84 protein-coding genes and 1 pseudogene (1 of these 85 running past the window's edge) are annotated in these 81,183 nt (G+C 59.7%); 38 read left to right on the top strand and 47 right to left on the bottom strand.

The window, feature by feature from the left end; translation table 11 throughout:
* Window positions 1-172 precede the first annotated feature (172 nt).
* Window positions 173-1,393, bottom strand: coding sequence for a CaiB/BaiF CoA transferase family protein (locus tag AC07W4_RS11700; RefSeq protein WP_008053125.1), 1,221 nt, complete (start codon window positions 1,391-1,393; stop codon window positions 173-175).
* Between the two features lie 13 nt (window positions 1,394-1,406).
* A complete protein-coding gene (locus AC07W4_RS11695) occupies window positions 1,407-2,588 on the bottom strand; it encodes an acyl-CoA dehydrogenase (RefSeq protein ID WP_008053124.1) in 1,182 nt (393 codons plus the stop codon).
* Between the two features lie 157 nt (window positions 2,589-2,745).
* On the opposite strand from AC07W4_RS11695, the gene AC07W4_RS11690 reads away from it, so the two are divergent.
* The 11 genes from AC07W4_RS11690 (at window position 2,746) to AC07W4_RS11640 (ending at window position 12,904) form a co-directional block, all read left to right on the top strand.
* Window positions 2,746-3,645, top strand: coding sequence for a LysR family transcriptional regulator (locus AC07W4_RS11690; protein WP_008053123.1), 900 nt, complete (start codon window positions 2,746-2,748; stop codon window positions 3,643-3,645).
* 435 nt (window positions 3,646-4,080) lie between these two features.
* Entirely contained in the window at window positions 4,081-5,202 is a 1,122-nt protein-coding gene (locus AC07W4_RS11685) for a Re/Si-specific NAD(P)(+) transhydrogenase subunit alpha (protein ID WP_008047188.1), read from the top strand.
* 11 nt (window positions 5,203-5,213) lie between these two features.
* Window positions 5,214-5,564, top strand: a complete 351-nt coding sequence (locus AC07W4_RS11680) for an NAD(P) transhydrogenase subunit alpha part 2 (RefSeq protein ID WP_495032506.1) — start codon at window positions 5,214-5,216, stop codon at window positions 5,562-5,564.
* Window positions 5,561-6,997 carry an NAD(P)(+) transhydrogenase (Re/Si-specific) subunit beta gene (locus tag AC07W4_RS11675; protein WP_495032505.1) on the top strand — a complete coding sequence of 479 codons (1,437 nt, stop codon included), beginning with the start codon at window positions 5,561-5,563 and terminating at the stop codon, window positions 6,995-6,997. Before AC07W4_RS11680 ends, AC07W4_RS11675 begins: the two co-directional genes overlap by 4 nt.
* A gap of 213 nt (window positions 6,998-7,210) precedes the next feature.
* Window positions 7,211-8,704: a succinyl-CoA:acetate CoA-transferase ScpC gene (gene scpC / locus AC07W4_RS11670; protein ID WP_057397410.1), complete on the top strand. Its 1,494-nt coding sequence runs from the start codon at window positions 7,211-7,213 to the stop codon at window positions 8,702-8,704.
* Between the two features lie 319 nt (window positions 8,705-9,023).
* Complete coding sequence (locus AC07W4_RS11665) at window positions 9,024-9,239, top strand: DUF1127 domain-containing protein (protein ID WP_008018491.1); 216 nt, start codon at window positions 9,024-9,026, stop codon at window positions 9,237-9,239.
* Between the two features lie 326 nt (window positions 9,240-9,565).
* Window positions 9,566-9,706 (top strand): DUF1127 domain-containing protein, encoded by a 141-nt coding sequence (locus AC07W4_RS11660; protein ID WP_495032507.1) that lies wholly within the window; start codon window positions 9,566-9,568, stop codon window positions 9,704-9,706.
* Between the two features lie 145 nt (window positions 9,707-9,851).
* The gene (locus AC07W4_RS11655) at window positions 9,852-10,172 is read left to right on the top strand and encodes a DUF2388 domain-containing protein (RefSeq protein ID WP_495032504.1); all 321 of its coding nucleotides are present in this window, start codon (window positions 9,852-9,854) and stop codon (window positions 10,170-10,172) included.
* 107 nt (window positions 10,173-10,279) lie between these two features.
* Window positions 10,280-10,597: a DUF2388 domain-containing protein gene (locus tag AC07W4_RS11650; protein ID WP_495032503.1), complete on the top strand. Its 318-nt coding sequence runs from the start codon at window positions 10,280-10,282 to the stop codon at window positions 10,595-10,597.
* A 28-nt stretch (window positions 10,598-10,625) separates the two neighbouring features.
* Entirely contained in the window at window positions 10,626-10,946 is a 321-nt protein-coding gene (locus tag AC07W4_RS11645; RefSeq protein WP_057712574.1) for a DUF2388 domain-containing protein, read from the top strand.
* A complete protein-coding gene (locus tag AC07W4_RS11640; protein ID WP_495032502.1) occupies window positions 10,943-12,904 on the top strand; it encodes a DUF7844 domain-containing protein in 1,962 nt (653 codons plus the stop codon). Before AC07W4_RS11645 ends, AC07W4_RS11640 begins: the two co-directional genes overlap by 4 nt.
* A 63-nt stretch (window positions 12,905-12,967) precedes the next feature.
* Here the strand turns inward: AC07W4_RS11640 and trpA are convergent, their stop codons facing one another.
* Both trpA and trpB read right to left on the bottom strand, forming a co-directional pair.
* A complete protein-coding gene (trpA, locus tag AC07W4_RS11635) occupies window positions 12,968-13,780 on the bottom strand; it encodes a tryptophan synthase subunit alpha (RefSeq protein ID WP_008045880.1) in 813 nt (270 codons plus the stop codon).
* The gene (gene trpB / locus AC07W4_RS11630; protein WP_008045877.1) at window positions 13,780-15,015 is read right to left on the bottom strand and encodes a tryptophan synthase subunit beta; all 1,236 of its coding nucleotides are present in this window, start codon (window positions 15,013-15,015) and stop codon (window positions 13,780-13,782) included. The genes trpA and trpB overlap by 1 nt, the downstream gene beginning before the upstream one ends.
* Before the next feature lie 124 nt (window positions 15,016-15,139).
* On the opposite strand from trpB, the gene AC07W4_RS11625 reads away from it, so the two are divergent.
* Complete coding sequence (locus AC07W4_RS11625) at window positions 15,140-16,033, top strand: LysR family transcriptional regulator (RefSeq protein WP_495032501.1); 894 nt, start codon at window positions 15,140-15,142, stop codon at window positions 16,031-16,033.
* Here the strand turns inward: AC07W4_RS11625 and AC07W4_RS11620 are convergent.
* Window positions 16,030-16,353 (bottom strand): ElaB/YgaM/YqjD family protein, encoded by a 324-nt coding sequence (locus AC07W4_RS11620; RefSeq protein ID WP_495032500.1) that lies wholly within the window; start codon window positions 16,351-16,353, stop codon window positions 16,030-16,032. The genes AC07W4_RS11625 and AC07W4_RS11620 overlap by 4 nt on opposite strands.
* Window positions 16,354-16,510: 157 nt before the next feature.
* On the opposite strand from AC07W4_RS11620, the gene AC07W4_RS11615 reads away from it, so the two are divergent.
* Window positions 16,511-16,726 (top strand): dodecin, encoded by a 216-nt coding sequence (locus AC07W4_RS11615; RefSeq protein ID WP_008045871.1) that lies wholly within the window; start codon window positions 16,511-16,513, stop codon window positions 16,724-16,726.
* Between the two features lie 121 nt (window positions 16,727-16,847).
* On the top strand, window positions 16,848-17,069 hold the full coding sequence (locus AC07W4_RS11610) for a DUF1161 domain-containing protein (protein ID WP_008045869.1): 222 nt from the start codon (window positions 16,848-16,850) through the stop codon (window positions 17,067-17,069).
* Window positions 17,070-17,137: 68 nt separating this feature from the next.
* Here AC07W4_RS11610 and AC07W4_RS11605 read toward each other — a convergent pair whose 3' ends face one another.
* Window positions 17,138-18,139: an LLM class flavin-dependent oxidoreductase gene (locus tag AC07W4_RS11605; protein ID WP_008045867.1), complete on the bottom strand. Its 1,002-nt coding sequence runs from the start codon at window positions 18,137-18,139 to the stop codon at window positions 17,138-17,140.
* A gap of 198 nt (window positions 18,140-18,337) precedes the next feature.
* On the opposite strand from AC07W4_RS11605, the pseudogene AC07W4_RS11600 reads away from it, so the two are divergent.
* Both AC07W4_RS11600 and AC07W4_RS11595 read left to right on the top strand, forming a co-directional pair.
* Window positions 18,338-18,439: pseudogene (locus tag AC07W4_RS11600) on the top strand (OsmC family peroxiredoxin); the annotation flags it as partial.
* A 182-nt stretch (window positions 18,440-18,621) separates the two neighbouring features.
* A complete protein-coding gene (locus tag AC07W4_RS11595; protein WP_495032499.1) occupies window positions 18,622-18,855 on the top strand; it encodes a DUF1161 domain-containing protein in 234 nt (77 codons plus the stop codon).
* 4 nt (window positions 18,856-18,859) lie between these two features.
* Here the strand turns inward: AC07W4_RS11595 and AC07W4_RS11590 are convergent, their stop codons facing one another.
* Together AC07W4_RS11590 and AC07W4_RS11585 are read right to left on the bottom strand one after the other, a co-directional pair.
* Window positions 18,860-19,279 (bottom strand): PA0061/PA0062 family lipoprotein, encoded by a 420-nt coding sequence (locus AC07W4_RS11590; RefSeq protein ID WP_008045862.1) that lies wholly within the window; start codon window positions 19,277-19,279, stop codon window positions 18,860-18,862.
* 40 nt (window positions 19,280-19,319) lie between these two features.
* The gene (locus AC07W4_RS11585; protein ID WP_495032498.1) at window positions 19,320-19,742 is read right to left on the bottom strand and encodes a PA0061/PA0062 family lipoprotein; all 423 of its coding nucleotides are present in this window, start codon (window positions 19,740-19,742) and stop codon (window positions 19,320-19,322) included.
* Window positions 19,743-19,801: 59 nt separating this feature from the next.
* Here AC07W4_RS11585 and AC07W4_RS11580 point away from each other — a divergent pair, with 59 nt between their 5' ends.
* A complete protein-coding gene (locus AC07W4_RS11580; RefSeq protein ID WP_495032497.1) occupies window positions 19,802-20,899 on the top strand; it encodes an aminopeptidase in 1,098 nt (365 codons plus the stop codon).
* On the opposite strand, the gene AC07W4_RS11575 is transcribed toward AC07W4_RS11580, so the two are convergent.
* The 5 genes from AC07W4_RS11575 to AC07W4_RS11555 form a co-directional block, all read right to left on the bottom strand.
* Window positions 20,881-22,110 (bottom strand): nucleoside recognition domain-containing protein, encoded by a 1,230-nt coding sequence (locus AC07W4_RS11575; protein ID WP_277533341.1) that lies wholly within the window; start codon window positions 22,108-22,110, stop codon window positions 20,881-20,883. The genes AC07W4_RS11580 and AC07W4_RS11575 overlap by 19 nt on opposite strands.
* Window positions 22,111-22,342: 232 nt before the next feature.
* On the bottom strand, window positions 22,343-23,674 hold the full coding sequence (gltP, locus tag AC07W4_RS11570) for a glutamate/aspartate:proton symporter GltP (RefSeq protein WP_008045855.1): 1,332 nt from the start codon (window positions 23,672-23,674) through the stop codon (window positions 22,343-22,345).
* 285 nt (window positions 23,675-23,959) lie between these two features.
* Window positions 23,960-24,265: a hypothetical protein gene (locus AC07W4_RS11565; protein WP_495032496.1), complete on the bottom strand. Its 306-nt coding sequence runs from the start codon at window positions 24,263-24,265 to the stop codon at window positions 23,960-23,962.
* A 248-nt stretch (window positions 24,266-24,513) separates the two neighbouring features.
* The gene (locus AC07W4_RS11560) at window positions 24,514-24,678 is read right to left on the bottom strand and encodes a DUF1328 domain-containing protein (protein WP_003177151.1); all 165 of its coding nucleotides are present in this window, start codon (window positions 24,676-24,678) and stop codon (window positions 24,514-24,516) included.
* A 71-nt stretch (window positions 24,679-24,749) separates the two neighbouring features.
* The gene (locus AC07W4_RS11555) at window positions 24,750-25,037 is read right to left on the bottom strand and encodes a hypothetical protein (RefSeq protein ID WP_495032495.1); all 288 of its coding nucleotides are present in this window, start codon (window positions 25,035-25,037) and stop codon (window positions 24,750-24,752) included.
* A gap of 438 nt (window positions 25,038-25,475) precedes the next feature.
* Between AC07W4_RS11555 and algB the strand changes: the two genes are divergently transcribed.
* Both algB and AC07W4_RS11545 read left to right on the top strand, forming a co-directional pair.
* Window positions 25,476-26,822: a sigma-54-dependent response regulator transcription factor AlgB gene (gene algB, locus AC07W4_RS11550; protein WP_495032494.1), complete on the top strand. Its 1,347-nt coding sequence runs from the start codon at window positions 25,476-25,478 to the stop codon at window positions 26,820-26,822.
* Window positions 26,823-26,832: 10 nt separating this feature from the next.
* Entirely contained in the window at window positions 26,833-28,623 is a 1,791-nt protein-coding gene (locus tag AC07W4_RS11545) for an ATP-binding protein (RefSeq protein ID WP_495032493.1), read from the top strand.
* A 7-nt stretch (window positions 28,624-28,630) separates the two neighbouring features.
* On the opposite strand, the gene AC07W4_RS11540 is transcribed toward AC07W4_RS11545, so the two are convergent.
* From AC07W4_RS11540 to AC07W4_RS11510, 7 genes are all read right to left on the bottom strand, one after another.
* Window positions 28,631-30,244, bottom strand: a complete 1,614-nt coding sequence (locus tag AC07W4_RS11540) for an EAL domain-containing protein (RefSeq protein ID WP_495032492.1) — start codon at window positions 30,242-30,244, stop codon at window positions 28,631-28,633.
* A gap of 76 nt (window positions 30,245-30,320) precedes the next feature.
* Window positions 30,321-31,100, bottom strand: coding sequence for an N-acetylmuramoyl-L-alanine amidase (locus tag AC07W4_RS11535; RefSeq protein WP_008045831.1), 780 nt, complete (start codon window positions 31,098-31,100; stop codon window positions 30,321-30,323).
* 103 nt (window positions 31,101-31,203) lie between these two features.
* Window positions 31,204-33,183, bottom strand: a complete 1,980-nt coding sequence (locus AC07W4_RS11530; protein ID WP_495032491.1) for a GGDEF domain-containing protein — start codon at window positions 33,181-33,183, stop codon at window positions 31,204-31,206.
* A complete protein-coding gene (locus AC07W4_RS11525; protein WP_008045827.1) occupies window positions 33,180-34,058 on the bottom strand; it encodes an endonuclease/exonuclease/phosphatase family protein in 879 nt (292 codons plus the stop codon). The genes AC07W4_RS11530 and AC07W4_RS11525 overlap by 4 nt, the downstream gene beginning before the upstream one ends.
* Window positions 34,059-34,072: 14 nt before the next feature.
* Window positions 34,073-34,714 carry a thiol:disulfide interchange protein DsbA/DsbL gene (locus AC07W4_RS11520; RefSeq protein WP_008045826.1) on the bottom strand — a complete coding sequence of 214 codons (642 nt, stop codon included), beginning with the start codon at window positions 34,712-34,714 and terminating at the stop codon, window positions 34,073-34,075.
* A 200-nt stretch (window positions 34,715-34,914) separates the two neighbouring features.
* Complete coding sequence (locus AC07W4_RS11515) at window positions 34,915-35,544, bottom strand: c-type cytochrome (protein WP_495032490.1); 630 nt, start codon at window positions 35,542-35,544, stop codon at window positions 34,915-34,917.
* Between the two features lie 45 nt (window positions 35,545-35,589).
* Window positions 35,590-35,880, bottom strand: a complete 291-nt coding sequence (locus AC07W4_RS11510; protein WP_008002190.1) for a c-type cytochrome — start codon at window positions 35,878-35,880, stop codon at window positions 35,590-35,592.
* A gap of 191 nt (window positions 35,881-36,071) precedes the next feature.
* On the opposite strand from AC07W4_RS11510, the gene yihA reads away from it, so the two are divergent.
* Entirely contained in the window at window positions 36,072-36,716 is a 645-nt protein-coding gene (gene yihA / locus AC07W4_RS11505; RefSeq protein WP_495032489.1) for a ribosome biogenesis GTP-binding protein YihA/YsxC, read from the top strand.
* A 321-nt stretch (window positions 36,717-37,037) separates the two neighbouring features.
* Here yihA and polA read toward each other — a convergent pair whose 3' ends face one another.
* Entirely contained in the window at window positions 37,038-39,842 is a 2,805-nt protein-coding gene (gene polA / locus AC07W4_RS11500) for a DNA polymerase I (protein ID WP_495032488.1), read from the bottom strand.
* Between the two features lie 74 nt (window positions 39,843-39,916).
* Between polA and AC07W4_RS11495 the strand changes: the two genes are divergently transcribed.
* Window positions 39,917-40,204 carry a DUF2782 domain-containing protein gene (locus AC07W4_RS11495; protein ID WP_495032487.1) on the top strand — a complete coding sequence of 96 codons (288 nt, stop codon included), beginning with the start codon at window positions 39,917-39,919 and terminating at the stop codon, window positions 40,202-40,204.
* A 60-nt stretch (window positions 40,205-40,264) separates the two neighbouring features.
* A complete protein-coding gene (locus AC07W4_RS11490; RefSeq protein WP_495032486.1) occupies window positions 40,265-41,215 on the top strand; it encodes a homoserine kinase in 951 nt (316 codons plus the stop codon).
* Window positions 41,216-41,295: 80 nt separating this feature from the next.
* Here AC07W4_RS11490 and znuA read toward each other — a convergent pair whose 3' ends face one another.
* Complete coding sequence (gene znuA / locus AC07W4_RS11485) at window positions 41,296-42,216, bottom strand: zinc ABC transporter substrate-binding protein ZnuA (RefSeq protein ID WP_495032485.1); 921 nt, start codon at window positions 42,214-42,216, stop codon at window positions 41,296-41,298.
* A 66-nt stretch (window positions 42,217-42,282) separates the two neighbouring features.
* On the opposite strand from znuA, the gene zur reads away from it, so the two are divergent.
* From zur to AC07W4_RS11450, 7 genes are all read left to right on the top strand, one after another.
* Window positions 42,283-42,765, top strand: coding sequence for a zinc uptake transcriptional repressor Zur (gene zur / locus AC07W4_RS11480; protein ID WP_008045818.1), 483 nt, complete (start codon window positions 42,283-42,285; stop codon window positions 42,763-42,765).
* The gene (gene znuC / locus AC07W4_RS11475; protein ID WP_007989407.1) at window positions 42,765-43,550 is read left to right on the top strand and encodes a zinc ABC transporter ATP-binding protein ZnuC; all 786 of its coding nucleotides are present in this window, start codon (window positions 42,765-42,767) and stop codon (window positions 43,548-43,550) included. The genes zur and znuC overlap by 1 nt, the downstream gene beginning before the upstream one ends.
* Window positions 43,543-44,331, top strand: a complete 789-nt coding sequence (znuB, locus tag AC07W4_RS11470; protein ID WP_495032484.1) for a zinc ABC transporter permease subunit ZnuB — start codon at window positions 43,543-43,545, stop codon at window positions 44,329-44,331. Before znuC ends, znuB begins: the two co-directional genes overlap by 8 nt.
* A 37-nt stretch (window positions 44,332-44,368) precedes the next feature.
* Window positions 44,369-45,085, top strand: a complete 717-nt coding sequence (locus AC07W4_RS11465) for a PA5502 family lipoprotein (RefSeq protein WP_495032483.1) — start codon at window positions 44,369-44,371, stop codon at window positions 45,083-45,085.
* Window positions 45,086-45,414: 329 nt separating this feature from the next.
* Window positions 45,415-46,422, top strand: a complete 1,008-nt coding sequence (locus AC07W4_RS11460) for a methionine ABC transporter ATP-binding protein (protein ID WP_495032482.1) — start codon at window positions 45,415-45,417, stop codon at window positions 46,420-46,422.
* On the top strand, window positions 46,422-47,096 hold the full coding sequence (locus AC07W4_RS11455; RefSeq protein ID WP_008002212.1) for a methionine ABC transporter permease: 675 nt from the start codon (window positions 46,422-46,424) through the stop codon (window positions 47,094-47,096). The genes AC07W4_RS11460 and AC07W4_RS11455 overlap by 1 nt, the downstream gene beginning before the upstream one ends.
* Before the next feature lie 63 nt (window positions 47,097-47,159).
* The gene (locus AC07W4_RS11450) at window positions 47,160-47,930 is read left to right on the top strand and encodes a MetQ/NlpA family ABC transporter substrate-binding protein (protein WP_495032481.1); all 771 of its coding nucleotides are present in this window, start codon (window positions 47,160-47,162) and stop codon (window positions 47,928-47,930) included.
* Window positions 47,931-48,204: 274 nt separating this feature from the next.
* On the opposite strand, the gene AC07W4_RS11445 is transcribed toward AC07W4_RS11450, so the two are convergent.
* From AC07W4_RS11445 to AC07W4_RS11425, 5 genes are read right to left on the bottom strand one after another with little or no spacing between them, the layout of a single operon-like run.
* Window positions 48,205-48,840 (bottom strand): SCO family protein, encoded by a 636-nt coding sequence (locus tag AC07W4_RS11445; protein ID WP_495032480.1) that lies wholly within the window; start codon window positions 48,838-48,840, stop codon window positions 48,205-48,207.
* The gene (gene cyoE, locus AC07W4_RS11440) at window positions 48,837-49,736 is read right to left on the bottom strand and encodes a heme o synthase (RefSeq protein WP_495032479.1); all 900 of its coding nucleotides are present in this window, start codon (window positions 49,734-49,736) and stop codon (window positions 48,837-48,839) included. The genes AC07W4_RS11445 and cyoE overlap by 4 nt, the downstream gene beginning before the upstream one ends.
* Complete coding sequence (locus tag AC07W4_RS11435) at window positions 49,724-50,794, bottom strand: COX15/CtaA family protein (RefSeq protein WP_008045802.1); 1,071 nt, start codon at window positions 50,792-50,794, stop codon at window positions 49,724-49,726. Before AC07W4_RS11435 ends, cyoE begins: the two co-directional genes overlap by 13 nt.
* 10 nt (window positions 50,795-50,804) lie before the next feature.
* The gene (locus AC07W4_RS11430) at window positions 50,805-51,398 is read right to left on the bottom strand and encodes a PA_0111/PP_0108 family redox-active disulfide protein (protein WP_008045800.1); all 594 of its coding nucleotides are present in this window, start codon (window positions 51,396-51,398) and stop codon (window positions 50,805-50,807) included.
* The gene (locus AC07W4_RS11425) at window positions 51,364-52,104 is read right to left on the bottom strand and encodes an SURF1 family protein (protein ID WP_495032478.1); all 741 of its coding nucleotides are present in this window, start codon (window positions 52,102-52,104) and stop codon (window positions 51,364-51,366) included. The genes AC07W4_RS11430 and AC07W4_RS11425 overlap by 35 nt, the downstream gene beginning before the upstream one ends.
* 71 nt (window positions 52,105-52,175) lie before the next feature.
* Between AC07W4_RS11425 and AC07W4_RS11420 the strand changes: the two genes are divergently transcribed.
* Complete coding sequence (locus AC07W4_RS11420) at window positions 52,176-52,379, top strand: twin transmembrane helix small protein (protein WP_007969817.1); 204 nt, start codon at window positions 52,176-52,178, stop codon at window positions 52,377-52,379.
* 8 nt (window positions 52,380-52,387) lie between these two features.
* Here AC07W4_RS11420 and AC07W4_RS11415 read toward each other — a convergent pair whose 3' ends face one another.
* The 4 genes from AC07W4_RS11415 to coxB form a co-directional block, all read right to left on the bottom strand.
* Window positions 52,388-53,275, bottom strand: coding sequence for a cytochrome c oxidase subunit 3 (locus AC07W4_RS11415; protein ID WP_008045796.1), 888 nt, complete (start codon window positions 53,273-53,275; stop codon window positions 52,388-52,390).
* Between the two features lie 25 nt (window positions 53,276-53,300).
* Entirely contained in the window at window positions 53,301-53,852 is a 552-nt protein-coding gene (locus AC07W4_RS11410; protein ID WP_495032477.1) for a cytochrome c oxidase assembly protein, read from the bottom strand.
* Window positions 53,853-53,978: 126 nt separating this feature from the next.
* Entirely contained in the window at window positions 53,979-55,571 is a 1,593-nt protein-coding gene (gene ctaD / locus AC07W4_RS11405; RefSeq protein WP_495032476.1) for a cytochrome c oxidase subunit I, read from the bottom strand.
* A gap of 82 nt (window positions 55,572-55,653) precedes the next feature.
* The gene (gene coxB, locus AC07W4_RS11400) at window positions 55,654-56,781 is read right to left on the bottom strand and encodes a cytochrome c oxidase subunit II (RefSeq protein ID WP_495032475.1); all 1,128 of its coding nucleotides are present in this window, start codon (window positions 56,779-56,781) and stop codon (window positions 55,654-55,656) included.
* A 369-nt stretch (window positions 56,782-57,150) separates the two neighbouring features.
* On the opposite strand from coxB, the gene AC07W4_RS11395 reads away from it, so the two are divergent.
* Window positions 57,151-57,801 (top strand): hypothetical protein, encoded by a 651-nt coding sequence (locus tag AC07W4_RS11395; protein WP_008045787.1) that lies wholly within the window; start codon window positions 57,151-57,153, stop codon window positions 57,799-57,801.
* A 119-nt stretch (window positions 57,802-57,920) separates the two neighbouring features.
* Here AC07W4_RS11395 and AC07W4_RS11390 read toward each other — a convergent pair whose 3' ends face one another.
* From AC07W4_RS11390 to AC07W4_RS11380, 3 genes are all read right to left on the bottom strand, one after another.
* The gene (locus AC07W4_RS11390; RefSeq protein ID WP_495032474.1) at window positions 57,921-59,447 is read right to left on the bottom strand and encodes a SulP family inorganic anion transporter; all 1,527 of its coding nucleotides are present in this window, start codon (window positions 59,445-59,447) and stop codon (window positions 57,921-57,923) included.
* 90 nt (window positions 59,448-59,537) lie between these two features.
* Window positions 59,538-60,269, bottom strand: a complete 732-nt coding sequence (locus AC07W4_RS11385) for a carbonic anhydrase (RefSeq protein WP_495032473.1) — start codon at window positions 60,267-60,269, stop codon at window positions 59,538-59,540.
* A 243-nt stretch (window positions 60,270-60,512) separates the two neighbouring features.
* Window positions 60,513-61,571 carry a PA0069 family radical SAM protein gene (locus AC07W4_RS11380; RefSeq protein ID WP_008045784.1) on the bottom strand — a complete coding sequence of 353 codons (1,059 nt, stop codon included), beginning with the start codon at window positions 61,569-61,571 and terminating at the stop codon, window positions 60,513-60,515.
* A gap of 209 nt (window positions 61,572-61,780) precedes the next feature.
* On the opposite strand from AC07W4_RS11380, the gene AC07W4_RS11375 reads away from it, so the two are divergent.
* Both AC07W4_RS11375 and AC07W4_RS11370 read left to right on the top strand, forming a co-directional pair.
* Window positions 61,781-62,086, top strand: a complete 306-nt coding sequence (locus AC07W4_RS11375) for a hypothetical protein (protein WP_495032472.1) — start codon at window positions 61,781-61,783, stop codon at window positions 62,084-62,086.
* 236 nt (window positions 62,087-62,322) lie between these two features.
* Window positions 62,323-62,967 (top strand): phosphatase domain-containing protein, encoded by a 645-nt coding sequence (locus AC07W4_RS11370; protein ID WP_495032471.1) that lies wholly within the window; start codon window positions 62,323-62,325, stop codon window positions 62,965-62,967.
* Between the two features lie 44 nt (window positions 62,968-63,011).
* On the opposite strand, the gene AC07W4_RS11365 is transcribed toward AC07W4_RS11370, so the two are convergent.
* Complete coding sequence (locus AC07W4_RS11365; protein ID WP_495032470.1) at window positions 63,012-63,299, bottom strand: YheV family putative zinc ribbon protein; 288 nt, start codon at window positions 63,297-63,299, stop codon at window positions 63,012-63,014.
* Window positions 63,296-65,347, bottom strand: a complete 2,052-nt coding sequence (gene prlC / locus AC07W4_RS11360) for an oligopeptidase A (RefSeq protein WP_495032469.1) — start codon at window positions 65,345-65,347, stop codon at window positions 63,296-63,298. The genes AC07W4_RS11365 and prlC overlap by 4 nt, the downstream gene beginning before the upstream one ends.
* A gap of 88 nt (window positions 65,348-65,435) precedes the next feature.
* Between prlC and AC07W4_RS11355 the strand changes: the two genes are divergently transcribed.
* A complete protein-coding gene (locus AC07W4_RS11355) occupies window positions 65,436-65,981 on the top strand; it encodes a gamma carbonic anhydrase family protein (RefSeq protein ID WP_495032468.1) in 546 nt (181 codons plus the stop codon).
* A gap of 26 nt (window positions 65,982-66,007) precedes the next feature.
* On the top strand, window positions 66,008-66,658 hold the full coding sequence (locus AC07W4_RS11350; protein WP_495032467.1) for an HAD family hydrolase: 651 nt from the start codon (window positions 66,008-66,010) through the stop codon (window positions 66,656-66,658).
* 130 nt (window positions 66,659-66,788) lie between these two features.
* On the opposite strand, the gene AC07W4_RS11345 is transcribed toward AC07W4_RS11350, so the two are convergent.
* The 9 genes from AC07W4_RS11345 to AC07W4_RS11305 all read right to left on the bottom strand — a co-directional run bounded on the left by AC07W4_RS11345 (window position 66,789) and on the right by AC07W4_RS11305 (window position 77,064).
* Window positions 66,789-67,412 carry an ABC-type transport auxiliary lipoprotein family protein gene (locus AC07W4_RS11345; RefSeq protein ID WP_495032466.1) on the bottom strand — a complete coding sequence of 208 codons (624 nt, stop codon included), beginning with the start codon at window positions 67,410-67,412 and terminating at the stop codon, window positions 66,789-66,791.
* Window positions 67,409-68,347: an MlaD family protein gene (locus AC07W4_RS11340; protein ID WP_495032465.1), complete on the bottom strand. Its 939-nt coding sequence runs from the start codon at window positions 68,345-68,347 to the stop codon at window positions 67,409-67,411. Before AC07W4_RS11340 ends, AC07W4_RS11345 begins: the two co-directional genes overlap by 4 nt.
* Before the next feature lies 1 nt (window position 68,348).
* Entirely contained in the window at window positions 68,349-69,152 is an 804-nt protein-coding gene (locus tag AC07W4_RS11335; protein WP_008045771.1) for an ABC transporter ATP-binding protein, read from the bottom strand.
* Window positions 69,149-70,297, bottom strand: a complete 1,149-nt coding sequence (locus tag AC07W4_RS11330) for an ABC transporter permease (RefSeq protein WP_008045769.1) — start codon at window positions 70,295-70,297, stop codon at window positions 69,149-69,151. The genes AC07W4_RS11335 and AC07W4_RS11330 overlap by 4 nt, the downstream gene beginning before the upstream one ends.
* A gap of 54 nt (window positions 70,298-70,351) precedes the next feature.
* A complete protein-coding gene (locus AC07W4_RS11325; protein WP_495032464.1) occupies window positions 70,352-71,380 on the bottom strand; it encodes a DUF5924 family protein in 1,029 nt (342 codons plus the stop codon).
* Window positions 71,381-71,525: 145 nt separating this feature from the next.
* Window positions 71,526-72,902 carry a M16 family metallopeptidase gene (locus tag AC07W4_RS11320; RefSeq protein WP_495032463.1) on the bottom strand — a complete coding sequence of 459 codons (1,377 nt, stop codon included), beginning with the start codon at window positions 72,900-72,902 and terminating at the stop codon, window positions 71,526-71,528.
* Between the two features lie 56 nt (window positions 72,903-72,958).
* Entirely contained in the window at window positions 72,959-74,617 is a 1,659-nt protein-coding gene (locus AC07W4_RS11315; protein ID WP_495032462.1) for a Na/Pi cotransporter family protein, read from the bottom strand.
* Window positions 74,618-74,903: 286 nt separating this feature from the next.
* Complete coding sequence (locus tag AC07W4_RS11310) at window positions 74,904-75,671, bottom strand: TerC family protein (RefSeq protein ID WP_008045761.1); 768 nt, start codon at window positions 75,669-75,671, stop codon at window positions 74,904-74,906.
* Between the two features lie 85 nt (window positions 75,672-75,756).
* Complete coding sequence (locus AC07W4_RS11305; protein ID WP_495032461.1) at window positions 75,757-77,064, bottom strand: CitMHS family transporter; 1,308 nt, start codon at window positions 77,062-77,064, stop codon at window positions 75,757-75,759.
* 354 nt (window positions 77,065-77,418) lie between these two features.
* Between AC07W4_RS11305 and AC07W4_RS11300 the strand changes: the two genes are divergently transcribed.
* The gene (locus AC07W4_RS11300) at window positions 77,419-77,820 is read left to right on the top strand and encodes a GFA family protein (RefSeq protein ID WP_116262449.1); all 402 of its coding nucleotides are present in this window, start codon (window positions 77,419-77,421) and stop codon (window positions 77,818-77,820) included.
* Here the strand turns inward: AC07W4_RS11300 and AC07W4_RS11295 are convergent, their stop codons facing one another.
* Entirely contained in the window at window positions 77,821-78,147 is a 327-nt protein-coding gene (locus AC07W4_RS11295) for a DOPA 4,5-dioxygenase family protein (RefSeq protein ID WP_495032460.1), read from the bottom strand. It lies immediately after the preceding gene.
* 86 nt (window positions 78,148-78,233) lie between these two features.
* On the opposite strand from AC07W4_RS11295, the gene AC07W4_RS11290 reads away from it, so the two are divergent.
* Window positions 78,234-78,896 carry an NAD(P)-dependent oxidoreductase gene (locus AC07W4_RS11290; protein WP_495032459.1) on the top strand — a complete coding sequence of 221 codons (663 nt, stop codon included), beginning with the start codon at window positions 78,234-78,236 and terminating at the stop codon, window positions 78,894-78,896.
* On the opposite strand, the gene AC07W4_RS11285 is transcribed toward AC07W4_RS11290, so the two are convergent.
* Complete coding sequence (locus AC07W4_RS11285; RefSeq protein ID WP_495032458.1) at window positions 78,893-79,843, bottom strand: choline sulfate utilization transcriptional regulator; 951 nt, start codon at window positions 79,841-79,843, stop codon at window positions 78,893-78,895. The genes AC07W4_RS11290 and AC07W4_RS11285 overlap by 4 nt on opposite strands.
* Window positions 79,844-79,957: 114 nt before the next feature.
* Here AC07W4_RS11285 and betC point away from each other — a divergent pair, with 114 nt between their 5' ends.
* Window positions 79,958-81,183, top strand: partial view of a choline-sulfatase gene (gene betC, locus AC07W4_RS11280; RefSeq protein WP_495032457.1) — the 5' portion only. The gene runs 289 nt beyond the window's last position; 1,226 of the gene's 1,515 nt are visible here — the first part of the coding sequence; it begins with the start codon at window positions 79,958-79,960; the stop codon falls past the right edge of the window.

Below are 81,183 nucleotides of genomic sequence, written 5' to 3'. Positions count from 1 at the left end.
GTTGTTTACCAAGGAGTTTTCCGTTTCGACTGCGCCGGAAGTGGGGCGAATTATAGGCCTCCAGAATCTGCCGTCAAGCACTGATTTAGGTTTTCTATCAATAGGCTACAGACAGCAGCAAAGGGAGCCTATATAGAGGAGCCGAAACACTCCTCTATATAGAAGAAACCAATCAGAGCACACCCGAAGCCTTGAATGCGGACACCGCCCCGGCATCCAGGCCCAACACCCGCTGCAAAACTTCCAGCGTGTGCTCACCCAGAAGAGGAGGTGCAAAACGGTATTCCACCGGCGTCTCCGACAGTCGAATCGGGCTCGCCACCTGAGGCACCATCCCGGCCAGCGCATGCGGCAGCTCGATAGCTAACCCGCGCGCCTTGACCTGAGGATCGGCAAACATCTGCGCCACGTCATTGATGGGCCCGCATGGCACGCCAGCCTGCTCCAGCTGCGCCACCCATTCAGCGGTCGTCTTGAACACCGTCGCCTGGCGGATCAGCGGAATCAGTACTGCCCTGTTTGCCACCCGCAGCTTGTTGGTGGCAAAACGCGGATCGTCCGCCCACTGCGGCTGCCCGGCCACTTCCGCGAACTTGCGGAACTGTCCATCGTTCCCGACGGTAAGGATGAAGTCGCCATCGGCCGTAGGAAAATCCTGATAGGGCACGATGTTCGGATGAGCATTACCCAGGCGTTTAGGCGCATTGCCTGTCGTCAGGTAGTTCATTGCCTGGTTGGCCAGACAAGCCACCTGTACGTCCAGTAGTGCCATATCGATATGCTGACCACCACCATCGTGATCCCGATGCGCAAGCGCTGCCAGGATCGCGACAGTCGAATACAGCCCGGTCAGGATGTCCGTCAGCGCCACGCCAACCTTCACCGGCCCCGCGCCTTCTTCACCTTCAGGTCGCCCCGTCAGGCTCATGAGACCGCCCAGCCCCTGGATCATGAAGTCATAACCCGCACGCTTGGCGTAAGGACCAGTCTGGCCGAACCCGGTGATCGAGCAATAGATCAGATCCGGATTGATCGCCTTCAGCGATTCATAGTCCAGGCCATAAGCCGCCAGACCACCAACCTTGAAGTTCTCGATCAGGATGTCCGACTTGGCCGCCAGCTCACGCACCAGCTTCTGCCCTTCAGGGCGAGTGAAGTCGATGGTGACCGATTGCTTGTTGCGATTGGCCGACAAGTAATAGGCGGCCTCGCTGGTGTTCTCGCCATAAGCGTCTTTAAGGAACGGCGGTCCCCAGGCGCGCGTGTCATCGCCGTTACCCGGACGCTCGACCTTGATCACTTCAGCGCCAAGGTCGGCCAGGATCTGCCCGGCCCAAGGCCCGGCCAGCACCCGCGATAAATCCAGTACCCGTAGATGCGATAGCGCGCCCATGGACGTCCTCCTATTAATAGAACGCCTGGAGACCGGTTTGCGCACGACCGAGAATCAGTGCATGGACGTCGTGCGTACCTTCATAGGTGTTCACCACTTCCAGATTGACCAGGTGACGTGCGACACCGAACTCATCGGAGATGCCATTGCCGCCCAACATATCGCGAGCCATGCGCGCGATGTCCAGGGACTTGCCGCAAGAGTTGCGCTTCATCATCGAAGTAATTTCGACTGCAGCGGTCCCTTCGTCCTTCATACGACCCAGACGCAGGCATCCTTGCAGCGCCATGGTGATTTCAGTCTGCATGTCGGCCAGCTTCTTCTGGATCAACTGAGTGGCGGCCAATGGACGACCGAACTGTTGACGATCCAGGGTGTACTGGCGAGCGGTGTGCCAGCAGAACTCGGCCGCACCCAGCGCACCCCAGGAGATGCCGTAACGCGCCGAGTTGAGGCAAGTGAAAGGACCTTTCAGGCCACGGACATCCGGGAAGATGTTCTCTTCCGGCACAAACACGTTGTCCATCACGATTTCACCGGTGATCGATGCCCGCAAGCCCACCTTGCCGTGAATCGCCGGAGCGCTCAGGCCTTTCCAGCCTTTCTCCAGCACGAAGCCGCGGATGTCGCCGGCATCGTCCTTGGCCCAGACCACGAACACATCGGCGATCGGGCTGTTGGTGATCCACATCTTGCTGCCGGTGAGGCTGTAGCCGCCTTCCACTTTGCGTGCACGAGAGATCATCGCGCCCGGGTCGGAGCCGTGGTTAGGCTCGGTCAGGCCGAAGCAGCCGATCCACTCACCCGACGCCAGTTTCGGCAGGTACTTCTGCTTCTGCGCCTCGGTACCGAATTCATTGATTGGCACCATCACCAGCGAGGACTGCACGCTCATCATCGAGCGATAGCCGGAGTCGATGCGCTCGACTTCACGGGCGATCAGGCCATAGCTGACATAGTTCAGGCCGCTGCCGCCGTACTGCTCGGGGATGGTTGCGCCCAACAGGCCGACCTCGCCCATTTCGCGGAAGATCGCCGGATCGGTCTTCTCATGGCGGAAAGCTTCGAGGATGCGCGGCGCAAGGCTTTGCTGAGCGAATTGCGCAGCCGTGTCGCGAATCATGCGTTCTTCTTCAGTGAGCTGTTGATCCAGCAGCAGGGGATCGATCCAGTTGAAGCTAGCTTTACCGCCCATGAGTGTGTCCTCTCGAATCGGGTCAAATAACGTGGACTGATCCTAGGCCCGGATCAGCGCCACGGCAAACGAGGATTTTGCATACTGTTGTGCTAATTTCTCACTCCGAAACGTCGCGAAAGAGCCTTTATGCGATGTATTAGTGAGGTTGACGTACATGCGCAGAAAGATACCCAGCACCACCGCCCTGATCAGCTTCGAGGCCGCGGCGCGCCACGAGAGCTTCACCAAGGCCGCCCAGGAGCTGTCGCTGACCCAAGGGGCGATTTGTCGACAGATCGCCAGTCTTGAAGAGTTCCTCAGTGTGGAACTGTTCCGACGCTCGCGGCGCGGGGTCAAGCTGACGGAAGCCGGGCTCTCCTACAGCCGTCGAGTGGCTACTCAGCTCGATGCGGTTGAGCGCGACACCTTGTCCGTGATGGGTCAGCAGGGCACCAACGTGATCGAATTGGCCGTGGTTCCGACCTTCGGTACCCAATGGCTGCTGCCGCGACTCAAGGACTTCCAGCAAAAACACCCGGAAGTGACGGTCAACCTGACCAACCGCACGCGGCCGTTCCTGTTCGCCGACACGGATTTCGATGCCGCCATCTATTTCGGTGACGCGGATTGGTCGGGTACAGAATCCCACAGGCTGATGGGTGAAAATCCGATGCCCGTTTGCAGCCCCAACCTGCTCGGAAACAAGACCGGTCTGACGCCCGGCGAAATCGCCGACTTACCCCTCCTGCAACAAACCACTCGCCCCTATGCCTGGCGCCAATGGTTCGACTCCCAACACCTGAATGTCCCGCGAGACATGACAGGCCCCCGCTACGAGCTATTCTCCATGCTCGCCCAAGCGGCCATGCACGACATGGGCATTGCCCTGATCCCGCCATTCCTGATTCAAAGGGAGTTGAAAGAGAAACGCCTGGTGATCGCCAACCCGCAAGCACTGTCCAGCATCAAGGCTTATTACCTGATGATTCCTGAGCGAAAGGTCGAATCCGCGTCATTAAGGGCATTTCGTGACTGGCTGGTAAATCAGGCGCACAGCTACAGCCTAGAGGGATAAAGGCTTTCCAAGGTTACTTGACCTCGTAGTCAGCTAAATAAAAGCCCTACAGATATACGTATTTGTCGCATAGCAGAAAACTGTATCGAAAAGTCGTACAAACGTCCCACAAGCGCCTGATGACGCGGCTTTGCGCCACTATTTCGAGGCGATGCCGCATCATTCATACGGCCGATGTGTAAATTCTTCAATTTCGGCCAGAATCCTTGAAAAGCACGGTCTGCAAGGGATTGAGCCGGTTGGTTGCGACATTCGGTCACGGGGTGACTTGTAGTTAATTTTCCGTCACCCGTCATAATCCCTTGAAGGGCACAAAGTTCGCCTGCAAAATGCCGCGCCCCGCCCTGATTTGGCGGGATCGTGCTGATCGGCCGCCCCAGCCGCACCATCCGTAGTGCATGGGTTTACTCAATAAGATCACGCAGGAGATTTGACGTGCACATTGGTGTTCCTCTCGAAACCCAGACCGGTGAAACACGGGTTGCTGCAACCCCGGAAACCATCAAGAAGCTGATCAGCCAGGGTCATAAGGTCACTGTACAAAGCGGCGCCGGCGTCAATGCCAGCGTTGTCGACAGTGCCTATGAGGCGGCAGGCGCAACCATTGGCAGCGCCAATGACGCGTTTGGCGCCGAGCTGATCTTGAAGGTGGTCGCCCCCAGCGACAGCGAGCTGACGCTGATTAAAAGCGGCACCGTTGTGGTGGGGATGCTCAACCCGTTCAGCAACGAAACCATCGCCAAGCTGGCCGAATGCGGCATTACCGCCTTTGCCCTGGAGGCGGCACCTCGCACCTCCCGCGCCCAAAGCCTGGATGTGCTGTCCTCGCAAGCCAACATCGCCGGCTATAAAGCCGTGTTGCTGGCCGCGCACCACTACCCTCGTTTCATGCCGATGCTGATGACCGCCGCAGGCACCGTGAAAGCGGCCCGCGTGCTGATTCTTGGTGCCGGTGTGGCCGGTTTGCAGGCCATCGCTACCGCCAAGCGCCTGGGGGCGGTGATCGAAGCGTCTGACGTGCGTCCTGCGGTAAAAGAGCAGATCGAATCCCTCGGCGCCAAGTTCGTCGACGTGCCCTACGAAACCGATGAGGAGCGTGAATGCGCCGTCGGTGTCGGCGGTTACGCCCGTCCGATGCCGGCCAGCTGGATGCAGCGTCAGGCCGCTGCCGTACACGAACGCGCCAAGCAGGCAGACATCGTGATCACCACCGCGCTGATTCCGGGCCGCAAGGCACCGACGTTGTTGAGCGCGCAAACCGTGGCGCAGATGAAACCCGGTTCGGTGGTCATTGACCTCGCAGCAGCCCAGGGCGGCAACTGCCCGCTGACCGTGGCCGATCAGGTGGTCGTCGAAAATGGCGTGACCATCGTTGGCCCGACCAACCTGGCCAGCACCGTGGCGGCCGACGCTTCGGCGCTGTACGCCCGCAATCTGCTGGACTTCATGAAACTGTTGTTCGATAAAGAAGGACAACTGGTGATCAACCTTGAAGACGATATCGTCGCCGCGTGCCTGATGTGCCGCGATGGCCAGATCGTGCGCAAGAACGGCTGAGGATAAAAACAATGGAAGACATGCTGATCTCTCACGGTATCTACAACCTGATCATCTTCGTGCTGGCTATCTATGTCGGCTACCACGTGGTCTGGAACGTCACACCGGCACTGCACACGCCACTGATGGCCGTGACCAACGCCATCTCGGCCATCGTGATCGTCGGCGCCATGCTCGCCGCCGCCCTCACCGTGACCCCGCTGGGCAAGACCATGGGCACCCTGGCCGTGGCCCTGGCCGCGGTCAACGTGTTTGGTGGCTTCCTGGTGACCCGGCGCATGCTGGAAATGTTCAAGAAGAAAGCGGCCAAAGCTCCGGCTGCCAAGGCCGCAGCAACCAAGGCTGAGGTGCAGCAAGCATGAGCATGAACCTGGTTACCTCCCTGTATTTGATCGCCTCGGTCTGCTTCATCCAGGCGCTCAAGGGCCTTTCGCACCCCACCACGTCGCGTCGTGGCAACCTGTTCGGCATGCTCGGCATGGGCCTGGCGATCCTGACCACGGTCGGCCTGATCTACAAATTGGGTGCCGAGTTGGCCCAGGACGGTATTGTCTACGTGATCGTCGGCCTGCTGATCGGCGGCACCGCCGGTTCGATCATGGCCAAACGCGTTGAAATGACCAAGATGCCCGAACTGGTCGCCTTCATGCACAGCATGATCGGCCTGGCAGCGGTGTTCATCGCCGTGGCTGCCGTGGTCGAGCCGCAGTCGCTGGGCATCGTCCAGAACCTCGGCGATGCGATCCCGGCCGGTAACCGTCTGGAACTGTTCCTCGGGGCCGCCATCGGTGCAATCACCTTCTCCGGCTCGGTCATTGCCTTCGGCAAGCTGGCCGGCAAGTACAAGTTCCGCCTGTTCCAGGGCGCACCGGTACAGTTTGGCGGTCAGCACAAGTTGAACCTGCTGCTGGGCCTGGCCACGCTGGGCCTGGGCGTGACCTTCATGCTCACCGGCGACTACACCGCTTTCGCCGTGATGCTGGCCCTGGCCTTCGTGCTCGGCGTGCTGATCATCATCCCGATCGGTGGCGCGGACATGCCGGTGGTGGTGTCCATGCTCAACAGCTACTCCGGCTGGGCAGCGGCGGGGATCGGCTTCTCGCTGAACAACTCGATGCTGATCATCGCCGGTTCGTTGGTGGGCTCGTCCGGTGCGATCCTCTCGTACATCATGTGCAAGGCGATGAACCGCTCCTTCTTTAATGTGCTGCTCGGTGGCTTCGGCAATACGGCGGATGCGGCCGGCCCGGCGGGTTCGAAAGAAGCCCGTCCGGTGAAATCCGGTTCGGCTGACGACGCAACCTTCCTGCTGACCAACGCCGACACCGTGATCATCGTGCCGGGCTACGGCCTGGCGGTCGCGCGGGCCCAGCATGCGTTGAAGGAACTGACCGAGAAGCTGACCCATCGCGGCGTGACCGTGAAGTACGCGATCCACCCGGTGGCCGGCCGTATGCCGGGACACATGAACGTGTTGCTGGCCGAGGCCGAAGTGCCTTACGACCAGGTGTTCGAGATGGACGACATCAACTCCGAGTTCGGCCAGGCCGACGTGGTACTGGTGCTGGGCGCCAACGACGTGGTCAACCCGGCCGCCAAGAACGATCCGAAATCGCCGATTGCCGGCATGCCGATCCTCGAAGCGTTCAAGGCCAAGACCATCATCGTCAACAAACGCTCGATGGCCAGCGGCTATGCCGGTCTGGACAACGAGCTGTTCTATCTGGACAAGACCATGATGGTGTTCGGCGACGCTAAAAAGGTCATCGAGGACATGGTCAAGGCCGTCGACTAACCCTCTGCGGCACACCGAGCGCCCCGATTCGTCGGGGCGTTTTTGTTTGCGCAAATCGTCGGACAAACTATCCTTTTATTACCGATCCGGTAACGGTGTTTTGCTTGAAAGGCCCGGAATAGACGCCTCGATTGCGACCTTGGTAGCGGGACAGAAGTCGGCGCAATTCACTAGACTGCACATCCTGCTACCTGTTGCCCGAGATAACAATCCATGTACCGTGACCGTATTCGCCTGCCTTCGTTGTTGGACAAAGTGATGAGTGCCGCCGACGCTGCCGCTCTGATTGAGGACGGCATGACCGTCGGCATGAGTGGCTTTACTCGCGCCGGCGAAGCCAAGGCCGTCCCCCAGGCGCTGGCCGAACGCGCCAAGGTCACGCCGCTGAAGATCAGCCTGATGACCGGCGCAAGCCTGGGCAACGACCTCGACAAGCAGCTGACCGAAGCCGGCGTGTTGTCGCGACGCATGCCGTTTCAGGTCGACAGCACCCTGCGCAAGGCGATCAATGCCGGCGAGGTCATGTTCATCGACCAGCACTTGTCGGAAACCGTGGAGCAATTGCGCAACCAGCAATTGAAGCTGCCGGACATTGCCGTTATTGAAGCCGTTGCGATCACCGAGCAAGGGCATATCGTACCAACCACCTCGGTCGGCAACTCGGCCAGCTTCGCGATTTTCGCCAAGCACGTGATCGTCGAGATCAACATGGCACACAACCCGAATCTCGAAGGTCTGCACGACATCTATATTCCGACCTACCGTCCGACCCGTACGCCGATTCCGCTGGTCAAGGTCGACGATCGCATTGGCAGCACCGCCATCCCGATTCCAGCGGAAAAAATCGTCGCCATCGTGGTCACCAACCAGGCTGACTCGCCCTCCACTGTGCTGGCACCGGACGCCGAGACCCAGGCCATTGCCGACCACCTGATCGACTTCTTCAAACAGGAAGTGGCAGCCGGGCGCATGACCAACAGGCTCGGCCCGCTACAAGCCGGTATCGGCACCATCGCCAACTCGGTGATGTGTGGCCTGATCGACTCTCCGTTCGAAGACCTGACGATGTATTCCGAGGTGCTGCAGGACTCGACCTTCGACCTGATCGACGCGGGCAAGCTGAGTTTTGCCTCGGGCAGTTCGATCACCTTGTCGAGCCGGCGCAATGCCGACGTGTTCGGCAATCTGGAGCGCTACAAGGACAAACTGGTTCTGCGCCCGCAGGAGATCTCCAACCACCCTGAAGTCGTGCGCCGCCTTGGCATCATCGGCATCAACACGGCACTGGAGTTCGACATCTACGGCAACGTCAACTCCACTCACGTCTGCGGCACGCGGATGATGAACGGCATCGGCGGCTCGGGCGACTTTGCGCGCAACGCGCACCTGTCTGTGTTCGTGACCAAATCGATCGCCAAGGGCGGTGCGATCTCCAGCGTGGTGCCGATGGTCAGCCATGTCGACCACACTGAACATGACGTCGACATCCTCGTGACCGAAGTGGGCCTGGCAGACTTGCGTGGCCTGGCGCCCCGGGAGCGCGCCCGGGTCATCATCGACAAATGCGTGCACCCGGATTACCGCCAGGCGCTGAACGATTACTTCACCGCCGCGTGCGCCATCGGCGGGCACACCCCACACATCCTGCGTGACGCCCTGAGCTGGCACATCAACCTGGAAGAAACCGGGCAAATGCTGAAGAAGTAATTGGTACAGATAGCAGCTGGCGCAAACACAGTTTCGTCAGCTTGCCCTTGCCTCTTCGGAGCATGAAAAAAACTGTACTGCTGTACTGGTCATTTCCCTAGGAAAACTCCTACCTTGCCAGACCAAAACAGCAGTTTTGCACCACTACAGTGCAGACAGGTACAGTTGCCTCAATTTAGACCAGTACACCCCCTATAAACAGTTAACTGAGCTCTCACAATACAGATGAACTGTATCTACAGAGACTAGGCAAACGAGAGGATCATGGGCACCAGTTAAACCACTACCTAATCCCGCCATAAGCGGAAGGATGTCAACCATGGAACGTACACTCAGTTCCGAACTGTTCTTCGAAGACACTGCTGCAAAAACCCAGGCTTCCCTGCCTCTGCGCGTTATCGCCAACCTGATGCTGTGGCAGCGCCGCATCACCAGCCGCCATCAACTGGCTCGTCTGGATTCGCGTCTGCTGGCTGACGCCGGTATTAGCGAAGCACAACGCTACGAAGAGCTGAGCAAGCCGTTCTGGCGCTAAGTTAGCGTCGCTGGCCCTGACCTCAAGGTCCACCGCCAGCAACCCGAATTGAAAAAACAAAACCCGTCGTGGGCAACCACGACGGGTTTTGTCGTTTTGGCCTGGCAAACCCGGTCTTACAGAAGAGAAACCTGATCACCAGTACAGTTTGCTAAATCAACAAACTGCATGAGTACAATATCGTTACTTTGTGTCTGTAGTGGATATTCGGTGGGTGTCAGCATGGAGCTCTCCACTTATCAGGACAGGGACCGTGCCATGAAGAACGTACAGGATTTTCCATTCCTTCGGTTCAATCGAGACCTTGCCAGCAGAGGCTTCGAGGGCTGCTGAAGGAGCTCTGCGCTGGCCTGGAAAGGGCGAGAACGCGACGTTTGCTGGCTCAACTCGATGATCGCCAGCTATCGGATCTGGGCATCAGCCACGCCGACCGCAGCAATGAACTGGATAAACCGTTCTGGCGCTGACTTCCTGCGTACGGGGTCAGGACTGTTCGAACCGACACATACAGGCCTAATATCACTTCAGAACGTGGCGAACGCCGAGTGCCTGGCGTCTGACTTTGCAGACACTGCGCCATATTTCAAATGGTCTACCAAAAGGAGTTACCCCATGTCCCGTCTTCGCCTGCTTAGCGCCGCGGCCCTGTTTGCCGTGGCTGCCGGTGCCCAAGCCTCCAGCTTCATCGTGACCACCGATGCTGTAGTCAACGCGCTCAAAGCCACGTCCGATGCGACCACCGATGTCGTCTCGTCGTCGTTCAAGGATGACAAGATCGTCCTCGCGGCCCGTGACGACGCTGCCAGCTTTGTCGCCAGCGAAGGTTCCATCCGCGGAGTGAAGCTGGAAAGCGCACTCGACCACATTCGCCACCAGGCTCCACAGCTGAACGCAAGCGATGCACAACTGGCGCAAGCGATCCTGACGATCTAACCGACCGTACAGGCATGGGGCACGCCCGGCGTGCCCCGATGTTTCGGTGCTGGCTCTAGATCGGGCCTTGCGCTAGGCTTGGGAGTCACGTTCAACTGTCGAGTCTCATGCGTTTCCCTTCAGGTTTCTTGATCGCTCCAGTCTTTCTTACCCTTGGTTACTGCGGATCGGCCGACGCTTATGACGCCTTTAACCTGTCCACCCAAGGCATCGTTGCCAGCGGTTACGCCACAAGTTTGGTGACCTGCGCCCCCTTCGACCATAAACTGCTGCTCGCTGCCCATGATGACGCCGCGGCATTCATTGCCAGCGACGGCCAACTGAGAGGCGCACGACTGGAGTCGGCCCTTCGGTATCTGCGCCAGACCCAGGCAAAACTTCATGCCAGCGACCTTGAACTGGCACAAGCAATTCTCGTCCAATAGTTATCCCTGCTTTTCTGGAGTTCGTTCCATGCGTAACCCGCTGATTGCTGCCACCTTAGGCCTGCTGCTCTTGGCCGATGTGGCCCAGGCACATACTCTGGTTGCCACCAGTAACATCCTGATCCGCGCTACCCAGCGCACCCTCGATTTCACCTCCGACACCACCACGTCCATTCGCGATTCGAAAATCGTGCGCGAAGCCCAGGACGATGCCGCCAGTTTCGTTGCCAGCAATGGCGACATTCGCGGCGCTCACCTGGAGTCCGCCTTCGATTTGCTGCGCACCCGTGTGCCGGAAGCTCGTGACGCCAGCGACCAGGATCTCGCCGAAGCCATCCTCGCACTGTGAAGCGTCCACGCGCCTGGCTGCTGGCCGGGGCCGTGTTGCTGCTCGGCAACACGGCCCACGCAGGCCTTCAGTTACAACTCAAGACCGAAGGTCTGACGCCCGCGCAAAAGCAAGCCAGCCAGGCGTTGCTCGATGAAGCCATGCAGGCGTTGCCGCCACGCTTTATCGAGCAACTCGATCGACGCATCGTCGTCGGCTGGACCGATGACATGCCGAGAAATGCCTACGGTCAGGCCACTCTGGTGTCCGAACTCGATCTGAACCGCAACCTGCTGGCCGGCCTCACCGATGGCAGCGCCGCGAGCAAGAAAACCCATCGCCCCCATGGCACCGTGCGCCGGGAAATGCTGGCCACGGTGTTGCACGAGCTGACTCACATCTACGATCGCTCACGCCTGTGGCCGGATGCCGAGCGCAAGCTGATTCAGCGCTGCACCCAGCGCAACAACAGCTCAGGGCTGGTTGGCATTCCCGACCAATGCCGGGGCCAATCCGATCGGCGTTTTACCCTCAGTGACGATCCGCGCCTGCTCGACCTCGCCGGCTGGCAGCAATACGTAGGCCGTCGCGGTGAACGCGAACAGCACAATCGCCAGATTGCCCGCAGCCCGGACATCTACGAGACCAGCAGTCCAAAGGAATTCGTCGCGGTCAACATGGAGTATTTCCTCCTCGACCCGAGCTACGCCTGCCGCCGCCCCGCGCTGTACCGCTACTACAAGGAGCATTTCGGCTGGGCGCCCGCCGCCAAAGACACCTGCAGCAAGACCTTCGCGTTCCTCAATGCCGGCAACGACTTCGCCAAGACACCATTGGGCCAGGTCGATCCGGAGCGGGTCTATGCCGTTGACTATCTGCTGGCCGAGGCCAACCAGAACCTGTTCAGCCGCTGGGGCCACAGCATGTTGCGCCTGGTGATCTGCGCGCCGGGCCGCCCACGCGGACCGGATTGCCGATTGGATCTGGACCAGCATCTGGTGCTGTCGTACCGCGCTTTCGTTGGCGACGTACAGCTGTCGAGCTGGGATGGCCTGGTCGGTAAATACCCATCGCGGCTGTTTATCCTGCCGCTGTCCCAGGTCATCGACGAATACACCAAGACCGAACTGCGAAGCCTGGCCTCCGTGCCCCTGAACCTGTCGCGCAGAGAGATTGAAGACGTGGTCGGACGTGCCGCCGAGATGCACTGGAGCTACGACGGCAACTACTTCTTCCTGTCGAACAACTGCGCGGTAGAAGAGCTGAAATTACTGCGCGGCGGCACCAACAACCCGCAATTGGTGGGACTCGACAACATCATGCCCAACGGCTTGCTGGAAGTGCTGAAAGGCCGCGGACTGGCGGACACCAGCGTGCTGGACGATCCACGAGAAGCCTTGCGCCTGGGTTATCGTTTCGACTCCTTCCGCGAGCGCTATCAGGCGATGTTCGAGATCCTGAAAAAGCACTTGCCGATCAAACAGGAAACCGTCGAAGACTGGCTGGACTTGAAAGCCGCGCAGCGTCGGCAATGGTTCGAGCAGGCCGACTTGCGCACCAGCGCGGCGTTACTGCTATTGGAACAGGCCAGTTTCCGTCAGCAGTTGCTGCTGGCCCAGGATGAAGTGAAGCAGCGTTATCTGGGTGCCAGAGAACTGAAGAATGGCGGCATGGACAAGGCCAACGAGACGCTTAAGGACATTCTCGCCAACAGTGGTTTCCTCAGCCGGCCGGCGGAACTGCTGGGCACCAACGGTTATGGCTTGCCGCAATCAAGCGAGTGGGAGCATCTGGAAGCGGAAAGCAGCCAGCGCCAGAAGCAGCTCCTGGCGCTGTCCGGGGATCTGGACAAGGAAGTGAGAGCCTTGCTTGAACCGAGCCGCGCCGCCGAAATGGCCGCCAACGAGGCTAACGTGAAGCAGATTGGTGAGCACCTGCGCAAACTGCACAAGGCATCAGGCGGGATAGAGTTGCCTTGATATCGCAACCTTGTGGGAGCGAGCTTGCTCCCACAAGGTTTACAGCGTTCAGGAGCTTTACCTTCAGCTGATGCGAGCCTTACGCACGCCTTCAGCCAACGCCGAGCACAGACTCAGCACGCCATCCACGGCTTGTTCCGGGGAGGTGGCATTGGCGATGTGATCGATCAACGCCGAGCCCACCACAACACCGTCGGCCAGACGCGCGATGGACGCCGCCTGTTCTGGAGTCCGGATACCGAAACCGATGCTGATCGGCAGGTCGGTATGGCGGCGCAGACGGGCGACCGCTTCCTCGACGTGTTCCAGCGTGGCAGCGCCGGCGCCAGTCACACCGGCCACCGAGACGTAGTAGACGAAGCCGGAGCTGCCGTTCAGAACGGTCGGCAGGCGCACATCGTCGGTGGTTGGCGTAGTCAGGCGAATGAAGTCCAGGCCCGCAGCCTGCGCCGGGTCGCAGAGCTCGCCGTTATGTTCAGGTGGCAGGTCGACCACGATCAGGCCGTCAACGCCGGCCTCCTTGGCTTCGGCAATGAAACGCGGTACACCGTACATGTGGATCGGGTTGAAGTACCCCATCAGCACCAAAGGCGTTTCGTTGTTGTCCTGGCGGAACTCGCGAACCATTTGCAGGGTTTTCGCCAGATTCTGCTTGGCTCCCAGCGCACGGATGTTGGCGAGCTGGATTGCCGGGCCGTCAGCCATCGGGTCGGTGAAGGGCATGCCCAGCTCGATCACGTCAGCGCCAGCCGCCGGCAAGCCTTTGAGGATAGCCAGGGAGGTGTCATAGCCCGGGTCGCCGGCAGTCACGAAGGTTACCAGGGCGGCGCGGTTCTGTTCCTTGAGTTCGGCAAAACGCGTTTGCAGGCGGCTCATCAGTGTTTCTCCTGCTTCGATTGCTCTTGTTGAGAGTGTTCCATGTGGTGCATCACGGTCTGCATGTCTTTGTCGCCACGGCCGGACAGGTTGACCACCATCAGGTGATCTTTTGGCAAGGTCGGTGCGCGCTTGAATACTTCAGCCAGGGCATGGGCGCTTTCCAGGGCAGGGATGATCCCTTCCAGGCGGCAGCACTGGTGGAATGCAGCGAGGGCTTCGTCGTCGGTCACCGAGGTGTACTGGACGCGGCCGATGTCATGCAACCAGGCGTGTTCCGGGCCGATGCCCGGGTAGTCCAGGCCAGCGGAGATCGAGTGGGCGTCGATGATCTGACCATCGTCGTCCTGCAGCAGGAAAGTACGATTGCCGTGCAGGACGCCTGGAACGCCGCCATTCAGACTGGCCGCATGCTTGCCGGTCTCGATGCCGTAACCGGCGGCTTCAACGCCGATGATCTCGACACTCTTGTCGTCCAGGAACGGGTGAAACAGGCCCATGGCGTTGGAACCACCGCCGATGCACGCCACCAGGCTGTCCGGCAGGCGGCCTTCCTGGGCTTGCAGTTGCTCGCGGGTTTCCTTGCCGATCACGGCCTGGAAGTCGCGAACCATTGCCGGGTAAGGGTGCGGACCGGCCACAGTGCCGATCAGGTAGAAGGTGCTGTCGACGTTGGTGACCCAGTCACGCAGGGCTTCGTTCATCGCGTCTTTCAACGTGCCGGTACCGGCTACCACCGGGATCACTTCGGCACCCAGCAGCTTCATGCGAAACACGTTGGCCTGCTGACGCTCGATGTCAGTGGTGCCCATGTAGATCACACAATCCAGACCGAAACGCGCAGCGACGGTGGCGGTGGCCACACCGTGCATGCCGGCGCCGGTCTCGGCGATGATGCGCTTCTTGCCCATGCGCCGCGCCAGCAGGATCTGGCCGATGCAGTTGTTGATCTTGTGCGCCCCGGTGTGGTTCAGCTCTTCACGCTTGAGGTAGATCTTCGCGCCGCCGCAGAACTCGGTCAGACGCTCGGCGAAGTACAGTGGGCTTGGGCGTCCGACATAGTCGCGCTGGAAGTAGGCCAGTTCCTCCTTGAATGCAGGATCTTCCTTGGCCAACTCATATTCGCGGGCCAGGTCGAGGATCAACGGCATCAGGGTTTCGGCAACGTAGCGGCCGCCGAACGCGCCAAACAGGCCGTTGGCATCAGGGCCGTTGCGCAGATTAGTCTGGGTCATGGGGCGCTCCAGTTGAATGCGTGAAGTGATGCATAAAGAGATAGTGGGCTTCACTCTACCCCTGACGCCTCGACCTGAAAACCGATAAGATCGCCACAACCTGTCAGGAAAACTCACAGATCACATGAGCCATGACCTTCCTCCGCTGAACGCGCTTCGCGCCTTCGAAGCCACTGCCCGCTTGAATAGCGTCAGTCAGGCCGCCGAACAGCTGCACGTCACCCACGGCGCGGTCAGCCGGCAGCTCAAGGCGCTTGAAGAACACCTCGGCGTAAGCCTGTTCATCAAGGACGGTCGCGGCCTGAAACTCACAGATGCCGGGTTGCGACTGCGTGACGCCAGCAGTGAAGCCTTCGAGCGTCTGCGCAGCGTATGCGCCGAACTCACACAAAGCACAGCCGATGCACCATTCGTGCTCGGTTGCTCGGGAAGCCTGCTGGCGCGCTGGTTTATCCCGCGATTGGGGCGACTCAATGCCGACCTGCCGGACCTGCGCCTGCACCTGTCGGCCGGAGAAGGCGATCTGGATCCGCGCAGACCGGGGCTGGATGCCTTGCTGGTATTTGCCGAACCACCCTGGCCGGCGGACATGCAGGTTTTTGAGTTGGCCAGCGAACGTATCGGCCCGGTCATGAGCCCTCGGTTCGTCGGCTATGAGCGGCTCAAGCAGGCACCGGAGACCGCGCTCCTGGACGAGCCCTTATTGCACACCACCTCACGCCCGCAAGCCTGGCCAAACTGGGCGCAACCACGGGGGCTCGACCCCAGGGCGCTGAAATACGGTCAGGGATTTGAACATTTGTATTACTTGCTGGAAGCCGCCGTCGCGGGTCTGGGCGTGGCGATTGCCCCCGAACCCTTGGTGACGGAGGACTTGAAGGCCGGGCGCCTGGTTGCGCCCTGGGGCTTCAGTGAAACCCCGGCGCAACTGGCGTTGTGGCTACCCAAGCGCGCCGCGGACGGGCGCGCCCGGCAATTGGCGCAGTGGCTCAAGAACGAGCTGCGTCGAGCGGATTAATCACGCTTGCACAACAGATAAGCCGCCAGCAGGCCCAATGCGCCGACGGCGACACCGGCTGTCGTCCAGGGGTGTTCCTGGGCGTAGTCCCGGGTGGCAATCCCGGTTTCACGGGTTTTGACCTTGACCTCTTCATACGCATCGGCAAGCAGATGGCGCGAATGCTTCAAGGCGTTCTCGGCGTTGCTTTTCAGAGTCTTGAGGGTTTTACGCGACTCGTCCGAGGCGTCGTCCTTCAGGCTTTCCAAAGACTTGAGCAGACTCTCGATCTCGGCTTCCATGCTTTGCAATGAGGTTTTGCGTAACGAGTTGCTGGCCATGGTGGCTCTCCTGCATTGGTGATGAGTGGCGTGTGTGGGTTGGGACTTCACGGGGTCGAGAAAGTGCAGAAAATCTGAACTTCACCCTCAGAACGGCTAACAGAAGAAATAGGAAAAATCACTGCTAGTCTGTAATTCACACGCCGAGGAGAACGCCATGTCTGACCATCACACCTACAAGAAAGTCGAGCTGATCGGCTCGTCCACCAGCAGTATCGAAGATGCGATCAACAACGCGCTGGCCGAAGCCAGCAAAAGCATCAAGTACATGGAATGGTTTGAAGTGACCGAGACCCGTGGACATATCAGGGACGGCAAGGCTGCACACTTTCAGGTGACCTTGAAAGTCGGGTTCCGGATTGCCAGCAGCTGACTTTGGGCTAGTCTTCTGAACTTGCACGCCGGTCGAATGCCATAGGGAATGGCAAAGCACTACATGAGTGCGTCCGGCTGACGGCTGGTTACCCTTATGATCCGACCAGGGAATGCAACCGATGAAGAAGTTTATGTTAGCGGTAGGTTTGTTGAGCCTTGCGGGGAGCGCATTGGCGGGCGGCAAGCCATGCGAAGAGCTGAAAGCCGAAATCGCAGCGAAACTTGATGCCAAGGGCGTTTCCGGATACTCGCTGGAGATTGTCGATAAAGGTGCCGCTGCCGGCGGGAAAGTCGTTGGAAAATGCGAAGCGGGCGCCAAAGTGATCGTCTATAAAAAGTAGGCCGATTCTCGCCCGAATGAAAAAGCCGACGCCCTGGCGCCGGCTTTTTTATGCCTGCCGTTTGAGTATCAGCCCCGCATGACCTGCGCCAGCAGTTCGTAGGAATGCACGCGATCGGCATGTTCATACAGGTCACAGGTGAAAATCAGCTCGTCAGCCTGGGTCTGTTCGATCAGGACCTCGAGTTTGGCACGGATTTTCTGCGGGCTGCCGATCATGGCCAGGCCAAGGAAATCGTGCACGGCGTCTTTCTCATGGGGCAGCCACAGGCCGTCCATGGTCTTCACCGGCGGACGCTGTACCAGGCTTTGGCCACGCATCAGGGCGAGAATCCGCTGGAACACCGAGGTCGCCAGATAATCGGCCTGCTCGTCGGTATCGGCTGCCACCAATGGCACGCCGAGCATCACGTAGGGCTTGTCCAAAACGGCTGACGGCTTGAAGTGATTGCGGTAGACCCGAATCGCTTCATGCATGTAGCGCGGTGCGAAATGCGAGGCGAAGGCGTAGGGCAAACCGCGCTCACCCGCCAACTGTGCGCTGAACAGGCTCGATCCCAACAACCAGACCGGCACATTGGTCCCGGTTCCCGGCATCGCGATGATGCGTTGGTCCGGGGTACGTGGCCCGAGGTAGCGCACCAGTTCCGCCACATCTTCCGGAAAATCGTCGGCGCTGCCGGAGCGCTCTCGGCGCAGCGCACGTGCGGTCATCTGGTCGGAACCGGGCGCGCGCCCCAGGCCCAGATCGATCCGGCCCGGATAAAGGCTTTCCAGGGTGCCGAACTGTTCGGCGATCACCAACGGTGCGTGGTTGGGCAACATCACCCCGCCCGAACCGACTCGAATGGTCGACGTGCCACCGGCCAGGTAACCGAGCAGCACCGACGTCGCGGAACTGGCGATGCCATCCATGTTGTGGTGCTCAGCCACCCAGAAGCGGTTGTAACCGAACTTTTCGACATGCTGCGCCAGGTCCAGCGAGTTGCGCAGCGACTGGGCCGCGCTGCCGTTCTCGCGCACCGGCACCAGATCGAGGGTCGAGAACTTGATATCGGACAGTCGTTTCATAAACCTGCTTCTCCAATTGAGGGCGCAGGTTTGTTCTTGCGAACGCAAACCTGCCGAATCCAAAAGCGTGTTCATGCAATGAGGGCATATACCCGAGTTTCAATAGCCCGGTAAAAAATCCCGCGAAAAAAGCGGATTGACCGGACGAGATGAACTTTGCCCCGCCGTCTATCCTCACAACCCTGGCGAGCGAAAAACACGAAGTCGCCGTTCGAAGAGCTCAGCAACAACGCCAATGCGGGCTCTCAGGTGTCCAAAGTGCTGAATGCGAAGATCAGCCTGGAGGTAACGTTGGTCGGCTGGATTTTCGTTGAAAACAAAAGATCGCAGACTTGTGCAACCTGCCGGGATCATTCGGAAAAGGTGCTCAAGACTGCGATCTTTTTTTTGTCGCGACAGACTTGCCCACTAAAACTGTGGTCGAATAAATGACAGCAGCGAAAACCCACGATTGTGCGGGCTGCCTCAAAGGAGCTTCAACCATGAAACGTTTTACCCTGGCGGCTATCTGTTGCGCACTGGCCACTTCGGCCCTGGCGGCACCGAAACCCTGCGAAGAACTCAAGGCCGAGATCGAAGCCAAGATCCAGGCCAGTGGCGTCACTTCCTACACGCTAGAAATCGTCACCAACGACGAGGTACACGACCAGAACATGGTCGTTGGCTCGTGCGAAAACGGCACCAAAAAAATCATCTACCAGAAGAACGACCGCTGACCGCTCACATCAGGCAGTAGGACTCCCGGTCTTCAGCAACGATCTCGCGCTTGGCGTTGTACAGCCTGGCGCCGGGGGTAAATGCGATGGAGCGGCCCTCGAGCACATAACGCTGACCGGCTTCGAAATGATCGTAATTGATGGTCAGGTAGCACAGCCGTTCCGAAGGGCCGCTCATCATGCCCAATCCGCCACCAGGTACTTCAAAGTCGAAACGCACGATCAGTTCATGGCTGCCTGGCGTGACCTCGAAAAAACGCCCGTCGCGCAGACGTTGTTTATCCAGTCGTTCGGCCATCAACAACTTGTCGTTAGGGAAGGGCGTCGAGAAATCGACCCAGGCCATTTTTGGATCAGGTGTCGGCATCGGGCTTTGGCAACCCGCGACGACACTGACGGCGAGTAATAGCATCAACCTGCGCATGATGGATGTCCCAAGGGATATGCATCCAGCATAACGCCGATCAGGTGTGTTGACAGCCTGCCGGCGTGCCCTGGCCAATCACTTTTCGCTGCTGATCGTAGAGCTTCGCCCAAGGCCGAAAGCCGATGTTCCCCGCCTGTAGCTGATAACGCTCACCCGCGTTGAAGTCGCTGAATTTCACGTTCAACTGACAATCGCGCCACAACGGCTCGGCGTCTGGGCCGATATTGGTGGGCTGGACCGCGAATTGGTAGCGGACCGTCAACTCATGGCTACCGGGATGAACCTGGAAATAGCGTTTATCGTCGGTGCTCTTGTCATCGACCTCCAGCGCCTGCAGCGACGTATCTTCTTGCTTCGAGTCCAGGTCGATCCAGGCTTGCGCAGGATCATGGCGGGGTATTCCGAAACCAGCACAGCCGGCCAGCATCAGCAGGCCTCCTGTCAGAATCAACATGCGCATAGCGGAGCTCCAGTCTGGCGGGATAGTCTTGCGGAAAGACTCTCCAAGGAAGAATTATTGTGATCAGGCCGCTTCCTAGCCTTGGGTTACTTGATCGCGTTTTTCGCGTTTTGTTTCCGGGCCTGTTGTTTTTGTTGCTCAACGGCTGCACCAGCGCCAGCTATTACAGCCAACTGGCCAGCGGCCAAATGCAGTTGCTGCAGGCCAGGGAGCCTGTTTCCAGCGTGATTGCCGACCCGGCGCGAGATCAAAAACTGCGTACACACCTGGAGCAATCCCAAAAGGCCAGAACCTTCGCCAGCCAGCAATTGCACCTGCCGGAAAACCAGAGTTACCGCCTGTACGCGGACATTGGGCGTCCCTTCGTCGTCTGGAATGTCTTCGCCACGCCGGAGTTTTCCCTCAAGCCCGTAAACCACTGCTTCCCCATCGCCGGTTGCGTGGCCTATCGCGGTTACTACAGCCAGAGTGCAGCCCGTGGCGCAGCGGCTTTGCAACGCTTGCAGGGCATGGACGTGTCGATTGGCGGCGTCGAGGCCTATTCGACACTCGGCTGGTTCAACGACCCGATCATCAGTTCGATGATGGGCTGGGGGGATGAGCGACTGGCCACGCTGATCTTTCACGAATTGGCCCATCAACGCGTCTATGTGAAGGACGACACGGAGTTCAACGAATCCTTCGCCACCTTCGTCGAGCAGGAAGGTACTCGCCAATGGCGCGCCTACCGCCACCTGCCAGCGGATAACAATGCGCAGGCACATCAGCGCGAACAGTTCACTGAGTTGGTACTCAAGACCCGCACCCGCCTGGAAAAGCTCTACACCTTGCCGTTGCCAACCGAACAAATGCGCCAGCGCAAGGCAGCCGAATTCGAGCGCTTGCGCAGCGAATACCGGCAATTGCGCGACAGTCAGTGGGCCGCAGACAAACGCTACGACGCCTGGATCTATGCCCCCATGAACAACGCCCGGCTATTGCCGTTTGGCTTGTACGACCAATGGGTGCCGGCATTTGCCGCGCTGTTTCATCAGGAGAATGGCGACTGGCTTAAATTTTACGCCGCCGTGGAAAAGCTTGGCGCCTTGCCGACGGACGAGCGCAAGGCCGCGCTGAAGGCTTTGGCTGACGGAGCCGATCAACCAAAGAACCAGTAGCAAACCCCGATCGCACCCAGCACCCCGGCAAGCTCGGCCAACAGCGCACAACCGACGGCATGGCGTGCGCGCTGGATGCCCACGGCGCCGAAGTAGACGGCCAGGACATAGAAGGTCGTCTCGGTACTGCCCTGGATCGTTGCCGCCACCAGCGCCGGGAAGCTGTCCACGCCCGAGGTCTTCATGGTTTCAATCAGCATCGCCCGGGCGGCGCTACCCGAGAAGGGTTTGACCATCGCCGTCGGCAGCGCATCGACGAAACGCGTGTCCCAACCGGCCCACGCCACCAGATGACGAATCCCGTCCAGACCGAAGTCCAGCGCCCCGGATGCCCGCAGAACACCCACCGCGCAGAGCATTGCCACCAGGTAGGGCAGCAAGTTCTTGGCGACGTCGAAACCCTCTTTGGCGCCTTCGACGAAGGCCTCGTAAACCTTCACTTTACGCAGCGCACCGATCAGCAAAAACAGCATGATCAGGCCAAACAGCGTCAGGTTGCCGAGGATCGACGACAGGCCAGCCAGCGCGGTCGCCGAAAGGGTCGCCAGCAACGCCATGAAACCGCCGAGGGCGAGGGAGCCAGGGATGAGGTAGGCCAGCACCACGGGGTCCCAGATGCGCAGGCGCTGCATGAACGCCACCGACAGGAAGCCGACAATGGTCGAGCAACTGGTCGCCAGCAGGATCGGCAGGAACACCAGCGTCGGGTCAGGCGCGCCTTGCTGGGCGCGATACATGAAGATCGTCACCGGCAGCAGGGTCAGCGAGGAAGCGTTGAGCACCAGGAACAGGATCTGTGCGTTGCTGGCGACGGTATCGCTGGGATTGAGTTCTTGCAGCGCTTTCATGGCCTTGAGGCCGATCGGTGTGGCGGCGTTGTCCAGCCCCAGGCCATTGGCGGCGAAGTTCAGGGTGATCAGGCCGATGGCCGGATGACCCGGCGGGACTTCGGGCATCAGGCGCAAGAACAGTGGCCCCAGGGCCTTGGCCAGCCATTCGACGATGCCGGCTTTCTCGGCAATGCGCAGAAAACCCAGCCAGAGGGTCAGGGTGCCAAACAGCAGCACCATGACTTCGACCGACAGCTTGGCCATGGCAAAAATGCTTTCCACCATCGCCGCGAATATCCCGGCGTTACCGCCAATCAGCCACTGGGCCAGCGCCGATACGGCTGCCACGATGAAGAAGCCAAGCCACAGGCCATTGAGCATCAGTCAAATCCCCCCAAAAGATCCGCGAATGATAGCGGGGTAGCCAGAAACGACAAACCCCGGATTTCTCCGGGGTTTGTCTGGTGTGGCTTTCGTAGATCACTGTGGGAGCAGCCGGTCGACGCTCGATTGCTCGCGAAAGCGGTGTGTCATTGAGCATTGAACTGGCTGACATGACGCCTTCGCGAGCAAGTCGGATCGCCGCACCGCCGCTCCCACAAGGGGTATTGCATCAGCCCTTGGAAATTTCACCCGCCGGCAGTTTTTCCTTGCTGCGCCAGTGCGGCAGGGAGTTCCAGTAGCGCTGGCCCTTGGCGTCGTCGTACATGCCTTCCCAACGAGCGATAACCAGAACAGCCAAGGCGTTGCCGATCACGTTCAGTGCGGTACGGGCCATGTCCATGACCCGGTCGACACCGGCAATGAACGCCAGGCCTTCCAGAGGAATACCGACGCTGCCCAGGGTGGCCAGCAGTACCACGAAGGACACGCCCGGCACGCCGGCGATGCCTTTGGAGGTGACCATCAACGTCAGCACCAGCAGCAGTTGCTGGCTGATCGACAGGTCGATGCCATACAGCTGGGCAATGAAGATAGCCGCGATGCTTTGGTACAGGGTCGAACCGTCGAGGTTGAACGAGTAACCGGTCGGCACCACGAAGCTGCAAATGGCTTTCGGCGCGCCGTAGGCTTCCATCTTCTCGATCACGCGCGGCAGCACGGTTTCGGAGCTGGCGGTGGAGTAGGCCAGTACCAGCTCATCTTTGAAGATGCGCATCAGCTTGATCACCGAGAAGCCGAACAGGCGAGCGATCAGGCCCAGGATCACGAAAGCGAAGAAGGCGATGGCGACGTAAACCAGGATCACCAGTTTGGCCAGCGGTATCAGCGACGCGAAGCCGAAGTTAGCCACAGTCACCGCGATCAATGCGAACACGCCGATCGGGGCATAGTTCATGATCATGTGAGTGACCTTGAACATGCTTTCCGATACGCCCTGGAACATCTTCACCAGCGGCTCGCGCAGGTCCGCCTGCAGGCTCGACAAACCGAGACCGAACAACACAGAGAAGAAGATGATCGGCAGCATTTCGCCGCGAACCATGGCCGCAAAGATGTTCGACGGGATCAGGTTGAGGATGGTCTGGATGAACGCGTGTTCATGCTGGACCTCGGCCGCCGTTGCCTGGTACTTGGAAATGTCCACAGTACCCAGGGTGCTCATGTCGATGCCGGTACCCGGATGGAACAGGTTGGCCAGCAGCAGACCGACCACGATGGCGATGGTGGTGACGATCTCGAAGTAGATGATGGTCTTGAAGCCGATGCGCCCCAGCTTCTTGGCGTCACCGACGCCGGCAATGCCGACGATCAAAGAGGAAATGACGATCGGGATCACGATCATCTTGATCAGACGGATAAAGATATCGCCTGCCGGTTGCAGGACGTTGCTGATCCACCAGGCTTTTTCGGCACTGAAATGGTTGAGCAGCGCACCGATTGCAATCCCCAATACCAGACCGATGAGGATCTGCCAGGCGAGGCTAAGCTTTGCCTTCTTCATATCTTTACCCTTACTTGTTGTTTGACTCAGAGAGATGCGCGAACTGGAACGCTTATGGCGAAAAAGTCCAGTGCATCTACCCCCCGTATAAGGTGCCCCGAAGCTCGTGTTTGCAGCTCTCTGGCAGGCGAAAAAAGGCGCAACTATTCCGATGCAAGGGAGCGCCGTCTAATGCCGTAAACGCCTACCCCATGCCGAATCGGCATGAGGTTTTTTTAGCGAAACGCACGTCCCAACCGGTTCGAATACGACATTTCGGCAGGCATAAGTGCCGTGAACCGGCCATCACAGAGCAGATTGAATGTTTTTTGAGCAGTGGCCGAGCGTTGATTTTTCAGCAAAATCCCACAGGACGAAGGGAAAAATTGCGGCCAAAGAAAGATGATTTTTCTCGATATACGGTCGCGGGTGAAACACCGGGAAAAGTATTTTTCGACGTAACAAGGACAAGGACGAGAAAACAGTGATGAAACGGGACGAGCGCTCTATTTCAATGTGTTGCGTGATCAAGCCCTTCGCAAGCCCGTCGAGCCTTGGCGGTCCGACGAACTTGCGCAGCAGCTTTTCCTGACCCGGCCCTTGCGCAGGCACTCCCTGTACCCGTAGGTCACTCCGCCCCTGAAACAGGCAGAACGTCCCGCCCCCTTGGTCATGCGCCGGCCTTCCTCAGGTGGCGCAGATGGAAAGAGGCGCTGTGGCCTCCTTCGTGTACAAATTCTGTCCTGTCAACAAACCCTGCATGCGCAGGTCAGGCATGACGGGGACACGCCAGCCCGCATGCCATGGCACTACCGCCCAACAGCAGGGCGGCTGCCAGTGTCTTGAACAACCCTCTCATATCAGCCTCGACCGCGACGGCCAAAGAAAAAGGAGGCAATGAACATCACCAGGAACACGACAAACAGAATCTTGGCGATACCCGTGGCGGTGCCCGCGATACCACCGAAGCCCAGTACAGCGGCGATGATGGCGATGATCAGGAATGTGATTGCCCAGCTCAACATGGTGATTCTCCTTACGCTTCTGTTTAGAGGTGCTGCGTTTCCCGGCGCATGGGGTGCGGCGGAAGTTTTGCCTAGAACACCCAACGCTCCGGATGACGTATCTCACCCACAGGCCCGGCCTGGTCGACATCCATCATGCGCATCGGGGAGCTATCGGCCTGACCGCTGCTGACAGCGCTGAAATGGGTTTGGGTCGGATGCGGAATCGACAGGCGTGGCGCTTCCGGCTGCTGGCTCTGCTCCCAGCGCAGAAACTGCTGGCCGCCGATCAGGGTGATCAACAGCGCCAGCACAGCAAACAGTCCTTGCTGGATATGCACAGGCCAGAGGTACAGGTGGGCGGCACGTTGACGGTTCATCCTGGAGCTCCTACCACTGGGGTCGGTATTCGATAGCGGGCGCTTGTTTTTGGGTGCCCTGGTTAACCAGACAATTGCAGAGCGCATGCCAGTTCCCATTCGAATTAATTGCCTTAAATATCAATATCTTATGACCATCAAAGAAATCACTCCGTGCGCATCCTGCACGATGCCACCTGCGCCGTCGTGCGTATTGCACGATGGGTTTGAATGAAGGCGTAAATTTTTTGAATTGAGAGGAGGGTGCGCAGGTCAGAAATTCACGCTGGCCGCTGGCAAAGACCGGGTATCAATCAAAAGACCCGCAAAATCAGGTGGCTAACCGATACATCGGATGAGAGCTACCCTGCCATGACAGGAAAGGCTCAGAATCAATCATGCAACTTGCCCGACTTCTCCGGGACTAAATTAAGATCATTCATTAAGGAGCGTAGGAAAATGGAATCCGCGACTGAGCATCAAGGCCGCATTCTGCTGGTGGATGATGAGTCCGCCATCCTGCGTACTTTCCGTTACTGCCTCGAAGACGAAGGCTACAACGTAGCCACCGCCACCAGCGCCGCGCAGGCTGAAGCCTTGTTGCAGCGGCAGGTCTTCGACCTGTGCTTCCTCGACTTGCGTCTGGGTGAAGACAACGGCCTCGATGTGCTGGCCCAGATGCGTATCCAGGCGCCCTGGATGCGGGTGGTGATCGTCACTGCCCACTCGGCCGTCGACACGGCGGTGGACGCGATTCAGGCCGGCGCCGCCGATTATCTGGTCAAACCGTGCAGCCCCGATCAATTGCGGCTGGCAACCGCCAAGCAACTGGAAGTGCGGCAACTGTCGGCGCGACTGGAAGCCCTGGAAGGCGAGGTGCGCAAGCCCAAGGATGGTCTGGACTCCCACAGCCCGGCCATGAAAGTGGTACTCGAAACCGCCCGCCAGGTTGCCACGACCGATGCCAATATCCTGATTCTGGGTGAGTCCGGTACCGGCAAGGGCGAACTGTCCCAAGCCATTCACGGTTGGAGCAAACGCTCGAAGAAATCCTGCATCACGATCAACTGCCCGTCGCTGACCGCCGAGCTCATGGAAAGCGAACTCTTCGGCCACAGCCGCGGCGCCTTCACCGGCGCCAGCGAAAGTACCTTGGGGCGAGTCAACCAGGCCGATGGCGGAACGCTGTTTCTCGACGAGATCGGCGACTTTCCCCTGGCATTGCAGCCGAAGTTGCTGCGTTTTATTCAGGACAAGGAATATGAGCGCGTCGGTGATCCGGTGACCCGCCGTGCCGATGTGCGCATCCTTGCGGCCACCAACCTCATCCTTGAGGACATGGTGCGCGACGGTCGCTTCCGTGAAGACCTGCTCTATCGCCTGAATGTCATTACCTTGCACCTGCCACCGCTACGCGAACGCCGCGAAGATATTCTCAACCTGGCCGACCGTTTCCTGGCGCGCTTCGTCAAGGAGTATGCCCGTCCCGCGCGCGCGTTGAGCGACGAGGCCCGGGAAGCCCTGCTGGGCTATCGCTGGCCGGGCAACATCCGTGAACTGCGCAACGTGATCGAGCGGGCGAGCATCATCTGTCCGCAGGAACGGGTCGAGATCAGTCATCTGGGCATGACTGAAGCCTCGGCCAACAATGCACCGCACATCGGCGCGGCGTTGAGCCTGGAGGAGCTGGAAAAGGCCCACATCGGCGCGGTCCTCGCCACCGCCGACACCCTGGATCAAGCGGCGAAAACCCTGGGCATCGACGCCTCGACGCTGTACCGCAAACGCAAGCAGTACAACTTGTGAGCATCAGCCGATGAAACTGGCGCTGAAATTGCGGACCCGGCTTTTCCTGAGCATCTCCGCACTGATCACCGTCGCGTTGCTCGGGCTCTTGCTCGGGCTGGTCAGCGTAATGCAGATGGCCGGTAGCCAGGAAACACAGTTGCGCAGTAACTTCATCACCCTGGACCTGGGGCTCAAGCTGCGTCAAACCCTGGGTGATCAACTGATCATCATGCTCAGCGAGGCGCCTGACTCCGCCGCTTTCGCCGCCTCGAAGCAGCATTACTTCGAACTGCTGGAGGAAGGCATCGCCCAGGAGCCGGCAGAAACCGGAAGCGAGCACGGCTTCAGAAAAGCCAAGGCCGACTACGAGAGCTTTATCCAGGCTTATGAAGCCTCCCCGGCCACGTCGAACGTGCTCAGCAGCCACAACAACCTGACGGAAAAATTCAACGCGCTACGCAATGGCCTGATTGCCGAGCACAAGCGCGCGCTGGACAACATCAGCAATACCGAGCGCCAGGCCCGGGCGCAGGCACTGCTGATTGCCGGGTTGCTTGGCCTGGTGGGGCTGGCGGTGCTGATCATCGGCTTCGTGACTGCCCAGGCCATCGCCCGGCGTTTCGGGGAGCCCATCGAGGCCTTGGCCAATGCGGCGGACAATATCGGTCTGGGCAATTTCGATGTCACCTTGCCGATCTCTTCGGCGGTGGAACTGAACCAGCTGACTCGGCGTTTCGGGATCATGGCCCAGGCGCTGCGTGAACATCAGGCCACCAACGTCGATGAGCTGCTGGCCGGTCAGCAGCGTTTGCAGGCCGTGCTCGACAGCATCGACGACGGACTGCTGATGATCGACCGTCAGGGCCATCTGGAACACCTTAACCCTGTGGCCCAGCGTCAGTTGGGCTGGGAGTCCGATCGACTGGGTCAGGGGTTGGGCACGGCGCTGGAGCGCCCCGAGCTCGATGAACAGCTGCAGCTGGTGCTGCGCGGCGGTACGCTGGAGCGGGCACCGGAAGACTTGAGTGTCGAAGTCGATGGAGAGTCTCGACTGCTGACCTACAGCCTGACTCCGGTCAGCCATACCCAGGGCCATATCCTGGGTGCCGTGATGGTGCTGCATGACGTTACGGAGCAACGAGCCTTCGAACGGGTACGCAGCGAATTTGTATTGCGTGCATCCCATGAATTGCGCACACCAGTCACCGGCATGCACATGGCCTTCGGATTGTTCCGTGAGCGCGCGCACTTTGCTCCGGACTCCCGGGAAGCCGACCTGCTCGATACAGTGAATGAAGAGATGCAGCGACTGATGCAGTTGATCAATGACCTGCTGAATTTCTCCCGTTACCAGAACGGTTTGCAGAAACTCACCCTGGCTCCGTGTTCCATCGAGGCGCTGCTGGAACAGGCACAGTCACGCTTTGCCACGGCGGCCGAAGAAAAGGAGATCAATCTGCTGGTGGAAGTGCAGGGACCTTTGCCGCGGTTGCAGGCCGACCCGCCACAACTGGACCGGGTACTCGACAACTTGCTCGACAACGCCTTGCGTCACACCGGTTCCGGCGGGCGGATACGCCTGCAAGCCAGGCGCCACGGCAACCGGGTCATCATCAGTGTCGAGGACAACGGTGAAGGTATTGCCTATGGTCAGCAGGGGCGGATCTTCGAGCCCTTCGTGCAGGTTGGACGAAAGAAAGGCGGGGCCGGGCTCGGACTGGCCTTGTGCAAGGAAATCGTGCAATTGCATGGCGGGCGGATAGGCGTCTATTCTCGGCCGGGGCAGGGTACTCAGTTCTATATGACGCTGACCGTTTAGGTCACCCTCACGCTTCATCATCCAGGCGCCGGCCTCCCCGACGTCGCCCCCGGGTAATCAATTCGGTGAACTGCACTGCGCTCAGCGCGCGGGCGAACAGCCAGCCCTGGCCGAACCTCACGCCTTCACTGCACAGGAACGCGGCCTGGGCCTCATGTTCGATGCCCTCGGCAATCACCTTCAAGTGAAGCGACTGGGCCATGTGAATGATGTGCGGAGCCACACCGCTGCTGGCGGCGTCATGGCCCAGCGCATCAATGAACGCTTTGTCGATTTTCAGGCAATCGACCGGCAGGGTTTGCAAATAGGCGAGGCTGCAATAGCCGGTGCCGAAGTCATCGATCAACACCTGGTGCCCGACATCCCGCAGCGCTTGCAGGTTTTCCCGGGCCACCACCACGTCGACCAGCCCGCGTTCGGTGACTTCAAAGGCAATTTGCCGCGCAGCGACGCGATGCAGTGTCAGCAACCGCGCCATCACCTGGCCGATCCGAGGAACCATCACATCACACGCCGCGAGATTGACCGAGATGTACAGTTGCGGGTTGGCACGCAGCAACTGGCCGAGTTGCTCGAGCAGGCGCTGCAGGACGAAGTCCGTCATCTGGCGAATCTGCCCGGTGTTCTCCGCCATCGGAATGAACAGGTCGGGACTGGTCAGGGTACCGTCCGGCCTGCGCCAGCGCAGCAGTGCTTCAGCCCCGACGCAGTTGCGGCTATCGAGGTCGAAGATCGGTTGATACAGCACCTGCAACTCGCCACGGCGAATCGCACCGGTCAGTTCGGCGTCCAGCGACTGCCGTTGGCGTACCAGCAAAAACACCAGGAACCCAACGCATGTGCCCAGCGCGAGGCTGGCCGGAAGCAACCACCACCAGACCGCCGGGATATGCATGCCGGTGCGCGGGCTGATCAACACCAATTGATATTCCGGGTTGTCGGTGGGCATGCGGTATATCAAGCGTGTCTGGGTGATTTGCAGCGCATCACGGTTTTTCGGTGGCCAGGCCTCGGCCGGCGGCCAGGCCTGAGTAGCGCCGAGCACCGGTATCGCGCGCGCGCCATGGTCCAGGACCACCAGCAGGCTGCTGCCCGGCGACAGGTCAACCATATCTGTCAAATGCCCACGAGAGGTCGCGACCCGGAAATTCCCGCGCCCGAGCATCAGCGCGGCGCGGTTTTCATCGGGTTCGGTAGTGGTGTTGAGCCAATAGCTATAAGTCGGGCCTTTGATGTCCGGCGATCGACTGAGCGACAACCCTTCCTGGCGAGGGCGATTGGAGCAGATTCGCGAGGAGTCCATGTAGGCGGCTTCGTAGACGAAGCGATAATTGAACGAAACCTGTTGCAAGGTTGCGATCATTTCAGCATCGCAGCCGCGCAACGGTTGCGCTTCAAGGTCGTCAAGGCTTTCACGCAGTTGACCGAAGAGCTGTTCCAGACGGGCGAGGAAGCGTTCGCCCTGAGCATTCATTTCTTCGCTTTCGTTTTGCTCGACCTGGTGTATGGCGACGAACAGGCTGCCGGCCATCAATAACGTTGCGCTCAAGACAGTAGACATCAGCCCCAGGAACCAGGGGCGATGGAACCAACTACGGAAGGTCTCTTGAGCAGCGGTCATTGTGAAATATCCGAAGGATTACCAATGAGTTATAGCTGCTGATTGGAAAAAAGCCCTGACCGTCGGGCGGGCGTCATTATTTTGTCTGATTCAACACCAACAGTAGCGCGGCAGTTTGCGCATCCGGAGTGCCATCGAAGCGCGCCGGACGGAAATGCATCTGAAATGCCGCGATCACATGTCGCGTCGCGACATCGAGCTCGCCGGTTTGTGGCGAGGCATAACCCAGGCGGGCCAACTGCGCCTGAAACCAGCTAATGCTCGGCAACTGCTCGGCGAACAGCATTTGTTGGCGTGCCACCGACTGTTCATTCGGCCAGATGCCCAAGCCTTCGGAAGCCAGACGCTTCCAGGGAAACAGCGGCCCCGGGTCCAGCTTGCGCAAGGGTGCGATATCGCTATGGCCAATGATGTCGCGAGGCTTTATGCCGTGACGCTTGCTGATGTCCTTGAGCAACACGATCAACGACTGGACCTGATCTTCGGTGTAGGGATACCACAGCCGTCCGGTCGGGGTGTCCTTGAACCCCGGATTGACGATTTCGATACCGATGGAGCTGGAATTCAGCCAGGTCCGGCCATCCCACTCGCTCTCCCCGGCGTGCCAGGCCCGCACATTTTCATCCATCAGCTTGTAGATGGTGGCGCCCTTGTCATCACCGATCAGGTAATGGCTGCTGACTTCACCGTGGGTCAGCAATTGCAATGAGCGCTCCAGCGAGGCATTGGTGTAATGCACCACCACAAATTGCACGCGGCTGTCGTAATTGGCCGAAGGGTGGCTGGTGTCGAAACGGGGACCGCTGGCACAGCCGGCAAGCACAATCAGCGATACGATCAGAGCGAAATATTTCATGGCGAAAGGCAGTACACGCAAGACAATAATGCAACAGTGTAACGTAATGCCTTGCGGGTGGACGGCAACCCCATCGAATTTAACAAAATGGAACAAATAACCGTCAGCTCGGTTCCACCCGGTTGCGTCCGGCATTTTTTGCGCGATACAGCGCCTGATCGGCTCTTTTAAGCACCTGATCGCCGTGTTCACCCGGCCTGAATGCCGTCATCCCGATAGACACGGTGATGGTCACCGGCTCTCCCTTGAAGTGGAACGGGCAGGCCTCGATGGAGGCCCGCAAGGCTTCCAGCAACTTCAGCCCCGCCGCCGGCACCGTGGATGGCATCAACAGCACAAACTCCTCGCCGCCAAACCGGGCAATGAAATCCGTCCCGCGCAGCCGCTTGCGCAACACGCCGGCGATGATTTTCAGCACTTTGTCACCGGCCAGGTGCCCGTAGTTATCGTTGATGCGCTTGAAATGATCGAGGTCGAGCATGGCTAGCAGCAGCGTGTTGCCATGTTGCTGCCATTGTGTGACTTCATGATCCAGGCGCTCGCTCCAGGCCGCGCGGTTGGGCAGCCCGGTCAACGGGTCGACCAATGCCTTCTGCCGTTGCTCTTCAAGGTGCTCGCGGTAACCCTGGGCCTCCTGCTCCATATGGGCGACCCGCTCGGCCAGACTGTGCAGGCGCGCAGCGACCTCCTGCTCACGTTCATCGCGCTGTTTCTGGTGCTGGTCCATGGTGCCCAGCAAGCCTTCGAGATGGTTTTCCAGCACGTGCTTGAGATCTTCCAGGTCCGAGGCTTCCTGCATGCTGCTTTGCAGGCCATCGACCTGTTCGCGGATCTGCGTGTCCATCTGCCGCGCAGCCGAACGGTTGTCGGCGTGTCCTGCGGTGGCAGCCTGCAAGTTGCTCTGGAACGATTCGAGGCGCTCGTTCAGTCGTTGCAGATAGGCTTCGAACTCATGCTGGCCGCTGTCGGTAATGGCCAGCATCAAGGTGGCGAAGTCGTCGAGGATCGGCAGCAATTCGTACCAGTTCAGACCGTTTTTCAGACGATCGCGCATGGACTCGGCTTGCGGGCGATGACGCTCGGGCAATGTCAGATCGTCGAGCAGCCCCAGCAGCGTGTCTTCGATGTGGCTGGCCACCGAACTGTAGGAGGGCTCGGGGGAATCCGGGAGTGCGTAGAGAATGTCGTGTTCGGATGACGCCTGCTCGGCGGCGGCCACGTCTTCCATAGCCATCGCAGGTAACGGCAAGCTATCCGGCGATGCTTGCGTGGTCAGCTCGTCGGGGTTTGTTTCCGACTCGGGAGACACCGTGATGGTTTCCGGGATCGGTTGCTCGGCCGATTCGATTTCTGTCGCGACGGCACTGGCCGGTTGAGACTCCGTAGCCGGGGGGGCAAAAGCCACGATTGCCGGAGCAGGCACAGCCACGGTTGGCTCGGTCAGCGCGCAGTCGTCTTCAACTCGCTCAGCAGGGGGTACCTCGAAAGTTGCCGCAGGGTTCTCGGCTACAGAGGCCAGGTCAGAAGACGTAGCCGTTGATGCCGCTACCTCCTCCGCTTCACGACCGCCGAACAACCGCTGCAGCAAGCCCGGCCGGCCGTTCTCCGTCGGGGTCTCCAACTGGCTCAGGGCTTTGCCCTGCAAGCCACTCAGCTCGCTGAGCAGCAAGGGTATCTCACGCGCCTGACTGACCCGTGCCTCCAGCTGCTTGGCGAAACTCTTGAGTGGCCGGCTCACATCCCGCGGCAACGGCAATGTTTGCAGTTGCGTGACCAGCGCGGTCAGGGCGGCACTGGTCTGGTTGACCCGGGTTTCCCGACGCTGCTCCGAGTCGAGCACGGCTTTTTCCAGGCGTGGAATCAGCGCAGCCAGGCCAGCGTCCATGTCGTCGGTGCGCACGACTTCGCGCATTTCCTTCATGCATTGGTCAACGGCGCGGTCAGTACCTTCCGCCGCCAGGGTGCTGCGCACCAGCCCTCGACGCAGCAAGTCGAGTCGTGCGTCCCAGCGACGTTCGAGCTTCTCCTGTTGTTCGATGCTTTTGAGGTACTTCTCTTTCCAGCGCTGTGCTTCGTCGCTCATTCAGGGGTTCCGCGAGGGGCAGGACTCAACGCGGGCAATGCATCGGCCGTGAGCGAACCTGGCAAACGAATCTCTACCGCGACCGGCAGGTGATCGGAAATGGGCTGCGCCAGCACCTCGACCTTTTCCAGGGTCAGGCTCGGGCTCAGCAGGATATGGTCCAGGCAGCGCTGTGGGCGCCAGCTGGGAAACGTCGCTTCCAGCTGCGGCGCGAGCAGGCCGAGGTCGCGCAACGGGGAATGTTGCAGCAGGTCACTGGCATGGGTGTTCATGTCGCCCATCAGCACCTGGTGCTTGTAGTCGCCAACCAACTCGCGGATGTAGGCCAGTTGCAGGCTGCGCGCCCGGGCGCCCAACGCCAGGTGCATCATGACCACCACCAGCGCTTCCGGGCCTTCGCCGAACCGTATCAGAATGGCTCCACGCCCTTTTGGCCCCGGCAACGGATGATCTTCAATTGCCCACGGACGCAATCGGCTGAGCACGCCATTGCTGTGCTGGGCCAGACGACCGAGATTGCGATTGAGTTGTTGATACCAGTAGGGAAAGGCGCCGAGCTGGGCCAGGTGTTCGACTTGATTGACGTAGCCTGATCGCAGGCTGCCGCCATCGGCTTCCTGCAGGGCGACCAGATCGAAATCGCCCAGCAGATTGCCGATTTTTTGCAGATTGTCGGCACGCCCGGTGTGCGGTAACAGATGTTGCCAGCCCCGGGTCAGGTAATGCCGGTAGCGCTCGGTACTGATGCCGACCTGGATATTGAAACTGAGCAAGCGCAGACGGCTGTCTGCGGGCAGGCCCGTGGACTCCAGATGATGCTCGTTGACCCGCGGATGATGCAGGCCAACGATGCGTTCAGTACCCCATCGGCGCATGGCAGTGACTGCCCTTAGTTGGCGGCAGCCTTGTTAGCCGCTCGCTCTTTGTCGATCAGTTTGTCGGCCAGTTGCAGGGCCTGTTCGGCACCGCCGGCGGAACCCACGTCAAAACGGTACTTGCCGTTGACGATCATGGTTGGAACGCCGGAGATTTCATACTTCTTGGCCAGTTCACGAGCCTTGACGATCTGACCTTTGATAGCGAAAGAGTCGAAAGTCGCGAGGAACTTGTCCTTGTCCACGCCTTGGGTAGCGAGGAAGTCGGCCATGTCATCCTTGTCGGTCAGTTTCTTGTGTTCTTTCTGAATCGCGTTGAACACCGCGGCGTGAACGTTGTGCTCGACACCCATGGCTTCAAGGGTCAGGAACATCTGACCGTGAGCGTCCCACGGGCCACCGAACATGGCTGGAATGCGCACGAAGTTCACGTCCGAAGGCAGCTTCTCGACCCACGGATTGATCACTGGCTCGAAGGCGTAGCAATGCGGGCAGCCGTACCAGAACAGCTCTACCACTTCGATCTTGCCAGGCACGGCGACCGGAACCGGGTTGCTCAGTTCGACATAAGGTGCGGCGGGGGCGTCAGCGGCCTGGGCAGTCATGCCGAACAGGCTGGCAGCGGCAAAAACGGCGCTGATGATCAGATTACGCATGCTTTACTCCTGGACAAATTTTTTCGCCTCGCGCGACCTGTTATCAGACAGGTCCTGGCGGGTTTGAGTTCTGTAGTGTAACGGCAGCGGCCACAAAAAAGGGCGGCCAAAGCCACCCTTTTTATACTCGTTGCAACGGATTAATCGAGCGTTAACGTTGCAGGTGATGAGCACCCCGTTCAACGCCCGATCCGCCAGCCTTAGTGCAGGCCTTGAATGTAGCTGGACACCGCGGCGATGTCTTCGTCACTCAGCTTCTTGGCAATGGTCTGCATGGGCTTGGTATCGCCGTCGTTGGTACGGCCGCCTTCTTCCTTGCGGAAATCGACCAGTTGCTTGCCGACGTATTGAGCGTGCTGGCCACCCAGGTGCGGGAAACCGGCAGCCGCGTTACCTGCGCCATTTGGGGAGTGGCAACCGGTGCAGGATGGCAGGCCCTTGGCCAGGTCACCACCACGGAACAGGGCTTCACCGCGAGCGACGATCTTTGGATCGGCGGCTCCGACGCTGCCTTTCTGGCTGGCGAAGTAGGCGGCGATGTCCGCCAGGTCCTGATCGCTCAGGTTGGTCAGCAGGCCGGTCATCTCCAGAACGGTGCGCTTGCCCGACTTGATGTCGTGCAATTGCTTGGTCAGGTAGCGTTCACCCTGACCCGCCAGTTTTGGAAAGTTTGGCGCCATGCTGTTGCCATCCGGGCCGTGGCAGGCGCCACAGACGGCGGCTTTGGCCTGGCCGGCTTTGGCATCACCCGGTTGTACTGCCTCACCTGCAGCATGGGCCATGCCGGAGATGCCCACGGTCAACAGCAGACTCACGATCAATTTCTTCATCAGCTAATCCAACTACGGCTAAGGGTTAAGAGTTATGGACCGGGCTTACTCGCTCATCCAAAGGATGATGGCTTGGTAATCCTCGGCACTGCAGTCCATGCACAAACCACGCGGCGGCATCGCCTTGAAACCCTGGGTCACGTGTTGCACCAGCGTCTCCATACCTTTCGCCAACCTCGGCGTCCAAGCTTCCTGATCGCCTTTTTTCGGCGCCATGGGGAGTTGGCCGGAATGACAGGCACCACAAACACGGTTGTACACAGCTTCCGGATCCTGTGTAGCCTGAGCGCTGTAAAGCGGCATCAATACACCGGCAGCTAGCAGCCATTTCGTCATAAAACGACCTTTTCAGGGTTGAGAGCGAGCTGCGTTCTAGTGCGCAATCAAGGTCTGTCGCTCTCGTGAACTTCATCCTACGCTGGGACAAAGCGCACACAAAATCTGCGGCATTATATACTGGCGTCACTGAAACGGAAGCGACACTGCTTGCCGCACCCATTCCTGGCGCCGCCCACATCGGAAATCCCATGCAACTCAAGAATCCCATCCTCGGTCTGTGCCAACAGTCCACCTTCATGCTCAGCGCCGCCAAAGTCGACCAATGTCCGGATGACGAGGGCTTCGAAGTCGCCTTCGCCGGGCGTTCCAACGCCGGCAAGTCGAGTGCCCTGAACACCCTGACCCACGCCAGCCTGGCGCGCACCTCGAAAACCCCGGGGCGCACGCAACTGTTGAATTTCTTCAAGCTAGACGATGAACGCCGTCTGGTCGACCTGCCGGGCTACGGTTATGCAAAAGTACCGATCCCGCTCAAGCAACACTGGCAGCGTCACCTGGAGGCATATCTGGGTGGTCGCGAGAGTTTGAAAGGTCTGATCCTGATGATGGACATCCGCCATCCGATGACCGATTTCGACCTGCTGATGCTCGACTGGGCCGTGGCCGCAGGCATGCCGATGCACATTCTGCTGACCAAAGCGGACAAGCTGACTTATGGCGCGGCCAAGAACACGCTGCTCAAGGTTCAGTCGGAAATCCGCAAGGGCTGGGGTGATCTGGTGACAATCCAGCTGTTTTCGGCCCCCAAACGCATGGGCCTGGAAGATGCCTACACCGTACTGGCTGGCTGGATGGAGCTGGCGGACAAGGGTGCCGAAGCAGAAGCTCAGTAAGTACCGAAAACTGCCTGCGGCGCACCCAGGCAGTTTTCTCGGGGCAAAAAAAACCCCGGGCTTCATATGGGGAGGGAGAAGTTCCGGGGTTCAAGCTCTAGACCGCTAGGGCGGGGTCCAGATATCTGCCAACACTTAACACAACATAGGAGCATCGAAGGGCTTCACCAGCCATTCAGTAACTCTGAGTGGTGGTGTGCAAGATTAGTTCAGATTTTTTTCAAATAGCGTTGAAATAACTCTGATCGCCTTCCGGACCAAGCTGTTTGCGCCATTCTGCCGCGGCACTATGCCGCAGCAGAAAAGGTCTTTCCAGGGGGCTTAGTGAGCCTCATCCCAGTTATTTCCAACACCCACTTCGACCAGCAACGGCACGTCAAGTTTCGCTGCTTCGCTCATGTGCACGCGAATTTCATCGCGAACCTGGTCGACCAGGTCTTCACGCACCTCGAGCACCAGTTCATCGTGCACCTGCAAGATGACTTTGGCGTCGAGGCCCGACGCGGTCAGCCAGTTATCCACCGCGACCATGGCTTTTTTGATGATGTCCGCCGCGGTGCCTTGCATCGGTGCGTTGATCGCCGTGCGTTCGGCGGCGGCGCGCTCTTGCGGCTTGTTGGAGTTGATGTCCGGCAGGTACAGGCGACGGCCGAAGAACGTCTCGACATAACCTTGTTCGGCGGCCTGGGCACGCGTGCGGTCCATGTACTGACGAACGCCCGGGTACCGGGCGAAGTAGGTATCGATGTAGGCCTTGGCGGTCTTGGTGTCGACGCCGATGTCCTTGCCGAGCTTCTGCGCGCCCATGCCGTAGATCAGGCCGAAGTTGATTGCCTTGGCACTGCGGCGCTGGTTGGAGGTCACGTCGGCCAGTTCGACCTTGAACACCTCGGCGGCGGTCGCGGTGTGTACGTCCAGATTGTGGCGGAAGGCGTTCATCAGCCCTTCATCCCGGGACAGGTGCGCCATGATCCGCAGTTCGATCTGCGAATAGTCCGCCGCCAGCAGCTTGTAACCGGCTGGAGCCACGAAGGCCTGGCGGATGCGACGCCCTTCGGCGGTGCGCACCGGGATGTTCTGCAGGTTCGGATCACTGGAGGACAGCCGCCCGGTGGACGCTACCGCCTGGTGATACGAGGTATGGATCCGCCCGGTACGCGGGTTGATCTGCTCCGGCAGACGGTCGGTGTAGGTGCTTTTCAGTTTGCTCATGGAGCGGTATTCCATGAGCACTTTCGGCAGTCGATAGTCGTCTTCTGCCAGTTTGGCCAGCACTTCTTCGGCAGTGGACGGCTGACCCTTGGCGGTTTTCTTCAACACCGGCAGGCCGAGCTTCTCGTAGAGGATCACGCCAAGTTGCTTGGGCGAACCGAGGTTGAATTCCTCGCCGGCAATCTCGAAGGCTTCACGCTCCAGCGCCACCATCTTGTCGCCCAGTTCGATGCTTTGCACGCCTAGCAAGGCGGCGTCGACGAATGCGCCCTGGCGCTCGATACGCGCCAATACCGGCACCAACGGGATTTCGATGTCGGTCAGCACGCTGGCCAGGCTCGGAATGGCCGAGAGCTTTTCGAACAGGGCATGGTGCAAACGCAAGGTGATATCCGCATCTTCGGCGGCATAAGGCCCGGCCTGTTCCAGGGCGATCTGATCGAACGTCAGCTGCTTCACGCCTTTGCCGGCGATGTCCTGGAAACTCACCGTGGTGTGGTCCAGATACTTCTGCGCCAGGCTGTCCATGTCATGGCGGGTGGCCGTGGAATTGAGCACGTAGGACTCAAGCATGGTGTCGAAGGCGATGCCACGTACGGTAATACCGTTGTCCTGATCGCCGCCGATGGCGCAGTTGGCCAGGATGTTCATGTCGAACTTGGCGTGCTGGCCGACCTTGAGCTTGTCCGGGTCCTCCAGAATCGGCTTGAGCGCGCGCAGGACCGTGTCGCGGTCCAGTTGCTGCGGCACGCCGATGTAGGAATGGGTCAAAGGGATGTAGGCCGCTTCGTTGGCCTGAACCGCGAACGACAGCCCCACCAGTTGCGCCTGCTGCGCGTCGATGCCGGTGGTTTCAGTGTCGAAGGCAAACAGCTTGGCGTTGTTCAGTTTTTCCAGCCAGGCATCGAACCGCGCCTGATCGAGGATGGTTTCATAGGCGGCTTCAGCAGCGGCGGCCGGTGCTTCGGCCTCTGGTTCGCTGAACAGATCGACGGCCGGTGCAGGCTCGGCGGCAGCGCTCAGTTCCAGGCGTTTGGCGTCGCGATCAAGGTCGTTCAGCCAGCTCTTGAACTCCAGCAGGCTGTACAACTCGTAGAGTTTCGCCGGATCTTCAGGACCCATTTGCAAGTCGTCGAGCCCAACGTCCAGCGGCACGTCGACCTTGATGGTCGCCAGCTGATAGGAAAGGAAGGCCATTTCCTTGTGCTCTTCGAGCTTGGCCGGCAGGGTCTTGGCGCCACGAATCGGCAGGGTCGGCACGATGTCGAGTTGCGCATAGAGCTCGGTCAGGCCGCCGTTCACACCGACCAGCAGGCCGGAAGCCGTCTTCGGACCGATGCCCGGAACGCCCGGGATGTTGTCGGAAGAATCGCCCATGAGCGCCAGATAATCGATGATCTGCTCCGGAGCGACGCCGAATTTCTCCTTCACGCCCTCCACGTCCATGCTGCTACCGGTCATGGTGTTGACCAAGGTAATGTGACCGTCGACCAGTTGCGCCATGTCCTTGTCGCCCGTGGAGATGATCACCGGACGATCCGCCGCCGCGCTGCTGCGGGCCAGGGTGCCGATCACGTCATCGGCCTCGACGCCTTCGACGCACAGCAGCGGGAAGCCCAGGGCGATCACGCTCTGGTGCAGCGGCTCGATCTGCACGCGCATGTCGTCGGGCATGCTCGGACGGTTGGCCTTGTATTCGGCGTACATGTCATCGCGAAAAGTCCCACCCTTGGCGTCGAACACCACGGCGAACGGACTGTCCGGATATTGCTTGCGCAGGCTCTTGAGCATGTTCAGCACGCCCTTGACCGCGCCGGTCGGCAGGCCTTTGGACGTGGTCAACGGCGGCAGCGCGTGAAAGGCGCGGTACAGGTAAGAAGAACCGTCCACCAGGACGAGGGGGGCTTGGCTCATGAGCAGGATCAACCTTTTCGGCGGGTCCGGCGCTAGAATAGCGGGACCGTTGACGACAAAGGGACAAGGTTATCATGCGCACACTAAATCGCCTGTTGCTGGCTGGCTTGTTTGCAATCGCACCATTGGCCGTCATGGCGGCGGATGATGCGCCGTCGGCAGACCCGGATGTGACCATTCGCACGGAAGGCGATAAAACCATCCAGGAATACCGGCAAAACGGCTTTTTGTACGCCATCAAGGTCACCCCAAAGGTTGGCAAACCGTATTTCCTGGTGCGTGCGGATGGCTCGGAGGGAAACTTCATCCGCTCTGATTACCCGGATATGCTGATTCCGGCGTGGGAAATTTTTAAGTGGTAAGTCGTCCTTAACTTTAATCGGCGCTGGCTCAACAGCGGCGCCCGTACTGGCAGTTTAAAAATGTCTGTGTTCACCCCCCTGGCTCGGCCCGAGCTGGAAGCTTTTCTCGCCCCTTATGGCCTCGGCCGCCTGCTTGATTTCCAGGGGATTGCCGCCGGTAGCGAAAACACCAATTTCTTTATCAGCCTGGAGCAGGGCGAGTTTGTCCTGACCCTTGTCGAGCGCGGCCCGGTTCAGGAAATGCCGTTCTTCATCGAACTGCTCGACGTGCTGCACGGCGCCGACCTGCCGGTGCCGTACGCCTTGCGCACCACCGACGGCGTGGCCTTGCGCGAACTGGCGGGAAAACCTGCGTTGCTGCAACCGCGCCTGGCCGGCAAGCACATCAAGCAAGCCAACGCGCAACATTGCGCGCAGGTGGGCGAGTTGCTCGGCCATCTGCACCTGGCGACCCAGGCCAATATGATCAAGCGCAAAACCGATCGTGGCCTGGACTGGATGCTGGAAGAGGGTACGCAGTTTTTGTCGCACCTCGGTGCCGAACAGAAAGACTTGCTGCAACGGGCGCTTGAAGAAATCACCCGACAGAAAGAAAAAATCCTGGCACTGCCGCGGGCGAACATTCACGCCGACCTGTTCCGCGACAACGCGATGTTCGAAGGCACGCACCTGACCGGGCTGATCGATTTCTACAACGCCTGCTCCGGGCCGATGCTCTACGACGTGGCGATTGCCTTGAACGACTGGTGCTCGGACGACGATGGCGTGATCGACGGACCGCGAGCGCGGGCCTTGCTCGGCGCTTACGCGGCCTTGCGACCGTTCACCGCCGCCGAAGCCGAGTTGTGGCCGACCATGCTGCGGGTGGCTTGCGTACGGTTCTGGTTGTCACGCTTGATCGCGGCAGAGTCGTTCGCCGGGCAGGATGTGTTGATTCACGATCCGATGGAGTTCCAGTTGCGCCTGGCGCAGCGGCAGACGGTCAATACGCTGTTGCCTTTCGCCCTTTAAAGCAAGGATCGCAGCCTTCGGCAGCTCCTACAGAGATCGGTGTAGGAGCTGCCGCAGGCTGCGATCTTTTGTTACAGCGGTTACAACGACTCCAGACACCCCGCCAGATCATTCCCCAGTTTCTCCAACACCTGCTCATAGCCCTGAGCGGTCGCTGGCGTATACCCGCCCAGCGCATCCAGCTCAGCCAGCTTCACCGGTAAACCCGCCACCAGGGTTTCCGCCAGGCGCGGCCGCAGCGGCGGTTCGCTGAACACGCAGGTCTTGCCGACTTCCTGCAACCGCGCGCGCATTGCCGCGACATGCTGGGCACCGGGTTGGACTTCGGCCGCGACGCTGAACACACCCACGTGCTTGAGGCCGTAGGCGTCTTCGAAGTAGTTGAAAGCTTCGTGGAACACGAAGTAGGGCTTGCCTTGAACGTCGGCCAGGCGTTTCTTCAGACGCGCATCCAGTGCATCGAGACGCTCGTCGAAGGCTTTCAGATTGCTCTGATAGCGCGCGGCATTGTCAGGATCGGCGGCACTCAGGTCAGCCGCCATTTTCGTGGCGATGACCCGGGCGTTGACCGGCGACAGCCACAGGTGCGCATCCAGGCTGCCCGGACGGTGATCGTGGTCATGTTCGTCGGCTTCTTCAGCGTGGGAGTGGCTATCTTCGGCAAAGCGGCGCAGTTTCATGCCCGGCAAATCCTGCACGGCGACGTTGGGCAACGTACGACCATTGAGCACCCGTGGCAGGAAGCCTTCCATGTCCGGACCGATCCAGTACAACAGGTCCACCGATTGCACCTTGCGCACGTCGGAAGGGCGCAACGCATAGTTATGCGGCGAGGCACCCGGTGGCAGCAAAACCTCGGGGATCGCCACGCCGTCCTGCACCGCCGCGGCGATCAATTGCAGAGGCTTGATGCTGGTAAGGACCTTGACCTCGGCCTGCGCCGGACCGATCAGCAGAAAACTTGCGATAAATGCGACAAAAACAGAAAAAAGTCGGGACACGATGACCACTCGAAGAGGCGAGAACGGGTAACATAATAACGTCTCTCACAAACCTCGTCGCCGCTCATGCTAAAAACACCGATCGCCAGCCGCCCCCACGACCACTCACATTGCGTTCACAGCGCTTTGTCCGAGGCCGATGCCCTGTGCGCACGTCAAGGCCTGCGCCTGACCGCGTTGCGCCGGCGAGTGCTGGAACTGGTGTGGCAAAGCCACAAGCCCCTGGGGGCCTACGACATTCTCGCGGTCCTCAGCGAGCAGGACGGCCGCCGTGCCGCGCCGCCGACGGTGTACCGCGCGCTGGATTTCCTGCTGGAAAACGGCCTGGTCCATCGGATTTCCTCGCTCAACGCCTTCATTGGCTGCAATCACCCGGAACATGCTCACCAGGGTCAGTTCCTGATCTGCCGTGTGTGCCACGCCGCGATCGAGCTTGAGCAAAAATCCATCAGCGACGCGATCATCGCCAGCGCTCGGGATGTCGGGTTTGTCGTCGAAGGCCAGACCGTCGAAGTGGTCGGTCTCTGCTCGGGTTGCCAGGGGGCTTGATGAGCAACGCGCTGATCCGTCTTGAGCAGGTTGCCGTCACGTTCGCCGGGCAACCGGTGCTGGACAACATTGAGCTGAGCGTCGAGCCGGGGCAGATCGTTACCCTGATCGGCCCCAACGGCGCCGGCAAAACCACCTTGGTTCGTGCCGTGCTCGGCCTGTTGAAACCAGACAGCGGCAGCGTCTGGCGCAAGCCGAAACTGCGGGTCGGTTACATGCCGCAAAAACTTCATGTCGACCCGACCCTCCCGCTATCGGTCCTGCGATTCTTGCGCCTGGTGCCGGGCGTGGACCGTGCGATGGCCTTGGCGGCACTCAAGGAAGTCGGCGCCGAACAGGTGATCGACAGCCCGGTGCAAAGCGTTTCCGGTGGCGAAATGCAACGCGTGTTACTGGCCCGGGCCTTGTTACGCGAGCCGGAACTGCTGGTACTCGACGAGCCGGTACAGGGTGTCGACGTGGCCGGCCAGGCTGAGCTATACAGCCTGATCACTCGCCTGCGCGACCGTCACGGTTGCGGCGTGCTGATGGTCTCCCACGATTTGCATCTGGTGATGAGCACCACGGACCAGGTGGTTTGCCTTAATCGTCACGTCTGCTGTTCCGGCCATCCCGAGCAGGTCAGCGGCGATCCGGCGTTCGTCGAGCTGTTCGGAAAGAACGCACAAAGCCTGGCGATTTATCACCACCATCACGACCACGCCCACGACTTGCATGGTTCGGTGGTCAAGGCGCCCGCGTCGGGCCAACCCCATGTTCACGGAGATAGCTGCAAGCATGGCTGATTTTCTGCTCTACGCCCTGCTTGCAGGCCTGGCCCTGGCCGCCGTCGCAGGCCCGCTGGGGTCTTTCGTGGTCTGGCGGCGCATGGCCTATTTCGGCGACACCTTGTCCCACGCGGCATTGCTCGGTGTGGCCTTGGGCTTCCTGCTGGATGTCAGCCCGACCGTTGCCGTCACCGTAGGCTGCTTGCTGTTGGCGGTGATGCTGGTGACCTTGCAACAACGCCAGCCGCTGGCGTCCGACACGCTTTTGGGAATTCTCGCACCCAGCACGCTCTCTCTAGGCTTGGTGGTACTAAGCTTCATGCACGAAGTGCGGATCGACCTGATGGCTTACCTGTTCGGTGACTTGCTGGCGATCAGCCCGACCGATCTGGCCTGGATCCTTGGCGGCAGCGCTGCGGTACTGCTCTTGCTGGTTGCGTTGTGGCGCCCATTGCTGGCGATCACGGTGCACGAAGAACTGGCCAGGGTCGAAGGCCTGCCGGTGGCGGGATTGCGCCTGGCCCTGATGCTGTTGATCGCCGTAGTGATCGCCGTGGCGATGAAAATCGTCGGGGTATTGCTGATCACTTCGCTGCTGATCATCCCGGCGGCTGCGGCACAACGTCACGCCCGCTCGCCGGAGCAGATGGCACTGGGCGCGAGCCTGCTGGGCATACTCGCCGTGTGTGGCGGGCTGGCGTTGTCCTGGTTCAAGGACACCCCGGCCGGCCCGTCGATTGTAGTGACGGCCGCCGCGCTATTTCTGCTGAGTTTTGTTCTGCCCCGTCGAGGGGTGTAGACTTGCTCGTTTTTTGCGCAAATAGAGAGTCGCAGGAATGAAGTCGTTCGCCTCCCGTTATCTGCTCCTTGTCGCATTTTCTTTGCTGCTGGGCGCCTGCCAAAGCACGCCATCGCAAGCCACCAAGGCCGCCGATGCACGTGCCATGGCCATCGTGCAGCTGGAGCAAAACATCGCCAGCGACGAGCTGGCCATTGCCGAAGACCAATTGGCAGCCTTGCAGGCCGAATCGCCCAACGATGCTTCCCTTGAGCAATACCAGCGGCAACTGGCCGAGGCCTATCTGCGCCGCAGCCAGACCGTACTGCAAAAGGGTGACGTGGATGCCGCCGCGACTGCCCTGAGCCGTGCCCGCGCGCTAATGCCCAAGGCTCCGGCACTGACCGGCGGAGTCAACGGCTCGATTGCCCAGGCGCGCAAGGCCGAGCTGGAAAAAGCCGAAGCCGCCCTCAAGGCTGCCGAAGCCAAGCCAAAAGCCAAGGTTATCGACCTGACGGCAGAGAGCACCACGGTCGTGCTGAATATCAACGATATGGGAAAGCTACGTCGCCAACTGGATGCCATCGCCGCCGATGTGGTGAGTTTTCAGTGCGACGTGAGCATTCAGGCTCCACGCACCAACGATTACCCTTGGCTGGCTAACTTGCTGACCAAACGGGTGAAAAAGCTCGATCCCGAGTTTGATCTGAACCTGGAGCGGCAGATTTTGCGCAGTGTTCCGGCGCAGATGGTTCTGAGCCCGCGTAACCCCTGAAAAGCTTCGTCGGAACGCCGCCCGGAGCAAGCCCGCTCCCACAATGTCCGAGTTAGCCACAAAGTAAGTGACCAACCCGGAGCCCTGTGGGAGCGGGCTTGCCCGCGAAGGCGTCCTGTCTGGCAGTAAAGCTCTCAGACCGGAATCGCCTTGGCCTTCGCCTCCCGTCCCCAAATTCAGCCGTTCCTTTTTCCTGACCTTTGATCGCGTTATTGCCAAATGACAGGACAAATGCGAAATAAATGCTAAGAACCTCTATACGGACAGGCTAAAATGCGCGCCCGGCTAACCGCTGATCCTTTTCTAACGCGCCCCACAAGGTTCGCTACGTGATCGAGTTTCAAAACGTCCATAAAACCTACCGCGTCGCCGGTAAGGAAATCCCCGCCCTGCATCCGACCAGTCTGACGATTGAGAACGGGCAGGTTTACGGCTTGATCGGTCATTCCGGCGCAGGAAAAAGTACCCTGCTGCGTCTGATCAATCGCCTGGAAAACGCCAGCGGCGGCAAGATCATCGTCGACGGTGAAGAAGTCACCGCTCTCGACGCCAACGGCCTGCGTCGCTTCCGTCAGCAGGTCGGGATGATTTTCCAGCACTTCAACCTGCTGGCTTCCAAGACTGTCGCCGACAACGTGGCGCTGCCGCTGACCCTGGCCGGCGAATTGTCGCGCAGCGAGATCGATGCGCGCGTGGCCGAGTTGCTGGCGCGAGTCGGGTTGTCCGACCACGCCAGGAAATACCCGGCGCAATTGTCCGGCGGGCAGAAGCAGCGTGTCGGCATTGCCCGCGCCCTGGCGACCAAGCCGAAAATCCTGCTGTGCGACGAAGCCACCAGCGCCCTCGACCCGCAAACCACCGCATCGGTCCTGCAATTGCTGGCCGAGATCAACCGCGAGCTGAAACTGACCATCGTCTTGATCACCCACGAGATGGACGTAATTCGCCGGGTCTGCGACCAGGTAGCCGTGATGGACGCCGGCGTGATCGTCGAGCAAGGCTCGGTGGCCGAAGTGTTCCTGCATCCGAAGCACCCGACCACCAAACGCTTCGTGCAGGAAGACGAGCAGATCGACGAAAGCGAACAGCGTGACGACTTCGCTCACGTGCCGGGGCGCATCTTGCGTCTGACCTTCCAGGGAGAAGCAACCTACGCGCCTCTGCTGGGCACTGTCGCCCGGGAAACCGGTGTGGACTACAGCATCCTGGCCGGTCGTATCGACCGCATCAAAGACATTCCCTACGGGCAACTGACCCTGGCCGTGACCGGCGGTGACATGGAAGCGGCCTTTGCCCGCTTCACCGCAGCCGACGTCCACATGGAGGTGCTGCGCTAATGGAAGCCCTGACAAGTTTCTTCGCCAATATCGACTGGTTCGAAATCTGGCTGGCCACCGGCGACACCCTGCTGATGCTCGGCGGTTCGCTGCTGTTCACTGTGCTGCTCGGCTTACCCTTGGGGGTGTTGTTGTTCCTGTGCAGCCCGCGCCAGTTGCTGGAAGCCAAAGGCGTCTACGCGATGTTGTCGCTGGTGGTGAACATCCTGCGTTCGCTGCCGTTCATCATCCTGTTGATCGTGATGATTCCGTTCACCGTGTTGATCACCGGCACGTCCCTGGGTGTCGCCGGTGCGATCCCGCCGCTGGTGGTGGGTGCCACGCCATTCTTCGCCCGCCTGGTGGAAACCGCCCTGCGTGAAGTGGATCGCGGCATCATCGAAGCGACCCAGGCCATGGGCGCGACCACGCGACAGATCATCACCAACGCCTTGCTGCCGGAGGCTCGTCCGGGCATCTTCGCGGCGATTACGGTGACAGCTATTACACTGGTGTCCTACACGGCGATGGCCGGTGTCGTCGGCGCCGGTGGTCTGGGTGACTTGGCGATCCGCTTCGGCTACCAGCGTTTCCAGACCGATGTGATGGTGGTGACCGTGGTGTTGCTGCTGGTACTGGTCCAGGTACTGCAAACCGTTGGCGACAAATTGGTTGTGCATTTCTCCCGTAAATAAAGACATGAGCCGGCCATTCGCTGGCAGGCGCCGGTAATCGGCGCCGCACAAGGAGTTAGCTGAATGAAAAAACTACTCGTGGCCTTCGCGGCCGTTGCGGCATTCTCTGCCCACGCTGAAACCCTGACCGTCGCGGCCACTCCGGTTCCGCATGCCGAGATCCTCGAATTCGTGAAGCCGGCCCTGGCCAAAGAAGGTGTGGACCTGAAGGTCAAGGTATTCACCGACTACATCCAGCCGAACGTGCAGGTCGCGGAAAAACACCTCGACGCCAACTTCTTCCAGCACCAGCCGTACCTGGATGAGTTCAACAAGGCCAAGGGCACCCACCTGACTTCCGTGGCCGGTGTGCACCTGGAGCCCCTGGGCGCTTACTCCAGCAAGTACAAGACCATTGCCGAACTGCCTGGCGGTGCCAACGTGGTGATCCCGAACGACGCCACCAACGGCGGCCGCGCACTGTTGCTGATGGCCAAGGCCGGCCTGATCAAGTTGAAGGATTCGAACAACATCCTGTCGACCGTCAAGGACATCACCGAGAACACCAAGGACCTGAAAATCCGCGAACTGGAAGCCGCGACCATCCCGCGCGTACTGACCCAGGTCGACCTGGCGCTGATCAACACCAACTACGCGCTGGAAGCCAAGCTCGATCCGGCCAAGGACGCGCTGTTCATCGAAGGTAGCGATTCGCCTTACGTGAACATTCTGGTGGCTCGCCCGGATGACAAGGACAGCGACGCGATGAAGAAACTGGTTGCTGCCCTGCACAGCCCGGAAGTGAAAACGTTCATTCTCGAGAAGTACAAAGGCGCGGTGGTGCCGGCGTTCTGATTGAACTGCTAGTGCGTAATGCCAATCAGTTCGCTACGCCTTCCTTGTAGCAGCTGCCGAAGGCGGCGTCCGGCTGCGCAGCAGTCGTAAATCCGGCTCGCACGATCTCTCTGACGTACTGCGAACTCTGATTTTACGACTGCTGCGCAGCCGGACGCAGGCTACGCCAGCTGCTACAGATTGCGTTGTGGCTTAACTGATCGGCATTACGCCAAGTGCGTCCCCTTTTTTGTGCCTTGAAATATAGGCCCGCTCCCACAGGATTTTGTGTCACTTAGTTGCGCTTGAGCATCACCGGCAACTGCGCCACCAGCTTCGCATTGTTCAACGGCGCCCGAATAAACCCGCGCTGGGTGCCATCCGGCCCGATCACCGCGAGGTTGCCGCTGTGGTCGACGGTGTAGTTCGGCTTGCTGGTGTCCGCAGGAATGAATGGAATGCTCACCGCGTTGGCGATCGTTTGCAGCTCATCGGTTGACGCCGGGGTCAGGCCAACAAACTGCGGATCGAAGTAGCCCAGGTACTGCTTGAGCTGCTTGGGCGTATCGCGATTGGGGTCGATGCTGACCAGCACGATCTGCAATTTATCCACAGCCTCGGGCGGCAACTCGCTCTTGATCTGTCGCAGCTGGGCAAGGGTGGTCGGGCAGATGTCCGGGCAGAAGGTGTAGCCGAAGAACAGCAGGCTCCACTTGCCTTTCAATTCATTGATCGCGACCGGTTGGCCGTCCTGGTTGGTCATCGTCACGTCCGGCAGATTACGGCTCTGCGGCAGCAAGATGATGCCGGCGTCGATCAGCGCCGTTGGATCGCCCTGGTTCTTCCCGGACAGCACCTTGTTGACAGTCAGGCCCAGGATCAGTGCGACGAGGGCGACGAGTATGAAGACGGTTTTCTGGGTTCGAGTCATAGGTTCAACAGTAAGTAGTGGTCTACGAGCAGGGCGATAAACAGCAGGAACAAGTAGTAGATAGAGTACTTGAACGTATTGATCGCCGCGTGCGGCCGAGTGCCACGGTACAGCACCACGGCCCATTGCAGAAACCGCGCACCCAGCCCGAGCGCGCAGACCAGGTAGAGCGTGCCGCTCATGTGGATCACATAAGGCATCAGGCTGACGGCAAGCAATGCAAAGGTATAAAGCAGGATGTGAATCTTGGTGTAGTGCTCGCCATGGGTGACCGGCAGCATCGGGATGTCGGCCTTGGCGTATTCTTCTTTGCGATGGATCGCCAGCGCCCAGAAGTGTGGCGGGGTCCAGGCGAAGATGATCAGCACCAGCAGCAGGGGTTCGGCGCTGACGTGACCGGTGGCGGCGGTCCAGCCAAGCAACGGCGGCGCGGCACCGGCCAGACCACCGATGACGATGTTCTGCGGTGTCGCGCGCTTGAGGAATCCTGTGTAGACCACTGCGTAACCGAGCAACGAGGCGAGGGTCAGCCACGCAGTCAACGGGTTGGTGAACGCCAGCAGCATGGCTTGCCCCAGGACCGCCAATACCAGCGCGAACGTCAGCGCGGAGGTCGGCGAAACCCGGCCTTCGGCGAGCGGCCGTTTGTGGGTGCGCGCCATCACCGCGTCGATGCGCCGGTCCACCACATGATTGACCGCCGCCGCGCCACCGGCGCACAGGGCGATGCCCAGGTTGCCGAAAATCAGCACCGTCCACGGCACTCCGGCGCGGGTCGCGAGGAACATCCCCACCAGTGAAGTGATGAGCATCAGCACCACGACTTTGGGCTTGGTCAGTTCCAGGTAGTCACGCCAGATCGCCTGACTGGGACGTTCGCCGATCAGAATCGCCATGGCATCTCTCCTTTTATTGTTATAGGCCCGGCTGAGTGTTTACGCGGGCTGAAGTGCCAGCGCGCTTGCTTGACCCGGACCAGACTGGTTCGGGCGTGGTAATTGACCAGCACCATGGTCAGCAACAGCGCCGCGCCGCCCGCGTTATGCGCGACGGCCACCGGCAGCGGCAGATGGAACAGCACGTTGCTGATGCCCAGGGTGATTTGTGCGCCGAGGGCGATCAACACCAGGCCTGCCAGGCGCGTCATGCCGACTGCTTTCAGTTGCCAGGCCAGACCGAGCAGCACCAGGGTCACCAGCAGGGCGCCGATACGGTGAGTCAGGTGAATCGCAGTACGGGCATCGCTGTCCAGTTGCCCGCCGAGGTAGTTCGGGCCGATGTGCTGGGTCAGGTGAAAGCCGTTGGCGAAGTCCGCCGGTGGCAACCACTGGCCGTGGCAAGTCGGGAAGTCGATACAGGCCACCGCGGCATAGTTGGAACTGACCCAGCCCCCGAGGGCGATTTGCCCGATCACCAGCAGCAGCCCCGCCGTCGCCCAGTGCTGCAAACGTCGTGGCACGGTCAGCGCCGGCAGTACGCCGGACAGGCGTAAGGTCAACAGAAACAACAGGCTCAAGGTCGCGAAGCCGCCAAGCAAATGCCCGGTGACCACCTGCGGCCAGAGCTTGAGCGTTACCGTCCACATGCCGAACGCGGCCTGTCCAAAAACTACCGCCAACAGAAACAACGGCAACTTCACCGGCTGCCCGGGATGGCGGCGATGCACCCACGCACGACCGGCCAACACCGCGATCAACAGCCCAAGCGTACCGGCGAAGTAGCGGTGGACCATCTCGTTCCAGCCTTTGTGGGCCTCGACCGGAGCGTCCGGGAAATGCAATTCGGCATGGGCCAGCTGGGCTTCGCTTTTCGGCACGCTGATGAAGCCATAGCAGCCCGGCCAGTCCGGGCAGCCGAGGCCGGCGTGGGTCAGGCGGGTGTAGGCACCGAGCAACACCACAATCAGTGCCAGCAAGGTGGCAAACAACGCGAGGCGAAATCCAGGCTTGGCCATGACGATGCCCTTATCCGATGTTCGACAGTTTCAGCAGGTGGCGCAGATCGTTGAGCAGGTCTTTGCCCTTCACCGACGGGTCGTAGCGCAGCACCAGATTGCCGTGGGGGTCGATGATCCACAGATGCGGCGCGTCATTGCTCTGAGCGCCTTTCGTGTAGGCAGGCAAGTCCAGTGAATAGCGTTGCAACTGCGGGTACTCGCGTTGAAGTTTAGTCTCGTAATCGCTGTTCAGCGTCTGCGCGGCGGCCAATGCATGGCTGGCGCGGGACGCATCGCGGCCCAGGCCGATCTGAATTTGCCGCGCCAGATAGACCAGTTGCTGGCAGTCCACCGCGCAATCCTTGGGCGCGGTCACCAGTATCTGCCAACGCTCTTCCTGGGCCTGCACGCCGATGTCCGCGCGGGTCTGACCGTTGCCGATCAGTTCGCCGTGATAACTGCGGCCCTCGGGCACCCAGAAATTCAGCTTGTACATGCCGGTGGCGAGGATCATTGGACCGATCACCCCGAGCAGGATCAGCAGCAATTGCATACGGCCCTTGCGCCGGTTCACCGAAGGTTTCGCCTCAGACATGCTGGGTGGATTCATGGCCGCTCCCATGGTGTTTCTCCTTTGCGTTGTGCCAGCCGAGATAGAGATAAAGACCGAACAGGGCGATCGCCATGGCGAACCACTGCACGGCATAAGCGATGTGTTTTTCCGGCCCCATGGCGACTACGGGCCAGTCGGCCTGATAGGTGACGGGGCCGGTTTTGGTGCGCAGTTCATAGGCAAAGCCTTCGCGATTCAGTGCTGTCCAGAGCTTGTCTGGCTCAACGGCTGTAATCAGCTTCGGCCATGTCAACGTTGCGGGATCTGCGTGCAATTGGAACGTCGCCCCAGGGGAGACGTAGACCCACGCGTCGAGGCTTACAGCCTCGGTGGGCGTCTTGAATTGCGGTGGTGTTCGGCGCTCCGGCCAAGGCAACCAGCCACGATTGACCAGCACCCAAAGCCCGCTGGCCTGATCGTGAAAGGGTTGTAAGAGCTCGACGCCGACCCTGCCGTTGCGTTGACTGTTATCCAGCAGCAGGCTGTGTTCGGCATCGAACTGGCCGTACAGGTGAACCCGACGGAAGGCCGGGTCTGTCGTGTGTTGCAGTTCGGTGCTGGCCATCGGCTTAGCGGCCCGGCGCTCGGCGTAGGTTTGCAGCAGCGCGCTTTTCTCCGCGCCCCGGCTCAATTGCCAGAACCCCAGGGACACCAGTAGCGGCAGCAACAGCGCCACCACCAGCGTTGGCACGATACCCGGCCGAAAACGCTTCATGGCATCGCCAGAAAGTCGGTCATCGCGATAGCTATACTCAAGTGCATCGCTTATCCCCCCGGAGTCTCACCATGCTCAAAGCAGCCATCGTCCTGATGCTGATTGCCACGGTTGTCAGCCTGTTCAGCGGCCTGTTTTTTCTGGTCAAGGACGACAGCCGCTCAAACCGCCTCGTCATTGCCTTGAGTGTGCGTGTCACTCTGGCCGCCATTACCCTGGGTCTGATCACCTGGGGGTTTTTCAGCGGCCAGCTGGTTTCCCATGCCCCCTGGTAGCTGCCGCTTTAGAGCACGTAGACGAAGACAAACAGCCCGATCCACACCACATCCACGAAGTGCCAGTACCAGCTCGCCGCTTCGAAAGCGAACTGGTGCTCGTTGTCGAAGTGTCCGCGCATGATCCGCACCAGCATCACGAACAGGATGATGGTGCCGATGGTGACGTGGGCGCCGTGGAACCCGGTGAGCATGAAGAAAGTCGCGCCGTAGATGCCCGAACCCAGGGTAAGGCCCAGTTCGTGGTAGGCGTGAATGTACTCTTCGGCCTGGAAGGTGAGGAACGCACAGCCGAGTAATACGGTGAGCAACAGCCAGAGTTTCAGTGCGCCGCGATGCCCCTTTTTCAAGGCATGGTGGGCGATGGTCACGGTCACGCTGGAACTCACCAGCAACACGGTGTTGAGCAACGGCAGGCCCCAAGGGCTGATGACCTCCTTGGGTGGCGGAAACAGTTTCGAGTCGGGATTGCTCAGCAGCGGCCAGGTGAACTGGAAGTTCGGCCACAGCATGTGCGCAATGCCTTTGGCGCCTTCACCGCCGAGCGCCGGCCCGGAGATATGACGGACATAAAACAGCGCGCCAAAAAAGGCGATGAAGAACATCACCTCCGAAAAAATGAACCAGCTCATGCCCCAGCGGAACGAGCGATCCATCTGTGCGCTGTACAAGCCGCCGCGACTTTCCTTGATCACCGTGCCGAACCAGCCGAACAGCATGTAGGCCACCATCAGCCCGCCGACGAAAAAGATCAGCGGCCCGTGGGATTCCGGACGCGCTGCTTTCAGATCATTGAACCAGGTGGCCAGGCCAAACACCGTGACGAACATCCCGACCGTGGCGATGATCGGCCATTTGCTCTGGGCCGGAACGTAATAATGTTCATGAGTTGCCATTTATTGTTCTCCTTATCGGGCACGCTCAACCGCCAGTGTTTACAGCTACCGGAGGATGTCGGGCGGTGATATCGAACAGCGTGTAGGACAGCGTCAGGTGCTTCACATCCTTGGGCATGTCACGGTCAACGATGAAACGTACCGGCATCTCGATCCGCTGACCGGGCTGCAGCACCTGCTGGGTAAAACAGAAGCATTCGGTCTTGTGGAAGTACGCCGCCGCGGTGCTCGGCGCAATGCTCGGCACGGCCTGGGCACTCATCGGCTTATCGGTGGGGTTGTAAGCGATGAAGATCATCTCGTTCACCGCCCCCGGGTGAGCGGTCAGCTCATCACTCTTGGGATAGAAATCCCAGGTCATGTCGGCGGAGTTGGTTGACAGAAACTGCACGCGAACCTGCCGCGAGGCGTCGACTGTTTGCTCGCCTTCGTACTGCCCGCCGGTCTTGCCATTGATACCGAAGGCCTTGCACATCACGTCGTAAATCGGCACCAGGGCAAAGCCGAACACAAACATTGCCACCACCACGGTCAGCAGGCGGGTGACCAGTTTCTTCATCGAAATCGAATCAGCCATGATTTCTAACCTCCACCGAGAACCCTGTGGGAGCGGGCTTGCTCGCGAAGCAGGCGCTGCGGTTTAACAGAAACACCGCGTCATCGTTCTTCGCGAGCAAGCCCGCTCCCACAAATGCCAGAGTTTTCATTTCACTTCCGGCGGCGTGGTGAAGGTGTGATACGGCGCCGGCGACGGGATACTCCACTCCAGACCTTCAGCCCCATCCCACGGCTTGGCCGGTGCCGGCGCGCCACCGCGAATGGTCTTGATCACGATGAACAGGAAGAAGATCTGCGTGGCGCCGAACATGAATGCGCCGATCGACGACACCATGTTGAAATCGGCGAACTGCAGGTTGTAGTCCGGAATCCGTCGCGGCATGCCCGCCAGCCCCACAAAGTGCATTGGGAAGAAGGCCAGGTTCATGCCGATGAACGACAGCCAGAAATGCAGCTTGCCGAGGGTTTCGTCGTACATGTGGCCGGTCCATTTCGGCATCCAGTAATAGGCCGAGGCGAAGATCCCGAAGATCGCCCCCGGCACCAGCACGTAATGGAAGTGCGCGACCACGAAGTAGGTGTCCTGGTACTGGAAGTCCGCCGGGGCGATGGCCAGCATCAACCCGGAGAAACCGCCAATGGAGAACAGGATCACGAACGCCACGGCAAACAGCATCGGCGTCTCGAACGTCAGCGAGCCCTGCCACATGGTGCTGGCCCAGTTGAACACCTTCACGCCCGTCGGCACCGCAATCAGCAGCGTGGCGTACATGAAGAACAGCTCGCCCACCAGCGGAATGCCGACCACGAACATGTGGTGCGCCCAGACGATGAACGACAGGAACGCGATACTCGCCGTGGCGTAGACCATTGAGGTGTAGCCGAACAGTGGCTTGCGCGAAAAGGCCGGAATGATCGAGCTGACGGCGCCGAACGCCGGCAGGATCATGATGTACACCTCGGGGTGACCGAAGAACCAGAACACATGCTGGAACAGTACCGGGTCTCCGCCACCGGCGGCACTGAAGAAACTGGTGCCGAAGTGGATGTCCATCAGCATCATCGTCACGCAACCGGCCAGTACCGGCATCACCGCGATCAGCAGGAACGCGGTGATCAGCCAGGTCCAGACGAACAGCGGCATTTTCATCAGCGTCATGCCGGGGGCGCGCAGGTTGAGGATGGTGGCGATCACGTTGATCGCGCCCATGATCGAACTGATCCCCATCAAGTGGATCGCGAAGATGAAGAAGGTCACGCTTTCCGGCGCGTAGGTCGTCGACAGCGGTGCATAGAACGTCCAGCCGAAGTTCGGCCCGCCACCGGCGGTGAACAGGGTCGACACCAACAGCAGGAACGCCGCTGGCAACAGCCAGAAGCTGAAGTTGTTCATCCGCGGCAGGGCCATGTCCGGCGCGCCGATCATCAGCGGGATCATCCAGTTGGCGAGGCCGACGAAGGCCGGCATCACCGCACCGAAGACCATCACCAGACCGTGCATGGTGGTCATCTGGTTGAAAAATTCCGGCTGGACGATCTGCAGCCCCGGCTGGAACAGCTCGGCGCGAATCACCATCGCGAACGAACCGCCAAGCAGGAACATGGAGAATGCAAACCACAGGTACAGCGTACCGATGTCCTTGTGGTTGGTGGTCAGCACCCAGCGCATCAGGCCTTTGGCGGGGCCGTGGGCGTGGTCGGTGGCGGTATGAACATGTTCATCGATTACAGCAGTCATGTCCTGTCTCCTGCAAACAGATGGGCTGGGCAGGCCGGGGTGCGTAGCCCCGACCGGTTCCTTACGTGCGCAATAGACCGGGTCATTTGCTTTCCGCCTGTTTCAGCTCCAGCACTTCTTTAGGCGTGACCATGTCGCCCTTGTTGTTGCCCCAGGCATTACGTTCATAGGTCACGACTGCCGCGATATCGACTTCCGAGAGTTGTTTGCCGAACGCGGCCATGGCGGTGCCAGGCTTGCCGTGGAAGACAATGCTCAGGTGAGCGTCTTTTGGCCCGGTGGCGATCTTCGAGCCCTTGAGCGCCGGGAACATCGGCGGCAGGCCCTGGCCTTCGGCCTGGTGACAGGCCACGCAGGTGGTGTGATAGACCTTGTCGCCGCGATCCTTGAGCTCGTCCAGGGTCCATTCCTTGCTGGTCAGCTCTTTGAGTTGCGCGGCCTCGACCTTGCGATCGGCCAGCCATTTTTCGTAATCGGCCTTTTCCTTGACCTCGACCACGGTCGGCATGAAGCCGTGATCCTTGCCGCACAACTCGGCGCACTGACCACGGTAGATGCCGGGCTTGTCGACGCGGGTCCAGGCTTCATTGACGAACCCGGGAATCGCATCGCGCTTGACCGCGAAAGCCGGCACCCACCAGGAGTGGATCACGTCGGCGGAGGTCACCAGAAAGCGCACTTTGGCGCCGACCGGCAGCACCAAAGGCTTGTCGACTTCGAGCAGGTAGTGCTCGCCCTTGGCTTCCTTGTTGTGGATCTGATCCTGGGGGGTGGTCAGGTTGCTGAAGAACTCGACGTCCTGGCCCAGGTATTTGTAGTGCCACTTCCACTGATAGCCGGTGATCTGGATATCGATTTCCGGCTCGCTGGCGTCGTACATCTTGATCAGGGTCGCGGTAGCGGGAATCGCCATGGCCACCAGGATCAGGAAGGGCACGATGGTCCAGAGGATTTCGACGGTGGTGCTTTCATGAAATTTGGCGGCCACCTGCCCGGTCGAGCGGCGGTGGAGAATCATCGACCAGAACATGGCACCAAATACGATGATGCCGATCACCACACAGATCCAGAAAATGATCATGTGCAGGTCGAATACTGCGTGACTGATTTCAGTCGCTCCAGGCGCCATATTCACAGTCCAGGCCGCTTGTGCCTGACTGAAAATCGACCACAACAGGAGGCCCATCCAGACATGTGGATGTCGCATCATTGCGGGTTCCCCTTATCGTTCTTGTTATCCCGCCGGCTTTCACCTGCGGCAAGGGAGCGGCTGCATCAGACTACGAACTTGAGCACCGGGCCTTGCTGCATATGCAGTCGGGCGTCATCAGCTAACTCCATTCCAACCCGAGTATAGACAGCGACTCTCACCTCGCAATGCGAAGGCGTAAATGATCTGAAACAGCATTAACTTGCGTTGCAGGGCACGAATGGAGAAGGATGCAGACGAGTGGTGGCAAACCGATATAACGGAGCCGTCTCAAGGATGAAATAATTATGACAAATGCGTCTTAGCATTTTTCGTAAGCCAGCTAAGTTATGTCTTCCCTATTTCATTGCCTTGTTTCCTGGAGTTTTCATGAACACCGCCGCATTGCGCGAGCAGATCCAAAAAGCCCAACAACACGAAGCCGAGACCGGTCTGCTGACGCGTCAGCTGGAAAGTAAATTGCCTCATCTGCACCCGGCGATCCAGTTGCCGGAGGCCGATACCAACGGTGTACTGACACGATTTGTCGCCGCCTACATCGAAGAAGTGCCCGATCTGCTGGATGCAGCCAATGAAGTCGCCAGGGAAGCGGGCATTGAGTCACAGATCAAACCGGTGTTGAATATCGCCGAGCAGTACTTCCTCCAGCCGCCAGCCATCATGGCCGGCCATGTCGGGCTCGACAGCCTGCTGGATGAAGCCTATCTGGCGCACCGGTTTGTCGAAGAGGTCAACGACCTGTACATCAAACATTTCGGCCAGCCACTGATCCCCTTGGACATGACTGTCGCCAACCTGATTGCTCACCAATTGATCGGTGAGTCGTTCGCCAACCAACTGGACGAAGTGGTGCATCACGCCATCGACGAGATGCTCAACGACGAAAGCTTCGCACTGGAGTCAGTGGAAGCCTACCGCGAGAAGCTCAACAGCCCGGACACGGGTGTCGCGTGGAAACGCTGGCCGTGCATGTCCCGCCGTTTGGGCGTAGGCCTGGAACTGGATCAGCCGGCGGCTTGATCCACCGGTAAACACAATCCCCTGTGGGAGCGGGCTTGCTCGCGAATGCGGTTAACCATTCAGCATATGAGTTGGCTGATCCACCGCTTTCGCGAGCAAGCCCGCTCCCACACTGTTATCTACCCAGCCGCACCGACGCCGGTGTTCGTCCGCCCCCGTCCCTCAAGCCGACGCTTCAATCCCCGCGATTCAATCAACAGCTTCGACCCCTTGGCTGCATTCGCCCGCCCCCATTCCTCCAGCAGCTCCAGACACGAGTGATCGATGTAGCTCAGGTTATTGAGCGGCACATGCACCGTCGCGCCATGTGGAATGCTGCCCAGCACCTGGGTCAGCGCCGGTACTTTGAGGAAGGTCGCAGCGCCCACCAGACGCAATTCCATTTCCCCTTCCCGGGGCAGGTCGATAAGGCTGATTTTCAACCGTGAAGCTTTCAGCGCCAGTTTCACCAGCGTCAGGCCGAAGCCAATCAGTACGCCAGTCAGCAAGTCCGTGAAAACGATGGCCAGCGCGGTTGCCGCGTAGGTGAACATCGGCGCCCGACCATATCGTCCCAAGCCACGGAAGACCTTGAGATCCACCAGCTTGAAACCGGTATAAACCAACACGCCCGCCAGGCTCGCTACCGGAATGCTTTGCAGCACGCTGGACAGCAACAGTACGAACGCCAACAACCACAGGCCGTGGAAAATGGTCGAAAACCGCGTCGTTGCACCGGCCTGAACATTCGCTGAACTGCGTACGATAACGCCGGTCATCGGCAACGCCCCAAGCAGGCCACACAGCATGTTGCCGATACCTTGCGCCGATAATTCCCGGTCGAAGTCCGAACGCTGGCCACTGTGCATGCGATCAACCGCAGCGGCTGAGAGCAGGGTTTCGGCGCTGGCGATGAAGGCCACGGCAAACGCCGCGATCAGCAGGGTCGGATCCGCCAGGTTGAGCAGATCCGCCGGTTTCAGCCAGTCGATGGCCTCCGTCAGGTTGGCCGGAACCTCGACCCGTTTGACCGGCAACGCCAGCACCAGGCTGGCAAGCGTAGCCAGACCGACGCCGAGTAGCGCGCCAGGAACGAAGCGCAGGGATTGCGGACGGAATCTCTCCCACAGCCACATGACAGCGATCGTCGACAAACCGAGCAATCCGGCTTGCCAGCCAAACGTGGGCAACGCTTGGGCCAGCGCCGCCGGGAAGGCCGCCAGGTTATCCAGGCCCGAGGGTTTGGGCACGGCATCGAGCATCACATGTACCTGAGACAGGATGATCAGCACACCAATCCCCGCCAGCATGCCGTACACCACCGCAGGGGCCGTCACCCGAAACCAGCAACCCAGCTTCAAACGACCGGCCAACAGTTGCAGCAAACCGGCCAGCACCAGAATGGGCCCGAGCATGGCGATACCGTGCTGGCGGACCAGTTCGAATACCAGAACGGCCAGGCCCGCCGCCGGGCCGCTGACTTGTAGCGGCGAGCCGGCCAACCAGCCGACCACCAGACCACCGATGATGCCGGTGATCAGACCTTTGGCCGGCGGCAGCCCCGAGGCAATCGCGATGCCCATGCACAGGGGCAAGGCGACCAGAAACACAACCACCGAAGCCAGCAGCTCCCGTGGCAGAACAGCTTTGAGTCGAGCAGCACGCATGGCGAATCTCCCGAAGTTTTCTTCAGGCATGGCAAAGCCAGGCTGCCTGAACGGCAGTCTCGGCTGAACCACACAACGTTTTAGGAGGGTTTAGAAGCGCGCTTTGGGCGTCGCCACTGGAATTGGCAGGCTGCCATTGAGCGGCAGGAAACAACCTTGATCGGCGTCGTACGCTTTGATTTCGCTGGTTTCGATGTTGTAGACCCAGCCGTGAATAAATAGCTGACCGTTGGCCATGCGCGAAGCCACCGATGGATGGGTGCGCAGATGCTGCAATTGGGCGATCACATTCTCTTCGGTGAGGATGTGCATGCTTTCGCTTTCGCTAGAGCAGTTGCAGTTCTCCTGCACCATGGTCTTGGCTACTTCGGCATGACGCAGCCAGGCTTTGACCGTGGGCATTTTTTCCAGACTGTCCGGGTTGAGCACCGCGCGCATGGCGCCGCAGTCGGAATGCCCGCAAATGATGATGTGATGCACCCCCAGAGCCAGTACGGCGTACTCGATGGCCGTTGAAACACCGCCGTTCATTTGCCCGTAAGGCGGCACGACGTTGCCGACGTTACGGGTCACGAACAGGTCGCCGGGGGAGCTCTGGGTAATCAACTCGGGAACGATGCGCGAATCGGCGCAGGCGATGAACATCGCGCGTGGCCGCTGGGCCGTGGCGAGTTTCTTGAAGAGTTCTTCCTGTTGAGGAAAGATCTCATGATGAAAATGCAAAAAGCCGTCAACGATATGCCGCAACGCTGCATCGGCGGTTTCGGCCTCGGGTTGGGCTGAAGCCGACGCAGCCAACGGCTGTTTATCCTTGTCACTCATCAATTCATCCTCATTGGCGGGCTCAGGGAATCTTCCCGTGTGGTCCGGTGTGAAGCCAGTGGCTGGTAAAAAACATCCAGGCCAAACATTTCGACCCATCAGTCACTCGATGAACAAGGTAGCGGCCGAATCTTAATTGAAACTGAATAAAACGCTCTAGAATGCGTGTTCCAGGTCACAAAAAACGTGACCAGCCAAAGGCGTGAGCGCGATCTTCAGTACTCAACCATAGGCCAATTGTCCTCAAATCAACGACATTTGGCGACCGGGCGGACAAAAGGCATTGCAGTCCAGGTCAAAGCCTTCCCGGCGATTGAGCCCCAGTCGCTTGATGGTTTTGGCAAAGCGCTGTGCCAGCAGGTCGGCGAAGGGGCCTTCACCGCGCATTCGAGCACCAAAGCGGCTGTCGTAGAGTTCACCGCCACGGCTCTGGCGAATCAGGCTCAACACATGCGCCGCCCGTTGCGGATAGTGGGCGCCCAGCCATTCTTCGAACAGCGGCGCCACTTCCAGCGGCAGACGCAACATCATGTAAGCAGCACTTTGCGCCCCGGCCGCATGGGCCTCGGTGAGCAAACCTTCAAGTTCACTGTCGTTGATCATCGGAATCATCGGTGAACACAGCACGCCCACCGGAATGCCCGCCTCGCGCATGACCCTGATCGCCCGCAACCGGGCCTTGGGCGCTGCGGCGCGGGGTTCAAGGACGCGTTTGAGTTCGTCGTCCAGTGTGGTCAGGCTGATCATTACCGCCACCAGTCTTTGGCTGGCAAGCTCGGTCAACAGGTCAAGGTCACGAAGAATCAGCGAGCCCTTGGTGACGATGGTCACCGGGTGCCGGTATCGCAGGAGTACCTCGAGGGTTTGCCGGGTGATCTTGTATTCACGCTCGATCGGCTGATACGGATCGGTGTTGGAACCGAGGTTGATCGGTGCACATTGATAGCCACGCTTGGACAGCTGCTCCTCCAGCACATCCGTGGCGTTGGTCTTGGCGATCAGTTTTGTTTCGAAATCCAGCCCTGGTGACATGTCCCAATAGGCGTGACTGGGGCGTGCATAGCAATAAATACAACCGTGCTCGCAGCCGCGATAGGGATTGATCGAACGGTCGAAGGGCAAATCCGGCGATGTGTTACGGGTAATGATGGTTTTCGCCGTTTCAATGCGCACCTCGGTGCCCTGGGTGAGCGGTACTTCCTGGTACCAGCCGTCGTCCTCTGCCACCGAATGGCTGGGGGCGAAGCGGTTGTGCGGGTTGGTCGCGGTGCCGCGGCCACGGGGAGGAAATGGCGTGCGCATGAAAAAACACCCAATGACTGTATGTGCATACAGTACATCGATCAAAACCACTCGACCAGAGCCGTTCGGCACTTTCTAATTATTTGTTATGCACGCTTGCGTGAAGCAACCGGGAGAAACATATAAAGCCTGGCTGTTGCGACAAAACTACATGTACCATTTTTTCGCTGCAAAACATAAACACCGATATTCTATAAAAGGATTTATTTATGTCGTTTTTTAATCGCCGCGGTATCTTTTTGCAAAAACTTGGACCGTCTGTAGTCGACCCCGATGAAGTACTGGTATCGATGCAGTTCGCACTCAAGGAAGAAGGCTGGGATGAAAAAAACTCGGTCGTGACCACCTCTTTGCTGGACTCCACCACGCTGATTGCGTCCTCATACGACGGCGGCCAGTCTTTTAGTATCGGCAGTGTCGACAAAGATATTGATGGTAACGGGACCATCAACTCCGATGATAAGGAAAAACTGCTGGCTCTGGCCAAAGCGTACGCCGGCATTGCGAAACCTTGAACCAAAGGTCCAGGCAAATATATATTTATTAATCAGTCCCGGTCGAAGTTAACAATCGAACGGGGTTGATTTTTTTCGCCTATAACAATGCTCTTTCAATGAACGAGGCTCGATCCTTGATGAATTCATCATCCCGTCAGCTTCACGATTCTTTGACAGCCCTCTCACAGGCCTTTGACCGGGCGTGGCTCATTCTTGCCAGCATCTCCCGTCCCTTTCAGAACGGTCGCTCAAGCATGTCCTTACCACGATTCATATCTGCAATCTGCCTGTCGCTCGTTGCACTCGTTAACCTGACACCGGCATTTGCTGACGACAGCACGATGCACCGTCCGGCAGAATGGGCTCAACCGATCGAGAAGCAATACAACCTCTTTCAAATGTCACCGACGCTCTATCGCAGTGCCTTGCCGGACAAGGGCGCGGTGCCGCTGCTGGAGAAACTCAAGGTGGGCACGGTGATCAACTTCCTGCCTGAAGCAGACTCCAGTTGGTTGTCTACGCCAGGCATCGCGCAAGTACAGCTGCCTTATCGCACCAACCATGTGGACGACGCCGATGTGCTCAAGGCCTTGCGCGCCATTCAGTCTGCCGAAGCCAAAGGCCCGGTGCTGATGCACTGTAAACATGGTTCCGACCGTACCGGCCTGATGGCGGCCATGTACCGGGTTGTCATCCAGGGCTGGACCAAGGAGGAGGCCCTGAACGAAATGACCCAGGGCGGCTTTGGCGACAGCACCCACTTCAAGGACGGCATTCGCTACATGATGCAGGCCGACGTGGAAAAACTGCGTACGGCCCTGGCCAATGGCGATTGCAGCACCAGCCCGTTCGCCGCGTGCTCGATGAAGAGCTGGCTCAAGTCCGCTCATATCGAATAAAGAAAGCCCCCCACGGCATTGTGCAACGGGGGGGCTTTTTTCACTCAGCTTTGTTCGTCAGGCTTTTTCTTCAGTTTCGGATTAGGGAAGAACTGAACTGCCTGAACCTTGGTGTCAGCGGGTTTGAGTGCACTGGTATTAACTCGCGTGCCCAACTCCTTGGGCACCGACAGCCCTTGCTCATTGAGAGTGTCGGAGTAACCGCAGGCTACGCACTCTCTGTGCGGGACCTGATCTTCGTTCCACATCATCAATTTGTCCGGTTCGCTGCATGCCGGGCAGACCGCCCCGGCGATAAAGCGTTTTTTCGTAATCACAGGCCCCTCACTCATGCTGCTGCGTCCTCACTCAGGCCGCTGTGGCGCAAGAGTGCGTCAATTGATGGCTCTCGACCACGGAAGTCGACGAACAGCACCATCGGCTCCTGGGAGCCGCCACGGGCCAGGATTGCTTCGCGGAACGCACGACCGGTGTCAGCGTTGAGCACTCCCTCTTCTTCGAACTTCGAGAACGCATCGGCGGACAGCACTTCAGCCCATTTGTAGCTGTAGTAACCCGCGGCGTAACCACCGGCGAAGATGTGCGCAAAGCTATTAGGGAAACGGTTGTAGGCCGGCGGACGCATCACCGAAACCTCGTCCCGCACGCCTTCGAGCACTTGCAGCACGCTGCGGCCATCGCCGTGGGTGGTGTGCAGTTCGAAGTCGAACAGGGAGAACTCCAGTTGGCGAACCATCATCAGGCCGGACTGGAAGTTTTTCGCCGCGAGCATTTTCCCGAGCAAGTCCTGAGGCAGCGGTTCGCCGGATTCATAGTGACCGGAAATCAGCGCCAGGCCTTCAGGCTCCCAGCACCAGTTCTCCATGAACTGGCTCGGCAGCTCGACCGCATCCCAGGCCACGCCGTTGATGCCGGACACGCCAGCATGCTCGACGCGGGTCAGCAGGTGATGCAGGCCGTGACCGAACTCGTGGAACAGGGTGGTGACTTCGTCGTGGGTCAGCAGAGCAGGCTTGCCGCTGTCGGCCGGGGTGAAATTGCACACCAGGTTGGCCACCGGGCTTTGCAATACACCGCCAGCGGTGCGACGACGGTCGCGTGCGCCGTCCATCCAGGCACCGCCACGCTTGTTGGCACGGGCGTAGAGGTCGAAGAAGAAGCGTCCGACGTGCTGGCCGTTTTCCTTGATTTCAAACAGGCGGACATCCGGATGCCAGGTGTCGAAGCCTTTCTGCTCGGCAATCTCGATGCCGTACAGGCGCTGGACGATGGCGAACAGGCCGCTGAGCACCTTGTCGATCGGGAAGTAGGCGCGCAGGGCTTCCTGGGCAACGCTGTAACGCTGTTCACGGAGTTTTTCACCGTAGAAACCGCTGTCCCAGCTTTGCAGGTCCGGGCAGCCTTGTTCGGCGGCATAAGCCTTGAGCTGTTCCAGATCCTGGGCGGCGAACGGCTTGCTGCGCTTGGCCAGGTCGCGCAGGAAACTCAGCACCTGATCGCTGGACTCAGCCATTTTGGTCGCCAGGCTCAGTTCGGAGAAACTGCTGAAACCCAGGAGCTTGGCCAGCTCCTGACGCAGATCGAGGATTTCTTCCATGACCGGGCCATTGTCGTTCTGGCCGGCATTCGGCCCTTGATCCGACGCACGGGTGCAGTAGGCCGCGTAGACTTCTTCACGCAGTGCGCGGTCCTGGGCGTAGGTCATCACCGCGTAATAGCTCGGGAATTCCAGGGTGATCAGCCAGCCGTCCAGATCCTTGGCTTGAGCTGCGGCGGCCATTTGCGCCTTGGCCGAGTCGGTCAGGCCGGTGAGGGCAGCTTCATCGGTGATGTGCTTGGTCCACGCCTGAGTGGCGTCGAGCAACTGGTTGGAGAAACGGCTGCCCAGTTCGGACAGTTTGCTCTGCACTTCGGCATAACGCTTCTGTTCGGCTTCCGGCAGGTCGATACCCGACAGACGGAAGTCACGCAGGGAGTGTTCCAGGATAGTTTTCTGCGCGACGTCGAAACCGGCCGCTTCCGGGCTGCTGGCCAGGGCTTCGAAGGCCTGGAACAGTTCGCGGTTCTGGCCCATCTCGGTGGAATAGGCGCTCAAGGCCGGCAGGCACGACTCGTAGGCTTCACGCAGTTCAGCGCTGTTGCACACGGCATTGAGGTGGCTGACCGGGCTCCAGGCGGCGCCCAGGCGGTCGTTGAGTTCGTCCATCGCCAGTACCAGGCCAGCCCACGTTGGCTGTTTGACCTGGGTCTTGAGGATCTCGACGATAGCGGCACGGTTGTCAGCCAGGATCTGTTCAATGGCCGGTTGTACGTGTTCGGCGCGGATGGCGGAGAACGGCGGCAGGTCATAGGACTGCAAAAGAGGGTTGTTCACGCTCACGGTTGATACCTTGGCTGGAGAAACATGTAGCCATCTTAATTACAATCGACGTTCACCGCAGCTATCAGCAACAGAGAGAAACCCTATCGTGAACCTTCGCAACTATCAGAACCACACGCCGCTGTTGGGTAAAGGCGCTTTTGTCGACGGCTCGGCAGTGGTGATCGGCGATGTTGAAATTGGCGAAGACAGCTCGGTCTGGCCGCTGACCGTGATCCGTGGCGACATGCACCGAATCCGCATTGGCGCGCGCACCAGTGTGCAGGATGGCTGCGTGTTGCACATCACCCACGCAGGGCCGTTCAACTCCGACGGTTTTCCGCTGCTGATCGGCGATGACGTGACCATCGCCCACAAGGTCATGCTGCATGGTTGTTCGGTAGGCAGCCGGGTGTTGATCGGCATGGGCAGCATCGTCATGGACGGTGCTGTGGTCGACGATGACGTGATCATCGGCGCCGGCAGCCTGGTGCCGCCGGGCAAGCATCTGCAAAGCGGCTTCCTGTATGTGGGCAGCCCGGTGAAGCAGATCCGCCCGCTGACGGACAAGGAACGGGCCTTTTTCACCTACAGCGCGGCGAATTACGTGAAGCTCAAGGACCTGCATCTGGCCGAAGGCTACGACCAGCTTTGACCCGGCCCCCTTATTCAGGATTCGACATGCATTACCAAACCGTTTTGTTCGACCTCGATGGCACCCTCACCGATCCACGTGAGGGCATCACCCGTTCGATCCAGTTCGCCCTGGGCAAACTGGGTATCGATGAGCCGGACCTGGCCAAACTCGAACACTTCATCGGCCCGCCGCTGTTGCAGGCGTTCATGCAGTTCTATGACTTCGATGAAGCCAGGGCCTGGGAGGCGGTGAATTTCTATCGCGAGCGCTTCAAGGTCACCGGCCTCTACGAAAACCGCGTGTTCGATGGTGTCACACCGCTGCTGGAAACCCTGGGCGGACAAGGGCGGCAGCTGTACATTGCCACCTCGAAACCCTGGGTGTTCGCCCGTGAAATCGCCCGGCATTTCGACTTTGCCAAACACTTCAAGGTGATTTACGGCAGCGAACTGGATGGCACCCGAACCAACAAGGTCGAGCTGATCGCTCACCTGATGGCCGAAGAAAACCTGGACCCGGCCACCACCCTGATGATCGGCGACCGCAAGCACGATTTGATCGGGGCGCGCAGCAACGGCCTGGACGCGGCGGCGGTGGGTTACGGGTTTGGCAGCCATGAAGAGTTGAGCGCCGAAGCGCCGGCGTATCACTTTGAAACGCTGGCTGAACTGCATCAGGCGTTTTTGCAGGGCTGATACAGCCGACACAAATCAACTGTGGGAGCGGGCTTGCTCGCGAAGAGGGAGTGTCAGTCGACATTAATGTTGCCTGATACGCCGCCTTCGCGAGCAAGCCCGCTCCCACAGGGGGGGCTGTGTTCTTACCTCAAGGTCTTGGTGGTGGCGCCAGTTTCTGTCCTTGCTCCACCGCCCAGTTCACCACCTGCGCGGTCAACTGATCATTCGCCTGACCGAACCCGACCACCACCGCCGGAACCTGCACATTGCTCAAAGGCTGGCGCACTTCAAAGCGGCGGCTGGCGAGGATGCGCTGGTCGTAACTGCGCACCAGCAATGCATCCAGACGCACGACCGCGCTGGCACTCGTGCCCTGGTATTCAGTCTGGAACGCCTGCAGGCTACCGCCCAATTCAAGATCGGTCTGGAAAATGCTGTCATCGGTGCTCAACAACGGCACCCGTCCGTCATGCTGGAAACCTTCCAGCAGGCGATTGCGCACCAGTACCGGCGCCGGGTCGCTCCAGCGTGAACCCTTGTAGTGACTGATCACATCGCCTTGAGGAATCACTGCAATGTTCGGACTGTTCAACGCTTCGCTGGACTGGAATTTGCTCAGGCGCAGCGACCAGCGCTGCGGCGTGCCATGGCTGGTCGATGCGCTCTGGGCCGACGGCAATCGATAGACCTCGAAGGGCTCGGGCTTGGGCAGGATCGAGCACGAACTGATCAGCGTGAAGCCAGTGAAAAGGGCAATCCGAATCAGCTTCATGGTGTGAATTCCTTGGTCTTGTCACCGCCCAGCAGGTAACCGCTGGGGTTGGCCTCCAGGCGTTTGGTAATGGCGCGCAGCGAGGACAGGGTTTCGCGCATCTCGTGCACGGCCGGGCCCAGGCCACTGAGGCCTTGCATGCCGCTGTTGAGCGAATCCTGATTGGCGGTGATCAGTTTGTTGAGGGTGGCGCTGCTTTCCTGCAGCGACTTCATCGCTTGCTCGGCGCTACCCAGCGCTTCCTTGCCATGCTCATTGAGCAGCCCGTTGGCATTGCGCATCAGCGCCGTGGTCTGCTCCAGCATGGTGTTGGCCTGTTTGCCCACCGAAGCCAATTGCTGCATGGCCTGGCGGATATCGCCGCGCTGCTCGGCAATGGTCCCGGTGGTTTGCTCCAGATGCTCCAGGGTATTGCTGATGCGTTCGATGTTTTCCGTGGAGAACATCAGGTTGGCGTTATGCATCAGCGTGGTCACCCCGGCCATCAGGTCTTCGCTGTCATTGAGCAGGCGGGCGATGGGCGACGGCGAGGCGACGATGGTCGGCAGGTTGCCGTCCTTGCCCTTGAGCGTCGGGCTCTGTGGCGTGCCGCCGCTGAGCTGGATGATCGAGGTCCCGGTGACACCGGTCAGGGCCAGTTTGGCCTGGGTGTCTTCCTTGACCGGGGTATCGCCGGCCAGGCGAATTCGCGCCAGCACCCGGCGCGGGTCTTTCGGGTCCAGGCGCAGCGAAATCACGTCGCCGACCTTGATCCCGCTGTACTGCACCGAACTGCCCTTGGACAATCCGCTGACCGCCTCGTTGAACACGACTTCGTAGTCCTTGAACTCGGTGTCGACACTGGACTTGGCCAGCCACAGGCCGAACAACAGCGCGGCCGTCACCACAATCACGGTGAACAGGCCGATCAATACATGATGGGCTCGGGTTTCCATGTCAGACCTCTTTGAGCTGTTGGGCGGCCGTCAACGCCGCGCGGCCGCGAGGGCCATGGAAGTATTCGTGAATCCACGCGTCGTTGGTTTCCGACACCTTGTCGATGGCGTCTGCCACCAGCACTTTTTTCTGCGCCAGCACCGCCACCCGGTCGGTGATGGTGTAAAGCGTGTCGAGGTCGTGGGTCACCAGAAAGACACTCAAGCCCAGGGCGTCGCGCAGGGTCAGGATCAATTGGTCGAACGCAGCAGCACCGATCGGGTCGAGACCGGCGGTGGGTTCGTCGAGAAACAGGATGTCCGGGTCCAGTGCCAATGCCCGGGCCAGGGCGGCGCGCTTGATCATGCCGCCGGACAGCGACGCGGGGTACTTCTCCGCCGCCGACAACGGCAACCCGGCCAGGGCCATTTTCACTGCCGCCAGGTGCTCGGCGTCGCTGCGGCTCAAGCCGGCGTGCTCGATCAGCGGTAGGGCAACATTCTCGGTCACGGTCAGCGAGGAGAACAGCGCGCCTTTCTGGAACAGCACGCCGAATCGCCGCTCCACCAGCGAGCGCTCGTGCTCCGGCAAGGTTGGCAGGTTCTTGCCGAAGACTTTCACCACCCCTTCGCTGGGCTGACGCAACCCGACAATGCTGCGCAGCAGCACCGATTTACCGCTGCCGGAGCCCCCAACCACGGCAAGGATTTCACCCTTGTACAAATCCAGGTCGAGGTTCTCGTGCACGCTCTGGCTTCCAAAGCGGTTGCACAACCCTCGGACTTCAATCACCGCCTCGGAGGGCGCTCGGGGGATACGACTCACCAACCCATCTCCATGAAAAACATCGCAGCGATCGCATCCATCACGATCACCACGAAAATCGACTGCACCACACTCGACGTGGTGTGCGCGCCCACAGACTCAGCGCTGCCACTGACCTTGAAGCCTTCAAGACAACCGATGGCGGCAATGAGGAAGGCGAACACCGGCGCTTTGACGATCCCTACCAGAAAGTGCTGAACGCCGATGTCCGTTTGCAGCAGCGACAGGAACATCGCTGGCGAGATATCCAGTGCCACCGCGCAGACCACGGCACCGCCGATAATCCCCGACAGCATCGCCAGGAAGGTCAGCATCGGCAGGGCGATCAGCAACGCCAGGACCCGCGGCACCACCAGCAACTCCACGGGGTCGAGGCCCAGGGTGCGGATGGCGTCGATTTCCTCGTTGGCCTTCATCGAACCGATTTGCGCCGTGAACGCACTGGCGGTGCGCCCAGCCATCAGGATCGCGGTCAGCAACACACCGAATTCGCGCAGGAAGGCAAATCCCACCAGGTCCACGGTGAAGACCGTGGCGCCGAAAGTGGCCAGCACCGTCGACCCGAGGAACGCCACCACGGCGCCCACCAGAAAAGTCAGCAACGCAACGATGGGGGCGGCGTCGAGACCGGTCTGTTCGATGTGGGCAATCATGGGCGTGACGCGCCAGCGCTTGGGACGGAACAGGCCGCGGACGATGGTTTCGATGATCAGGCCAACGAAACCCAACAGTTGCAGGGTGTCCTGCCAGACGGTGTCCACTGCGCGGCCAATGCGGGTCAGCAACTGAATGGCAACGCTGACTTCCGGTTCCTTGATCGGTACACAGAAATCGGTCAACGAACAGTAGACGGTTTGCAGCAACGCGCGATCGGCGGCGGAGAGTGTGCAATCCGGGTGTTCGGCGGAGCGGCCGAGGCGCTCGGAGCCGAGCAGCTCGACCAACAGCGAGGCACCGGCGGTGTCGAGGGCGCCGAGGCCATTGAGGTCGATGGGGGTGTTGGCGTCGTACTGGCCGTGGAGTTTTTCGCTCAACAGCTTGAGGTCAGCGTAATGGGCAAGCGTCCAGTCGCCCGTCACCCGCAACCGCGCAGGGGCAATCGACGTGTCCAATCGGGCGTTGCCGGCTATCGTGCTGCTGATCATAAGCTCCGTGCTTGTTCAGTGATTACGCAGATTTACGTAATAGCACGAACCGGATTACTTTTCTTTGATCGCTGTGCTGTCCGTGACTTTGAAACGCAGCACGCCGATCACCTGACCATCTTCGGTCAGCACCCGAACCTGCCATTTGCCGGCCGGATTGCCCGGGAAGTTCTGCTTGTGGGTCCAGGCCCGGTAACCTTCCTTGCGCCCGCCACGAATATCCAGGGGGATGCGGTCGACCTCTTTACCGTTGAACTGCCAGACGTGATAAATCCGTTCGTCCAGGCCACGCGGGGCGTTGATCGCGGTGTAGGCGTAGAGCCCGCCATTGCGAATCTGCTCGGCGCTGACCTCGTCGAGGCTGGCACCTGGCGTGCGGTCCTGCATCTGCGTGCTGATGGCCACATCGGTCATCCACAGCGTCGCCGGCGGCACCCACGAGCGCAGCGCCCAGCCAACGGCGCCGATGCCCAGGGTGATACTCAAGATCGCCAGCGCACTGCGCAGGGTACGAATCGGGAAGATCGACGCCAGGCTTGGGAACGACAACAGCACCGAGATACCCAGTGCCCATTTGAAACTTTGCGCGGTGGTCAGGTGCATGATCACCGGCAATGCAGTGAGCAGCGCGGCGAAAAGGGTCAGGGTGTGCAGGGCCAGAAACGCCCAGCGCCGGGGAGCCAGCCACTTGTAGTAAAGCGGGTCGATGATCGAAATCAGCGCCGCGACGCCCAGCAGCCCGGTGAAAATCAGCTGGCCGCTGTTCCAGGTCGTGGTGATGAAAAAGAACGGCAGGACAAAGAACAGGCTTTCCTGATGGATCATCTGCGTTGCGTAACGCAGCAACGGTTCCGGGATTTCGCGCTTGAAGATGCGCGTGAACAGCTTGGTCAGGCTGTTTTCCAGCATCAGCCAGATCCAGCTGATCAGCATGATGGTGGTAATCCAGCTCGCCAGGCCTTGCTGGCGATCGACCAGAATGAAACTGCCCACCCCGGAGATGAAACCACAGAGCGCAATGACCCCAGGGTAGCGCTTCATCAATTCGAGGATGCGCTGTACGAAAAGGGTCAGGTTTTGCATTCGGCGGTTTCACAGTAGTCGTAGGAAAAAACCTCGACAGGGTACAGTTGGCGCGGCGCTGTGGCGAGGGTTCACGGTCAGTGACACCACGCTCCCACAGGAGGATTGTGTTTCCCACAAGGAGTTTTCTTGCCAAACAGAGTGGTTACTTCCTGCGATGCAAACGCCAGCCCACCACACTCAACACCAGCAACCCCAACACCCCGACCACCAACCACATCAATTGGTCATAACTGAACAAAGGCTTCTCGATCCGCAAATACCCCGGTTGCAGGAGCAATTCACGCACGGCCTTGTTCGCCTCTTCCAGGGTCACCCCTTGCAGCTCCCGGACCGGGTTGGTGAAGCGACCGTCCTCGTAGTTGCCGATGGCGCTCCAGTAGTAGTCGGCCAACGCGCTATTGCCTTGTACGGCCCAGGCCTGGCGGGCAATCGCAGCCTGCTTGAGGCGGTTGAAGGTGTCGGCATTGAGGCCGTCCTTGAGCAGTCCGGCCTTCAGGTCCTCGAGTACTTGTTCGGCATCGGCCACGTCGTCGCGCTCAAGGTCGGCATTGAGGCTCATGAAACCCACGCCGCCGAACACCTCGCGTTCGGCCCACGGGCCGTAGGACAAACCGTGAGCCAGGCGTAACTGGCGATAGAGCGCCCAATCCAGATAGTCCTTGAGCAAATCGAAGGTTTCATCGTGCCCATCCTCCAGTACCGGCTCTGGCACCAGCCAGTGCAACTTGGCGCCATTGCCGACCAGACCGTGGGGCAAGGTGCGTTCATGGGCGGCGCTGGTCTGGATTTGCGGCAGCGGCGGGTGCTCGCCGGGGGTGATCGCTTCCAGCGCGCCAAACGCCCGCTCCAGATAGGCCGGCAGCAACTTGTCGAGGTCGCCGACCACAATCAGGGTCATGTTGTTCGGCGCATACCAGTCCTTGCGTACCTGCTCCAGTTGTTCTCGGGTCAAGTCATCGACTTGCGCACGCTCCGGGCATTTGAGGCCCAGCTCCACGGCCAGTTGTTTGCTGGCCGTGTGACCGAGGTCCTGACGATCGAGCCAGCGTTGCAGGTGCGAGTAGTGGCCACCGTCTTCACGCTCGACCACTTGCTTGGCCGCGTTGATGGCGTTGTCGTCGAAGCGGGTCTGGGTCAGCAACGCCAGCAGCAGGTCAAGCACCTTGCGCTGGTTTTTCGCCGGGGCCTCGATGACGAACGTCGTATCGGCATTGCTGGTGAACGCGTTCCACTCACCACCCAGAGCCTGCATGCGTTCTTCCAGGCCACCTTCGCCGCTGGCGTCGATACCGCTGAACAACAGGTGTTCCAGCAGATGCGGTAGCTCCTTTTCTTCGCACTTGAAATCGTCCAGGCCAACACCGACCACCAGCCGGATCGCCACATGCCCGCGGTCAGTGCCGGGTTTGAGCAGCAACTGCAAACCGTTGCGCAGGGTGTAGCCCTCGACCTGGAAACGATCCAGAGCGAATGACGGGAATGAACCAAGCAACAGGCAGGCAAACAACAGACAACGCATAACGGGCTTCCGTACGACCAGCGTAAGTTCAACAGACTTCAGGCAACGGTGGACGTTCAGGGTGAATGAGTGATGTCGCTCAAATCGTCGACCACCAGCGCACCGGTCTCCGATGTTTCCAGCACTACGTAGGCACTGCTGCAAAACAACGAATTGAGACGCTTCATGTCGGCGATCAGCTCCAGGTGCAACGAACTGGTTTCGATACTTTGTACGATTTTAAGTTGCAAGCGGCTGACATGAGCGTGGGCCAGGCGCCGTTCCTGTGCACGGAAACGACGTTTTTCACGCACCAGCTGGCGGGCACTTTCCGGGTCGCCACTGAGAAACACCGACATCCCGAGCCGCAGGTTGGAAATCAACTGAGTTTGCAGCCCGGTCAATTCGTCCAGCCCGACTTCGGAAAACGACCGACGCTGCGAGGTCTTCTGCTGCTGGACCTTGCGCAACATGCGTTCAATCAAGTCGCTGGCCAGTTTCAGGTTGATCGCCAGCTCGATGATTTCCGCCCAGCGTCGGCTGTCCTGATCGCTGAGATCTTCCCGGGGCATTTGTGCCAGATACAATTTGATCGCGCTGTATAGCGCTTCGACATCATCGGTCAGGCGCCGCATTTCCTGGGTGATGGCGGTTTGCTTGCCGTGCAACACGTCAAGCATGGCTTCGAGCATGTTGTCGATCAGGTCGCCCATGCGCAGGGTTTCCCGGGCCGCGTTGGCCAGCGCCAGACCTGGGGTGACCAACGCCGTGGGGTCCAGGTGCCGGGGCTTGGCCGTACCGTTCGCCAGCGGGCGCTCCGGCAACACCCAGGCACAAAACCTGGCCATCGGCCCAACGCTGGGCAGCAGGATCAGGCAACGCGCGGTGTTGTAGAGCAGGTGAAAGCCAATGACCATTTCCTGAGGACTGAAATCCAGGCCATCGAGCCAGTGCACCAGCGGATCAAGCACAGGAATGATCAATAAAAGACCAATCAGCTTGTACAGCAGGCTGCCCAGCGCCACTTGGCGCCCGGCGGCGTTCTGCATGCTGGTGCTGAGGAAGGCGAGTACGCCACTGCCGATATTGGCACCGATCACCAGCCCGATGGCCACCGGCAGGCTGATCACGTTGGCACCCGCCAGGGTCGCGGTCAGCAGTACGGCGGCCAGGCTGGAATAGGAAATCATCGCGAACAGCGCACCGACCAGGGCGTCGAGCAGGATGTCGCCGGTGAGCGAGGCGAAAATCACCTTCACACCTTTGGCATGGGTAATCGGGTGCGCGGCCTCGACAATCAGTTGCAGCGCCAGAATGATCAACCCCAAGCCAATGGCGACACGGCCCATCTGCCCGAGTCGGGTCTGCTTGCGCGACAGAAAGAAAATCACCCCGGCAAAAATCAGCAGGGGCGACAACCACGACAGATCGAACGTCAGCACCCGCGCCATCAGGGCCGTACCGACATCGGCACCGAGCATGGTGACCAACGCCGGCGTAAGCGCCATCAGCCCCTGGCCGACAAAGGATGTGACCAGCATGGCGGTGGCGTTGCTGCTCTGGACCATCGCCGTCACGGCGATCCCGGAGAGGAAAGCCAGCCAGCGGTTGGACATGTTATGGCTGATGACATGGCGCAAGTTGGTGCCGTAGACCCGCAGGATGCCGGTTCGGACGATGTGCGTGCCCCAGATCAGCAGGGCCACGGCAGAAAGCAAATTGAGCAGGGTGAGCATAAAGACCCCCTGTGGTGTAGCGCCCCAAAGGAGCAAGTTGACGGTACCGCGCGACGTTCTACGTTCTGTACTTAAGCTGTAGTTGGCTAACGGTCTGCGCGCCAGCATCGCATAGCCAAAGAAGGGATTGAAACAAAACTGTCATGAAATCCGGTTCATGCAACCCGCAAAAACAAAGTGGGAGCGGGCTTGCTCGCGAAGGCGGTGTGTCAGTCGACATTAATGTTGTCTGACACACCGCCTTCGCGAACAAGCCCGCTCCCACAGGGTATTGCGTGCTACCGGGTTACTGGCCCGGAATGTCCTTGCGCAGCTTTACCGGATCCTGCTGTTTCTTCTTTTTCGCAATGGCAGTGCGCATCTTGATGTTGATCGCTTCCACCGCCAGCGAGAACGCCATGGCGAAGTAGACGTAGCCTTTTGGCACGTGCACGTCCAGGGACTCGGCAATCAGCACCGTACCGACAATCAACAGGAACGACAGCGCCAGCATCTTCAGCGATGGGTGCTTGTCGATGAACTCACTGATGGTGCCGGATGCCCACATCATCACCAGTACCGCCACGATGATCGCCGCGACCATGACCGGTACGTGGGAGACCATGCCGACTGCGGTGATCACCGAGTCCAGGGAGAACACGATGTCGATGATCGCGATCTGGACGATGGTGTAGAGGAAGTTGCCGCCCTTGCCCGAAGGTTCTTCGTTGCTTTCGTCTTCACCTTCCAGTGCGTGGTACATCTCTTGCGAGCTTTTCCACAGCAGGAACAGACCACCGAAGAACAGGATCAGGTCGCGTCCGGAAATGCCCTGGTCGAATACTACGAACAGGTCCGCCGTCAGGCGCATGACCCAGGTGATCGACAGCAGAAGCAGGATTCGCGTGATCATGGCCAGCGCCAGACCGAAAATCCGCGTGCGCGCCTGCATGTGTTTGGGCATGCGGCTGACCAGGATCGAAATCATGATGATGTTATCGATACCCAGGACGATTTCCAGGGCGGTCAGGGTGAAGAAGGCAACCCAGATTTCAGGGTTGGTCAGCCATTCCATGTGTATTCCTTTGAGCGATTGTTAAACCACAAAGGGCCCGGGCTTCAAACAGCGAAGCCTGGACCCGAAGTGGTGAGTCTTGGGCTTATAGAGTACTGAACACCGGGAAAGTCCCCAACAGCAGTGCAGCAATCAGTATGCAGATACAAACCAGCACCGCCCACTTCAGGGTGAAGCGCTGGTGGTCACCGAAATCGATGCCGGCCAGGGCCACCAACAGATAGGTCGATGGAACCAGCGGGCTCAACAGGTGGACGGGCTGACCGACGATCGAGGCACGTGCCATTTCCACTGCGGTTATACCGTAATGGCTGGCGGCTTCGGCAAGAACCGGTAACACGCCGTAATAAAATGCATCGTTCGACATGAAGAAAGTGAACGGCATGCTTACCAGTGCCGTGATCACCGCCAGGTACGGGCCGAGGAAGTCCGGAATCACTGCCAACAGGCTTTTCGACATGGCGTCGACCATCCCGGTGCCGGTCAGGATACCGGTGAAGATACCGGCCGCAAAGATCAGCCCGACCACGGCCAGCACGCTACCGGCGTGAGCCGCGACGCGATCCTTCTGCTGTTGCAGGCAAGGATAGTTGACGATCATGGCGATACTGAACGCCACCATGAACAGTACCGGCAACGGCAGCAGGCCGGCGATCAGGGTACACATCAGGGCCAGGGTCAGGGCGCCGTTGAACCAGATCAGATTCGGACGACGGGCATCCGGGAACTGCGAAACGCTGATTTCACTGTGGTCGATTTCATCGCCCACCAGGTGCAATTCACCCAAGCGTGCACGCTCACGCTTGCCGTAGAAGTAGGCAATGACCAGGATCGCCACCACACCGGCCAGCATCGCAGGAATCATCGGTACGAAGATGTCGGACGGGTCCACATGCAACGCACTGGCCGCACGAGCGGTCGGGCCGCCCCATGGGGTCATGTTCATCACGCCACCGGCGAGGATGATCAGGCCGGCCATGATCCGCGGGCTCATGCCGATACGGCTGTAGAGCGGCAGCATGGCGGCCACGCAGATCATGTAAGTGGTCGCGCCGTCACCATCGAGGGAGACAACGAGCGCCAGAACGGCGGTGCCGACCGAAACCTTCAGCGGGTCGCCCTTGACCAGTTTGAGGATCTTGCGCACGGCCGGGTCGAACAGGCCGGAGTCGATCATCAGGGCGAAGTACAGGATTGCGAACATCAGCATCACGCCGGTTGGCGCAAGCTTGGTGATGCCTTCGAGCATCATCGGGCCGATCTTCGGCGAAAAACCGCCGAACAGGGCAAAGATGATCGGAATGATGATCAGGGCGATCAGCGCGGACAGGCGCTTGGTCATGATCAGGAACATGAACGTGATGACCATGGCGAAGCCAAGGAAAGTCAGCATGGGAATACTCCAGGCGTAGCGCGGCTAGGGAATGGGCGGATCGGGTGGGATCAGCGCAGAACGGGAAGCACGAGACGTACGGGCGGAGTTGCAGCGAAGCGGCGGATAGAAGAGGACATCAGAATCACCATTGTTGTTGTTAAATGGGCTGTGCGAGCGATAAAACGCTGGCATTGGCCAACCGGTCTGTTGCCGGTAGTGGGGGCGATCCTAATCGGGGAAGCTTTCAGCCAGCTTTCGGCGATGAACGCGTTGACCGGAAGTACAACCGGTCGTCGGACTGGGGCATGAAGGTGAACCGAGTTACGGGCTTGCTCGCGAAGGCGTCAGTAATGACGCATCAGGAGGAATGCCATGAACAAAATTCACACCGGCGGCTGCCATTGTGGGCAACTGCGCTACCAATTCAGCGGGCCGCTGCACGATATCGTCCACTGCCATTGCTCGATTTGCCGACGGGTCAGTGGCGGCATCGTGACCACCTGGATCACCGTGCCGGCATCCGCCTTTCAATGGTTGGCCGGGACACCGTCGCGGTACGACTCCTCATCCACCTGCGCGCGATACTTCTGCGGCCACTGTGGAGCGCAACTGGCGGTGGTGACACACCTGAGCCCGGAAACCATCGACCTGACCATCGCCACCCTCGACCATCCCGAGCAAGCACCGGCCGAGCGGCACATCTGGACCGACAGCCGTTTGCCGTGGCTGCATCTGGACGAACACTTGCCCGGTGAGGCTGAAGAAACACTCTGATCAAAAAACAGTCAGGTCCAGCGGACGAATAGCGCCCATCCAGATCGCGTGCTCGGTGTGGTCGAGCAGATCGTCGCCGGTGTTCGGGTGCAGGAACACCACCAGGCCCTTGCGGTTCAACGCCAGCCACGGCAGCACGTCACCCAGCACCTGCGGCTCGAACGCCAACTGGCAGCTCCAGTCCGGGTGCGGGCCGACCAGGCGCTCGTGCATGCGGCCCATTTTCAGCGGAAACAACTGCGCCGCCTGTTCGCACAAGACCCGCGCCTGCCCGATCGTGCTGGCATCGAAATAAACGTGGGCGTGATAGCCCGTTATCTGCTGCATCTGACTCCCCCTGAGAGCTGTTCGAACCCTCGCCGTTCCCTGTAGGTCAAACATCATATAGGCGCTGGATAACAGGAAGCCCAGCCATGAAAAATGCTGAAACCCCCGTCGTGAAAGTGGTGCTTTATGGTGCCATGAGTAGCCTGGGCAGTGCGCTGATGGCTGAAATGCTGCGGCGCCAGCATGAGGTCATCGCGATTCTCGATGACCTCAATGCGCTGGCACCCCGTCCGGGGCTGCGCACCAAGACTGGCGACCTGTTCGACGCGCAACGGGTCAAGCAGAGTGTGGCCGGCAGCTCCGTGGTCATCTGCTTACTGGACGCTCCAGGTTTACCGTTCAGCAGCGAACACGTGGAAAAAAACATCGTGCCGGGCCCGGTCGAGCAGGTGCTGGCAGTGGATGCGCTAATCGATGGCATGCAGGCAGCAAACATCACCCGATTGTTTCTGGTGGGTGATTTCGACGTGCTGGACGATCCGGAAACCGAGGACAGCTTGCAACGTCATGCCGCCGAGGAAATCCGTGAGGCACTGCAAAGCAGTCCTTTGAAGTGGACGCTGGTTAACGAACCGCGCGGGGTGCCGGGGCTGACCATCGAACATTTTGCCAACATCGGTTACAACCTCGAGCCGGGGTTGGCCGAACCGCTCGGACGGCTGGCCCGCACCGCCGTGGGCATTGCCGATGAATTACAGCTGAACCTGCACATCGGCCAGCACGTCAACTTCATCGCAACCGACAGCTAAACCGCAATGGACGGCAGCGTCAGGCCGTTGAGCGATTGCGCACTGCAGGCCTGCTCGGCCATCAACCAATCCACAAACTGCTGGATCAATGCTCCGCGTCGTTTGCGCTGGGGCAAGACCACGTAATAACCCAGCCTCGACATCACCGTTTCGCCGATCGGTCGACACAACAACCCTTGCGCCAGCAAGTTATCCACAAGGTGCCGCCAGCCAATGGCTACGCCCTGGCCACCAATCGCCGCCTGAATCAGCAGGGTGTAGTTGTCGAAGCGCAACTGCCCGGGCGCCGGAGGCGAGGTGATGCCCAGCTCGCGGAACACACCACTCCAGTCGAACCAGTTACTGCTGTGCTCCCCACGCAGGTGCAGCAACGGAAACTCCAATAATGCCTGGGCCGGCAATGGCAAGGTCCGCTCGCTCAACAACTGCGGGCTGCACACCGGAAACACTTCCTCGCTGAACAGCCAATGGCTTTCACCCTGCTTGAAGCGGCCATCGCCGAACAATACCGCCACATCGATATCGGTACGTAGCATGTTATGGCTGCGTTCGCTGGTGACCAGGCTGACATCCACCTGCGGGTTGGCCGCGTGAAAGCGGTGCAGACGCGGCATCAACCAATAGGCGGCGAAGGCAAAATCCGTGGCCACCTGCAGCACTTCATGCTGTTGCTGTGCGCTGATCGCGCTCAATCCTGCATCGATATTCTGCAATCCGAGCTTAACCTGCTCAAAAAGTATCTGCCCGGCCTCAGTCAGTTCGATTCCACGATAAATACGGTCGAACAGGCGTGTCGCCAGTTGTTCTTCCAGGCGCTTGATCTGCTGGCTGATGGCCGGTTGTGTGGTGCCCAGTTCAACCGCCGCGGCGGTAAAACTGCGCTGACGGGCCGCGGCTTCGAAGGCGCGAAGCAGGTCCAGTGACAGGTCACCAAGGGCGTCATACATAAGCTGTGCTTATCCTAGTCATTGCCGCGCATGGGCTTTACCACAAATTGCCGGGGTTTCATTCTCGAAGCCAGCACTCTCGCATAAACATCCACTATGGAATGCCGCGATCACATGAAGCGCAAGAACATTCTTTTCATCATGGCCGATCAAATGGCCGCGCCAATGTTGCCGTTCTACGGCCCATCGCCCATCAAACTGCCACATCTGACCCGCCTCGCCGCACAGGGCGTGGTGTTCGACTCGGCTTATTGCAACAGCCCATTGTGCGCGCCATCGCGTTTCACCCTGGTCAGCGGCCAGTTGCCGAGCAAGATCGGCGCCTACGACAACGCCGCCGATTTCCCCGCCGACGTGCCGACCTACGCCCACTACCTGCGCCGCCTCGGGTATCGCACTGCCCTGTCGGGCAAGATGCATTTCTGCGGGCCAGACCAGCTGCATGGCTACGAAGAACGCCTGACCAGTGACATCTATCCAGCTGACTACGGATGGGCGGTGAACTGGGATGAACCGGACGTGCGCCCTACCTGGTATCACAACATGTCGTCGGTGCTGCAAGCCGGCCCGTGCGTGCGCACCAATCAGCTGGATTTCGACGAAGAGGTGGTGTTCAAGGCCCAGCAGTACCTGTTCGACCATATCCGCGAGGACGGCGACCAGCCGTTCTGCCTGACCGTTTCCATGACTCACCCACACGATCCGTACACGATTCCCAAGGCTTTCTGGGATTTGTACGACGATGCCGACATTCCGCAGCCTGCAACCCCGGCCCCGCATGACCTCGATCCGCACTCGCAACGCCTGCTCAAGGTCTACGACCTGTGGGACAAGCCACTGCCTGTGGATAAAATCCGCGATGCCCGCCGTGCCTATTTCGGGGCATGCAGCTATATCGACAGCAACGTCGGCAAACTCCTGCAAACCCTCGAAGATACCGGGCTGATCGATGACACCATCATCGTGTTTTCCGGTGACCACGGCGACATGCTCGGCGAGCGCGGCCTCTGGTACAAAATGCACTGGTATGAAATGGCCGCACGGGTGCCGCTGCTGATCAGCGCACCGGGGCAGTTCTGTGCCGGCCGGGTCAGCGCCAGTGTTTCCACGGCGGACCTGTTACCAACGTTTGTTGAATTGGCCGGCGGCTCGCTGGAACCGGGCTTGCCGCTGGACGGCCGGTCGCTGGTCCCGCATCTGCAAGGGCAGGGCGGTCACGACGAGGTATTCGGCGAATACATGGCCGAAGGCACCATCAGCCCGTTGATGATGATCCGCCGTGGCGCCTACAAATTCATCTACAGCGAAGACGACCCTTGCCTGCTCTTCGACGTACAGAA

The sequence above is a fragment of the Pseudomonas sp. GW821-FHT02A08 genome (assembly GCF_059422045.1).
This window is presented reverse-complemented; position numbering and strand designations above follow the sequence as displayed.

Coding starts and splice junctions, on each gene's coding strand:
- AC07W4_RS11430 (WP_008045800.1), bottom strand. CDS start 51,398: ATGGGAGCGGCCATGAATCCACCCAGCATGTCTGAGGCGAAACCTTCG.
- AC07W4_RS11365 (WP_495032470.1), bottom strand. CDS start 63,299: ATGAGTGAGGGGCCTGTGATTACGAAAAAACGCTTTATCGCCGGGGCG.
- znuB (WP_495032484.1), top strand. CDS start 43,543: ATGGCTGATTTTCTGCTCTACGCCCTGCTTGCAGGCCTGGCCCTGGCC.
- AC07W4_RS11310 (WP_008045761.1), bottom strand. CDS start 75,671: ATGGAATGGCTGACCAACCCTGAAATCTGGGTTGCCTTCTTCACCCTG.
- AC07W4_RS11390 (WP_495032474.1), bottom strand. CDS start 59,447: ATGCGTGCTGCTCGACTCAAAGCTGTTCTGCCACGGGAGCTGCTGGCT.
- AC07W4_RS11615 (WP_008045871.1), top strand. CDS start 16,511: ATGTCTGACCATCACACCTACAAGAAAGTCGAGCTGATCGGCTCGTCC.
- AC07W4_RS11575 (WP_277533341.1), bottom strand. CDS start 22,110: ATGCTCAATGGCCTGTGGCTTGGCTTCTTCATCGTGGCAGCCGTATCG.
- AC07W4_RS11555 (WP_495032495.1), bottom strand. CDS start 25,037: ATGAACCGTCAACGTGCCGCCCACCTGTACCTCTGGCCTGTGCATATC.
- AC07W4_RS11665 (WP_008018491.1), top strand. CDS start 9,024: ATGGAACGTACACTCAGTTCCGAACTGTTCTTCGAAGACACTGCTGCA.
- AC07W4_RS11385 (WP_495032473.1), bottom strand. CDS start 60,269: ATGAGTGACAAGGATAAACAGCCGTTGGCTGCGTCGGCTTCAGCCCAA.
- trpB (WP_008045877.1), bottom strand. CDS start 15,015: ATGACCCAGACTAATCTGCGCAACGGCCCTGATGCCAACGGCCTGTTT.
- cyoE (WP_495032479.1), bottom strand. CDS start 49,736: ATGGCGATTCTGATCGGCGAACGTCCCAGTCAGGCGATCTGGCGTGAC.
- AC07W4_RS11625 (WP_495032501.1), top strand. CDS start 15,140: ATGAGCCATGACCTTCCTCCGCTGAACGCGCTTCGCGCCTTCGAAGCC.
- AC07W4_RS11450 (WP_495032481.1), top strand. CDS start 47,160: ATGAAAAAACTACTCGTGGCCTTCGCGGCCGTTGCGGCATTCTCTGCC.
- AC07W4_RS11645 (WP_057712574.1), top strand. CDS start 10,626: ATGCGTAACCCGCTGATTGCTGCCACCTTAGGCCTGCTGCTCTTGGCC.
- AC07W4_RS11545 (WP_495032493.1), top strand. CDS start 26,833: ATGAAACTGGCGCTGAAATTGCGGACCCGGCTTTTCCTGAGCATCTCC.
- AC07W4_RS11350 (WP_495032467.1), top strand. CDS start 66,008: ATGCATTACCAAACCGTTTTGTTCGACCTCGATGGCACCCTCACCGAT.
- gltP (WP_008045855.1), bottom strand. CDS start 23,674: ATGAAGAAGGCAAAGCTTAGCCTCGCCTGGCAGATCCTCATCGGTCTG.
- algB (WP_495032494.1), top strand. CDS start 25,476: ATGGAATCCGCGACTGAGCATCAAGGCCGCATTCTGCTGGTGGATGAT.
- AC07W4_RS11410 (WP_495032477.1), bottom strand. CDS start 53,852: ATGGCTGATTCGATTTCGATGAAGAAACTGGTCACCCGCCTGCTGACC.
- AC07W4_RS11375 (WP_495032472.1), top strand. CDS start 61,781: ATGTCGTTTTTTAATCGCCGCGGTATCTTTTTGCAAAAACTTGGACCG.
- AC07W4_RS11370 (WP_495032471.1), top strand. CDS start 62,323: ATGTCCTTACCACGATTCATATCTGCAATCTGCCTGTCGCTCGTTGCA.
- AC07W4_RS11590 (WP_008045862.1), bottom strand. CDS start 19,279: ATGCGCAGGTTGATGCTATTACTCGCCGTCAGTGTCGTCGCGGGTTGC.
- AC07W4_RS11655 (WP_495032504.1), top strand. CDS start 9,852: ATGTCCCGTCTTCGCCTGCTTAGCGCCGCGGCCCTGTTTGCCGTGGCT.
- yihA (WP_495032489.1), top strand. CDS start 36,072: ATGCAACTCAAGAATCCCATCCTCGGTCTGTGCCAACAGTCCACCTTC.
- AC07W4_RS11520 (WP_008045826.1), bottom strand. CDS start 34,714: ATGCGTAATCTGATCATCAGCGCCGTTTTTGCCGCTGCCAGCCTGTTC.
- AC07W4_RS11295 (WP_495032460.1), bottom strand. CDS start 78,147: ATGCAGCAGATAACGGGCTATCACGCCCACGTTTATTTCGATGCCAGC.
- AC07W4_RS11605 (WP_008045867.1), bottom strand. CDS start 18,139: ATGAAACGACTGTCCGATATCAAGTTCTCGACCCTCGATCTGGTGCCG.
- AC07W4_RS11330 (WP_008045769.1), bottom strand. CDS start 70,297: ATGATCAGCAGCACGATAGCCGGCAACGCCCGATTGGACACGTCGATT.
- coxB (WP_495032475.1), bottom strand. CDS start 56,781: ATGATGCGACATCCACATGTCTGGATGGGCCTCCTGTTGTGGTCGATT.
- AC07W4_RS11540 (WP_495032492.1), bottom strand. CDS start 30,244: ATGACCGCTGCTCAAGAGACCTTCCGTAGTTGGTTCCATCGCCCCTGG.
- AC07W4_RS11315 (WP_495032462.1), bottom strand. CDS start 74,617: ATGCTCACCCTGCTCAATTTGCTTTCTGCCGTGGCCCTGCTGATCTGG.
- AC07W4_RS11535 (WP_008045831.1), bottom strand. CDS start 31,100: ATGAAATATTTCGCTCTGATCGTATCGCTGATTGTGCTTGCCGGCTGT.
- AC07W4_RS11560 (WP_003177151.1), bottom strand. CDS start 24,678: ATGTTGAGCTGGGCAATCACATTCCTGATCATCGCCATCATCGCCGCT.
- AC07W4_RS11285 (WP_495032458.1), bottom strand. CDS start 79,843: ATGTATGACGCCCTTGGTGACCTGTCACTGGACCTGCTTCGCGCCTTC.
- AC07W4_RS11700 (WP_008053125.1), bottom strand. CDS start 1,393: ATGGGCGCGCTATCGCATCTACGGGTACTGGATTTATCGCGGGTGCTG.
- znuC (WP_007989407.1), top strand. CDS start 42,765: ATGAGCAACGCGCTGATCCGTCTTGAGCAGGTTGCCGTCACGTTCGCC.
- AC07W4_RS11415 (WP_008045796.1), bottom strand. CDS start 53,275: ATGGCAACTCATGAACATTATTACGTTCCGGCCCAGAGCAAATGGCCG.
- AC07W4_RS11425 (WP_495032478.1), bottom strand. CDS start 52,104: ATGAAGCGTTTTCGGCCGGGTATCGTGCCAACGCTGGTGGTGGCGCTG.
- AC07W4_RS11395 (WP_008045787.1), top strand. CDS start 57,151: ATGAACACCGCCGCATTGCGCGAGCAGATCCAAAAAGCCCAACAACAC.
- AC07W4_RS11340 (WP_495032465.1), bottom strand. CDS start 68,347: ATGGAAACCCGAGCCCATCATGTATTGATCGGCCTGTTCACCGTGATT.
- AC07W4_RS11305 (WP_495032461.1), bottom strand. CDS start 77,064: ATGCTGACTTTCCTTGGCTTCGCCATGGTCATCACGTTCATGTTCCTG.
- AC07W4_RS11620 (WP_495032500.1), bottom strand. CDS start 16,353: ATGGCCAGCAACTCGTTACGCAAAACCTCATTGCAAAGCATGGAAGCC.
- AC07W4_RS11465 (WP_495032483.1), top strand. CDS start 44,369: ATGAAGTCGTTCGCCTCCCGTTATCTGCTCCTTGTCGCATTTTCTTTG.
- AC07W4_RS11290 (WP_495032459.1), top strand. CDS start 78,234: ATGAAAAATGCTGAAACCCCCGTCGTGAAAGTGGTGCTTTATGGTGCC.
- AC07W4_RS11380 (WP_008045784.1), bottom strand. CDS start 61,571: ATGCGCACGCCATTTCCTCCCCGTGGCCGCGGCACCGCGACCAACCCG.
- AC07W4_RS11325 (WP_495032464.1), bottom strand. CDS start 71,380: ATGCAAAACCTGACCCTTTTCGTACAGCGCATCCTCGAATTGATGAAG.
- AC07W4_RS11490 (WP_495032486.1), top strand. CDS start 40,265: ATGTCTGTGTTCACCCCCCTGGCTCGGCCCGAGCTGGAAGCTTTTCTC.
- zur (WP_008045818.1), top strand. CDS start 42,283: ATGCTAAAAACACCGATCGCCAGCCGCCCCCACGACCACTCACATTGC.
- ctaD (WP_495032476.1), bottom strand. CDS start 55,571: ATGACTGCTGTAATCGATGAACATGTTCATACCGCCACCGACCACGCC.
- AC07W4_RS11435 (WP_008045802.1), bottom strand. CDS start 50,794: ATGGCCAAGCCTGGATTTCGCCTCGCGTTGTTTGCCACCTTGCTGGCA.
- AC07W4_RS11345 (WP_495032466.1), bottom strand. CDS start 67,412: ATGAAGCTGATTCGGATTGCCCTTTTCACTGGCTTCACGCTGATCAGT.
- AC07W4_RS11610 (WP_008045869.1), top strand. CDS start 16,848: ATGAAGAAGTTTATGTTAGCGGTAGGTTTGTTGAGCCTTGCGGGGAGC.
- AC07W4_RS11455 (WP_008002212.1), top strand. CDS start 46,422: ATGGAAGCCCTGACAAGTTTCTTCGCCAATATCGACTGGTTCGAAATC.
- AC07W4_RS11515 (WP_495032490.1), bottom strand. CDS start 35,544: ATGAAGAAATTGATCGTGAGTCTGCTGTTGACCGTGGGCATCTCCGGC.
- AC07W4_RS11510 (WP_008002190.1), bottom strand. CDS start 35,880: ATGACGAAATGGCTGCTAGCTGCCGGTGTATTGATGCCGCTTTACAGC.
- AC07W4_RS11530 (WP_495032491.1), bottom strand. CDS start 33,183: ATGAGCGACGAAGCACAGCGCTGGAAAGAGAAGTACCTCAAAAGCATC.
- AC07W4_RS11420 (WP_007969817.1), top strand. CDS start 52,176: ATGCTCAAAGCAGCCATCGTCCTGATGCTGATTGCCACGGTTGTCAGC.
- AC07W4_RS11585 (WP_495032498.1), bottom strand. CDS start 19,742: ATGCGCATGTTGATTCTGACAGGAGGCCTGCTGATGCTGGCCGGCTGT.
- AC07W4_RS11445 (WP_495032480.1), bottom strand. CDS start 48,840: ATGACTCGAACCCAGAAAACCGTCTTCATACTCGTCGCCCTCGTCGCA.
- AC07W4_RS11695 (WP_008053124.1), bottom strand. CDS start 2,588: ATGGGCGGTAAAGCTAGCTTCAACTGGATCGATCCCCTGCTGCTGGAT.
- AC07W4_RS11650 (WP_495032503.1), top strand. CDS start 10,280: ATGCGTTTCCCTTCAGGTTTCTTGATCGCTCCAGTCTTTCTTACCCTT.
- AC07W4_RS11595 (WP_495032499.1), top strand. CDS start 18,622: ATGAAACGTTTTACCCTGGCGGCTATCTGTTGCGCACTGGCCACTTCG.
- trpA (WP_008045880.1), bottom strand. CDS start 13,780: ATGAGCCGCCTGCAAACGCGTTTTGCCGAACTCAAGGAACAGAACCGC.
- AC07W4_RS11680 (WP_495032506.1), top strand. CDS start 5,214: ATGGAAGACATGCTGATCTCTCACGGTATCTACAACCTGATCATCTTC.
- polA (WP_495032488.1), bottom strand. CDS start 39,842: ATGAGCCAAGCCCCCCTCGTCCTGGTGGACGGTTCTTCTTACCTGTAC.
- AC07W4_RS11690 (WP_008053123.1), top strand. CDS start 2,746: ATGCGCAGAAAGATACCCAGCACCACCGCCCTGATCAGCTTCGAGGCC.
- AC07W4_RS11525 (WP_008045827.1), bottom strand. CDS start 34,058: ATGCGCCGATGGGGTACTGAACGCATCGTTGGCCTGCATCATCCGCGG.
- AC07W4_RS11675 (WP_495032505.1), top strand. CDS start 5,561: ATGAGCATGAACCTGGTTACCTCCCTGTATTTGATCGCCTCGGTCTGC.
- AC07W4_RS11495 (WP_495032487.1), top strand. CDS start 39,917: ATGCGCACACTAAATCGCCTGTTGCTGGCTGGCTTGTTTGCAATCGCA.
- scpC (WP_057397410.1), top strand. CDS start 7,211: ATGTACCGTGACCGTATTCGCCTGCCTTCGTTGTTGGACAAAGTGATG.
- AC07W4_RS11320 (WP_495032463.1), bottom strand. CDS start 72,902: ATGCGTTGTCTGTTGTTTGCCTGCCTGTTGCTTGGTTCATTCCCGTCA.
- AC07W4_RS11300 (WP_116262449.1), top strand. CDS start 77,419: ATGAACAAAATTCACACCGGCGGCTGCCATTGTGGGCAACTGCGCTAC.